Annotated in this window: 109 protein-coding genes and 1 riboswitch (2 of these 110 only partly in view); of the genes, 63 read left to right on the forward strand and 46 right to left on the reverse strand. The window is 63.6% G+C overall.

The genetic code is table 11. The features are described 5' to 3' along the window. Nucleotides 1-599, forward strand: the 3' portion of a protein-coding gene (locus AB4Z43_RS13225; protein ID WP_019857424.1) for a LysE family translocator. 13 nt of this gene lie to the left of the window's left edge; the window shows 599 of its 612 coding nt (coding positions 14-612); its start codon lies off the left edge, out of view; the stop codon is at nt 597-599. 14 nt (nt 600-613) lie between these two features. Here AB4Z43_RS13225 and AB4Z43_RS13230 read toward each other — a convergent pair whose 3' ends face one another. From AB4Z43_RS13230 to AB4Z43_RS13240, 3 genes are read right to left on the reverse strand one after another with little or no spacing between them, the layout of a single operon-like run. Beyond that, on the reverse strand, nt 614-997 hold the full coding sequence (locus AB4Z43_RS13230; RefSeq protein WP_019857425.1) for a nuclear transport factor 2 family protein: 384 nt from the start codon (nt 995-997) through the stop codon (nt 614-616). 15 nt (nt 998-1,012) lie between these two features. After that, nucleotides 1,013-1,456 (reverse strand): OsmC family protein, encoded by a 444-nt coding sequence (locus tag AB4Z43_RS13235; protein ID WP_441937835.1) that lies wholly within the window; start codon nt 1,454-1,456, stop codon nt 1,013-1,015. 33 nt (nt 1,457-1,489) lie between these two features. Beyond that, nucleotides 1,490-2,500: a zinc-dependent alcohol dehydrogenase family protein gene (locus AB4Z43_RS13240; RefSeq protein ID WP_441937837.1), complete on the reverse strand. Its 1,011-nt coding sequence runs from the start codon at nt 2,498-2,500 to the stop codon at nt 1,490-1,492. A gap of 98 nt (nt 2,501-2,598) precedes the next feature. Here AB4Z43_RS13240 and AB4Z43_RS13245 point away from each other — a divergent pair, with 98 nt between their 5' ends. Further along, nucleotides 2,599-3,207, forward strand: a complete 609-nt coding sequence (locus tag AB4Z43_RS13245; RefSeq protein ID WP_038646023.1) for a TetR/AcrR family transcriptional regulator — start codon at nt 2,599-2,601, stop codon at nt 3,205-3,207. A 2-nt stretch (nt 3,208-3,209) separates the two neighbouring features. Here the strand turns inward: AB4Z43_RS13245 and AB4Z43_RS13250 are convergent, their stop codons facing one another. The 6 genes from AB4Z43_RS13250 to AB4Z43_RS13275 all read right to left on the reverse strand — a co-directional run bounded on the left by AB4Z43_RS13250 (nt 3,210) and on the right by AB4Z43_RS13275 (nt 9,493). Then, on the reverse strand, nt 3,210-3,650 hold the full coding sequence (locus AB4Z43_RS13250; RefSeq protein WP_038646026.1) for a TadE/TadG family type IV pilus assembly protein: 441 nt from the start codon (nt 3,648-3,650) through the stop codon (nt 3,210-3,212). Then, nucleotides 3,647-4,252 carry a TadE/TadG family type IV pilus assembly protein gene (locus AB4Z43_RS13255; protein ID WP_245307121.1) on the reverse strand — a complete coding sequence of 202 codons (606 nt, stop codon included), beginning with the start codon at nt 4,250-4,252 and terminating at the stop codon, nt 3,647-3,649. The genes AB4Z43_RS13250 and AB4Z43_RS13255 overlap by 4 nt, the downstream gene beginning before the upstream one ends. Then, nucleotides 4,249-6,321: a pilus assembly protein TadG-related protein gene (locus tag AB4Z43_RS13260; RefSeq protein WP_441937840.1), complete on the reverse strand. Its 2,073-nt coding sequence runs from the start codon at nt 6,319-6,321 to the stop codon at nt 4,249-4,251. Before AB4Z43_RS13260 ends, AB4Z43_RS13255 begins: the two co-directional genes overlap by 4 nt. 353 nt (nt 6,322-6,674) lie before the next feature. Further along, entirely contained in the window at nt 6,675-8,330 is a 1,656-nt protein-coding gene (groL, locus tag AB4Z43_RS13265; RefSeq protein WP_441937842.1) for a chaperonin GroEL, read from the reverse strand. Nucleotides 8,331-8,392: 62 nt separating this feature from the next. Further along, the gene (gene groES / locus AB4Z43_RS13270; protein WP_010915433.1) at nt 8,393-8,689 is read right to left on the reverse strand and encodes a co-chaperone GroES; all 297 of its coding nucleotides are present in this window, start codon (nt 8,687-8,689) and stop codon (nt 8,393-8,395) included. Between the two features lie 177 nt (nt 8,690-8,866). Further along, nucleotides 8,867-9,493: a TetR/AcrR family transcriptional regulator gene (locus AB4Z43_RS13275; RefSeq protein WP_069091871.1), complete on the reverse strand. Its 627-nt coding sequence runs from the start codon at nt 9,491-9,493 to the stop codon at nt 8,867-8,869. 124 nt (nt 9,494-9,617) lie between these two features. On the opposite strand from AB4Z43_RS13275, the gene AB4Z43_RS13280 reads away from it, so the two are divergent. The 5 genes from AB4Z43_RS13280 (at nt 9,618) to AB4Z43_RS13300 (ending at nt 14,767) form a co-directional block, all read left to right on the forward strand. Beyond that, entirely contained in the window at nt 9,618-10,805 is a 1,188-nt protein-coding gene (locus AB4Z43_RS13280) for an MFS transporter (RefSeq protein ID WP_441937844.1), read from the forward strand. Between the two features lie 12 nt (nt 10,806-10,817). Next, nucleotides 10,818-12,098: a D-arabinono-1,4-lactone oxidase gene (locus AB4Z43_RS13285; protein ID WP_202379281.1), complete on the forward strand. Its 1,281-nt coding sequence runs from the start codon at nt 10,818-10,820 to the stop codon at nt 12,096-12,098. Further along, on the forward strand, nt 12,095-13,240 hold the full coding sequence (locus AB4Z43_RS13290) for a DSD1 family PLP-dependent enzyme (protein ID WP_019857437.1): 1,146 nt from the start codon (nt 12,095-12,097) through the stop codon (nt 13,238-13,240). Before AB4Z43_RS13285 ends, AB4Z43_RS13290 begins: the two co-directional genes overlap by 4 nt. A gap of 61 nt (nt 13,241-13,301) precedes the next feature. After that, on the forward strand, nt 13,302-14,252 hold the full coding sequence (locus AB4Z43_RS13295; protein ID WP_027046703.1) for a bifunctional helix-turn-helix transcriptional regulator/GNAT family N-acetyltransferase: 951 nt from the start codon (nt 13,302-13,304) through the stop codon (nt 14,250-14,252). 245 nt (nt 14,253-14,497) lie between these two features. Continuing rightward, on the forward strand, nt 14,498-14,767 hold the full coding sequence (locus AB4Z43_RS13300) for an antibiotic biosynthesis monooxygenase family protein (RefSeq protein ID WP_064984859.1): 270 nt from the start codon (nt 14,498-14,500) through the stop codon (nt 14,765-14,767). A 153-nt stretch (nt 14,768-14,920) separates the two neighbouring features. Here AB4Z43_RS13300 and AB4Z43_RS13305 read toward each other — a convergent pair whose 3' ends face one another. Continuing rightward, entirely contained in the window at nt 14,921-15,754 is an 834-nt protein-coding gene (locus tag AB4Z43_RS13305) for an AraC family transcriptional regulator (protein WP_064985081.1), read from the reverse strand. Between the two features lie 216 nt (nt 15,755-15,970). On the opposite strand from AB4Z43_RS13305, the gene AB4Z43_RS13310 reads away from it, so the two are divergent. The 4 genes from AB4Z43_RS13310 to AB4Z43_RS13325 all read left to right on the forward strand — a co-directional run bounded on the left by AB4Z43_RS13310 (nt 15,971) and on the right by AB4Z43_RS13325 (nt 20,627). Continuing rightward, nucleotides 15,971-16,999, forward strand: a complete 1,029-nt coding sequence (locus AB4Z43_RS13310) for a LacI family DNA-binding transcriptional regulator (protein WP_038646046.1) — start codon at nt 15,971-15,973, stop codon at nt 16,997-16,999. Further along, complete coding sequence (locus tag AB4Z43_RS13315) at nt 16,996-18,513, forward strand: sugar ABC transporter ATP-binding protein (protein ID WP_064984857.1); 1,518 nt, start codon at nt 16,996-16,998, stop codon at nt 18,511-18,513. Before AB4Z43_RS13310 ends, AB4Z43_RS13315 begins: the two co-directional genes overlap by 4 nt. Beyond that, entirely contained in the window at nt 18,513-19,568 is a 1,056-nt protein-coding gene (locus AB4Z43_RS13320; RefSeq protein WP_019857445.1) for an ABC transporter permease, read from the forward strand. Before AB4Z43_RS13315 ends, AB4Z43_RS13320 begins: the two co-directional genes overlap by 1 nt. 69 nt (nt 19,569-19,637) lie before the next feature. After that, a complete protein-coding gene (locus tag AB4Z43_RS13325) occupies nt 19,638-20,627 on the forward strand; it encodes a substrate-binding domain-containing protein (protein WP_027046704.1) in 990 nt (329 codons plus the stop codon). A 127-nt stretch (nt 20,628-20,754) separates the two neighbouring features. Here AB4Z43_RS13325 and AB4Z43_RS13330 read toward each other — a convergent pair whose 3' ends face one another. Then, complete coding sequence (locus AB4Z43_RS13330) at nt 20,755-21,714, reverse strand: DMT family transporter (RefSeq protein WP_038646060.1); 960 nt, start codon at nt 21,712-21,714, stop codon at nt 20,755-20,757. Nucleotides 21,715-22,001: 287 nt separating this feature from the next. On the opposite strand from AB4Z43_RS13330, the gene AB4Z43_RS13335 reads away from it, so the two are divergent. The 5 genes from AB4Z43_RS13335 to AB4Z43_RS13355 all read left to right on the forward strand — a co-directional run bounded on the left by AB4Z43_RS13335 (nt 22,002) and on the right by AB4Z43_RS13355 (nt 26,383). Then, the gene (locus AB4Z43_RS13335) at nt 22,002-22,649 is read left to right on the forward strand and encodes a class I SAM-dependent methyltransferase (protein ID WP_019857448.1); all 648 of its coding nucleotides are present in this window, start codon (nt 22,002-22,004) and stop codon (nt 22,647-22,649) included. 209 nt (nt 22,650-22,858) lie between these two features. Beyond that, nucleotides 22,859-23,064: riboswitch (cobalamin riboswitch) on the forward strand. A 22-nt stretch (nt 23,065-23,086) separates the two neighbouring features. After that, nucleotides 23,087-23,554, forward strand: a complete 468-nt coding sequence (locus AB4Z43_RS13340) for a DUF1636 family protein (RefSeq protein ID WP_223217749.1) — start codon at nt 23,087-23,089, stop codon at nt 23,552-23,554. Further along, a complete protein-coding gene (locus AB4Z43_RS13345; protein ID WP_064984854.1) occupies nt 23,551-24,339 on the forward strand; it encodes an ABC transporter ATP-binding protein in 789 nt (262 codons plus the stop codon). Before AB4Z43_RS13340 ends, AB4Z43_RS13345 begins: the two co-directional genes overlap by 4 nt. A 47-nt stretch (nt 24,340-24,386) precedes the next feature. Beyond that, entirely contained in the window at nt 24,387-25,334 is a 948-nt protein-coding gene (locus AB4Z43_RS13350; RefSeq protein ID WP_064984853.1) for an ABC transporter substrate-binding protein, read from the forward strand. Continuing rightward, a complete protein-coding gene (locus AB4Z43_RS13355) occupies nt 25,334-26,383 on the forward strand; it encodes a FecCD family ABC transporter permease (RefSeq protein WP_064984851.1) in 1,050 nt (349 codons plus the stop codon). Before AB4Z43_RS13350 ends, AB4Z43_RS13355 begins: the two co-directional genes overlap by 1 nt. Before the next feature lie 19 nt (nt 26,384-26,402). On the opposite strand, the gene AB4Z43_RS13360 is transcribed toward AB4Z43_RS13355, so the two are convergent. The 6 genes from AB4Z43_RS13360 to AB4Z43_RS13385 are packed head-to-tail and all read right to left on the reverse strand — an operon-like array spanning nt 26,403 to nt 32,255. After that, nucleotides 26,403-27,338 carry a phosphatidate cytidylyltransferase gene (locus AB4Z43_RS13360; protein ID WP_019857453.1) on the reverse strand — a complete coding sequence of 312 codons (936 nt, stop codon included), beginning with the start codon at nt 27,336-27,338 and terminating at the stop codon, nt 26,403-26,405. Beyond that, nucleotides 27,338-28,000 carry a lysophospholipid acyltransferase family protein gene (locus tag AB4Z43_RS13365; RefSeq protein WP_019857454.1) on the reverse strand — a complete coding sequence of 221 codons (663 nt, stop codon included), beginning with the start codon at nt 27,998-28,000 and terminating at the stop codon, nt 27,338-27,340. The genes AB4Z43_RS13360 and AB4Z43_RS13365 overlap by 1 nt, the downstream gene beginning before the upstream one ends. Then, nucleotides 27,997-28,440: a hypothetical protein gene (locus AB4Z43_RS13370; RefSeq protein WP_019857455.1), complete on the reverse strand. Its 444-nt coding sequence runs from the start codon at nt 28,438-28,440 to the stop codon at nt 27,997-27,999. Before AB4Z43_RS13370 ends, AB4Z43_RS13365 begins: the two co-directional genes overlap by 4 nt. Then, nucleotides 28,437-29,777 carry a phosphatase PAP2/dual specificity phosphatase family protein gene (locus tag AB4Z43_RS13375; protein WP_441937852.1) on the reverse strand — a complete coding sequence of 447 codons (1,341 nt, stop codon included), beginning with the start codon at nt 29,775-29,777 and terminating at the stop codon, nt 28,437-28,439. The genes AB4Z43_RS13370 and AB4Z43_RS13375 overlap by 4 nt, the downstream gene beginning before the upstream one ends. Before the next feature lie 13 nt (nt 29,778-29,790). Further along, nucleotides 29,791-31,575: a bifunctional alpha/beta hydrolase/class I SAM-dependent methyltransferase gene (locus AB4Z43_RS13380; RefSeq protein WP_441937854.1), complete on the reverse strand. Its 1,785-nt coding sequence runs from the start codon at nt 31,573-31,575 to the stop codon at nt 29,791-29,793. A gap of 35 nt (nt 31,576-31,610) precedes the next feature. Beyond that, nucleotides 31,611-32,255, reverse strand: coding sequence for a CDP-alcohol phosphatidyltransferase family protein (locus AB4Z43_RS13385; RefSeq protein WP_223217748.1), 645 nt, complete (start codon nt 32,253-32,255; stop codon nt 31,611-31,613). Between the two features lie 182 nt (nt 32,256-32,437). Between AB4Z43_RS13385 and AB4Z43_RS13390 the strand changes: the two genes are divergently transcribed. The 3 genes from AB4Z43_RS13390 to AB4Z43_RS13400 all read left to right on the forward strand — a co-directional run bounded on the left by AB4Z43_RS13390 (nt 32,438) and on the right by AB4Z43_RS13400 (nt 35,922). Next, nucleotides 32,438-32,911, forward strand: a complete 474-nt coding sequence (locus AB4Z43_RS13390) for a MarR family winged helix-turn-helix transcriptional regulator (protein WP_019857459.1) — start codon at nt 32,438-32,440, stop codon at nt 32,909-32,911. Next, nucleotides 32,908-34,086, forward strand: coding sequence for an HlyD family secretion protein (locus AB4Z43_RS13395; RefSeq protein WP_441937857.1), 1,179 nt, complete (start codon nt 32,908-32,910; stop codon nt 34,084-34,086). Before AB4Z43_RS13390 ends, AB4Z43_RS13395 begins: the two co-directional genes overlap by 4 nt. 300 nt (nt 34,087-34,386) lie before the next feature. After that, nucleotides 34,387-35,922 carry a DHA2 family efflux MFS transporter permease subunit gene (locus AB4Z43_RS13400; RefSeq protein ID WP_019857461.1) on the forward strand — a complete coding sequence of 512 codons (1,536 nt, stop codon included), beginning with the start codon at nt 34,387-34,389 and terminating at the stop codon, nt 35,920-35,922. Nucleotides 35,923-36,018: 96 nt separating this feature from the next. Here AB4Z43_RS13400 and AB4Z43_RS13405 read toward each other — a convergent pair whose 3' ends face one another. Together AB4Z43_RS13405 and AB4Z43_RS13410 are read right to left on the reverse strand one after the other, a co-directional pair. Continuing rightward, a complete protein-coding gene (locus tag AB4Z43_RS13405; protein WP_069091884.1) occupies nt 36,019-36,534 on the reverse strand; it encodes a CAP domain-containing protein in 516 nt (171 codons plus the stop codon). 78 nt (nt 36,535-36,612) lie between these two features. Beyond that, nucleotides 36,613-37,836: a TadE/TadG family type IV pilus assembly protein gene (locus tag AB4Z43_RS13410; RefSeq protein WP_069091885.1), complete on the reverse strand. Its 1,224-nt coding sequence runs from the start codon at nt 37,834-37,836 to the stop codon at nt 36,613-36,615. A 310-nt stretch (nt 37,837-38,146) separates the two neighbouring features. Here AB4Z43_RS13410 and AB4Z43_RS13415 point away from each other — a divergent pair, with 310 nt between their 5' ends. After that, nucleotides 38,147-38,347 carry a hypothetical protein gene (locus AB4Z43_RS13415; RefSeq protein ID WP_019857465.1) on the forward strand — a complete coding sequence of 67 codons (201 nt, stop codon included), beginning with the start codon at nt 38,147-38,149 and terminating at the stop codon, nt 38,345-38,347. A 410-nt stretch (nt 38,348-38,757) separates the two neighbouring features. Beyond that, the gene (locus tag AB4Z43_RS13420; RefSeq protein WP_441937860.1) at nt 38,758-39,582 is read left to right on the forward strand and encodes a DUF2189 domain-containing protein; all 825 of its coding nucleotides are present in this window, start codon (nt 38,758-38,760) and stop codon (nt 39,580-39,582) included. Nucleotides 39,583-39,650: 68 nt separating this feature from the next. Here the strand turns inward: AB4Z43_RS13420 and AB4Z43_RS13425 are convergent, their stop codons facing one another. The 3 genes from AB4Z43_RS13425 to AB4Z43_RS13435 all read right to left on the reverse strand — a co-directional run bounded on the left by AB4Z43_RS13425 (nt 39,651) and on the right by AB4Z43_RS13435 (nt 44,612). After that, nucleotides 39,651-40,283 carry a LysE family translocator gene (locus AB4Z43_RS13425; protein WP_032929773.1) on the reverse strand — a complete coding sequence of 211 codons (633 nt, stop codon included), beginning with the start codon at nt 40,281-40,283 and terminating at the stop codon, nt 39,651-39,653. Between the two features lie 200 nt (nt 40,284-40,483). Then, on the reverse strand, nt 40,484-42,469 hold the full coding sequence (locus tag AB4Z43_RS13430; protein ID WP_441937862.1) for a pilus assembly protein TadG-related protein: 1,986 nt from the start codon (nt 42,467-42,469) through the stop codon (nt 40,484-40,486). Nucleotides 42,470-42,659: 190 nt separating this feature from the next. Then, nucleotides 42,660-44,612 (reverse strand): pilus assembly protein TadG-related protein, encoded by a 1,953-nt coding sequence (locus AB4Z43_RS13435; RefSeq protein ID WP_441937864.1) that lies wholly within the window; start codon nt 44,610-44,612, stop codon nt 42,660-42,662. A 296-nt stretch (nt 44,613-44,908) separates the two neighbouring features. On the opposite strand from AB4Z43_RS13435, the gene AB4Z43_RS13440 reads away from it, so the two are divergent. After that, entirely contained in the window at nt 44,909-45,769 is an 861-nt protein-coding gene (locus AB4Z43_RS13440; protein ID WP_441937866.1) for a TIGR01459 family HAD-type hydrolase, read from the forward strand. Nucleotides 45,770-45,775: 6 nt separating this feature from the next. Then, the gene (locus AB4Z43_RS13445; RefSeq protein ID WP_441937868.1) at nt 45,776-46,756 is read left to right on the forward strand and encodes a bifunctional riboflavin kinase/FAD synthetase; all 981 of its coding nucleotides are present in this window, start codon (nt 45,776-45,778) and stop codon (nt 46,754-46,756) included. Nucleotide 46,757: 1 nt separating this feature from the next. Here the strand turns inward: AB4Z43_RS13445 and AB4Z43_RS13450 are convergent, their stop codons facing one another. Continuing rightward, the gene (locus tag AB4Z43_RS13450) at nt 46,758-47,312 is read right to left on the reverse strand and encodes an HdeD family acid-resistance protein (RefSeq protein WP_441937870.1); all 555 of its coding nucleotides are present in this window, start codon (nt 47,310-47,312) and stop codon (nt 46,758-46,760) included. A gap of 136 nt (nt 47,313-47,448) precedes the next feature. Between AB4Z43_RS13450 and AB4Z43_RS13455 the strand changes: the two genes are divergently transcribed. From AB4Z43_RS13455 to AB4Z43_RS13475, 5 genes are all read left to right on the forward strand, one after another. Beyond that, a complete protein-coding gene (locus tag AB4Z43_RS13455; protein ID WP_441937872.1) occupies nt 47,449-49,005 on the forward strand; it encodes an acid phosphatase in 1,557 nt (518 codons plus the stop codon). 23 nt (nt 49,006-49,028) lie between these two features. Further along, nucleotides 49,029-49,241 carry a hypothetical protein gene (locus AB4Z43_RS13460; protein WP_069091890.1) on the forward strand — a complete coding sequence of 71 codons (213 nt, stop codon included), beginning with the start codon at nt 49,029-49,031 and terminating at the stop codon, nt 49,239-49,241. Nucleotides 49,242-49,371: 130 nt separating this feature from the next. Continuing rightward, entirely contained in the window at nt 49,372-50,175 is an 804-nt protein-coding gene (locus tag AB4Z43_RS13465) for a MipA/OmpV family protein (RefSeq protein ID WP_032929781.1), read from the forward strand. Nucleotides 50,176-50,458: 283 nt separating this feature from the next. Then, nucleotides 50,459-53,440 (forward strand): isoleucine--tRNA ligase, encoded by a 2,982-nt coding sequence (gene ileS, locus AB4Z43_RS13470; protein ID WP_441937874.1) that lies wholly within the window; start codon nt 50,459-50,461, stop codon nt 53,438-53,440. A 223-nt stretch (nt 53,441-53,663) separates the two neighbouring features. Beyond that, the gene (locus AB4Z43_RS13475; RefSeq protein WP_027046714.1) at nt 53,664-54,341 is read left to right on the forward strand and encodes a hypothetical protein; all 678 of its coding nucleotides are present in this window, start codon (nt 53,664-53,666) and stop codon (nt 54,339-54,341) included. A 127-nt stretch (nt 54,342-54,468) separates the two neighbouring features. Here AB4Z43_RS13475 and AB4Z43_RS13480 read toward each other — a convergent pair whose 3' ends face one another. Beyond that, nucleotides 54,469-54,918: a nucleoside deaminase gene (locus AB4Z43_RS13480; RefSeq protein WP_019857481.1), complete on the reverse strand. Its 450-nt coding sequence runs from the start codon at nt 54,916-54,918 to the stop codon at nt 54,469-54,471. A 241-nt stretch (nt 54,919-55,159) separates the two neighbouring features. Between AB4Z43_RS13480 and AB4Z43_RS13485 the strand changes: the two genes are divergently transcribed. From AB4Z43_RS13485 to AB4Z43_RS13505, 5 genes are all read left to right on the forward strand, one after another. Next, entirely contained in the window at nt 55,160-57,265 is a 2,106-nt protein-coding gene (locus tag AB4Z43_RS13485) for a pseudouridine synthase (protein WP_441937876.1), read from the forward strand. Continuing rightward, nucleotides 57,262-57,816: a 16S rRNA (guanine(966)-N(2))-methyltransferase RsmD gene (gene rsmD, locus AB4Z43_RS13490; protein WP_202360237.1), complete on the forward strand. Its 555-nt coding sequence runs from the start codon at nt 57,262-57,264 to the stop codon at nt 57,814-57,816. The genes AB4Z43_RS13485 and rsmD overlap by 4 nt, the downstream gene beginning before the upstream one ends. A gap of 114 nt (nt 57,817-57,930) precedes the next feature. After that, complete coding sequence (locus tag AB4Z43_RS13495; protein WP_038646121.1) at nt 57,931-59,319, forward strand: M16 family metallopeptidase; 1,389 nt, start codon at nt 57,931-57,933, stop codon at nt 59,317-59,319. A 200-nt stretch (nt 59,320-59,519) separates the two neighbouring features. Further along, nucleotides 59,520-60,842, forward strand: a complete 1,323-nt coding sequence (locus AB4Z43_RS13500) for a M16 family metallopeptidase (protein ID WP_027046715.1) — start codon at nt 59,520-59,522, stop codon at nt 60,840-60,842. Next, nucleotides 60,839-61,708 carry a patatin-like phospholipase family protein gene (locus tag AB4Z43_RS13505; protein WP_069091895.1) on the forward strand — a complete coding sequence of 290 codons (870 nt, stop codon included), beginning with the start codon at nt 60,839-60,841 and terminating at the stop codon, nt 61,706-61,708. The genes AB4Z43_RS13500 and AB4Z43_RS13505 overlap by 4 nt, the downstream gene beginning before the upstream one ends. 13 nt (nt 61,709-61,721) lie before the next feature. On the opposite strand, the gene AB4Z43_RS13510 is transcribed toward AB4Z43_RS13505, so the two are convergent. Both AB4Z43_RS13510 and efp read right to left on the reverse strand, forming a co-directional pair. After that, on the reverse strand, nt 61,722-62,258 hold the full coding sequence (locus AB4Z43_RS13510) for a dihydrofolate reductase family protein (protein WP_019857486.1): 537 nt from the start codon (nt 62,256-62,258) through the stop codon (nt 61,722-61,724). A gap of 207 nt (nt 62,259-62,465) precedes the next feature. Further along, the gene (gene efp / locus AB4Z43_RS13515; protein ID WP_010915481.1) at nt 62,466-63,035 is read right to left on the reverse strand and encodes an elongation factor P; all 570 of its coding nucleotides are present in this window, start codon (nt 63,033-63,035) and stop codon (nt 62,466-62,468) included. Between the two features lie 129 nt (nt 63,036-63,164). Between efp and epmA the strand changes: the two genes are divergently transcribed. Continuing rightward, entirely contained in the window at nt 63,165-64,211 is a 1,047-nt protein-coding gene (gene epmA / locus AB4Z43_RS13520) for an EF-P lysine aminoacylase EpmA (RefSeq protein ID WP_069091898.1), read from the forward strand. A gap of 25 nt (nt 64,212-64,236) precedes the next feature. Here epmA and AB4Z43_RS13525 read toward each other — a convergent pair whose 3' ends face one another. Then, a complete protein-coding gene (locus tag AB4Z43_RS13525) occupies nt 64,237-64,653 on the reverse strand; it encodes a VOC family protein (protein ID WP_069091899.1) in 417 nt (138 codons plus the stop codon). Between the two features lie 167 nt (nt 64,654-64,820). Here AB4Z43_RS13525 and AB4Z43_RS13530 point away from each other — a divergent pair, with 167 nt between their 5' ends. From AB4Z43_RS13530 to lpxK, 6 genes are all read left to right on the forward strand, one after another. Then, on the forward strand, nt 64,821-66,164 hold the full coding sequence (locus AB4Z43_RS13530; RefSeq protein WP_069091900.1) for a TldD/PmbA family protein: 1,344 nt from the start codon (nt 64,821-64,823) through the stop codon (nt 66,162-66,164). Next, nucleotides 66,151-66,960: a 3'(2'),5'-bisphosphate nucleotidase CysQ gene (locus tag AB4Z43_RS13535; RefSeq protein ID WP_019857490.1), complete on the forward strand. Its 810-nt coding sequence runs from the start codon at nt 66,151-66,153 to the stop codon at nt 66,958-66,960. Before AB4Z43_RS13530 ends, AB4Z43_RS13535 begins: the two co-directional genes overlap by 14 nt. Before the next feature lie 76 nt (nt 66,961-67,036). Further along, the gene (locus AB4Z43_RS13540) at nt 67,037-67,282 is read left to right on the forward strand and encodes a DUF4170 domain-containing protein (RefSeq protein ID WP_019857491.1); all 246 of its coding nucleotides are present in this window, start codon (nt 67,037-67,039) and stop codon (nt 67,280-67,282) included. 5 nt (nt 67,283-67,287) lie between these two features. Then, nucleotides 67,288-68,079, forward strand: coding sequence for a lysophospholipid acyltransferase family protein (locus AB4Z43_RS13545; protein ID WP_019857493.1), 792 nt, complete (start codon nt 67,288-67,290; stop codon nt 68,077-68,079). Beyond that, entirely contained in the window at nt 68,076-69,392 is a 1,317-nt protein-coding gene (gene waaA, locus AB4Z43_RS13550; protein ID WP_019857494.1) for a lipid IV(A) 3-deoxy-D-manno-octulosonic acid transferase, read from the forward strand. Before AB4Z43_RS13545 ends, waaA begins: the two co-directional genes overlap by 4 nt. A gap of 1 nt (nt 69,393) precedes the next feature. Further along, on the forward strand, nt 69,394-70,419 hold the full coding sequence (lpxK, locus tag AB4Z43_RS13555) for a tetraacyldisaccharide 4'-kinase (protein WP_441937883.1): 1,026 nt from the start codon (nt 69,394-69,396) through the stop codon (nt 70,417-70,419). Here lpxK and AB4Z43_RS13560 read toward each other — a convergent pair. Next, on the reverse strand, nt 70,416-70,649 hold the full coding sequence (locus AB4Z43_RS13560; RefSeq protein ID WP_441937885.1) for a DUF2093 domain-containing protein: 234 nt from the start codon (nt 70,647-70,649) through the stop codon (nt 70,416-70,418). The two genes, lpxK and AB4Z43_RS13560, sit on opposite strands and share 4 nt — an antisense overlap. Continuing rightward, nucleotides 70,646-70,969 carry a hypothetical protein gene (locus AB4Z43_RS13565; protein WP_245307126.1) on the reverse strand — a complete coding sequence of 108 codons (324 nt, stop codon included), beginning with the start codon at nt 70,967-70,969 and terminating at the stop codon, nt 70,646-70,648. The genes AB4Z43_RS13560 and AB4Z43_RS13565 overlap by 4 nt, the downstream gene beginning before the upstream one ends. Between AB4Z43_RS13565 and AB4Z43_RS13570 the strand changes: the two genes are divergently transcribed. Further along, nucleotides 70,959-71,363 carry a hypothetical protein gene (locus AB4Z43_RS13570; protein ID WP_236952083.1) on the forward strand — a complete coding sequence of 135 codons (405 nt, stop codon included), beginning with the start codon at nt 70,959-70,961 and terminating at the stop codon, nt 71,361-71,363. The genes AB4Z43_RS13565 and AB4Z43_RS13570 overlap by 11 nt on opposite strands. Before the next feature lie 25 nt (nt 71,364-71,388). Here AB4Z43_RS13570 and AB4Z43_RS13575 read toward each other — a convergent pair whose 3' ends face one another. Then, on the reverse strand, nt 71,389-72,315 hold the full coding sequence (locus AB4Z43_RS13575; protein WP_038646136.1) for a LysR substrate-binding domain-containing protein: 927 nt from the start codon (nt 72,313-72,315) through the stop codon (nt 71,389-71,391). Nucleotides 72,316-72,407: 92 nt separating this feature from the next. Between AB4Z43_RS13575 and AB4Z43_RS13580 the strand changes: the two genes are divergently transcribed. Further along, nucleotides 72,408-73,301 carry a DMT family transporter gene (locus AB4Z43_RS13580; RefSeq protein WP_064984811.1) on the forward strand — a complete coding sequence of 298 codons (894 nt, stop codon included), beginning with the start codon at nt 72,408-72,410 and terminating at the stop codon, nt 73,299-73,301. Nucleotides 73,302-73,382: 81 nt separating this feature from the next. Here the strand turns inward: AB4Z43_RS13580 and AB4Z43_RS13585 are convergent, their stop codons facing one another. From AB4Z43_RS13585 to AB4Z43_RS13595, 3 genes are all read right to left on the reverse strand, one after another. Continuing rightward, entirely contained in the window at nt 73,383-73,697 is a 315-nt protein-coding gene (locus AB4Z43_RS13585; protein WP_019857498.1) for a DUF1905 domain-containing protein, read from the reverse strand. A gap of 4 nt (nt 73,698-73,701) precedes the next feature. After that, nucleotides 73,702-75,591 carry a DNA mismatch repair endonuclease MutL gene (gene mutL / locus AB4Z43_RS13590; RefSeq protein ID WP_441937888.1) on the reverse strand — a complete coding sequence of 630 codons (1,890 nt, stop codon included), beginning with the start codon at nt 75,589-75,591 and terminating at the stop codon, nt 73,702-73,704. Nucleotides 75,592-75,657: 66 nt separating this feature from the next. Beyond that, entirely contained in the window at nt 75,658-76,560 is a 903-nt protein-coding gene (locus AB4Z43_RS13595; protein ID WP_019857500.1) for a LysR substrate-binding domain-containing protein, read from the reverse strand. A gap of 88 nt (nt 76,561-76,648) precedes the next feature. Between AB4Z43_RS13595 and AB4Z43_RS13600 the strand changes: the two genes are divergently transcribed. From AB4Z43_RS13600 to AB4Z43_RS13615, 4 genes are all read left to right on the forward strand, one after another. Further along, nucleotides 76,649-78,199 (forward strand): trimethylamine methyltransferase family protein, encoded by a 1,551-nt coding sequence (locus tag AB4Z43_RS13600; protein WP_441937890.1) that lies wholly within the window; start codon nt 76,649-76,651, stop codon nt 78,197-78,199. 43 nt (nt 78,200-78,242) lie between these two features. After that, the gene (locus AB4Z43_RS13605) at nt 78,243-79,892 is read left to right on the forward strand and encodes an ABC transporter substrate-binding protein (protein WP_441937892.1); all 1,650 of its coding nucleotides are present in this window, start codon (nt 78,243-78,245) and stop codon (nt 79,890-79,892) included. Nucleotides 79,893-79,988: 96 nt separating this feature from the next. Further along, nucleotides 79,989-80,468 carry a DUF3828 domain-containing protein gene (locus tag AB4Z43_RS13610; protein WP_441937894.1) on the forward strand — a complete coding sequence of 160 codons (480 nt, stop codon included), beginning with the start codon at nt 79,989-79,991 and terminating at the stop codon, nt 80,466-80,468. Nucleotides 80,469-80,761: 293 nt separating this feature from the next. Beyond that, nucleotides 80,762-81,745, forward strand: coding sequence for a right-handed parallel beta-helix repeat-containing protein (locus AB4Z43_RS13615; protein ID WP_064984805.1), 984 nt, complete (start codon nt 80,762-80,764; stop codon nt 81,743-81,745). A 342-nt stretch (nt 81,746-82,087) separates the two neighbouring features. Here AB4Z43_RS13615 and AB4Z43_RS13620 read toward each other — a convergent pair whose 3' ends face one another. Further along, the gene (locus AB4Z43_RS13620) at nt 82,088-83,680 is read right to left on the reverse strand and encodes a class I SAM-dependent methyltransferase (RefSeq protein ID WP_441937896.1); all 1,593 of its coding nucleotides are present in this window, start codon (nt 83,678-83,680) and stop codon (nt 82,088-82,090) included. 305 nt (nt 83,681-83,985) lie between these two features. On the opposite strand from AB4Z43_RS13620, the gene AB4Z43_RS13625 reads away from it, so the two are divergent. Then, nucleotides 83,986-84,570: a hypothetical protein gene (locus tag AB4Z43_RS13625; protein WP_019857507.1), complete on the forward strand. Its 585-nt coding sequence runs from the start codon at nt 83,986-83,988 to the stop codon at nt 84,568-84,570. Between the two features lie 6 nt (nt 84,571-84,576). Here the strand turns inward: AB4Z43_RS13625 and queF are convergent, their stop codons facing one another. Next, entirely contained in the window at nt 84,577-85,038 is a 462-nt protein-coding gene (gene queF / locus AB4Z43_RS13630; RefSeq protein WP_010915503.1) for a preQ(1) synthase, read from the reverse strand. A gap of 139 nt (nt 85,039-85,177) precedes the next feature. Here queF and AB4Z43_RS13635 point away from each other — a divergent pair, with 139 nt between their 5' ends. Then, entirely contained in the window at nt 85,178-87,223 is a 2,046-nt protein-coding gene (locus AB4Z43_RS13635; protein ID WP_202360231.1) for an oxidoreductase, read from the forward strand. A 158-nt stretch (nt 87,224-87,381) separates the two neighbouring features. Here AB4Z43_RS13635 and AB4Z43_RS13640 read toward each other — a convergent pair whose 3' ends face one another. After that, nucleotides 87,382-87,789, reverse strand: coding sequence for a hypothetical protein (locus AB4Z43_RS13640; RefSeq protein ID WP_202360230.1), 408 nt, complete (start codon nt 87,787-87,789; stop codon nt 87,382-87,384). Nucleotides 87,790-87,904: 115 nt separating this feature from the next. Here AB4Z43_RS13640 and AB4Z43_RS13645 point away from each other — a divergent pair, with 115 nt between their 5' ends. Continuing rightward, nucleotides 87,905-88,333, forward strand: a complete 429-nt coding sequence (locus tag AB4Z43_RS13645) for a MarR family winged helix-turn-helix transcriptional regulator (protein ID WP_019857512.1) — start codon at nt 87,905-87,907, stop codon at nt 88,331-88,333. Between the two features lie 18 nt (nt 88,334-88,351). On the opposite strand, the gene AB4Z43_RS13650 is transcribed toward AB4Z43_RS13645, so the two are convergent. Both AB4Z43_RS13650 and AB4Z43_RS13655 read right to left on the reverse strand, forming a co-directional pair. Then, nucleotides 88,352-89,056, reverse strand: a complete 705-nt coding sequence (locus AB4Z43_RS13650; RefSeq protein WP_240564722.1) for a polysaccharide deacetylase family protein — start codon at nt 89,054-89,056, stop codon at nt 88,352-88,354. Nucleotides 89,057-89,160: 104 nt separating this feature from the next. After that, nucleotides 89,161-91,230 carry a putative bifunctional diguanylate cyclase/phosphodiesterase gene (locus tag AB4Z43_RS13655; protein WP_064984797.1) on the reverse strand — a complete coding sequence of 690 codons (2,070 nt, stop codon included), beginning with the start codon at nt 91,228-91,230 and terminating at the stop codon, nt 89,161-89,163. 308 nt (nt 91,231-91,538) lie between these two features. Between AB4Z43_RS13655 and AB4Z43_RS13660 the strand changes: the two genes are divergently transcribed. Together AB4Z43_RS13660 and tdh are read left to right on the forward strand one after the other, a co-directional pair. After that, the gene (locus tag AB4Z43_RS13660; protein WP_202360227.1) at nt 91,539-92,726 is read left to right on the forward strand and encodes a glycine C-acetyltransferase; all 1,188 of its coding nucleotides are present in this window, start codon (nt 91,539-91,541) and stop codon (nt 92,724-92,726) included. A gap of 52 nt (nt 92,727-92,778) precedes the next feature. Beyond that, on the forward strand, nt 92,779-93,813 hold the full coding sequence (gene tdh, locus AB4Z43_RS13665; RefSeq protein ID WP_019857515.1) for an L-threonine 3-dehydrogenase: 1,035 nt from the start codon (nt 92,779-92,781) through the stop codon (nt 93,811-93,813). Between the two features lie 41 nt (nt 93,814-93,854). Here tdh and AB4Z43_RS13670 read toward each other — a convergent pair whose 3' ends face one another. Beyond that, the gene (locus AB4Z43_RS13670) at nt 93,855-94,298 is read right to left on the reverse strand and encodes a MarR family winged helix-turn-helix transcriptional regulator (protein WP_019857516.1); all 444 of its coding nucleotides are present in this window, start codon (nt 94,296-94,298) and stop codon (nt 93,855-93,857) included. 119 nt (nt 94,299-94,417) lie between these two features. On the opposite strand from AB4Z43_RS13670, the gene hmgA reads away from it, so the two are divergent. From hmgA to AB4Z43_RS13695, 5 genes are read left to right on the forward strand one after another with little or no spacing between them, the layout of a single operon-like run. Further along, complete coding sequence (gene hmgA, locus AB4Z43_RS13675) at nt 94,418-95,731, forward strand: homogentisate 1,2-dioxygenase (RefSeq protein ID WP_038652518.1); 1,314 nt, start codon at nt 94,418-94,420, stop codon at nt 95,729-95,731. 11 nt (nt 95,732-95,742) lie between these two features. Then, complete coding sequence (locus AB4Z43_RS13680; RefSeq protein WP_202362351.1) at nt 95,743-96,630, forward strand: MBL fold metallo-hydrolase; 888 nt, start codon at nt 95,743-95,745, stop codon at nt 96,628-96,630. Beyond that, nucleotides 96,627-97,640, forward strand: a complete 1,014-nt coding sequence (locus AB4Z43_RS13685; protein ID WP_038646158.1) for a fumarylacetoacetate hydrolase family protein — start codon at nt 96,627-96,629, stop codon at nt 97,638-97,640. The genes AB4Z43_RS13680 and AB4Z43_RS13685 overlap by 4 nt, the downstream gene beginning before the upstream one ends. Before the next feature lie 11 nt (nt 97,641-97,651). Continuing rightward, entirely contained in the window at nt 97,652-97,945 is a 294-nt protein-coding gene (locus AB4Z43_RS13690; RefSeq protein ID WP_064984788.1) for a hypothetical protein, read from the forward strand. Nucleotides 97,946-97,949: 4 nt separating this feature from the next. Beyond that, the gene (locus AB4Z43_RS13695) at nt 97,950-98,486 is read left to right on the forward strand and encodes a DinB family protein (RefSeq protein ID WP_038646160.1); all 537 of its coding nucleotides are present in this window, start codon (nt 97,950-97,952) and stop codon (nt 98,484-98,486) included. A gap of 294 nt (nt 98,487-98,780) precedes the next feature. Here AB4Z43_RS13695 and hppD read toward each other — a convergent pair whose 3' ends face one another. Further along, entirely contained in the window at nt 98,781-99,896 is a 1,116-nt protein-coding gene (gene hppD / locus AB4Z43_RS13700; protein ID WP_019857523.1) for a 4-hydroxyphenylpyruvate dioxygenase, read from the reverse strand. A 137-nt stretch (nt 99,897-100,033) separates the two neighbouring features. On the opposite strand from hppD, the gene AB4Z43_RS13705 reads away from it, so the two are divergent. Beyond that, the gene (locus tag AB4Z43_RS13705) at nt 100,034-100,501 is read left to right on the forward strand and encodes an Lrp/AsnC family transcriptional regulator (RefSeq protein WP_027046722.1); all 468 of its coding nucleotides are present in this window, start codon (nt 100,034-100,036) and stop codon (nt 100,499-100,501) included. On the opposite strand, the gene AB4Z43_RS13710 is transcribed toward AB4Z43_RS13705, so the two are convergent. The 4 genes from AB4Z43_RS13710 to aztA form a co-directional block, all read right to left on the reverse strand. Next, nucleotides 100,498-100,836, reverse strand: a complete 339-nt coding sequence (locus AB4Z43_RS13710; protein ID WP_019857525.1) for a TIGR01244 family sulfur transferase — start codon at nt 100,834-100,836, stop codon at nt 100,498-100,500. The two genes, AB4Z43_RS13705 and AB4Z43_RS13710, sit on opposite strands and share 4 nt — an antisense overlap. A gap of 174 nt (nt 100,837-101,010) precedes the next feature. Then, entirely contained in the window at nt 101,011-101,952 is a 942-nt protein-coding gene (gene aztC, locus AB4Z43_RS13715; protein ID WP_441937903.1) for a zinc ABC transporter substrate-binding protein AztC, read from the reverse strand. A 30-nt stretch (nt 101,953-101,982) separates the two neighbouring features. Continuing rightward, nucleotides 101,983-102,858 (reverse strand): zinc ABC transporter permease AztB, encoded by an 876-nt coding sequence (gene aztB / locus AB4Z43_RS13720; protein ID WP_019857527.1) that lies wholly within the window; start codon nt 102,856-102,858, stop codon nt 101,983-101,985. Continuing rightward, nucleotides 102,858-103,670 carry a zinc ABC transporter ATP-binding protein AztA gene (aztA, locus tag AB4Z43_RS13725; RefSeq protein ID WP_019857528.1) on the reverse strand — a complete coding sequence of 271 codons (813 nt, stop codon included), beginning with the start codon at nt 103,668-103,670 and terminating at the stop codon, nt 102,858-102,860. Before aztA ends, aztB begins: the two co-directional genes overlap by 1 nt. Before the next feature lie 220 nt (nt 103,671-103,890). Here aztA and AB4Z43_RS13730 point away from each other — a divergent pair, with 220 nt between their 5' ends. Next, complete coding sequence (locus AB4Z43_RS13730; RefSeq protein WP_019857529.1) at nt 103,891-104,235, forward strand: RidA family protein; 345 nt, start codon at nt 103,891-103,893, stop codon at nt 104,233-104,235. Between the two features lie 149 nt (nt 104,236-104,384). Here the strand turns inward: AB4Z43_RS13730 and hutC are convergent, their stop codons facing one another. Both hutC and AB4Z43_RS13740 read right to left on the reverse strand, forming a co-directional pair. Next, the gene (hutC, locus tag AB4Z43_RS13735; RefSeq protein ID WP_019857531.1) at nt 104,385-105,125 is read right to left on the reverse strand and encodes a histidine utilization repressor; all 741 of its coding nucleotides are present in this window, start codon (nt 105,123-105,125) and stop codon (nt 104,385-104,387) included. Next, on the reverse strand, nt 105,122-106,474 hold the full coding sequence (locus tag AB4Z43_RS13740) for a formimidoylglutamate deiminase (RefSeq protein ID WP_441937906.1): 1,353 nt from the start codon (nt 106,472-106,474) through the stop codon (nt 105,122-105,124). Before AB4Z43_RS13740 ends, hutC begins: the two co-directional genes overlap by 4 nt. Nucleotides 106,475-106,571: 97 nt before the next feature. On the opposite strand from AB4Z43_RS13740, the gene hutI reads away from it, so the two are divergent. The 5 genes in view from hutI to hutU are tightly spaced (at most 24 nt apart) and all read left to right on the forward strand, a layout consistent with a single transcriptional unit that may run on beyond the window. Continuing rightward, the gene (hutI, locus tag AB4Z43_RS13745) at nt 106,572-107,801 is read left to right on the forward strand and encodes an imidazolonepropionase (RefSeq protein WP_441937907.1); all 1,230 of its coding nucleotides are present in this window, start codon (nt 106,572-106,574) and stop codon (nt 107,799-107,801) included. Then, nucleotides 107,798-109,339 (forward strand): histidine ammonia-lyase, encoded by a 1,542-nt coding sequence (hutH, locus tag AB4Z43_RS13750; protein WP_441937909.1) that lies wholly within the window; start codon nt 107,798-107,800, stop codon nt 109,337-109,339. The genes hutI and hutH overlap by 4 nt, the downstream gene beginning before the upstream one ends. Beyond that, nucleotides 109,339-110,157, forward strand: coding sequence for an N-formylglutamate deformylase (gene hutG / locus AB4Z43_RS13755; protein WP_441937911.1), 819 nt, complete (start codon nt 109,339-109,341; stop codon nt 110,155-110,157). Before hutH ends, hutG begins: the two co-directional genes overlap by 1 nt. Nucleotides 110,158-110,181: 24 nt before the next feature. Continuing rightward, nucleotides 110,182-110,556 (forward strand): hypothetical protein, encoded by a 375-nt coding sequence (locus AB4Z43_RS13760; protein ID WP_441937913.1) that lies wholly within the window; start codon nt 110,182-110,184, stop codon nt 110,554-110,556. Beyond that, on the forward strand, nt 110,556-111,920 hold the 5' portion of the coding sequence (gene hutU, locus AB4Z43_RS13765) for a urocanate hydratase (protein ID WP_441938218.1). The gene runs 306 nt beyond the window's last position; 1,365 of the gene's 1,671 nt are visible here — the first part of the coding sequence; the start codon lies at nt 110,556-110,558; its stop codon lies off the right edge, out of view. Before AB4Z43_RS13760 ends, hutU begins: the two co-directional genes overlap by 1 nt.

Raw genomic sequence — 111,920 nt, forward strand, 5'->3', positions numbered from 1 at the left:
TTCTGTTGACGTCGCTGATCGTCGTGGCCTCGCCCGGGACCGGCGTTCTCTACACGCTGAGCGCCGGACTTTCGCGCGGTGCGCGGGCTTCGATCATTGCCGCCTTCGGCTGCACGCTTGGCATCATCCCGCACATGGCCGCCGCCATCACCGGCCTTGCGGCGCTGCTGCACACCAGCGCGGTCGCCTTCGAGACGCTGAAATATCTCGGCGTCGCCTATTTGCTCTATATGGCCTGGAACACGCTGAAGGAGAAGGGCGGCCTCAGCGTCGAGGACAATGTCGCGCCGCGCTCGGCCGGCAAGGTGATTGCCACCGGCATCCTCGTCAACGTGCTCAACCCGAAACTGTCGATCTTCTTCTTCGCCTTCCTGCCGCAATTCGTCAGCACCACCGAGCCCAATGCGCTGTCGAAGATGCTGGAGCTCAGCTCCGTCTTCATGCTTTTGACCTTCGTGGTTTTCGTCGGCTACGGCATCTTCGCCGCTTCGATCCGGAGCCATGTCGCCTCGCGGCCAATGGTGCTGACCTGGATGCGGCGAACCTTCGCCGGTGCGTTTGTCATGCTCGGCGCCAAGCTGGCATTGGCTGATCGGTAGCGGCAACCGGCCAACTATCCCTTCACATAGCCCATCGCCTCGACGATGCGTCCGTCCTCTACACGCATCAGATTGACGCCGCGGACGGAGTTGCCGTCGGCCATCCAGTAGCGCCAGCGGATGGTCGCCCGGTCGCCGGCGACAAAGGTCTCCTCGAGGTCGAAGCGCGTGTCCGGCTGGGTGGCGATCGCCGACCACAGCTGGACGCAGGCTTGCCGTCCCGCATGACGGGCGCCATCCGGCGCCGGCGCGGTGTTTTCGATGACGCACTCTTCGGCAATCAGTTCGGGAAGTGCGGACGGGTCGTGCAGCTGAAACACATCGTTGAAGCGCCGTATGATCTCGGCCGTCTGTCCGGAGCGGTCGTCTGGATGGGGGGTGATAATGCTGTCCTTCATCTCGTCCTCCTGATGTTACTGTGCCGTGGTCGCGATGAGCTCGGCCTTGAGCGTGATGGAGGCCACGCCAGCCAGGGCGCGCGAAACAAGGCATGTCGTTTTCGCCCTCTCCGCGAGGTTCTGGAATTCATCCGGAGCAAGACCCGGAATCTCGGCTTGCGCCTCAAGCTCGATGCGGGTGATCGTCGGTCCCGCGGCGGTTGCGCCGAGATGCACCTTGGCGACGGTGCTGATGCTCGTCGGTATATGCTGGGCTTTGCCCAGTATGGCGCTCAGGGCCATCGAGAAGCAGCCGGCATGCGCCGCGGCGATCAGCTCTTCCGGGTTGGTGCCTGGACCGTTCTCGAAACGCGACGGGAAGGAATAGGCGCCTTCGAAGACGCCGCTGCCGAGCCTCACCCTGCCTGAACCCTCTTTCAGCGTCCCTTGCCACTTCGCCGAGGCTTCGCGAATTGTCATTGCCGTTCTCCTTAGGTTTGAGACATTGACGGGTCAGGCGCCGTCGACGACCACCTTCCCGAAGACGTCGCCCTGCTGGAAATAGCGATAGGCATCGCGGGCCTCTGTGAAGGCAAAGACCTTGTCGATGACGGGCCACAGGCGGTGCTGCGAAACAGCGCGCAGCATGGCTTCGAGATTGCTCCGGTTGCCGACGAAGAGGCGGCTGATGGTGGCGAGGCTGCGCTGGTAGAGTGCCGCCGGGATTTGGATCGATCCGCCTTTCGCATCCTGCAGCGTGAGCAGCACGATGTGTCCGTAAAGCGTGCTGGCGATCAGCGACTGCGCGAAGGTCGCCGGGCCACCGGTCTCGACGACGAGATCGATGCCGCCGGTCTGGTCACGGACTGCCCCGCCCCATTCGGCCATATCCGACGTCGAGATCACAAGGTCGGCGCCCAGCGCCCGTAGCCTGTCGGCTTTCTCTGCGCGCGAGGTGACGGCGGCGACGCGGCAGCCGAGCAGCTTGGCGAACTGCAGTGCAAACAGCGAGACGCCGCCCGAACCGATGACCAGAACCCATTGGCCTGGCTTTGGAATTCCGGCACTCGTCACCGCGTTCCAGGCGGTCACGCCGGCGCAGCTCAGCGTAGCCGCCTCATGCCAGTCGAGATGATCGGGCAGGCGCGCCGCCCATTGTTCGTCGAGAACCGCGTATTCCGCCAACATGCCGTCCAGCGTGCAGCCGAGCTGGTCGATGAGACCGGCGTTGATGTGGCCGTCGATCCAGCGGGCGAAATAGCTGCCGGTGACACGGTCACCGACGGCGAAGCGGGTGACGGCATCGCCGATGGCGACAACGTCACCAGCCCCGTCGCTCAGGGGGACGATGCCCTGGCGCGGCGTAAGCGGATAGGTGCCGTTGAGGATCATCGTGTCGCGGCGGTTCAGCGATGCGGCACGGACGCGCACCACGATTTCATGCGGTTTCGGCCGAGGCTCTGGCTCGTCGCGCATCATCAGGCATTCGGTTCCGCCCGCCCCGTCAAGACGATAGCTGCGCATGGTGTTGCCTCCAATATGTAGACTGATCTACATATTATGTAGACCGATTGTCATATTCGACGCAAGGCCTATAATGATCGCTGCTGACAGAGGTTGACATGGCGAACGACACCCGCACCCGCATACTCGACACGACCGCGCTGCTGCTGCGGCAGCGCGGCTATCACGGCACCTCGCTCAACGACATATTGAGCGCCAGCGGCGCGCCGCGTGGTTCGCTCTACTTCCATTTTCCGGGCGGCAAGGACCAGCTGGTGATCGAGGTGACGCGCGACAGTGTTGCCGGGGTGACGGCGAGGCTGGGGGAAGCGCTGGCGGCCGAAAGGGATCCGGCGGTGGCGGTCCATCATATCTACCAGGCGGTGGGGCGCATGCTGGAAGACAACCAGTTTTCGCTCGGCTGTCCGATCGCGCCTGTCGTGCTGGACTCACCGACCGACGTGCCGGAGCTGGCGGATTTGTGCCGCGCGGCCTTCGAGCAGTGGATAGGCCTGTTGCGTGAGGCCTTCGTCAGGGCCGGAGTGCCCCAACGCCGCGCCCACGCTCTGGCGCTGCTGGTTGAATCGTCGCTGGAAGGGCTGATGGTGATCGCCCGCGCCACCCGAGACCGCGCCCCGCTACAGGCGGTGGCGGACGAGGTCGCGGCGCTGATCGAAGCCGCGGTGCTTGCCGGCGAGGCACGGCAGCGCGCGGAGGCCGCTGTCTGAAGTCAAGCCCCCTGGTTCGGGAAGCAGGCGCTGGCGCTGAGGTTCGGGCCGTTCGCCAGCGACGTCAGGAAGCCCGGTAGCACGGTCGTGAAGTTGTAGGAAACCTGGACGCTCGAAAAGCCGGACAGGCCCGAGCAGGTGGTGTTGTTGCTGACGGCGATGTTGGCGTTGCTGAGCACGATGCCGTCGGTTGCCGCCCTGCTGCTGATATAGCTGATGGCGCTGGCGGCGTTGTAGACGCCGTTCTGCGTGCATCCGCTCTGCAGCACGCCGACGCAACGCGCCCCTGCCGCGGCGATCTCATTCAGCACATGCTGGGCCCAGTACATGCGGCCGAACTCGAACGTGCCCATCAGCACCATCAGCAACGGTACAGACAGCAAGGCGAACTCAACGGCGTTGGCACCGGATTTGTCGCGCAGGAAGGATCGGCGACGGCTCATTGCGGTTGCACCACGGCCTTGACGGTGATGTTGCCGTTGCTGACGATGCCGAAGCCGCCGAAAAGCGGCGTATAGGGCTTGCTGGCCGTGATCGTTACGAATTTCCCGGCAATGCCGCCGCCACTGCAGATGCTGCCGCATGCCATCGGGGTGCTCCAGGCCACGGCACCGGAACTGCCTGGGCAATAGCAGAGATCGGCATTGGCGGCCGTGCCGCTCTGGGTGGCCGTGGACGTGGTGGCGTTATAGGCAAGTGCCGCACCGTTGTTGATGACGACCTGAATGCTGCCGCCATTGCCGCTCAGGCCGCTGGTGACCACCGTCGCAATGTTGCCGGCCAGCGCGCCGCCGCCGGTGGAATTGACCTTGTCGCCATTGAGCAGCGCATAGTTCGAACCAGCCGAAAGCGCCGAGCTCAGTTCGAATTTGGCCTTCAATGAGCCGCCTATGTCGACGGTTCCGGCCAGGATGACCAGCAGCACGGGGCTGACCAAAGCGAACTCGACCGCCGACACGCCGGCGTTCTGGCGCCGCAGGAAGTCAGTGAACGCGAAGCGCCAGCTGGCCAACAAGCCGGGGTCGGGGTGTGACTGCTGTCTCATTGCACGAGGCTCACCTTGCTGCTGCCACCGGCACTCGAGGCGGCAATGCATTCCGATGCAGCCGTAGTGCCGCCCGACAGCGTGATGCGTGAGCCGATCATCTGCAGACACTTGCTCGGGTCGGTGTTCGACCCCAGCACGCTCGATCCGCCATTCATGATGATCGGGCCGTAGGGAAAATAGAATGCGCCCGATATCTGGGCGTTGGAGCCGCCTTCGGCGAAGGTCGCGCCGCCGGTGTTGGAACTGCCGGTGGGGCCGATCACCGCCAGCTTCGCCGTCGCTCCCGACTGGGGTGCGGTGAGCACGATGTTGCTGTAGCCGGCGGCCACGCAGAAGACATAGCCGTTGCAACTTCCCGAACTGGATTTGGCCTTGCCCGACAGGACAAGCGTCACATTGGCGCCGCTGACGCTGATCGTGCTGCCGTTGCAGTTGGCGCTGCCGCCGCCATTGCCGCCCAGTGCGAAATAGCCATCCACGGTGTAGACACCGGCGCCGAGCAGGATGGCGCCCGAGCCGATGAAGTTGCCGGCGATGTCATGCTGCGCCGCGGCCGGCACCACAAAGCAACTGCCGCCGCCGCCGCCATTCACATTGCCGACGACCTGGAAAACGCTGCTGGCGCCAGTCGCATCGGCCATGATCGTTGTCGAACCGCCGCCGAGCGTGATCGCGTCGCCATTGCTGCCTGGCCCGATCTTGTAGGAATTGGTCGTGCCCGAGCCGAAGGTGAGCGTTCCGGTGTTGGTATAGCCGCCGGGGAGCTCGAAGGTGCTCGGTCCGCCGAAGGTCAAGGTGGAGGTGTTGCAGATGCTGACCTGCCCCGAGCCATTGCAGGTGTTGTCGCTGCGGCCGATCTTGAAGGTGCCGGCGCCGAATGTCGTGGTGGCACCGCCGCCGGTTGTCAGCCCCTTCGCGAAGTTGAAACTGCCGGCGCCGAAGGTGGTTGTTCCGCCTGTTGTCACCTGCTTGCCGAAATTGTAGGTGCCGGTCCCGAACGTGGTGGTTCCGGCCGTGGTGAGGGTCTTGGCGAAGTTGTAGGTGCCTGGCCCGAAATTGGTGGTGGCGCTGGTCGTGAGATCGCCGGCGATATTGTAAACCGTCGTTGCCGCGCCGCTTGTGGCGAAGTTGAGGTTGATGCCGCCGCCGATGGTGATGGTGCCCAGGTTGACCGTGGTCTTGCTGCCGCAGTTCAGCGTCCATGTCGACGACGACGATGCCCAACTGGCGGTGCAGCCGAGCGCGTTCGCCTGGCCTTGGGTCGGGCCTGTGTTCCAGCCGAAGTCGATGTTGTTGCCGTTGGGAGTGGTGGGCGCTGTTGGCGCGGCCGTCGTCGAAAGCGCGGCAAGCGTTGCAATACGGGCCACGGCGGCCGTGACCGCGGCATTGCCGGCGAGCGGGTCGGGGGTGGATTTCTTGGTGATCACCGCGGTCGCCCCGCCTGGGCCGGTGATGCCGCTGCACGGCTGGCTCGGTGCGGCGGCGGAATTGTAGTTGACGCCGAGCGCCGAAATGCTGGTGCCGCAGGGGACGGTCACCGTGTTGTTGGAAGAGACGGTACACTTCTGCGCCGAGATCGAAGTGCCGCCGCTCAGCGTCAGACCGGTCTGTGTGCCGTCGAGCGCGAGCATGCATCCGGGCGTTTGCGGCTGCGCGCCAAGCTCGGCCACCGAATTGGCATAGATCTGCAACTGCTGGCGATCGTTGAGAACGCGTGCCAGGAACAGCGTCCTGTAGGTGTTGATCGACACCGAAACGGCGTTGACACCGGTCGTCTTCGGGGAGGCGACCAGGTTGACCTGTACATTGGCGGCAGGAACGCCGTTGAGCACTGCGACGCCGACGGCGGTGGCCGTCATCTGCGAGGTGGACTTGTTCACGTTATAGGCGAGGGCGCCCGCATAGGCCGACAGGTCGGCGACTCGCTGATTATCGGCCCGCTCGACGAGTGCTGCGCCATATTCGGTCACCAGGGCGGCCATGCCGATCAGGACCGGCATCACCAGTGCCGAGATGATCAGCACGTTGCCGTCGCGGTTCCGCAAAAATCGCCGGAAAATTTGCATCGATGGGCACCCGACACGCCACACTCAGGAGCAACCTCGCCGTGCTCCCGCCCTTTAGTAATCGCGAATGTGTTAAAGAATATTGTCTGACAAATTTACCTAGCGCCGTCAAAGCGTAGTTAAGCCTTTGATTTTGCTGGAAAATTGCTCGAGAATGAGAGGTTGCGCCGTCTAGCGGTGCGGACCTCGATGGTCGCTATCGTTGCAGGAAGCAATGAAAAAAGGGCGGCATCGCTGCCGCCCTTTCCGTATGCATAATAAGCCAGGTGGCCTGGATTAGAAATCCATGCCGCCACTCAAGCCCGCTTGCGGGCTTGAGCAATGTTAGTTCATGGGCGTGCTTTATGGGCTTCTTAGAAATCCATGCCGCCCATGCCGCCCATGCCGCCGCCGCCCATGCCGCCAGGCATGCCGCCGCCAGCCGACTCCTTCTTCGGAGCCTCCGCGATCATGGCTTCGGTGGTGACGAGCAGGCCGGCGACCGAGGCCGCGTCCTGGAGAGCCGTGCGCACGACCTTGACCGGATCGACGATACCCATGGCGATCATGTCGCCATATTCGCCGGTCTGGGCGTTGTAGCCGAAGGTCGCGCCCTTGTTCTCAAGGATCTTGCCGGCAACGATCGATGCTTCCGCACCGGCGTTCGAGGCGATCTGGCGAGCCGGAGCCTGCAGAGCGCGACGCACGATGTTGATGCCAGCAGCCTGGTCGGCATTGGCGCCGGCAGCCTTGATGTTGGCCGAAGCGCGCAGCAGGGCCACGCCACCGCCGGCAACAATGCCTTCTTCCACGGCCGCGCGGGTCGCGTTCAGCGCATCGTCAACGCGGTCCTTCTTTTCCTTGACTTCGACTTCCGTCGCGCCGCCGACGCGGATCACCGCAACGCCGCCCGCGAGCTTCGCGAGACGTTCCTGCAGCTTCTCCTTGTCGTAGTCCGAAGTGGTCTCTTCGATCTGCTGCTTGATCTGAGCAACGCGGCCCTGGATCTCGGCCTTCTTGCCGGCGCCGTCGACGATGGTGGTGTTCTCCTTGGAGATCGACACCTTCTTGGCGCGGCCGAGCATGTTGAGGCCGACATTCTCGAGCTTGATGCCGAGGTCTTCCGAGATGACCTGGCCACCGGTAAGGATGGCGATGTCTTCCAGCATGGCCTTGCGGCGATCACCGAAGCCCGGAGCCTTGACGGCGGCGATCTTCAGGCCGCCACGCAGCTTGTTGACGACCAGCGTGGCCAGGGCCTCGCCTTCGACGTCTTCCGAGATGATGAGCAGCGGCTTGGAGGTCTGCACGACGGCTTCGAGAACCGGCAGCATCGCCTGCAGGTTGGAGAGCTTCTTCTCGTGGAGCAGGATGTAGGCGTCCTCGAGATCGGCAACCATCTTGTCGGCGTTGGTGACGAAGTAGGGCGAGAGGTAGCCGCGGTCGAACTGCATGCCTTCGACGACTTCGAGTTCGGTCTCGGCGGTCTTGGCTTCCTCAACCGTGATGACGCCTTCGTTGCCGACCTTCTGCATCGCTTCTGCGATCATCTTGCCGACCGACTCGTCGCCATTGGCGGAGATCGTGCCGACCTGGGCAACTTCCTCGGAGGTCTTGATCTTCTTGGCAGCCTTGCCGAGCGCCGTGACGACTTCGGTGACGGCGAGGTCGATGCCGCGCTTCAGGTCCATCGGGTTCATGCCGGCGGCAACCGCCTTGTGGCCTTCCTGGACGATCGACTGCGCCAGAACGGTCGCGGTCGTGGTGCCGTCGCCGGCGATGTCGTTGGTCTTCGAAGCAACTTCGCGGACCATCTGAGCGCCCATGTTCTCGAACTTGTCCTCAAGCTCGATTTCCTTGGCGACGGTGACGCCGTCCTTGGTGATGCGCGGGGCGCCGAACGACTTGTCGATGACGACGTTGCGGCCCTTGGGGCCGAGCGTGACCTTCACCGCGTCGGCGAGGATGTTGACGCCGCGCAGCATGCGCTCACGGGCATCACGGGAGAATTTTACGTCTTTAGCAGCCATTTTTAGCTCCTGGCAGGGGCTTGGGATAAAGCCCGGAATTCAGTTGACGGTGAGGCCGATGATCAGCCGATGATGCCCATAATGTCGGATTCCTTCATGATCAGAAGGTCTTCGCCATTGAGCTTGACTTCGGTGCCCGACCACTTGCCGAACAGGATGCGGTCGCCAGCCTTGACGTCCAGGGGGACCAGCTTGCCGCTTTCGTCGCGCGCGCCGGAGCCGACGGCGATGATTTCGCCTTCCTGCGGCTTTTCCTTCGCCGTATCCGGGATGATGATCCCGCCGGCGGTCTTGGATTCGGATTCGACCCGGCGAACGACCACGCGGTCATGAAGCGGGCGGAACTTCGACTTTGCCATTTTTTCTTCCTCGAGTGAGAACGGTGAGAAACAGTTCCTCCGTCCGGCGAAGCCGGACGTATAGTTAGCACTCACCAAGGGCGAGTGCTAACGTGGGGCTGAAATAGGCCGCCGTCCTGCGAGAGTCAAGGCGCGCGGCAGCCTCGAAAGGCGGTAATTTTTTCCATGGATTGGGGCTTAGAGAAACAACCGCAACTGCGTGTGGATGATCGACCGGTAATCCTCGACGGTTTGGCGGCTTTCCGCTTCGCCCTGAGCGAGCGCCAGGCGCACCACACCGCCGGCGAGCTGGAAGATCAAGAGAACCATGCGTTCGAACTGTTCATGCTTGCCCGGCTCGATCAAGGCGGTGACATGGTCGCAGAACATCTTGGCCTGATGCCGGGTTTCGGCGATGTCTAGATTCTTGAGCGCCTTGTCGGCCTGGATGGCGTTCTGCAGGTCCTGGATGGCCGGATCTCCGGCGACGCGGCCGAGGTAGTCGTCGAGCAACCGGTCGGCGGCGGCGATGACGTCCTTGGCTTCGCGGACATCGGCGAGGATATCAGTCAATCGCGCACGGCTCACCTCTGAAAATCGCTCATAGAGCATCGCCAGGATCGCCGACTTGTTGGGAAAGTAGTGATAGACTGTGGCGATCGGCCCGCCTGCCAACGCGCCGACTTCCTTCATGGTGACGGCGTCGATGCCCTTCTCGCCGATTAGCCGCATCGTCGTCGACAGGATGGCGTCGATGCGCTCGCGGCTGCGCTCCTGCTTGGGCTTGCGCCTCGGTTCGGTCGCTGTTCGCCTTACTTCCACCATGCACCGGTCTTTCGCACGAATTGCCAAATTCTGGTTGACAAAAAATATGATCAAGTATCAGTTTCTGAAATGCTGACAGATTGTCAGCTTTTTTGCCGCGCGGCAAGGACGTTGGGAGGCGCCTTTGACTTCGACAAATGCCGGGCACACTGGCAATGGCGACTGGCTGGTCGGCAATCCGACCGGCGGACAACTCGCGTCGGCCCTGTGGATCGGCTCGGTCGGTCTGCTCATCCTAGGCCTGCAGCCAGTGCTGCTCGGCGCCCTATACACCGAGGGACATGTCAGCGGCGACGAACTGGCGCTGGTCGCCACCGCCGAGATGATCGCCATCGCCATCGGTTCGGCGATCGTCGCGATGCTGCTGTCGGCCCGCAACATGCGCTGGAAAAGTGCGGTGCTGCTGCTCCTGCTGGCGCTGGCGAATGTCTGGACGGCCTATGCCGCCGGCGCCGATGCGTTGATGGCGGCACGCGCCTTGGCCGGGCTTGCGGAAGGCGGGCTGGTCGCGGTCGCCACCGAATTGATCGCCCGTTCGCGGCGCGCCGAACGCATCGGCGGCTTTTTCGTCACCATGCAGACGCTGGCGCAATGCGCGCTTGCCCTGCTGCTGGCGCTCTATGTCATCCCGGCCGCCGGATCGGCCGGCGGCTTCCTCATTCTCGCGGTCGTCTGCGTCCTGTCGCTCATCGTCGCCTTCGTCGTCCCCGCTGACTACGCCGACCTGCCCAAGGACGAGAACCTGACCAATGTGCTGACGGCTCCCTCGATCACCGCGCTGTTGTGCGTCTTCTGCTATTTCATGTTCTTCGGCGCGGTCTGGGCGTTTCTGGAACCGCTTGGCACCCAATTCGGCATCGATGGCCGCACCGTCGGCCTGATCGTCTCGGCGAGCCTCGCGGCGCAGGTCTCGGGGGCGATGATGGCGACCGCGTTCGAAGCGCGCATCGACTACCGCCTTGCCGTTGCTGCGATCGGTGTGGTCGCGCTGGTCTGCTCGCTGGTTCTCGCCAGCGGACCCGACCTTATCACATTCTGGATGGCCGCCTTGGCCATGGGCTTCATCCTCCTGTTCATCGTGCCCTACCAGATCCGGCTGGCGATCACCGCCGACGAGACGCGCACCGCCGTGCTCTTGGTGCCGGCGGCACAGCTTTTTGGCCTGGCGATCGGGCCGATCGCGGCATCCTTGCTCATCGACGGCAAGGATTTCCGCCCGGTTCCGGAATTCGCCGCCGCCAGCGCCGTTGCCAGTGTCGCCTTGCTCGGCCTGTTCATCCTCGTGTCGCGGCGTCGCCGCGCCGTTGCCTGAGCGGAGGGCAGCATGTCGAACATCTGGAGCAACTGGTCGGGCTTTGTCACCGCTGAACCCCGGCTGATCGCAAGCCCCGCCGATGCGGGCGAACTCGGCGATCTCGTTCGCACCGCGCCCGGCCCAATCCGCGTCGTTGGCGCGGGACATTCCTTCACGCCGCTGGTCAAGTCGCAAGGCACCATCCTGTCCCTGGAGAGGCTGGAGGGGCTGGTCTCGCATGACGCGCAAAGGCATCGGGCACGCGTGAAGGCAGGGACGCGGCTTGGTCCGCTCATGCACATACTGCAGGGCATCGGCCAGGGCCTGCCCAATATGGGCGACATCGACCGCCAGGCGATCGGCGGCGCGCTGGGGACCGCTACCCATGGCTCGGGGCCGACGCTCGGCGCCTATCATACGCAATTGGAGACGGTGCAGATCGTCGACGGGCTTGGCAAGGTTCGCGACGTCACCAGGGCAGGGGATCAGGATATGATCCACGCCATAGGCGTCGCGCTCGGTGCGTTCGGTGTCTTGAGCGAAGTGACGCTGAACAACATCGCGACCTACCGGCTGCGGCGCCGCAAATGGGTGCTGCCGATCGGCGACATGCTGCGCGACTTCGAAAAGATGATGACCGCGCATCGCTCGGCCGAATTCTACTACATTCCGTTCTCTGGCTACGCGCAGTTTATCGCCAGCGACTTCAGCACCGAGGCGACCACCGCGCGCCCGACCGACGATGACGAAGGCTCCTTGCGCACGCTGCGCCGGCTGCGCACCGGGCTTGCCTGGCTGCCGTCACTGCGCCGCCGGCTGATCCTTGGCGCGGTCGCGAAAGTGCCGTCCGAGGATTATGTGCAGGACTGGCTCAACGTCTATGCCAGTGACCGCCAGACCAAGTTCAACGAGATGGAATATCACCTTCCGTTCGAGGAGGGGCCGAAGGCGCTGGCCGAAATCATCGAGCTGACCGAAAAACGCTTCCCCGAAGTCTATTTCCCGATGGAGGTGCGCAGCGTCGCGGCTGATCCGTTCTGGCTATCGCCCTTCTACAACAGGCCGACCTGCTCGATCGCCATCCACCATGACGCCGCGAGCGATCCGCTGCCCTTCATGCAGGCGGCCGAGCCGATCTTCCGCAGATATGGCGGCAGGCCGCATTGGGGCAAGATGCACAGCCTGAAGGCGGCGGACTTCAAGAAGCTCTATCCGCGCTGGGACGACGCCATGGCGGTGCGCCGCGACATCGATCCGCAAAACCGCTTCGTCTCGCCTTACATGGCCGGCCTGTTCGGCATCGAGCCATGAGCGCCTATTTCGCGACGCTTTCGCAGGCGCTGAAGCAAGCCGGCATCTTCCAACCCTGCCTGCTGCTCGACCGCGACCGGCTGGACGGCAACATTGCGCTGGTGGGAGAGAGACTGGCGCCCGGCCTTGCCGTGCGGCTGGTCGACAAGTCGCTCGCTTGCCTGCCGCTGCTTGCGCATATCCGCAAGGCGCTTGGAACCGACCGCTTCATGACTTTCCATCCGCCGATCAGTGAGGCGGTGCTGAAGGCGTTTCCGGACGCGGGTCTCCTGTACGGCAAACCGATGCCAGTCGGGACGGCAAGGGCGGCACTGGTGAAGGGTGGCGCCGACTGGTCACGTGTCTGCTGGCTGATCGACAGTGATGAACGACTGGCGGAATATGGCGCTCTCGCGATCGAACTCGATATCGAGCTCCGCATTGCCTTCGAGATCGATGTCGGACTGCATCGCGGCGGCTTCGCCGAACCGGGGGCCTTGTCGCGGGCGCTGAAGCAGGTGTCGGTCCACAAAAAGCTGCGCTGCGAAGGCGTCATGGCCTATGAGGCGCATGCGCCGCACATTCCCGGCCTGTTCGGCGGGCCGGCCAAGGCGTTGGCGCACGCTTCGGAGCGGGCCTCCGCTTTCGTCGCGCGCCTCGGTCCGGACCAGCGCCGCATCCTGAACATTGGCGGCAGCAAGACCGCGCTGCTTCATCATGGCGTCATGGCCAATGAAGTGTCGATGGGGTCGGCCTTCGTGCTGCCCGGCGATTTCGACACAGCCGGCCTCGACGGCTTCCAGCCGGCCGCCTTCATCGCGACGCCGATCCTGAAAATTGTCGAGCCGATGCTGCCGGGCCCGCCGGCCGTTACCCGCCTGCTGCAGGCACTCGGCCGGTTCCCGCGCAAGGGCTGCTACCTCTATGGCGGCAAGTGGATGGCTGAGCCGGTCTTTCCCGACGGCATGAGGACGAATGGCCTGCTCGGCCTGTCGTCCAACCAGCAATTCATGGGTCTGCCGGCTGACACCACTGTGATGCCCGGCGATTATGCGTTCCTGCGGCCGACGCAGAGCGAGGCCGTGCTGCAGCAATTCGGGCCGATCGCGGTGCTTTCCCAGGGCAGGATCGTCGATCGCTGGCCGGTCTTGCCGATGATGTGATCACATCATATAGTTGACTCCGTCAAGTAAACGATTGATCCTGTGAAGGCAGGAGATGACCATGACGATTCACCATCAGCCCAACAACGAAGCGCCCAACAAGCACCTGATCGATGCGGTGCGGGCTTTCAACCGCTTCTACACCCGCCAGATCGGCCTGCTCGACGAAGGGCTGCTGCAAAGCGCCTTCTCGCTGACCGAGGCGCGTGTGCTTTACGAGCTGGCGCATCGCGACGGTTTGACCGCGACCGACCTGGGGCGCGATCTCGGTCTCGACGCCGGCTATGTCAGCCGTTTGCTGAAGAAGTTCGAACGCGATGACCTCATCTCCAGGTCGACGCTGGTTTCGGATGCCAGGCAATCCTCGATTGCGCTGACGCCGGCGGGCAGGAATGCCTTCGCGCCGCTGAACAAGGGTTCGCATGACCAGGTGGCCGCCTTGCTCGATCGGCTGCCCGCTTCGGAGCAGGACCGGCTGGTGAAGTCGATGCGGACGGTCCAGGCGCTGCTGGACGAAAGCGCCGAGCCGAAAATCCCCTATCTGCTGCGGCCGCTGCAGATCGGTGACATCGGCTGGATCACCCGCCGGCAAGGCCTGCTCTACGCGCAGGATTATGGCTGGGATGAAACCTACGAGGCGCTGGTCGCCGAAATCCTCGCGGCGTTCGTCAAATCCTTCGACCCGAAATGGGAGCGCAGCTGGATCGCCGAGCGCGATGGCGAGGTCGTCGGTTCGGTCTTCGTCGTGCGCAAGTCGCCCGAGGTGGCGAAGCTCAGATTGCTTTATGTCGAGCCTTCGGCACGCGGCCTTGGCATCGGCGCGCGTCTGGTCGATGAGTGCATCGCCTTCGCGCGGGCCAAGGGTTACAAGACGCTGACGCTTTGGACCAACGATATACTGGGCTCGGCGCGCCGCATCTACCAGGCCGCCGGCTTCAAACTGATCGATGAAGAGCGCCACCATTCCTTCGGCAAGGATCTGGTCGGTCAGACCTGGGATCTCGACCTCTAGCGAACGCCGTCCGGCACGACGCGCGGTTGTTGGCGCCTTGCGTCGATGATATGAAACGCGGGTCGAAAAGGACCCTTGAGCGGCACATGGTAAGCCCGCTCCCTTCCACAAGCTGGAAGCTCCGTTCCCATCCAATATGGGAACCCACGGCAAGCCCACGGCGTGCTTTACGCCCGGCTTGGCGTTCGGGGTCTTCGCTGATCGGCGTTCCTTCGTTTGCCAAGCGCCAACGAAGGAGAAGCAAAATGCCCATCATTCGCGTCGACACCGGCGTCATCACCCAGATCAATGTCTTCACCGTGCCTGAAGGCGGACAGCAGGCGCTGATCGACTTGCTGCGGGAGGCGGCAATGGGTTGCCGCGGCATTCCCGGCTGGATGTCCGCCAGCCTACACCGAAGTCTCGACGGCACGCGGGTCGTCAACTACGCCCAGGCGCGGGATCAGGCGGCCATGCAGCGGGTCTTCGAGCATCTGCGTAGCAACGGCTACGAGGTCGCTCTCACCGTGGAGTAGGCGAAGCGGCGGATCGTACCTTGGCCCATGCCAAGGTAAGATCTGCTCGATACCAGAGCAATTCCAGGAAAAGTGTGAAGCGGTTTTCCGTCCGGAATTGCTCCAAAACAAGAGTTAGAGCGGTTCGCCGTTTCCGTGAAACGGTGAAACGCTCTAGGACTTGACCGGTATCCAGATCTCCAGCCCGCCATTGCCGCTGCGCGGATCGAACTCCGGCCCATAGCGTTCGAATTCCGGCGCGTCCGCTATTTCGTGCCCGGAGGCCGGCAGCCATTTGTTCCAGATCGTGTTGACGGTGCGGCGGATGGTCGAAATGTGCTCGCGATGCGAAAACACCGCATATTTCTGCGCCGGTATGCGCACGCGGCTGAATTCCCTGGGAAGGTCGGAAAAGTCTGTGACCTCGACACCGGCGATGTAGTCGAAATTGCCGGCATCGTCGCCGTTGACGCAGACGCCATAGGCGACGTCACCGGTCTCGCCCGGAATGTTGCCGATATAGGGGCCGAAGCGCTGCCATTGCATGGGAATGGCGGCGCTGGTCTCGCAGCTGTAGCGTTCGCCCAGCCCCGCGATCAGGAACGGCCGGCTGGTCTCGAAGCGCGGTGGCTCGAGCTTGGCAAGAAAGGACTGGTCCATCAGGATCGGCTCCACGAGGTCGAGGGTCTTGGTCGAGCCTTGCGCGCGCACCAGCTCCGGCGTCGTGCCGAACTGGTCGCGGAAGGCCCGGGTGAAGGCCTCATGCGAGTTGTAGCCGGCATCGAGCGCCACCGAGAGGATGTCGGGCGCCCCGTCGGCCAGCCTGCGCGCCGCCTCGGTCAAGCGCCGTGCGCGCGCATAACCCATGACAGAGCGGCCGGTGGCGGCGCCGAAGGCGCGCGTCACATGAAAGCGCGACACGCCGCTGCTTGCCGCGACATCGTCGAGCGAGATCGCCTCCGGCAGATGGCTCTCGACAAACCACAGCGCTTTCTCGGTCGGGTTCATGGCTTCTCGCATTTGGCCGGACCATCTTGCCGCTTTCTTGCGTGACAATTTGATCGAAATTGCGCAGCGCGCGAATTTGGTCGAACAAAGCCATCGAATCGATTGCGCAAACGTTTCGATGACATTATGGTCCATCGAAATCCGCCAAAGCCAATGAGAGCGGACTGGAACGCATCATCAGGGAGGAGCGCTTGCCAGCACTCCATTTGAGTCGCCATGCCGACAATGGCTGAGGTCGCGCGCCGCGCCGGCGTATCGGTTTCGACCGTCTCGCATGTCATCAACCGCACCCGCTTCGTCTCGCCGGAGAAGGCCCGGCTCATCAACGACGCAATCGCCGCGATGGGCTACCAGCCCAACGAGCTGGCACGGTCGCTGAAAGTCGCCTCGACCAACAGCGTCGGCCTGGCGATCTCGGCGATTTCCAACCCTTATTTCACCGATATCATCTGTGCGGTGGAGGCCGAATGCGCGCGCCTCGGCCTCATGGTCTTCCTCTCCGACACGCAGGAGGACCCCGACCGCGAGCTTTCGGTGGTGCGCGCCTTCCACCAGCGTCGCGTCGACGGCGTAATCCTGGCGCCGTCGGGCGCGCCGCAGCGCGCCATCGATTACCTGGCCGAGAAGAAGCTGCCCTGCGTGCTCATCGATCGTTTCGCCGACGAGCGTTTCGACCAGATCGGTGTCGAGAACCAGTCATCGATGCGCGCGCTGATCGATCATGTCGCCGCCTTCGGCCACAAGCGCATCGGCTACATCGCCGGCCAGCCGGGTCTGGCGACGACCCGCGAACGCGTCGAGGCCTTTCGCGCCTCGCTGGTCGCCAATGGACTTGAATGCCTGCCGCACTATGTCTCGCCGGAGAATGTCGACACGGCGAGCGCGACCGCAGCGACCCATGCGATCCTGTCTCTGCCATCGCCGCCCACCGCATTGGTCACGGGCAACAACATGACGACCATCGGGGCAGTTCGCGCCATCCGCGAGAGGGGGCTCTCTATCCCCGGCGACCTGTCGCTCGCCGGCTTCGACGACTTCGAATGGGCCGATTGCTTCGAGCCGCGGCTGACACTGGTCGCGCAACCTTGCACCGAGATCGGACGGCAGGCGGCCGCCCTGCTGTGCGCTCGCATTGCATCGACCGACCTGGAGCCGCAGGCGGTGCGGCTGCGGGCGGCGCTGCAGGTGCGGGAGTCCTGCGCGAGGCCGGCCCCCCATGAGGTCAGCCCCATGAGGTCGGCATGAGCGCGCCGCTGCTTTCCGTCACCGGTGCGGTCAAGCGCTTCGGCGGCGTCCAGGCGCTGCGCGGCGTCGACTTCGACCTCAAGGCGGGCGAGATCCATGCGTTGCTTGGCGAAAACGGCGCCGGTAAATCGACGCTGATGAACCTGTTGTCGGGCGTCTACACGCCGGACGAGGGCACCATCCACATCGACGGCAAGCAGGTAGCCTTCAACAACCCGCGCGAGGCGCAGGCGGCCGGCATCGCCACCATCTTCCAGGAACTCGACCTGGTGCCGACACTCGACGTCGCCGCCAACCTTTTCCTTGGCCGCGAGTTGATGCGGCCCGGTGGTTTCCTCGACGTGCCGGCAATGCGCAGCGAGGCGCGCAAGCGTCTCGAAGCCATCGAATTGGCCATCGATCCGGCCAGCATGGTGGCGAACCTGTCGATCGGCCAGCGCCAGGTCGTGGCCATCGTCAAGGCGCTGTCCTACGCCTCGCGCGTGCTGATCATGGACGAGCCGACGGCCGCACTCACGGTAGGTGAGGTCGACAGGCTGTTCGACATCATGCGCAAGCTCGCCGCCAGCGGCGTCGGCATCGTCTACATCTCGCATCGCCTCGAGGAGGTACCGCAGATCGCCGACCGGGTGACGGTCATGCGCGACGGTCGCGTCGCGGGCGTCACCGAGCCGCACGCGCCGCAGGCCGAACTGGTCCGGCTTCTGGTCGGCCGGCCGCTGGATGAGCTTTATCCCGAACGGTCGACGAAGGCCGGCAAGACACTGCTCAGCTTGCGTGATGCCAGCTTCAGGCTCGCCCATGAAAGCGCCGGCTGGCAGCCGCCGAGCGGCGTCTCGCTCGACGTCAAGGCGGGCGAGATCGTCGGGTTGGCCGGCATCATGGGGGCAGGGCGCACCGAACTGCTCAGCGCGCTCTATGGCACCGGCCTGTCCGGCCGTTGGGAAGGCGAGGTTGCTATAAATGGCCGGCCTGTAAGGCTGGATTCGATCAGGGCGGCCCGCGCGGCCGGCATCGCCTTCGTCACCGACGATCGGCGCGGCAGCGGGCTGATGCTCAGAATGGCGGTGGGCCTCAACCTGGTCATGTCGGTGATCCGCCGCATCTCGCCCTTCGGCCTGATGTCGCAGCGCCGCCAGGCGGATGCGGTGAAGCAGTCCTTCGGCCAGTTCGATATCAGGCCGAAGAATCCCGACATCGCCGTCGGCGCGCTGTCCGGCGGCAACCAGCAGAAGGTGGTGCTGGCCAAGGAGATTCTCGGCAATCCCCGGCTGCTGCTGCTCGACGAACCGACCCGCGGCGTCGATGTCGGTGCCAAGGGCGAGATCTACGCGCGGCTGAGGCAGTTGGCGGCGCAGGGGCTCGGAATATTGGTCGCGTCCAGCGAGATGCCGGAGCTCATCGGCCTGTGCGACCGGATCGTGGTGCTGCGCCAAGGGCGCAACGTGGCGGAATTCATCGGCGGCGTCGACGAGCACACGGTGCTTGACGCGGCAAATGGCAGGGAGGCCTGATGTCTGAACAGAAGATTTCGGTGACAGCGAGCCCCGCTGTGCCGGCGGCAGCGCCCAAGCATCGCGATCCGCTCGCCCTTGTGGTGCGCTTCCAGAGCCTGATCGGCCTGGTGGTGGTGGCGATCGGCGGCATCATCTTCTCGCCGCGCCGGCACGGCCAGATCCTGTTCCTCGATCCCGACAACATCGCCAACATCGTGCGCGCCGTGTCGGAAACCGGCATCATCGCCATTGGCATGACCTTCGTCATCATCACCGCCGGCATCGACCTGTCGGTTGGCGCGGTGCTCGGCCTGTCCAGCGTCGTCACCGCGTCGATGATGATCTCGGGTGGATTCGGGCTCATTCCCACCATCCTCGCCGTGCTCGTCATGGGCATCGTCTTCGGCGCCATCCAGGGCACTATCTCCACCCGCTTTCGGCTGGAGCCGTTCATCGTCACGCTTGCTGGCTTGCAGGCGGCGCGCGGCCTGGCGCTGGTCGTCTCGGGCAACCAGTACATCAACATTTCCTATGGCGACGGGCCGGGCCTGGCACCGCCTGTGTTTGCGATCCTCGGAGAGCGGCTGTTCAACAACACCGTGCCGGTCGCCACCATCGTCTTCATCGTCTTTGCCGCGATCGCAACGATCGTGCTCAACACGACGCGCTTCGGCCGCTATGTCTTTGCCGTTGGCGGCAACGAGCGCGCGGCGCGCATTTCCGGCGTGCCCGTTTCGATGGTGAAGATCTCGGTCTATGCCATCACCGGTTTTGCTTCGGCTCTGGCCGGCATCGTGCACGCCGGCCAGTTCAATTTCGGCAGCGCCAATGACGGCATGGGCTACGAACTGACAGCCATCGCCGCCGTGGTCATCGGCGGCACAAGCCTGTTTGGCGGCGCCGGCTCGATGGTCGGCACCGTGGCCGGCACCATCATGCTGGGCGCGCTCGCCAACATCCTGCAGCTCAACAACATCACGCCGGCAATGCAGTTACTCGCGACCGCCGCGATCATCGTGCTGGCGGCAGTGCTTCAATCCCTCGTTCGCCGCCGCGAGGGTTTGGGTCGTTAGGAGGAAGGCGGCAACAAAGTCGAAGTCAACCAAGGTCTGGCCCCCGGCCCGACGAGGAGGAGAGTGAGTATGAAGACCACAAGACAAGGAACGAGGCGCACGCTTCACGCCGTGCTTCTGGCAGGCGCGGGCCTGTGCATTGCGGGATCCGCCCAGGCTGCAGACCCGATGGTCAAGGCCTGCGCCAAGGACGGCCAGTTCATCATCGGCTTTTCGCAGGCCAACAATGCCGAGCCCTATCGTCAGCACGTCAATGACGAGCTGACCGCGGCGGCCAAGGCCGTGCCGGGCTTCACGCTGCAGATCGCCGACGGCGCCGGCAACGTCAACACGCAGACCTCGCAGGTCGACAATTTCATCACCCAGAAGGTCGATCTGCTGCTGATCTCGCCCTTCGAGGCGGCACCGCTGACGCCGGCGGTGAAACGCGCCATGGATGCCGGCATCCCGGTCATCGAGCTCGACCGCAAGACGGTCGGCGATCCCGGCAAGGACTACACCGCCTTCATCGGCGGCGACAATTACAAGATCGCGCTCGAGGCCGGCAAATACACCGCCAAGACCTTGCTGCCGGATGGCGGCGAGGCGGCGGTGCTGGAAGGCTTGCCGAGCTCGACGCCGGCGGTTGAGCGGCTGAACGGCTTCAAGGACGGCGTCAAGGAGAATGCCAAGATCCAGGTCGTCGCCGAGCAGGCCGCCGACTGGGTGCCGGACAAAGCCCAGACCGCCTTTGCCGCCATGCTGCAGGCGCATCCCGACATCAAGGTGCTCTATGCCTCCAACGACATGATGGCGGCCGGCGCGCTGCTTGCCGCCAAGGGAGCTGGCAAGGACGTCAAGATCATCGGCACCGACGGCCTGCCCGGACCGGCCGGCGGCATCGAGGCCGTCGCAAAAGGCGACTGGGCGGCGACCTTCACCTATCCGACGGGCGCCAAGGAAGCGATCGAGATGTCGAAGAAGATCCTGCTCGACTGCGCGACTTCGGTGGAACCAACGGTGACGGTGGAAACGACCGCGATCACGGCGGAGAACGCCAAGCAACTGATGGGGAAGTGAGGGCCGGAGAGCCCGGCATTGAACTTGATGCGCAAGGCCCCGGAAGGGGCCTTGTTCGTTTTGGGAGGGCCTGCCGAAGAATGGCAACTTCATGGCGCACTTCGGTCATTCGCGCGGCTATAGATTTCTACGCCACGCGTGGTTGAGCTGGCCTGGGTTTGACCACGGTGGCGAGTATGATGCCGGCGACAATGAAGGCCGCACCGACCAGATCGTAATCGTGCAATTCCTCGCCGAGCAGCAGATAGGCAAGCATGGCGACGAACACCGTCTGCAGGTAGAGCAGCATGCTCGCCCGACTCGCGCCGAGTGTTTCCACGCTTTTGTTGTAGAGATAGTACATCAAGGCGCCGCCGGGTCCTGCCAGATAGGCGAGCGCGAGAATGCTGTGGACGTCCATGGCGGAGCGTGCGTCGTTGAACAATTCCCACAAATGGAAAGGCAACGCGACCAGCGCACCGGCGCCGAGCAGCAGCACGACCATCGGCAGGAGTTCGATGCCGAATTTGGCACGGCGCAAAAGCACGGTGTACAGGCCCCAGCAGAACGCGCTGCCGACGATCCACAACTCGCCGGCGTTGAACTCGAGTTGCAGCAGCGCCGTCAGGTTCCCGTGGGCAACGATGAAAATCATTCCGGCGAGCGCAACCAGCGCGCCAAGCGACTTCCACAATCCGAGCGGTTCGCCAAGCACGAAACGCGCGAGCACCATCGTCATGACAGGCGAAAGCGCCATGATGATGCCGGCCGTGGTGGCGTTGGTGTCGTTGAGGCCATGGTAGATCATACCCTGGCATAGGGTGAGGCCGATCGCCCCTACGGCGACGACCTCCAAGGCGCGAGTTCGCAAAAGCCCAATCATGGCGTCGTGATGACGGTGCACAATCGGCAGTAGGATGGCGCAGGCAAGCGTCAGCCGCCAAAAGCAGAGGCCCCAGGGCGGCATTTCAGGCGCCACCCATTTGGCCGCGATATAGACACCAGCCGAAAGCAGCCAGCACAGGATGGCGGCCGGATAGCCGGTCAAGGAGGATATGGGGCCGACCGCGGGTTGCGCGGCTTGATGCGCTATCGGCATTGCCTGCATGTCATGTCCTCCCCTTCGATGACGTCTGCCGACGGGGTAACATAACCTGCGTCGTTGGGTCATGCATCCGTTTTGAAGGGTGAGGTCGCGTACGCTTTTACTTTGGTATCGGGAGGTCGCGTGTCAGCTTTTCGCGTTGCATAGCCTGGCAGTGGCGGTTGGCAGTCGACCCAAATGTGACATTTAGTTCTGGTCGCGCTCCTGCCAGAATTTGGCATCCCGCCCCAACTGCTTACCTTGCGTTCAACTCCGCCATATAAGCATTCGAAATCCCGGGGGCGCCGCGAATGCTAGACAACTACAACCTCGACCGCTTCGGCGTGATCCACCAGATCGACGCCACGCCGATCACATACGACAAGCAATACATTTCCTATTACGAGGATCTGAGCGACCGGACCATCAAGCTCGGCTATCAGCGGCTTGGCTGGGTGCTGGGGATCACCGGTGAGATACCGCGGTCCGTGTTGGAGATTGGCTATGGCACCGGCACCTTCATTGAGGCCGCCAAGATTACCGGGGTTGCCGACTGTGCCGGCTGCGACATCACCAAATTTCCGCTGCCCGAGGGCGTCCGCTTTGTCGATTGGGACGAGGCGCTCGCCGGCTCGTGGGATCTCGTCGCCATGTTCGACGTGCTCGAGCACATTCCGGATCTGGGTTTCCTCGCCCGCCTTCAGACCCGCCACCTGGCCATCGCCGTCCCTTATTGCCGCTGGCGTGAACTCGGCGCCGATGGCGATGCGTGGTTCCGGACGTGGCGCATGCGTCTGCCCAACGAGCACCTGCACCATTTCGACCGTGACTCGCTGGTGGCGCTCCTCGCGCATTACGGCTTCGAATGCGTGACGCTGAATTGCTTTGAAGACGGGATCAGACTGCGGCCAGGCGAAGCGGGTCCAAATATTCTGTCAGGCTTTTTTAGAAAGCTGTAGCGCCGGTTTCCCTCGGCGACCGCGGCCAGGTGTCATGCCTCCTGCCTGGTGACCACTCGCGGCTGAAAACCGAGGTACCGCCGAAGACTTATTGCGCGAGGACAGGGGTTGACATCGTCGAGAAATATCGCTTCAAAGTAATGTTATTACATATTCTACGCAGCGCAGCGACATCGCAAAAAACCCATTGCGATGCGATCGATGGAAATCTACGGTGGGTGCGTGATGGTCCCCGCGCCGAAAGGCAAGGGGTGAAAAGGGAACACGGTGAGACCCGCAGAGGTCGAGACCGTGGCTGCCCCCGCAACTGTAAGCGGTGAGCAAGATCCGACGTGCCACTGGCCGGCAAGGCTGGGAAGGCAGGATTGCGCTGAGACCCGCGAGCCAGGAGACCTGCCATCACCGAGTTGACCGGACGGGGTGTGCCGGGAGGAGACGTGGACGTCGGTCTTGTCGTCCGGCTCGCCAGCATCCTTCCGTCGCTAGTTTTGGAAAGTGACGGAAAGTTGGACGGCGCCATCGATCATCGCATCATCGTGTGCACGCTTTGCCGTGACATCCCGACCGGCATCAGGTCGGGCGAAAGCCTGTGTGCCGATCTGCGCTCCCGGCTCGCGGCCTGCCAGGAACCCGCTGTGGCGCATGGCTTCACGATCGAAGGCGTCGAATGCATGGCGGGCTGTGCGCGGCCGCTGACCGTGGCCTTCCAGGCGCCAGGCAAGGCTTCCTATCTCTTCGGCTGCATCGACGCCGAGGCCGACGCCGGCGATCTCGTGCGATTTGCCAGGCTTTACGCCTCGCTTGCCGACGGCTGGTGCAATTCCGGACAGCGTCCGCCGCGGCTGCCGGGCAAGACGCTGGCTCGTATTCCCGGACCGGCCAAGGTTGAGGGCAACAGCCGATGACAACGCCGCTTCTCGAAGCCCGCGAACTCTGCGCGACGGCGAATGGCCGCGACCTGGTCCACGCCGTCAGCCTGTCGGTGGCCACAGGCGATCGCCTTGCCATCATCGGCCCCAATGGCGCCGGCAAGACCACGCTGCTGCGCATGCTGTCGGGCATGCTCAGGCCAAGTTCCGGCGAGGTGAAGCTTGGCGGGCGCCGCCTGGACAGGATCTCGACCGCCGAGCGGGCCCTGCACGTCGCCGTTGTCGGCCAGACCGACCAGCCGGACCCGCGGCTGGCGGTGATCGACTATGTCGAGCTCGGCCGCGTCCCGCATGCCGGACTAAGGCGCAGGAGCGAGGAGCGCGACATCGTCGTCGACGCGTTGCGCCGGACCGGCCTGTTGCCGCTGCTTGGCCGCAGCATAGGCTCGCTGTCGGGCGGTGAACGCCAGCGCGCCCAGCTGGCGCGCGCCATCGCGCAGCAACCGAAAGTGCTGTTCCTCGACGAGCCGACCAACCATCTCGATCCGCGCGCCCGCGGCGAGCTGCTCGAGCTCGTGGCCGGCTTCGGCATGACGGTGATCGCGGTGCTGCACGATCTGGCTTTGGTGGCGCCCTTCGCCACCAGGGTTGCGGTGATGAACGAAGCGCGGCTGCATGCGCTGGCCGCGCCGCGCGAGGCGCTGACCCAAAAGCTGATCCGCGAGATTTTCGGCGTCGACGTGTTTCGCCTGCGCCATCCGACCGAAGACCGCGAACTGACAGTCTTCGATGTTCCGAACCGCTCCGCGCCGCCATCCTGATCGACCCCATCCCTGATCCGACATTGTTCAACCAAGGAGCAAAATCCGTGAAACGTCTCGCCCTGTCGCTCGTCATCTCGCTGCTGGCTTCGTCAGCCTTCGCCTTCCCGGTCACCGTCGACAGCTGCGGCAAGCCGCTGACCTTCGACGCGCCGCCCAAACGCGCCGTCATCCATGATCTCAACATGGCCGAGATGGCCTTCGCGCTGAAGCTGCAGCCGTCGATCGTCGGCCTGACCGGCATCACCGGATGGTACAAGGTCGGCCCCGAATTCAAGGCCGAGCAGGGTTCTATTCCCGAACTGGCGCCCAAATACCCGACGCTGGAAAACCTCGTCGCCGTCGAGCCCGATTTCTTCTTCGCCGGCTGGTACTATGGCATGAAGCCGGGCGGCGACGTGACGCCAGACACGCTCGCCCCGCACGGCATCAAGACGCTGGTGCTGACCGAAAGCTGCGTCCATCTCGACAAGAACCGTCCGGCTGCCTCGATGGATCTGCTCTATGGCGATGTCGAAAAGCTGGGCAAGATCTTCGGCAAGGAGACCGAAGCCAAAAAACTTGTTGCCGGCTGGAAGGCGCAGCTCGCTGATATCACTGCCAAGGTCGGCGGCGCAAAGGGGACGCGGGTGTTCCTTTATGATTCAGGTGAGGACAAGCCGTTCACCGCCGGAAAATTCGCCATTCCGAGCGCCATGATCACGGCGGCGGGCGGCGACAACATCATGGCCGACATGGACACCAGCTGGGGCAACACGGATTGGGAAACCGTGGCGTCGCGCAATCCGCAATTCCTCATCCTGCTCGATTACCAGGATGGCGGCGGCTACAAGAAACTGCTCGACTTCCTCAAGGCGCACCCGGCGATGAAGGAGACGGACGCGGTCAAGAACGAGCGCTTCGTGGCGCTCCGCTATGCCGAACTGACGCCCGGCCCGGCAAACATCGAGGCGATCGGCAAGATCGCCAAGGCGATGCATCCGGAAGCGTTCTGATGCTTCTTGCCCCTGGGCATAAATCCGGAGCGCTTTCAGGGCACAAGGCGTTCGCGCTGGCGATAGTGGCGGGCACGGTAGCGGTCGTCGCCCTCGTGCTGCTGTCGATCGCCTATGGTTCGACACTGATCCCGCTGACCGACGTCATCGCCTCGCTTGGCCATGCCGTCGGATTGAACGAGCACCAGGTGTCTGGCCCGGTCGGCAAGATCGTCGTCGATCTCAGGCTGCCGCGCACGATCCTGGCGGTCTGTGTCGGCGGCGGCCTCGGCATAACAGGCGCCTTGCTGCAGACGGTGACCCGCAACGATCTTGCCGATCCCTTCCTGTTCGGCCTGTCGTCGGGGGCGGCGGCCGGTGCTGTTTCCGTCATAACCGTCTTTGGTGACAGTTTTGGCATCTGGACCTTGCCGGTCGCGGCCTTCACCGGCGGCATACTGGCCGCCTGCATCGTCCTGCTGCTGGTCGCGCGGGTGCGGGGTCAGGGGCCGGAACGGCTGATCCTCGCCGGCCTTGCCGTTTCCTTCCTGTTCACGGCCTTGACCAACTATCTGGTTTTTGCCGGCGACCAGCGCGCCGCCCATTCGGTGCTGTTCTGGACGATGGGCGGGCTCGGGCTGGCGCGCTGGGACAATGTCTGGCTGGGCGCATTGGGCGCCGGCACGATTGCTGCCTATGGGCTGTGGAACCACCGCAGGCTGGACGCCTTCCTAGCGGGTGAAAGCGCCGCCGAAAGCCTTGGCGTGCCGGTGGCGCGGATGCGTAGGACGACGTTTCTCGTTGCCGCCTTTTCGACGGCAATTCTCGTCTCGGTCGCCGGCGTCATCGGCTTTGTCGGGCTTATGATCCCGCATTTGTCGCGGCCGCTGGCCGGTCCCTTGCATCTGCGGCTGATCGCCAGCTGTGCGCTGTTCGGGGCGGTGCTGTTGCTGGCAAGCGATCTTCTGGCGCGAACCCTGCTGCCGCCGCAGGAACTGCCGATCGGCATCATCACCAGTTCGCTCGGCGCCTTCTTCGTCGTCACGCTGGTCGTGCGAAACCGGCTCTGACGGCTCAGAGCTTGCCGTCTCAGACTGTCCAGAAGTAGCGCACGATGTGAAAGAAGATCGGGGCAGCGAAGACCAGGCTGTCGGTACGGTCCATCATGCCGCCATGGCCTTCGATGAGATGGCCCCAATCCTTGACACCCTGGTCGCGCTTGATGGCCGAGGCGACCAGCCCACCCAGAAACCCCATCGAACAGACGACGAAGGCGACACACGCCGCCTGCAGGGGCGTGAATGGCGTCACGAACGACAGCAGAGCGCCGAGCAGGCTCGCCGATACCACTCCGCCGATCAGGCCCTCCCAGGTTTTCGACGGCGATACGGTCGGCGAAAACCGGTGTTTTCCGAACAGCTTGCCGAAGATGTATTGCAGCACGTCGCTGCCTTGCACGACGATGATCAGGAAGGCGATCAGCAGCAAATTGCGGCCTTCGAAGCCCGGCACGTCGAGCGTCAGCAGTGCTGGAACATGGCTGACGCAATAGACGGAGATCATCACCGCCCATTGCTGCGCGGCGATCCGCTCGAGAAAGCGTTCGGTGTCGCCATGCAACGCAGTGATGGCCGGCATCAGCAGGAAGCAGTAGACCGGAATGAAGATGACGAAGAGCCCGTACCAGGCGGTCCAGACCAGCCAGTACTGAAACGGGATGATGATGCCGAACATGCCGAGCAGCACCCAATGGTCGCTCCGGCTCGTGTGCGTCAGCGTCACGAATTCGCGCAGCGAGGCGAAGGAAATCAGCGCGAACAGGATGGTCAGGCCGTACCGGCCGAAGAAAAAGGCGACCGTCATCAGCGCGACCATCACCCACCAGGCATTGATGCGTTGGGTGAGATTGACCAGAGTCGAACTGAGTGGTTTCGGCGCCCGTGCCGAAAGTATAGCGGCCACGATGCTGGCGGTCGTCAGCACCGCCAGCAGGCCGATGATCAGGATCGAGATGTCGTGGCGCATCAATCGTCTCGTTCGGGACGCGGGTTGAGCGCTAGAAGCGTGGCGTGGGCTCGGTCGAGAAAGGCGCGCCGCTCTTCGCCGGGGGCCACCGCCACCGGTGCGCCGAAGACGACGCGGCACAAAAGCGGGACCGGCAGGAACTGGCCCTTGGGCAATACGCGCGACATGTTCTCGATCCAGCACGGGATCAGCTCGACCTGAGGCCGTGCCATCGACAAATTGTAGAGCCCGGAGCGGAAAGGCAGCAGCGGCTCATCCGTCATGTTGCGGGTGCCTTCGGGAAACAGGATCAGCGAGTGTCCCTGGTCGAGAACCGACAGCATGATCTCGATCGGGTTTTCCTCAGGCTTCGTCCATTGCCGGTTGATGAGCACGGATGACAGCATGTCTTCTGCGATGAAGCGGCGCAGCCGCGATTTTCCCCAATATTCGCCGGCAGCCACGGCATGGGTGATCGCGCGCTCTTTTTCGTTGAGGCACGCCGACAAAAGGATGAAGTCGCCATGGCTCGTGTGATTGGCGAAATAGATGCGTTGCTTGTCCGACGGCAGACTGCCATTCCAGATCGGACGCACGCCGGTTACCGCCCAGGCCAGCGCCGAGAGGCCGACGGAGGTCACAGTCTGCAGCAGGGTGAAGGTCGTGAGCGAGAGCTTGTTCATCGCGGCGCCCAAAATCCGGCCGCCAGAAGCATCGCGACGAACAGGCCAAGGGCTATGCGTTGCCTGGTCAGCAGCCGGCGCGTGCCGGCCATGCGTTCGTCGAGCGAACGTGGGGAAGGTGGCAGCAGCTTCAGGCGCATGCGCGCCAGCATGTCGTCCACCGCGGCGCCGGCGGAAGACATGTCGTCATGGCTGGCCATCAGCCGGAACAGCAGCGCGTCGAATGCCAGCAGCGCCGACAGCGCCAGCACGGCAACCGCGCTGACGGCAGCGAGCGACAGCGCCACGGCGGCGGGCAAGGTCTCGAAGGCGCCGCGCGCCCGGGCGGCCAAGGGCGCCAGCATGTTTGCGGCCAGAACGATTGCGGCCGGCCACGCGGCCTGCCGCATCAGCATGCCGGCGAAGCGATCGGTGCTTTGCTGATAGGCATTGCCGGTCATGATGCCGCCCGCTCCGTTGCCTCGACAAGATGAACAGGCCGGCCGGCGGCGCTCAGCATCTCGCGAGCCCGGGCCGGCGTCCTGGCTCTGCCGGTCACCACCAGCCATTCGGCGACGACGCCGGCGCTGCGCTGGAAACCGAGCGCGCAGCAGACAAGCACCGTGCCGTCGCGGCGCGCTTTCTCCAGCGCGCCGGCTGCCTGTTGCTGCACCATCAACGGCGGCGGCAACAGGTCGACCATCGGAAAGGCGATCCAGCGGCAAGTCGCTCCCGCCGGCCTTTCAAGTTCGGCGGCGAGGTCGATGACCGTGCCGAAGCCGTTGGCCTCGCTTGCGGTGGGAAAACGCCCGAGAAAGACGCTGTCGGCAACCGCCACCTGCGGAGCAAGATTTCGCGTCCAGGCCCATATGTTTGTCCTGGCGCCAAGACGGTACGGCAGGAGCAGGAGGCGGCATGCAAGCGTGATGCTGCCATCCGCGGATTTCTGGAACACTTTCGAACCGGCCCCGGCATAGGCAAGCGCGACGATGGCCAGCGCCAAGGCTGGCCAAAGCAGGAAGAGCGCTACGGCTGAAAAGAACGCGCCGAACGCGGCGGCGGCCAGCGCAAGGACGGCGCCCAGTGCATAGAACAGTGCCAGCCGGCGGGCTTTCGCATTGCTGGTCGGCAGGGCACCTGAAAACGGCAATTCGCCGTTGCGCGGAAACAGCCAGAGCGCGAAAAAACCGAGCAGCGCGCCGGTCGGGATGTCGATGAAATGATGCTGCCAGGTCGTCAGCACCGAGGCGCCGATCAGGAAGCACCAGCCGTGCCAGAGCGGCAGGAGAAGGCGACCGAGGCGGTGGCGCCAATGGTCCCAGATGATCACCAGCAGGGCGATGTGCAGCGAGGGCGCCTGGTTGAACGGTTTGTCGAAGCCGCCAAGCACGGCAAACATGAAGCCCGGCAGGCCGGTCGTTTCCGGCCGCACGAACGTCGCGGTCAGCGGGAACAGGATGAAGCAGGTGACGGCGACGAGTTGCGCTGTGAGATAGCGGCCGGCCAGGCGGTCGACCCCTTGCCGGTTGTCGTTAAGGAGCAGCGACAGGCCGTAGAACAGGTTGATCGACCAGTAGGGCACGATGGTCCAGGCGACGAACGGGATGCTGTGTTCCCAGGAGAACACGATGCTGCCGACGTCGTCGCGCCGCGACGCCAGCCAGTTGGCCAAGCCATAGGTCAGGTAGAAGAACGGCGCCAGGAACGCCAGCCACAATGCGGCCCTGACGATCACACGGCCATAGGGTTCGGCGGCGACGATGGCTGCGGATTGCGAAGCTTCAGGGTCAGTCGGCATGCCTCGGCGGGTCCTACAGGCGCCGTGCGACCGAGACGGTGAAGATGCCCCATTGGTCGATGCGTTGATCGAGCTTCTCGAAGCCGGCGGCTTCGACGAGCTGGTCCATCTCACCTTGCGTGCGCCGGCGCATGACCCATGCTTGGCCGCCGCGATGGGACGTCAGGCTGCGCGCGATCATCTCGAGCTGCGGATGCCAGGGCTGGTTGGTGTAGATGAGCAGACTGCCCGGCTGCATGGCGCGGGCCAGTCCGCCAAGCGAGCGGGCGATCATCGCATTGTCCGAGAACAGTTCGTAGAGGCCGGAAACGATGGCGAGGTCCGGCGCCGGATCGATAGCGGCGAGCATCTCGGCATCGAAAGCGTCGGCGCGCCGGAACGAGACGCTGGCCGGCAATTGCCGCTCGGCGATCAGCTTGCGGCCAAGCCCGACATTGAGGTCGGAATAATCCTGCAGGCGCACGCTTGCCGGCTGATCGGGGCTCTTGACGATCGCATCGAGAACATAGCGGCCGTGGCCGGCGGCGATGTCGAGAATGTGGGCGGCGCGGCCGGCGGCCTTGAGTGTCGATAGCGCGGTGCCGATCAGTTCTTCCAGATGCAGCTTGCGCTGGCGGATGCCGCGCCAGCCTATGGCCTCCAGGAAGACGCGGTCCACGAAGCGGCCAAGCGGCGTCAGCCCTCGTGCCTCGTTTTCATAGACATAGTCCAGCGTCGAGCCGGAATCGAAGCCGGTGGTGACACCGGCCTTCATGCCCGACGAAACCCAGGCGCCCATGCGGATGGAGGCGCGGCTGAATGCCCAATAAAGGCCCCTGGGCGACAACAGATCCAGTGGCGAGGCAAGCCGGTCGGCCTCGTCGCGCGTGTATCCGGCAATATCCGCCTGCTTGAGGTCAACGGGCGCGTCCGGCGTCGTGAACTGCCTGGTCAGGAACGGCCGGATCAGGTCGAGGGCCTGTGCCCGGTCGCGCTCGCCCAGCGTGTCGTGGAAGAAGCCCGGCAACACGTGGCGTTCCTTGGTCCGGCTGCCGAGATTGACGAAGAATTCGTGCTGCGGGGCGTGGCGCACCACCCAGTCGCTTCCCGAAAGCAGAAGTTGCGTCGGCACGGTCATGGCGCGGGCGTCCGAAACGATGCGAGCGGCGTGCTGGTAGAGTTCGACCAGGATGTTGGAGGCGATCGGCCGCGTGATCAGCGGGTCGCTCTCGAAAGTGGCGATGCGCACGGGATCGTGGGTCAGGAATTTCGCCTTGACGTAGGAGTTGACGAAAAAACGGCCCTTGAGCTTCTGCCAGAGCGCGATGCCCTCCTTGGCGAAGGGCACGTAGAGCTTGACCGAAAAGGCCGGCGAGGCCAGCACCATGGCGCGCAGTTTCGGCGCATAGTCGTGCACCCAGGCGGCGGCAAGCACGGCGCCGAAGGACTGCGCGATCAGCGCGATGTCCTGCGTTGCGAAGCCGTCCCTGGCGGCCATCTCGCGCATGAAGCAGTCGATGTCGCGCACCAGCGCCGAGAAGGACGGAGCATAGCCGCGTTCACCGGACGAACGGCCATTGCCGCGGGCATCCCAGGCATAGAAGGCATGATCCGGCATCTGCAGTTCGTCGACGAGATGGGCCATGCGGCCGCCATGCTCATGGCCGCGATGGAAGAGCACCACAGCGCCCTTGGCATCGGCGGAGGCCGCCGGCCAGAACCGGTAAAAGATTTCCGTTCCGTCATGGCTGTGGAAGACACGCTCTTGTGCCTGCCGCGCAGGGCTTTCCGCAACCGCTGCAATTGGTCCGTGCATCATCGTCTTCCCCTCTGGCGGCATCGCGAGCCCGGTGCTCAGCTGGCGCTGCCAATAAGACCGGCGCGTATCCGGTTTATGGCGGTCAGCAGCGAAAGCGTTGCCATGGCCGGAAACACAAAAGGCGCGATGGATACCGGCCACAGCCCGGCAGCGCACAGGACCGCCACCACGCTCAGTGCCAGCGCCCTGTCGCTCTTGCCGAACGGACCGGCATAGTTGCGCCCGATCCCGGCGGCGATGCCGAGCACGCCGGCGAACTCGGCCAGCACCGCGGCGATGGCGAAGGCGATGACGCCCCATGCGCTGAACAGCGGAAAGACCGCGAAAGGCAGGGTGAGTGCCAGGTCCGAAACGACATCGCAAATCTCGTTCAGATACATGCCGAGCGTCGAAGCCTGGCCATGTTCGCGTGCCAGCATGCCATCCACCGCATTGAGCGCCATGCGCACGAACAGCACCACGGGAATGAGTAGCAGCAGCCAGCGCCATTCGTGCAGGATCGCGATGGCCGCTCCAGCCACGATCGACATCAGGGCCGCCAGGATGGTGATGCTGTTTGCGGTGACGCCGTTCGCCGCCAGCTGGCTGACCAGCGGCCGCAGTCTTCCCTGGAAAGCCGGCTTGAGCGCGTAAAGCGTCGGCATGGCGTCGATCCCCCGATCCTGACCTGCGCTGTACATGAATATGTCATACGCGACCAGCGGCTGCAGCGCCCAAAACGGCGACTCTCACTGCCCGGCTGCCGCGCATCGGTTGCTGAGGCGTCGACCAATCGTCGACGGTCGGTGTGGGCATGCACATTTGCCGGCTTCTGAACGACACGGTGCTTGAATAGTGAGCACGCTTATTATATATATCGCTCATGGTTTCTGATGGCATCGACAGATTGGGATTTTTGATCCACGACGTGCAGCGCCTGATGCGCAAGCGTTTCGAGACGCGCGCCAGCGGGCTCGGCCTGTCGTCGGCGCAATGGCGCCTGATGGTGCGTGTCGCCAAGGAGGAGGGCGTCACCCAGGCCCGGCTCGCGGAATTGCTCGAAATCGAGCCGATCAGTGTCTCGCGCCTCGTCGACCGGATGGAGGAGGGCGGCTGGATCGAACGCCGCGCCGACGCTGCCGACCGCCGCGTGCGCATGATCTTCCCGACGGCCAAGGCGAGCGCCGCCTATGCGGAGGTCAAGAGCCTGGCCGGCGAAGTCTATGAGGAATCGCTCGTCGGCGTTTCGCCGGAGGACCGTCGCGTGCTGATCAGGGCGCTCGATGCGATGGCGCAGAATCTCGCCGACGGCGATACCTCGGAAAAAGTCGAGCCTACGAAAGGCGCAGCAGCATGAACGCGGTAGCCAAAGTCGACGAAAACGCCGCCAAGGTGGAGATGGAAGCGCCGGCCCAGCCGGCCGCCGCTCCTGTCGCGGTCGCTCCTCCCGTGCAGCCGGTCCCGGCGCCGAAGAAGAAGCGCCGCATGGGCCGCTTCTTCCTGATGCTTGTCTTGCCGGCGGCGCTGGTTATCGGTGGCGGCTATGTCTGGGTGACCGGCGGCCGCTATCAGGAGACGGAGAACGCCAATCTGCAGCAGGCCAAGGTGTCGATCGCCTCCGACACGGCCGGCCGCATCGTCCAGGTTGCCATAACAGACCATCAGATGGTCAAGCAGGGCGACCTTCTGTTCACCATCGATCCCGAGCCTTACCGGATCGCGCTTGCCCAGGCCGACGCCGCGGTTGCCGCCGCGCGCCTCAATGTCGAGCAACTGCGCGCCGCCTACAGCCAGTCGATGGCGCAGGAGAAGTCCGCCAGCAGCGAGGTCGACTACGCCCAGTCGCAGTACGACCGCGCCGCCGATCTCGCGCAGAAGGGCATCAACGCCAAATCGTCTCTGGACGAGGCCCGCAACGACCTCGACAAGGCAAAGCAGCAGGTCGCCGTCGCCCAGCAGGGCATCATCAGCGCCAAGGCCGCGCTCGGCGGCAATCCCGATATCGAAACCGACAAGCTTCCGACCGTAATGGCCGCGCTCGCCGCGCGCGACAAGGCCGCCTACGACCTGGCGCGGACCACGGTGAAGGCGCCCGCGGATGGCGTCATCTCCCAGGCCTCGTCCTTCAAGGTCGGCCAGTTCGTCGGCTCCGGCACGCCGCTGTTTTCGCTGGTCGAGACCGACGACACCTGGATCGATGCCAATTTCAAGGAAACCCAGCTCACCAACATGAAGCCGGGCCAGAAGGCTGAGATCGTCGTCGATACCTATCCGGGCAAGACCTTCGAGGCGACGGTCAAGGCGATCGGTGCGGGAACGGGCGCAGAATTCTCGCTGCTGCCCGCCCAGAACGCCACCGGCAACTGGGTCAAGGTCACGCAACGCATCCCGGTGCGACTGGAACTGACCGATCCCGACGCCAAGATGGCGCTGCGGACCGGCATGAGCGCCTCGGTCACCGTCGATACCGGCGTTGCCCGCGGCTTTCCCGCCATATTCGGCCACGCCACGGCTGGCGAGGTCGTGCAGTAAGTCCGCGGCGCCTGGCAGGTGGCGGCGGACAGCCAAGGATTGGTCTGGGGGGAGGAGTGAGAAGGATCAGCGTTTGGTTCAAGCCGCGTCGCGGCCTGGCTGAAATCTGAAATCTTCGACACGGACCCTTCGGTCCTCATGTTTCCGGGCGGCAGGCATCCGCTCATCAGAGACTTTCGGTCGATGTAACCCCCACATCGATAACCGCGTCCCACCGCGAAGAAGGTCTCTCAACGGAAGGCTTTGCCGCCCGGAAACCCCTGTGTACACGTTTTTGTTACCGGCTGGAAGTTCCGCATCATGAGCACGCCAGAACCATTTCGAGAAGTGCCGCATCGCGGCCTGATCACGGTTGCGCTCATGCTGGCGACGATCATGCAGGCGCTCGACACCACCATCGCCAATGTCGCCCTGCCGACCATGACGGGCGACCTCGGCGCTTCCCCGGACAACATCAACTGGGTGCTGACCTCCTATATCGTCGCCGCCGCCATCATGACGCCGGTCACCGGCTGGCTCGCCGACCGCTTCGGCCGCAAGGAATTGTTCCTGACGGCGGTGGTCGGCTTCACCATCTTCTCCATGCTGTGCGGCCTGGCATGGAGCCTTGAAACTATTGTGCTGTTCCGGCTGCTGCAAGGCGTGTTCGGCGCCGCCATCGTGCCGCTGTCGCAGACATTCCTGCTCGACATCAATCCCAAGGAGCGCCACGGCCAGGCCATGGCCATCTGGGGCGCCGGCATCATGCTGGGACCGATCCTGGGGCCGACGCTGGGCGGCTGGCTGACCGAGAATTTCAACTGGCGCTGGGTGTTCTTCATAAATCTGCCGGTCGGCATCGTCGCCTTCCTCGGCATGGCGGCCTATCTGCCGGCCGTTGCCCGGCGGGTGCGCAGCTTCGACTTCTTCGGCTTTGCCATGATATCGCTCGGCGTCGGCGCGCTGCAGCTGATGCTGGATCGCGGCGGCGAGGTCGACTGGTTTTCCTCGGTCGAGATATGGATCGAACTCGGCTTGGCCATCACCGGCTTCTGGGTGTTCATCATTCACACGATGACCGCGGACCATCCTTTCATTGATCCGAAGATTTTTCTCGACCAGAATTTCGTGACCGGGCTGGCGTTCATCTTCGTCATGGGTGTGCTCATCCTGGCCTCGATGTCGCTGCTGCCACCGATGCTTTCGACCATCTTCGGCTATCCGACCATCACCATCGGCATCGTCATCGGTCCGCGTGGTATCGGCACGATGATCTCGATGCTCGTCGTCGGGCGGATCATGGGAAAGATCGACGCCAGGATTCTCGTCGTCATCGGTTTTCTGCTGACCGCGCAGTCGCTCTACACCATGGCGAGCTTCACCCCGCAGATGGATAACTGGCTGATCATCAGCTCCGGCGTGATCCAGGGCCTGGGCATGGGAATGGTGTTCGTGCCGCTGTCGACGGTCGCCTTCGCCACGCTTGACGCACGCTACCGCACCGACGCAACCGCGCTCTTCAGCCTGGTGCGCAATCTCGGCTCATCGATAGGCGTCTCGGTCGTGACGGTGCTCTTGGTGCGCAACACGCAAATCAATCACGCCGAGCTTTCGGCCTTCATCAACCCGTTCAATCCCAATCTCTGGGCCGTCTCGCCGGCGGCCGCGGGCGGCGATCCGATGGCGCTGTCGGAGGTCGATCGCATGGTCAATCTCCAGGCGATGATGATCTCCTACGTCAACGACTTCAAAATACTGATGGTGATGACGCTGGCCGCCATTCCGTTCGTCTTCCTGCTGCGCAAGCCAAAGGCTGGTCCGGCCGGCGGCGGCGCACCTGCGGCGCATATGGACTGAGCAGGCGGCGGCGGGCGGTCCGCCTGCCGTCAATATGGATTGGGATTGGCGTGCCGGTTGGTGCTGGCGAATAGCCGAAACGGCCCCAGCAAGACGCTACCTGCCGAGTACCAGCGACCAATAGCGCAGGTTGGGATCACGCCCGTCGCGGACATAGGCGAGGCCGAAGCGGCTGAAATCCTGATCGAGTATGTTGCGCCGGTGGCCCTGCGAATGCATCCAGATGTCGAACAGTTTTTGCTGGTCGAAGCGGCCTTCGGCGATGTTCTCGGCCGCGGCGCCCCGCACGCCATTGTCCTTCATGCGCGATGCGAAATCCTTGCCCCAGCCCGTGGTGTGGCTCATGCGCTCGCGCGCTGCCATATAGCCGGCCTGTTGCAGCGCCGCCTGTTCGAGCTGGGCGTCCGGCGCCAGCGGGCCGAGCCCGGCTGAGGCGCGCAAGCCCGACAGAGTAGCCGTGGCGGAGGAAGAGACGCCTGCGCCTTCGCCCGTCGGTACAGAGACGGTGCTGCAGGCGGAAAGCGCGGCAATGGCTGCAAGGCCGGCGACCTTGAGCAACGTGCGCCTGTTCGGAGGCGGGATTGGCGAGTTTGCAGTTTTCGCGATTGTCATGCCCAACTGACATAGTGGCGATCATGGCTTTTGCCGGGCAGGGCGGTAAAATCTGAGATGGAAATGCGGGTTAGCCGCTCATTTCACAAGCGTGATGAGGCGGCTGGCATACATCTCGCGATTTCCAAACACGGCCGTGCAGTCGGTTTTGATGGATGAGTTTCCGGTCATCTGCACGGTCGAGCCAACAAGCCTCAGACAGTCGCCCTGACCGCTCATATCTGAGTTGCCGGCAAAGGATATCGCCGCGTCCGGCGCATAGACGAACCCGCTGATCGCGGAATTTGCACCGCCATTCAGCGTCAGGGCCGAGGTGTTGCCGCGGTTCTCGAAAATGGTGATGCCGGCGTAGGGACCGCTGGTGGGTGGTGATAGATTCACCTGTTCATTGGCATTTATAGTGATCTGTGAGCCCTCCACGAGGAATAAGGTCACGCCCTGACCGGTCAGGCTGCCGTTGCCGCCGGGTTTTAGGGTGACGCCACGGAAGATGTAGACGCCCGGATTGAGCGTGATGTTTCCCGACAACGTCTTGTCGCAATAGGTTCCAGGCGACAGCGTATAGGTTCTGCCGTTCGGGATCGGCAGGCACAATGTGTAAGGGGGAGGAACGACGTCCCCCAGAGGATCGAAAGATGCATATTGATGTTCGAGTGGGGCTCCGCAGGTGAGATTGGCGCTTGGCGGCGAAAGCCCGTAAGTGCCGCCGACAGTTGAGACGCAGCCCGCCGAAATCTGCGCGGAACCGCCCCTGCTGACAGCATCGGACGCATCCGAGTTTGCCGCGATGACGCAACTGCTCATGGAGACATCGGTCGAGCCCTGCAGGCTTATTGCGGCCGACGCATGTGGATCGAGCGCCAGAACGCAGGCCTGCGCACCGGGATTCATCTTGACCGTGGCCGAGCGGTGAGCTGGCCATGGGGCCGCGCCATTGATGAAGCTCGGACGGTTGATGCTGGACGAAAGCGAGATGTAATAGGCGCTCGGGTCGCCGCTGGCGGTTGCCGAAAAAGCCGAGACGCTGTCTGCATATTCCTGCTGGTCGGCGAGGCTCAAATTGGCAGAAAAGAATGTCAACCCAAGTGCCTCTACATCACTCGCGGCCATACTGGGCAGGTACTTCGTGCCGACGGCAAGTCCAGCCGCGTCCAGCGAGTTCTGCAATTGCGCGGCGTCGTCACTCGTGCCCGTCAGATCGATCGCGCCGGCCACCACAACCATTATCGGCAGCATCGCTATGGCGGTCGCCATGGCAAAGTTGCCGCGCTTCGAAGACCAGAAGCCTCTCAATGTGAACATCGTCCGCCGCCAAGGTTTGCAATGCCCAGGTGATACGCCCGGGATATCTAAGAGAAATGTAAGCAATCGCTAAAATGCATAGGTTCTAAAAATGAGGCGAGGCGGCTCGTGATAGTGACGCCCCGGGCCTGGGGCCCGACTACAGCCGACGTCACCCACGGGAACGCCGTGACCCGTAGAAACGCCAAAGCATTGGCTGACAATATGGCCGACAGAACAACGGCCGCGGAATGGACGAATGGCCAAATGTGATTTTGCGGACAGGGCCAAGCGGGTTACGCTGCGTCAGCAATGAAAGAGGAGAAAGACGATGAAAACGTTCCTCGCTATCGCTGCCGCACTGGGCCTCTCCGTGTCCGCCGCTTCGGCAGACTGCGCCTATCATCACTCGAAGGTATCGGCGTCAGTCGACACACAGACGACGACAGCGAGCGTCGAGAAGGCTGACATGTCCAAGGCTACGGACGCTCAGACGGTCGTGAAAAAGGAAGTACCGCCGAAGACCGAATAGACTTCAGCGGATCCCGCGCGAACGCTGGGCTGCGTCGGCTGCCGCCGTTGCGTTCGGCGCCTGACAGTGAGGCTGATGTCGTCTTGTACGCTGGCTATCCGCAGATACTAACTTCGTAGAGGTCAATGTCTTCAGGGTGCGCAGCGGCAATTGATCGCCATAGGTCCAAATTATTATGCCCCCTTCGTCGTCGATCCGGACGGCCCATATCGAGGCGGTCTTCAACGCGCGGCAGTAGATTCCGCGCGGCCGGCTTATGCCGGCAGGCGATGACAATCCCGTGAGGACCTGACCAAGGCCATCGATTCGGCGACAACCCCTGGCAAATCGGCTATGCTGCCACATCTACTAGTGGCAGCTGCGGGCGGCCATCACGGCGGTGACCGCCCCCGACACACGGGAGGATGGTTATGGCCGGCTTTCATGTCATGGCGGACGCCTACGGGATGCATGTGCAGCCCGCGGTGCGCCGCATCACCACGGCGGATCTCTGGGATGCGCTCAGGCTCGGCGCCGAGGATTTCTGGGCAAAACCGTCCCACTACGTGTTCCTGTGTTTGATCTACCCGATCGTCGGTCTGATCTTTACCCAGTGGAGCTCGGGTTCCAACGCCATTCAGCTCGTCTATCCCTTGATGTCGGGCTTTGCCCTGGTCGGGCCTTTTGCCGCGATCGGGCTCTACGAAATCAGCCGCCGGCGCGAACTCGGCATGAACACGAATTGGCGCCATGCACTGGACGTGCGCCGTTCCCCGGCATTGCCGTCGATCGCGGTCATCGGCATCATGCTGTTTGCACTGTTCCTGTTGTGGCTGTTCACCGCGCAATCGATCTACACCAGCCTGTTCGGAGACCAGCCGCCGGCCTCGATCGGCGCCTTTGTCCGCGACGTGCTGACGACGGGCAAGGGCTGGACCCTGATCCTGCTTGGTAACGCGGCCGGTTTTGTCTTTGCCGTGGTGGTGCTGGCCACAACGGTGATCGCCTTTCCGTTGCTGCTCGACCGTGATGTCGGTGCCGTCTCGGCAATCGAAACCTCGGCCCGGGCGGTGATGGCAAACCCGTTGCAGATGGCGCTGTGGGGCCTGCTGGTTGCCGTGCTTCTGGTGATCGGCTCGATCCCGCTGTTTGCCGGGCTGGCCGTGGTCATGCCGATCCTGGGCCATGCCACCTGGCACCTCTACCGCAAGGTGATCGAGCCGGCACAGATCCGGCCGATCCGCCGGCCGATGTAGCTAGACTAGAGCATGATCTCCAAAAGTCGGAACCGGTTTTGGGAAAGATCATGCCCGGCTGGAGGGACTCAGCGCTGCGCGTCGGTCGCCATCTTCAGCGCCAGCGCCGTCAGCACGCCCCCCATCATCCAGCGCTGGATAACCAGCCACAATGGCCGTCCGGCAAGGAAGGTGGCGATCGAACCGGCCGTCACCGCGATGATGGCATTGACGGTCAGGCTGATCGAGATCTGCGTCGCACCTAGAACCAACAGCTGCGACAGCACATGGCCTTTGCCGATGCTGATGAATTGCGGCAGCAGCGACAGATAGAGAACGGCCACCTTGGGGTTGAGCAGATTGGTCATCAGCCCCATGGCGAACAGCTTGCGCGGCCTGTCCTTCGGCAGGTCTCGCACCTGGAACGGCGAACGTCCGCCCGGCTTCACCGCTTGCCAGGCAAGCCACAGCAGATAGAGCACGCCGGCAAAGCGCAGCGCGTCGTAGGCATAGGGCACGGCGAGCAGCAGCGCCGTGATGCCGAACGCCGCCGACAGCACATAGAACAGGAAGCCGACCGCGACCCCACCAAGCGAGATCAGTCCCGCCTTCGGCCCTTGCGACAGCGAGCGCGAGATCAGGTAGATCATGTTCGGGCCTGGCGTCAGCACCATGCCGAGGCAGACCAGCGCGAAGGCGATATGGTTGGCGGTATCGGGCATTGTTCGTCCCCAAGCACGCCCGCGATGCGATCCCGCGAGCCGCCAATATCTGCCTGTCACGGCAGGCGCCCGCAAGGGCTTGCCGGCACCAGGCGTTGCGCCAGAGGAGCGGTTACGGCATGTCGCTCCAAAGCGCCTCCGGTTTCGGGACAACGACATGCATAAGGAGGACCCAAAGCGCCGTTTCGACGCGGCGTGCCTTAGCCGACCACCCGCAGGTTCGACAGTTCGTTGCCGATTTCCTTGAAGTCGTTCGACAGGCTGGCGCCGGTCGCATTCCAGAACAGCTTCGCCGGTTTGCTCGGATCCCTCGGGTCCTTGCGGAAGCGCGAGTCCGATGAGCAGGATTTCAGCGCATTGATCGCCAGCTTGTCGCTGGCCTGGCTTGTCGATAGGTCGAGCGCCACCGTCATCACCATGATGTTGGCCGCCTTGGCGTTGTTGCAAAGCGTTGCCATCTGTTCGTTGAGCGCATTGGTGTAGTTGCCGTTTGAATAGTCGAACTGACCGATGGCGCCCGATGTGCCCATGAACATGCGGCCGATCGAGGTGCCGTTGTAGCCGGGGTTGAGATAGCCGTAGGACGCGTAGGTCGATTTCGAGTTGGCGGGGTCCGAATAGCCAAGCGAGGACGGCGTGTAGTAGGTGTTGGCGCCGTCGGTCAGCACGATCACCACCTTGTCATTGCCTTTTTCCGTTTCCCGGCGCCCTTGCGTGAACGGTTCGCCGCTTGAGACCACCCGCCAGCCCCACGCCATGCCCTCGGGAACATTGGTGCCGCCATTCGGCTGCATCAGGTCGATCGCCGCCTTGATCGCGGTGGCCCCATCGGCGACGCTCACATCGGTCAGTGGTGTGATCGGATTGGTGGTGCAACTGTAGTTCGGGCCGTTGCCGGCGGGCAGCGCCGGCGCATCGATCGGTCGCGGCTGGAAATATTTGGCCATGTTGCGCAGCCGCGATTGGCCGGTGCTGCTCGTAGGATCGTCATTCCACCAGCTATTCACCGCGCCGTAGGTCACCGGGGCGGCCTCGTCGGGATCCTGCGTGAGCTTCCAGTGATTGCCGGGTTCGTCCGGAGCGAACATCGGCACGAACATCGTTGCCGGATCGCCGACGCCTATGCCTGTGTTGGCCGAGCCGCCGGACGGCGATGCGTCGTTGACATTGTGGGGATAGGGCCGGGCCTCCACGCAGCCTTGCCAGCTGGCGAACGGACCGTAGGAATCGATGTAGTCATATTCGTCGTGGCTGCGTTTGCAGGTGTTGTTCGAATTGTATTCGTCGCAAACCACCCGCTTGCTGTTGACGACACGCTCGTGGTTGGTGACGACCTTCATGTCCCGGTAGAGTGAAAATCGGGTCAGCATCTGCCCTTCCTCGCTGCCCCAGCCAGTGCCGCGTTTGTACCAGATGCCGTTGGTCTGCTGGGCGTATTTGTTGGCCGCGTTCAGTGTCGACCAGTCGAAATTCTCGTTCGACACCGGCGACAGGCCCTCCGTGTCCATCCACGAAGCGTTGCCATTGGCGGGGCCGACATTGACCGAAGCGGCAAAGGGCACGAGGCCAAACTGCACCGGCTTGTCGACCTGCTTGATCATGACCGCCTGCTGGGCCAGCGTGTCGACCAGCTGCTTGGACGCGGTCTTGAGAAGATCGATGCGCTTCTGGCCTGAGCCCGTGCCGAGCGTGGTCATCGATCCGGAATTGTCGAGCACCAGAGCAACTTCCAGCGTGTTCTTCAGCCGCACCTGGGAAGTGACGTTGAAGTTGATCCTTTGATTCGCATCGGTTGCCGATTTGCCGACGAGCTGGGCGAAGGCAGGATAGAAATATGGCTTGTAGGCAAGCTGCGCCGTCATCGTGAGCAGGCCGCCGCCGCTGGTGTTGCTGGGCAAGGTGACGTTGAGCGTCGCGCTGGCCGGATCGACATCGTTCAGGTTGGCGTTGAAGAAGTCGAGCGCATAGGCTTTCAACTGGTCGTCGGTCGCGCCTTCCGTCAGCCGGCGCGCCGTGGCGAAGTTGGCGGCGTCGAGCGCATTCGTCACCATCTGCTTTTCGCGGTTCATTTCCGTGAAGTCGACCGCGATCGCCAGGCCGCCCATCAGCGGTACCATCGCCACGACAGTCATAAGAGCATAGTTGCCGCGCCGGTCGCGGCCGAACTGACGCCAAAGTTCATGCATGAATTGCAGCGGCCCCCGCCGGCGGATTCTCGATTGACGCCAGCCTTCCACAAAACGCTGAAGGTCGGGTTTGGGAAACCGCTCTATTGCTTGGTCGACGCTTCACCAACCGCTAACCAATGCAAGCCTGCGGCCCCGATCCGGTCTAAGGCAAACGCCCTGTCGGGGCAGGGCGTTCGCAGTTTGGCGATCAGCTGACGATGCGCAGGTTGGACAGTTCATTGCCGATCGCCTTGAAATCGTCGGAGAGTGTCGCTCCGGTCGAATTCCAGAACAGTTTCATCGGCTTGCTCGGATCGGTCGGATCCTTGCTGAAGCGGGAATCCGACGAACAGGCTTTCAGCGCATCCATCTGTGTTTTTTCCGCCGTCTTGGTGGCATCGAGGTCGAGCGCAATGGTCATGACCATGATGTTGGCGGCCTTGGCGTTGCTGCACAGCGTGGTGAAGTACTCGTTCATCGCCTTGGTGTAGTTGGCGTTGGAATAGTCGGTCTTGCTGACGCTGTTGCTGGTGCCAAGGAACATCCGACCATAGGTGTAGGCGTTGCTGAAGGGTACGATGTAGCCGAGCGCCGAATAGATGGCCTTGCTGCCCGCCAGATCGTTGCCGCCATAGTTCCAGTTGGTTCCAGAGTAGCTCTGAGCCGTCACCGACGTTGGTGTGTAATAGGTGTTCGCACCATCGGTCAGGACGATCAGAACCTTGTCGTTGCCTCTTTCTGTCTCGGGTCTGCCTTCGGTGAACGGGGCAGTGCTGGAAAGGGTCCGCCAGCCCCAGGCCATGCCTTCCGGAACATTGGTGGCGCCGTCGGCGGCCATGGCGTCGATGGCCGCCTTGACTGTGTTCGCTCCGGTTGTCGTGGAAACGTCGGTCAGAGGCGTAATCGCGGTCGTGCTGCAACTCGTGTTGGGGCCGGCATCCATGCCGTAGGCTGGAGTAACCGTGGTGCCCGGGTCGGTAAAATATTTCGGCATGTAGCGCTGACGTACCGCGCTCGTGCCCGTCGACCCGTCGGCAAGCCAATTGTTGTTGCCGGGGCGAGGTGGGTTGTTGCTGTCGGTGAGATCGGTTTCATCGGGCGCGAACATGGGCACGAACAGTGTCGCCGGCGTCCCGGTCGCCGCCTCGGTGTCGTTGACATTGTAAGGATACGGTCGAGATTCGACGCAGCCGCCCCAGGAAGCGACGTTTCCATAGGTATAGTTGTAGCCGCTTTGCCAAGTCTTGCATGAGCCATTGGAGTAGGTGGCGGTGCATTTGAACTGCGCGACATAGGTGGCAGTGGCGGTGCGCTTCATCTGGTTGTAGATGGAGAAGCGGGTCAGGGGCAGGTCCTTCTGGGTTGCGTCCCAACCGCTGCCTTTGGCGTACCAGACGCCGGCGATGTTCTGGGCATACTTGGTGGACGAATAGGTCGAACTCATGCTCGCCCAGTCGAAATTCTCGTGATGGATCGGCGAAATCCCGGTGGTGTCCATCCAGGATGCCGAAGCGTTGCCCGGGCCGACATTGACCGATGCGGCGAAGGGAACGAGGCTGAACTGGACCGGGTTGGTGACCTGCTTCATCATCTGCGCCTGGCCAGCCAACTGGTCGACCAGCTGCTTCGCGGCATCCTTGAGAAGGTCGAAGCGTACCTTGTTTGATCCTTTGCCGAGTTCCGTCATCGAGCCGGAATTGTCGAGCACCAGCGACACTTCCAGCGTATTCTTCAGTCGGACTTCGGAGCATGCGCCGAAGCTGATGTCGCTGTTGGCGGCGCTGCCACCCACCAGCACTTTTGCAGTCGGCAGGAAGTAGGGCTTGTAGGTCAAGGTGCTGCAGAGCTTCAAGGTGCCGCCGCCTGCGTTGTTATTAGGCAGCGTCACGGCGAGCGTGGTGTTGGCTGGATCGATATGCGCGAGATTGGCTTCGAAGAAATTCTTGGCGTAGGCCTTGGCATCGGTGTCGCTGGCGCCGGCAACGATCTGCTGGGCAGTGGCGACGCCGGCCGCGTCCAGGGCGTTCAAGGCGTTTTGTCGCTGCCGCGTCATTTCCGTATAGTCGACGCCGATTGCCAGGCCACCCATGAGCGGTACCATGGCGACGACGGTCATGAGCGCGTAATTGCCACGCCGATCGCTTCCGAATCTCCGGATCATTGTTCCAAAATACCCCCGCCAAATCGATAATCGGTGGGGATCGTGTCATAAATCGTTAAATTTCACGTTGCCGTAATATGTCCAAGGTCGAGCCGCCCTTTCAACGCGCGTTAACCATATGCTGTCCAGTGGTGGCTTTGGGTGCCAACGGATAGCCCGATCGGGCGCACAGTTCGCCCTTCGCGTCGATCTCCGGGTGAAAGCTGATGACAGCACGGATCGGTTCGGATAATTCGAACCCGCTGCGGCGAACCGTCGGCCGCCGCACTCGCAACGCTCATATCGAAGGAAACGGCATGGCGGATTCGCCTGACATCGTCGGCTCGCTTGAAGACGTCTCAAAAGCCTATTCGGCAATTCTTTGCGATGTCTGGGGCGTGGTGCACAATGGCGAATGGCATTTCCCGGCGGCTGCGGTGGCGCTGGCCAGGGCAAGGGCAGCCGGCATTCCCGTTGTTCTCATCACCAATTCGCCCCGCCGCAGCGCCGATGTCGTGGCTCAGATGAGTGCGATCGGCGTTCCGCCGTCAGCGTACGACCGTGTGGTGACCTCGGGCGACGTGACCCGCGACCTGATCGCGGAAGGCCCACGCAAGATCTTCCATATCGGCGCCGACCGCGATCTGACGCTCTATGACGGCCTCGATGTCGACCTCGTCGAGGAATTCGAGGCCGCCGGTGTCGTGTGCACCGGCCTGTTCGATGACGAGGTCGAGAAGCCTGAGGATTATGCCGACCTTCTGCGCCGGTTGCGTGCCAGGAACCTGCCATTCATCTGCGCCAATCCCGATATCATGGTCGAGCGTGGCGAACGCATCATCTGGTGCGCCGGCGCGCTGGCGCGCGACTATGCCCAGCTTGGCGGCCGCACGCTGATCGCCGGAAAGCCCTACGCGCCGATCTACGATCTTGCGATGAAGGAGGTGGCGGAGGTGCTTGGCCGGCCGGTCGAGCGCTCTCGGGTATTGGCCATCGGCGATGGGGTGATGACCGATGTGAAGGGGGCGGCCGACAATGGTTTCAACGTTCTCTATGTTTCCGGCGGCATCCATGCCCGCGACTATGGCGATGCATCCCGGCCGGATCCGGCCAAGCTCGGGCTCTTTCTGGAGCGGCACGGCTATCGTCCCGTGGCCGTCATGGTCAGACTGCAGTAGGTGGCAATGGTAGGCTTCCAGCATCTCACCGCGACCGCGCCGCTGCCTGCCGATCTGCGTGACGGCGTTGTCGCGATCGGCAATTTCGATGGCGTCCACCGTGGTCATCAGGCGGTGCTCGAACGGGCGCTGGCCGAGGCTGTGCGGCGCGAAGTGCCGGCCCTGGTGCTGAGCTTCGAACCGCACCCGCGAAAGGTCTTCAGACCCGACATGCCGCTGTTCGTGCTGACGCCGCCGCCGATGAAGGCGCGGCTCTTGTCCTTGCTGGGTTTTGCCGCGCTCGTCGAGCAGCCGTTCACGCGCGACTTCGCGGCGCTGTCGGCGGAAGCCTTCGTCACCGACGTACTGGAGAGGACGCTCGGCATCACCCACGCCGTGACCGGCTTCGATTTCCATTTCGGCAAGGACCGCCAGGGCGGACCGGCCTATCTGATGGCAGCCGGCGAGCGCCATGGCTTTGGCGTCACGCTCGTCGACGCTTTTCGCGACGAGGGCGCCGAGGTAGTTTCGTCGAGCCGGATCCGGGCCCTGCTCTGCGATGGCGAGGTAGTCGAGGCCGCCGGTCTGCTGGGTTATCGGTTCACGGTCGAGGCCGAAGTGATCGGCGGGCAGCAGCTCGGCCGCACGCTGGGCTTTCCCACCGCCAACATGAGGCTTTCACCGGAAGCGACTCTGAAGGAAGGGATTTATGCCGTCCGCTTCCGCCGCGCCGACGGCACGCTGCATGACGGCGTCGCCAGCTTCGGCCGCCGCCCGACCGTTGACGACAATGGCGCACCGCTTCTGGAAACCTTTGTCTTCGATTTTTCCGGCGATCTCTACGGCGAGACCTGCGAGGTCTCGTTCTTCGGCTTCCTGCGCAGCGAGATCAAATTCGACGGCCTCGATGGATTGGTGGTGCAGATGAAGCGCGATGAAGCCGAGGCCCGGGCGCTGCTTGCCGGCGTCAAGCCGCTTTCGCAGCTCGACGCGGCGATTGCCTTCTGACTTACTTTTTCAACGCCAGGCCGACCGCGATGAAGGTCCAGCCCTGGAAGATCAGGTCGATCGCCAGGAACAGTCCGAGCACCCACAGGCTGTTGACCGGCCACCCCATGGCGATGATCAGGCCGGCAAGCACGCTGATGAGGCCTGCCGCGACGATCCAGCCCCAGCCCTGTTCCGGACGGTGGCTGTAGCCGACCCAGGCCCGCAGCGCGCCGGAAGCGACGAGCGCAACGGCCAGCAGGAAGGTCAGCACCGCCGAGGCCAGCAGCGGATTGTCGAAAGCGAAAAATCCGGCGACCGCATAAAGCAGCCCGCTGAGCAGCCAGTAGAAGAAGCGGCCCCAGGTCTTGACCCCGAAAGCATGCATGATCTCGATGATGCCGGCCACCAGCATCAGCCAGCCGACGACATAGACGGAAGCAACTGTGGCGATGAACAGATTGCCGAAAGCAATGCCGCCGAGGATCAGCAGCACCACGCCCAGACCAACAAACCACCCCCACTTTTCCCGCGTCTGGCCGACCGCGTTCTTCAGTGTATCGCCGTGCAAGGTCATGATCCATCTCCCTCCACATCTGGCCGCGCATCCTGCGGTTGAAGGAAGGTAATCCCAATGGCACTACCCGTCCAGCGCGGTGGCTATTGCAAAGGCGCGGCGAAGCTGGTGTCATCCCGCTTTGCATCAGGGAGGTATGACAATGAAGCGATCCCATGGGCTCGCCCTGTTTTCCTCAACTTTCGCCCTGTTCGCTGCCAATGCGGCTTCCGCATTCGCAGCGCAGCCCGGCGATCCGCCGGATGGCATCACGAAGATAGAAACGGTGGTCGTCATCTTCGCCGAGAACCGCGCCTTCGACAATCTCTATGGCCGTTTTCCCGGTGCCGAAGGCATCGACAAAGCCAGCCAGGAAAGCCTGCAGCAGCGCGACCGTGACGGCTCGGTGCTGTCCGAACTGCCGCCGGTGTGGGACGGGCTGACCGCCAAGGGCGTCACGCCGCCGGTGACGCAGGCGATGACCGAGCACCTTCCAAATGCGCCGTTCACCGTGAACGACGCAAAGGGTTTCAACGTTCCGCTCAGCGTCACAACGCACGATCTCTGGCATCGCTACTACCAGAACCAGATGCAGATCAACGGCGGCAAGAACGACATGTTCGTTGCCTGGGCCGATTCAGGCGCCATGCCGATGAGCAACTGGGACGCCTCCAAGACCGACATGTGGGCGGTTGCGCAGAAATACGTGCTGGCCGATCATTTCTTCATGGGTGGGTTCGGCGGCTCGTTTTTCAACCACCAATGGCTGATCTGCGCTTGCGCGCCTTACTACGCCGATGCCGACAAAAGCCCGGCCAAACCGTCGATTTCGGTGACGGATGATAGCGGCACAGCGCTGAAGATCGCCGACAATTCGCCGAAATCGGCGCGCGACGGCATTCCGAAATTTGTCTCCGATGGCAATCTGACGCCGGACTTCCATGCGGTGAACACGATGCAGCCGCCTTACCAGCCGAGCGGCACCGATCCGGCGCCTGGCGGCGATCCGCTCCTTGCGGATCCGGCCAAGCCCACCACGCTGCCGCCCCAGACGGAGCCGACCATCGGCGACATGCTTAGCCTAAAGCACATCACCTGGGCATGGTATTCGGGCGCCTGGCAGTACACGCTCGACCATGGCAACAAGTCGCCGGTTCCGAATTTCCAGTACCACCACCAACCGTTCAACTATTATGCCAATTACGCGCCGGGTACCGAAGCCAGGCGCGAACATTTGCGCGACGGTGGGCTGGGCGGCGTTAGCTTCATCCAGGCGATCGACGACGGCGCCCTGCCACAGGTCTCCTTCTACAAGCCGCAGGGCAATCTCAACGAGCATTCCGGCTATGCAGACATCGAGGCCGGAGATCGCCATATCGCCGACGTCGTCGCCCATCTGGAGAAAAGCCCGCAATGGCCGCATATGCTGGTCGTCGTCACCTATGACGAGAATGGCGGCATCTGGGATCACGTCCCTCCGCCCAAGGGCGACCGCTGGGGGCCGGGCACACGCGTCCCCGCCATCATCGTTTCGCCCTTCGCCAAGCACGGCTATGTCGATCAGACGCCCTATGACACGACTTCGATCCTGCGCTTCATCACCGAGCGCTTCGAACTGCCGGTGCTGCACGGCATCGTGGTTCGCGACAGGGCCGTCGCCGCGCATGGCGAACCACCGCTCGGCGATCTTACCGCCGGGCTCGACCTCAAGTGAACGCCCGTGTCGGTAGGAAAACGATGAACGCTGACGGGATCGTCGCCCTTGTCACCGCTGCCGGCATCGAGCTTACCGACCGCCGCCGTAACGCCGAGGGCGACGGCTGGTCGCTAAGCTTTGCCAACGGTGCAACGGTGGAGGTGGGTGACGACGGATCGGCCCGCATTGCCGGCAAGGGCAGCAAGGCCGTGAGAGGGCTGCTGGACCTGCCGACCGCGCCGCGCCGCGTCTGATCCGGCGCGGCCGGACACACGGTTGGCCGACGCAACTGTTACGGATGTTAAGTCAAATTTTACCGAACTGGCGCCATGGCTTGAGCGATGCCGGGTGTTTGTTCCGGCGTGTTTCGCGTATGGGGTATCGATGCGTATTGTCCGAGCGATTCCGCTGCTTCTGACGGCCTCCTTGCTGGGCGCTTCCGCCGCCGAGGCCGGCGACGGCCCCTTCGGCTGGCTGTCCGGCGACTGGTACCTGACGGTTGGCGCCACGGGCATGGTCGCGCCGAATTTCGAGGGCGGCAAGAAATACATGCTCAGCGCCCAGCCCATCATCTCCCTGGGCAAGGCCGGTCCCCAGGCTCGCTTCACCTCGCGCAATGACAATATTTCGCTGGCGCTGGTCGATGATGGCGGAGTCCGCGCCGGCCTGACCGGCAAGTTCCTGTTTTCGCGCAGCAGCGACGACGAACTCGAGGGACTCGATCCGGTGCGCTGGGGTGGCGAAGTCGGCGGCTTCTTCGAATTCTATCCGACGGACTGGATGCGCGCGCGCGCCGAATTGCGTCATGGCATCCGTGCCCATAACGGCTTTGTCGCCGATATCGCCGCCGACGCCTTCTACGATGTGACGCCAACGGTCAGGATTTCGGGCGGCCCGCGCGTGTCCTTTGCTTCGGCAAACTATTTCGACGCCTATTATGGCGTCAACGCGCAGGAAGCCGTGGCCTCGGGCCTGAGCCAGTATAATCCCGGTGGCGGCCTGAAATCCGTCGGCCTGGGCGGCGCGGTGACCTGGAAGGTAACCGATCCGATGACAGCCAGCCTGTTCGGCGAATATTCGCGCCTGGAGGGGCCGGCAGCCGATTCCAGCCTGGTCAGGGAGCGCGGCGACCGCAACCAGTTCATGGTCGGTGTGTCGACCACCTATCGCTTCGACTTCAAGATGTAGGCGAATCGAACGAGACGCTTTATTCCTGCGTCCATCTCCGCTAAAAGCCACGCCATGATGAGCTTTTCGCGCCTTTTCGCGATCGCGATACGAATTACTGGCCCGGTGTTCCAGGTGGCCTGAGCGCCGCCGGAACCGCCGGGAGTTTCGCGCGCGCCCTCGCGCTTTTTCAGAACATCGACGCATATCGCCCAAAAGTGGGTCCGGTTTTGGGAACGATGTGCGTCAATCAAAGACTTCAACGCCCGGCTTTGTGCCGACGGGCTACGCAGATGGCAGATCAATGACCGACACTGTTGAAACGATCGACTATTCCAAGACGCTTTATTTGCCGCAGACGGATTTCCCGATGCGCGCCGGCCTGCCTGAGAAGGAGCCGGTGCTGGTCAAGCGCTGGCAGGACATGGACCTCTACGCCAAGCTGCGTGAGAGTGCCGCCGGCCGCACGAAATATGTGCTGCATGACGGCCCGCCCTACGCCAACGGCAATATCCACATCGGCCATGCGCTGAACAAGATCCTAAAGGACGTCATCACCCGCTCTTTCCAGATGCGCGGCTATGATTCGAACTACGTGCCTGGCTGGGACTGCCACGGCCTGCCGATCGAGTGGAAGATAGAGGAGCAGTACCGCGCCAAGGGCAAGAACAAGGACGAGGTGCCGGTCAACGAATTCCGCAAGGAATGCCGTGAGTTCGCCGCGCACTGGATCACGGTGCAGGGTGGCGAGTTCCAGCGGCTTGGCGTCATCGGCGACTTCAAGAATCCCTATACGACGATGGCTTTCCATGCCGAGGCGCGCATCGCCGGCGAACTGTTGAAATTCGCCCTGTCGGGCCAGCTCTATCGCGGCTCGAAGCCGGTGATGTGGAGCGTTGTCGAGCGCACCGCATTGGCCGAAGCCGAGATCGAGTATCAGGACTATGAGTCAGACACGATCTGGGCGAAGTTTCCGGTGGCCAATCTTGTCGTCGCCAATGTCGTGGACGGGCAGCCGGCGGAGCTCAATCCAGACCTGAGCGGACGGTCGCTGGATCTGCTGGACGCCCATGTCGTCATCTGGACCACGACGCCCTGGACCATCCCGGGCAACCGCGCCGTCAGCTATTCGCCGCGCGTCGCCTACGGGCTCTATGAGGTGACGGCGGCCGAGAATGCCTTTGGCCCGCAGCCGGGTGAGAAGCTGATCTTCGCCGACGCGCTGGCCGAGGAAAGCCAGGCCAAGGCCAAGGTCACCTTGAAGCGCCTTCACGATGTCAGCGCCGAACAGCTTGGAAATCTTGTGCTTTCACACCCGTTCAAGGGTCTCGGCGGCGGTTACGAGTTCCCGGTGCCGATGGTTGCGGGCGATCATGTGACCGACGATGCCGGCACCGGCTTCGTCCACACCGCGCCTGGCCATGGGCGCGAGGATTTTGACGCCTGGATGGACGCCGCACCCCAGCTGCGCACGCGTGGCATCGACACCGTGATCCCCTTTACTGTCGACGATGCCGGCTTCTTCACCAGGGACGCGCCAGGCTTCGGCCCGGATCGCGAGGGCGGGGCCGCGCGTGTCATCGACGACAATGGCAAGAAGGGCAACGCCAACCAGGCCGTGATCGACGAGCTGATCAAGCGCAACGCGCTCTTCGCGCGCGGCCGCCTGAAGCACAGCTACCCGCATTCCTGGCGGTCGAAGAAGCCGGTGATTTTCCGCAACACGCCGCAATGGTTCGTCTACATGGACAAGGACCTCGGCGACGGCACGACACTGCGCAGCCGCGCCTTGAAGGCCATCGACGACACGCGCTTCGTGCCGGCTGCGGGCCAGAACCGCATCCGCGCCATGATCGAGGAGCGCCCCGACTGGGTGCTGTCGCGCCAGCGCGCCTGGGGCGTGCCGATCGCCGTCTTTGCCGATGAGGACGGCAACGTTCTGAAGGACGCGGCGGTCAACCAGCGCATCATGGACGCTTTCGAGGAAGAGGGCGCCGACGCCTGGTTCGCCGCCGGCGCCAAGGAACGCTTCCTCGGTAATCACGATGCGTCCAAATGGAAGCAGGTGATGGACATCCTCGACGTCTGGTTCGATTCGGGCTCGACGCATGTTTTCACGCTGGAGGATCGCCCTGACCTGAAATGGCCGGCCGACGTCTATCTCGAAGGGTCCGACCAGCATCGCGGCTGGTTCCACTCTTCGCTGCTCGAAAGCTGCGGCACCAGGGGCAGGGCGCCTTATGACACCGTCGTCACCCATGGCTTCACCATGGACGAGGACGGACGCAAGATGTCGAAATCGCTCGGCAACACGGTGGTGCCGCAGGACGTCATCAAGCAGTCGGGCGCCGACATATTGCGCCTATGGGTGGTGACGACGGATTATTGGGAAGACCAGCGGCTCGGCAAGAACGTGCTGCAGACCAATATCGACGCCTACCGCAAGCTGCGCAACACCATTCGCTGGATGCTGGGCACGCTCGCCCATGACGATGGCGAGACCGTGCCGCTGGAAGCGATGCCGGAGCTTGAGCGGCTGATGCTGCATCGGCTGGCCGAACTCGACGAGGTGGTGCGCCAGGGCTACGACGCCTTCGAGTTCAAGCGCATCACCCGCGCGCTCATCGATTTCATGGTGGTCGAGCTGTCGGCCTTCTATTTCGACATCCGCAAGGACGCGCTCTACTGCGACGGACCGTCAAGCGTGAAGCGCAAGGCCTCGGTGCAGGTAGTGCGCAATCTTTTCGACTGCCTGGTGAAATGGCTGGCGCCGATGCTGCCCTTCACCATGGAAGAGGCTTGGCTCGACCGTCATCCCGATGCCGTTTCGGTGCATCTCGACCAGTTCCCGGAAATTCCGGCGGATTGGAAGAATGAGGCGCTGGCGGAAAAGTGGCGCAAGGTGCGGCAGGTGCGCCGCGTCGTCACCGGCGCGCTCGAGATCGCGCGTGCCCAGAAGGTGATCGGCTCCTCACTGGAAGCGGTGCCGGTCGTCACCATCAACGACGCAGCGCTCGAAGCGGCGATATCGGACGTCGACATGGCCGAGATGGCGATCACCAGCGATCTCGTCATTGCCCATGGCCAGGCGCCGGAAGGCGCCTTCACCCTCGACGATGTCAAGGGCGTCGCCGTGGTGGTCGAGAAAGCCGAGGACCGCGGCCTGGTCAAATGCGCGCGTTCCTGGCGCTACACGGCCGATGTCGGGCAGGATCCTGCCTTTCCCGATGTCTCCGCGCGTGATGCCACCGTGCTGCATGAGCTGAAGGCGCTCGGCCGGCTCTAGGTGCATGTCGCCCGAAACTTTGCCGCGCGATCAATAGTGCACAAATGCCACGCCGGGCGGTGCAAATCCGCCCGTGCGTTGCCCTTAACGAGCGGTTGAGGTAAACACGCGAAACTCCGGAAGACAAATTGTCGCCGGATTTCCGTCGCAAGTGCTTGGACGATGGGGACCGGTCACAAGACTGGTGGCGATCGAGAGGCTGTCTAGAGTGGGACTTTTTGGCATGACCGAGAGATATAAGGCGCGCCTTGCGCTGCTGGCGCCGCTTGTCGCATCGGGCCTCGCTCTATCCGGCTGCATGGGTTCTCCGACCTATGGCACCGACAAGACCGCTGCCGAACAGCTGGCCGGCGATCTCACCGGCGCCGTTTCCTTCGCGCCGAAGCGCAAGGATCCGATCGACTACAAGCCACGCCCCACCTTGGTGAAACCCGCTCCCGGACAGAAGGAAGCGCTGCCTGCGCCTCAGGAAAGCATCGAGACGGCAAGCGCCGAATGGCCCGAATCGCCCGAGCAACGCCGCGCGCGCCTGCGCGCCGACGCCACCGCCCACCAGAATGATCCGAACTATCAGGCTGAGATCGTCGACGATGTGCAGACCGATCCGGCCTCGGTCAAGAAGGCGATGGCGGATTCAGGCTCCAGCCACCCGCCGGCCTGGACACCCGCTGATTCCGACAAGGGCCGCGCCGCCGAGATCCAGCGTCGTCTTGCCGCGAGCAAGCAGGGCGACCCCAATACCCGCAGATATCTGAGCGAGCCGCCATTGGCCTATCGTGTCGCGGCCGGCACCGCGCCGCAGAACGAACTCGGCGAGGACGAATACAAGAAGGAACGCCGCCTGAAGAAAGAGGCGGAAGGCAAGAAGTCCGGCTGGTTCGACTGGTTGCCGTCCCTGTAAGAGTAATTCCAGGAAAAGTGTGAAGCGGTTTTCCCGGGAAAAGCGCGTAGCGCTTTCACTACGGAGTTGCGTCAAGACAAAGAGCCTGAGAACGGCCACGCTGCCCTTTCGGGCGGAACGGCGCGGTTCAGTCGCGACGTTCCTTGAAAAAATCCTTCAGCAGCAGGGCAGCCTCGGTCTCGCCCATACCCGGATAGATGTCGGGCGTGTGGTGGCAGGTCGGCGAGGCGAAGAAGCGCACGCCATTGACCACCGCACCGCCCTTTTCGTCGGCGGCGCCGAAGTAGAGACGGCGTAGCCTGGCGAAGGCGATGGCGCCGGCGCACATGGCACAAGGTTCCAGCGTCACATAGAGATCGTGGCCGGTGAGCCGCTCGCTTGAGAGTTTGCCGCAGGCTTCGCGGATGACCAGCATCTCGGCATGCGCAGTCGGGTCGGCAAGCTCGCGGGTGCGGTTGCCGGCTTTTGCAACGACGGTGCTGCCGTTGGCGACGACGGCGCCGACCGGCACTTCGCCGCGCAAGGCTGCCGCTTCGGCCTCCTCAAGCGCCAGCGCCATGAAATCCGGCCGCTTCACGCGGTTTCCATTCCGATTATCTCCTCGCCACTCCTGGCTTTTGGTTTTCGTTTGTCTTCCCGGGAAAACCGGTTCCCACTTTTCCCTGACAAACTCCCGCGATCCTGTTATGGAGCGCATCAACCCGAAAATCGGACTCGATTTTCGGAAAAGATCATGCGCCAAATCAAAGTGCTACAGCGTTCGTTGCGCGCCCGAAAGGATGCGCCACGCTGTAGCAGCGCAAACGGACAAAGGCCACATGGACGACAACGACAAGAAATCTCCGCGCCAAAAAGGCCCGGGCAAGAAACCTGCGGCTCCGCGAGGCGACAGGAAGCCATCCTTCGGCGCCAAGAAACCCTATGCGCCGCGCGGCGATCGGCCGATGGCCGTCGAGGGCGAACGGCCGAAGCGCGACTTCAAGGGCGGCGACAAGCCATTCAGCAAAGGCCCACGTAAGCCTTACGCACCGCGTGGCGATCGATCGACGGCGGCTGAGGGCGAGCGCAAGCCCTACGAGAAGCGCGAAGGACCGCGCAAACCCTATGCGCCGCGCGGCGACCGTCCGACGGCGGCCGAAGGCGAACGCAAGCCCTATGAAAAGCGCGAAGGATCGCGCAAACCCTATGCGCCGCGCGGCGATCGGCCCATGGCGGCTGAAGGCGAGCGCAAGCCGTATGAGAAGCGCGAAGGCCCGCGCAAACCCTATGCGCCGCGCGGCGACCGTCCCATGGCGGCTGAAGGCGAGCGCAAGCCCTACGAGAAGCGCGAAGGGCCGCGCAAGCCATATGCGCCGCGCGGCGATCGTCCGGTTGCCGCATCGGCGGAGGGCGGCGAAAAGCGTTTCGACCGTCCCAAGCGTGATTTCGGCGATCGCCCGAAGCGTGACTTTGCCGACCGCCCAAAGCGTGACTTTGGCGGTGACCGCCCCAAGCGTGATTTCAGCGATCGGCCCCAAGGGGCATCGGCCGGCTTCAAGCCGCGCCCGCGTCCCGCGGAGGCCACGGAAGAGGCCAGCGAGCGCATCGCCAAGCGGCTGGCGCGCGCTGGGCTTGCTTCGCGCCGCGACGCCGAGGAATTGATCGCCGCCGGCCGCGTCAAGGTCAACGGCCGCGCTCTGACTTCGCCGGCCTTCAATGTGATGCCTGGCGATATCATCCATCTCGACGGCATGGAGATCCCGCCGATCGAACGCACGCGCCTGTTCCTGTTCCACAAGCCGGCCGGCGTCGTCACCACCAACCGTGACCCCGAAGGCCGCAAGACCGTTTTCGACGTGCTGCCGGCCGAATTGCCGCGGCTGATGACCATTGGCCGCCTCGACATCAACACCGAAGGCCTGCTGCTGCTGACCAATGATGGCGGCCTGTCGCGCGTGCTCGAACTGCCGGCCACAGGCTGGCTGCGCCGCTACCGCGTGCGCGTCCACGGCAAGGTCGAGGAAAGCGCGCTTGCCGGTCTGCGCGAAGGCATTGCCGTCGATGGCGTCTTCTACGGTGCCATCGAAGCCAGCCTCGACCGCGAGCAGGGCTCCAATGCCTGGCTGACGATCGGCCTGCGCGAAGGCAAGAACCGCGAAGTGAAGAACATCCTCGGCGCGCTCGGTCTCGACGTGACTCGGCTGATCCGCATTTCCTATGGGCCGTTCCAGCTCGAGGATCTTCCCGAGGGCCATGTGCTGGAGATCAAGGGCCGCGTGCTGCGCGACCAGCTTGGCGAGCGCCTGGTGGAGGAGTCCGGCGCCAATTTCGACGCAGAGATAGCAAAACCGTTCTCCAACAAGCCGGTGCGGCGCACTGAAGTTCGCGAGCCGGAACCCGAGCGGCCGAAATTCACGCGCGACGGCGAGCGCCGGCCGATCGGCGAGGGCGGGTTGATCAAGAACCGCAAGCGCCGCGAAGGCAGCCGCGACGAGGCGCTCGGCAAGCTGTCGACCAGTCCCGACAGAGGCGAGAGGCCGGAAAAGAGCTTTGGCGAACGCGGGTCCCGGCCCGAACGCGGCGGCTTTGGCGACAAGCCACGTGGCAGTTTCGGCGACAAACCGCGCGGTGGCTTCGGCGACAAGCCTCGTGGCGGTTTTGGCGGCAAGAAATCCGAGCGCGAGCAGCGGCCGATAGAGCCGCCCGGCCAGCGCAAGGCCAATGTCTGGATGGCGCCAGGGGCCCGGCCGATCGGCAAGGGCAGGGCGGAAGCCGACGCCGCCAAGGCGGCGGAGGCCAAGGCGCGCAAGGCCTCGTTCAAGCCGTCCTATGGCAAGCCCGCTGGCAAACCAGGCGGCGCAAAGCCGTTCGTCAAGCCGCGTGGCGAGCGTCCGGCTGGCGGTGAACGGCCGCGTGGCGGTCCCAAGGGTCCCCGCACAAGATGAGGATCGTCGGCGGTGAGTTTCGTGGGCGTCCGCTGGCGACGCCCCGCAGCAGCGCCATCCGTCCGACGACCGACCGCACCCGCGAGGCCGTCTTCAACGTGCTGGCGCATCGCTTTGCCGAACAGCTGGACGGCGCGCGCGTCCTGGACCTGTTCGCCGGCACCGGGGCGCTTGGTCTGGAAGCGCTGTCGCGCGGCGCATCCTATGGCGTCTTCATCGAGGAATCGGCCGAAGGCCGCGGCCTGATCCGCGACAATGTCGAGGCCTTCGGCCTGACCGGACGCACCAAGATCTTTCGCCGCGACGCCACCGGCCTTGGCGAGGCGGGCACGCTGGCGCCGTTCGGCCTGGTCTTCGCCGACCCGCCCTACGGCAAGGGGCTGGGCGAGCGCGCGCTGCAGTCTGCCAGAGCCGGCGGCTGGCTGCGCCCCGGCGCGCTCTGCGTGGTCGAGGAGACGGCGGCGGCTCCCTTCGAGCCGGGTCCCGGCTTTTCGGTGCTGGACGAGCGCAACTATGGCGAGACCATCATCCGCTTCATCGAGGCTGCGTGACACGCCTGCATCGAGCGGTGGCCTCTTTGCCGCCGCCTTTGCCGGCAACAACAAATCACTTTGCTTGTCGCCAGCACCTTGCCTATCGTCTTGAAGAGAAAACCGGAGCCATTGATGACATCCAGGGCTGAATGGCTGCGGACGACACTGCTGGCAACCTCGCTGGCCTTCACGCTCACCGGCCCCGTGCTGGCCGACAGCAGCGCGTCGCCCGACAAGACGCCGGCCGAATTCAAGGTGACGGATTTCCTGCTCGATAACGGCATGGAGGTGGTCGTCATTCCCGACCATCGCGCGCCGATCGTCACCCATATGGTCTGGTACAAGATCGGCAGCGCCGACGAGCCGCCCGGCAAATCCGGCATCGCCCATTTCTTCGAGCATCTGATGTTCAAGGCGACGACAAATCACGCCTCCGGCGAGTTCGACCGCGCCGTCTCCGACATTGGCGGCTCCAACAACGCCTTCACCTCCTACGACTACACCGCTTTCCACGAGACGGTGGCGCCCTCGGCGCTTGAGCAGATGATGGGTTTCGAGGCCGACCGCATGCGCAACCTCATCCTCACCGACGACGTCATCAAGACCGAGCGCGACGTCATCCTGGAAGAGCGCCGCTCGCGCATCGACAACAATCCGCAGGCGGTGCTCGACGAGGAAGTCGATGCCACGCTGTGGCAGAACCAGCCCTATCGCATTCCGGTCATCGGCTGGATGCAGGAGATGGAGCAGCTCAACCGCACCGACGCCGTCGCTTTCTATGACAAATACTACCGGCCCAACAACGCCGTCCTGATCGTGGCCGGCGATGTCGAGCCGGAGACGGTCAAGGCGTTGGCCGAAAAGACCTATGGCAAGGTGGCGCGCGGGCCGGACCTGCCGCCGCGCATCCGCCCGGTCGAGCCGGAGCAGAACACCAAGCGCACGGTCACGCTCACCGACGCCCGCGTCAGCGTGCCGAGTTTCTCGACGCAATGGGTGGTGCCGTCCTACCACACCGCCAAGCCGGGCGAGGCCGAGGCGCTCGACCTCTTGGCCGAGATCCTCGGCGGCGGCAACCGCAGCCGGCTCTACCAGGCGCTGGTGGTCAAGCAAGGCATCGCTTCCAATGCCGGCGCGTATTTCCAGGGCACCATGCTCGACGACACCAATTTCACCGTCTATGGCGCGCCGCGCGGCGACGCCAAGCTGGCCGACGTCGAGGCCGCGGTCGATGCGGAGGTGGCGCGCATCGCCAGCGGCGGCGTCACGCCGGATGAGCTGGAAAAGGCCAAGGACCGCTATATCAGGTCGATGGTCTTTGCCCGCGACAAGCAGGACTCCATGGCCGAAATCTATGGCTCGACGCTGGCCACCGGCGGCAACGTGCAGGATGTTCAGCAATGGCCGGACCGCATCCGCAAGGTCACTGCGGACGAGGTCAAGGCCGTCGCCGCGCGCTATCTGGTGCTGGCCCGCTCGACATCAGGCTATCTCTTGCCGCAGCAACAGGCGGGGAATTGATGATGAACTCGACACATATGCGCGAGGCGGTGACGGCGCCTTCCCTTCTCCCCTTGTGGGAGAAGGTGGATCGGCGCGCAGCGCCGAGACGGAGGAGGGGTGCGTGCCGGATCGCCGTCCTTGCCAAGCTGGAACACCCCTCATCTGACCTCGCTTCGCGAGGCCACCTTCTCCCACAAGGGGAGAAGGGAAGACCGCGCGTGGCCACCGCCCTCGCAACCCTCTTCCTTTCCATCCTTTTCCTGATCCTGCCCGCGCTTGCCGCGCGCGCGATGGATATCCAGCAGGTCACCTCCCCAAAAGGCATCACCGCATGGCTGGTTGAGGACTATTCCGTACCGATCGTCGCCGTCCGTTTCGTCTTCGGCGGCGGCTCGACGCAGGATCCGGTGGGCAAGGAGGGCTTGGCCAATCTGATGACCGGCCTGTTCGACGAGGGCGCCGGATCCCTCGATTCGGAAGCCTTCCAGGTCAGGCTCGACGATGCCGGCGCCGAGATGAGCTTCGAGGAGACCCGCGACGGCGTCTATGGCTCCATGCGCATGCTGGCCGAGCAGCGCGACGAGGCCTTCGACCTGTTGCGGCTGGCGGTCAACGAGCCGCGCTTCGACCAGGCGCCGATCGACCGCATCCGCGCCCAGATCCTGTCCGGCATCATCGCCAACGAGAATGATCCCGACACGGTGGCGCAGAACAAATGGGCGCGCGCCGTCTATGGCGACCATCCCTATTCGCGCTCCGACCAAGGCACAAGGCAGAGCATCGCCGCCATCACCAAGGACGATCTGAAGGCCCTGCACAAGGCGGTGTTCGCGCGCGGCGGCCTGCATGTCGCCGTGGTCGGCGCCATCGATGCCGAGACGCTGAAGAAGAAGCTGGACATGGTGTTCGGCGATCTGCCGAAGGACCAGGCGCTCGCCCCGGTCTCCGATGTCGAGCCGAAGCTGGCGCAGCGCGTCGAGGTCAATTACGACCTGCCGCAGACCTCGCTGCAGCTCGCCTGGCCGGGCGTGAAGCGCAAGTCGGCCGATTTCTTCCCCGCCGTGCTGATGAACGAGATCCTGGGCGGCGGCACCTTCACCTCGCGCCTGTTCGAGGAGGTGCGCGAAAAGCGCGGGCTGGCCTACAGCGTCAATTCCTCGCTGGTCAACCAGGACCATGCCAACGCGCTGATCGTCACCACCGGCACGCGTTCGGACCGCGCGTCCGAGACGCTCGGCATCGTGCGCGACGTCGCCAGGCAGTTGGCTGAGGAAGGCCCGACCGAAGCTGAACTGGCGGCGACCAAGAAATATCTCATCGGCGCCTATGCCATCACCAATCTGGACTCTTCGAGTTCCATCGCCGCGACGCTGGTCGAATTGCAGCTCGACGATCTCGGCATCGACTACATGCAGCGTCGCGCCGGCTACATCAACGCGGTGACCCTCGACCAGGTCAAGGCGGCGGCGAAAAAGCTGCTGACGGCCGACCCGACCATCATGGTGGTCGGGCCGCCGCTGGCCGGAGCCGGCAAGGGATGAGCCCGACATTCGGCATAGCCTTCGGCGGCGGCGGCGCGCGCGGCCTGGCGCATATCCATGTCATCGAGGCGCTGGACGAGCTCGGCATCAAGCCGGTGGCGATCGCCGGCTCGTCGATCGGCGCCATCATGGGCGCCGGCATGGCCGCGGGCATGACCGGCAAAGAGATCCACGACTATGCCCGCTCGATACTCGGCCGCCGCGCCGAAGTGGCGAGCCGCATGTGGCGCGCGCGGCCAGGCACCATCGCGGAGGCCATGCAGAATGGCATCCGGGTCAGCCAGTTCAATGTCGAGCGTATCCTCAAGGCATTCCTGCCCGAGGCCATTCCCGAAACTTTCGCCGAACTGAAAATCCCGCTGAAGGTGACCGCGACCGACTATTTCGGCCACAAGCTCGCCGTGTTCGACGAAGGCGACCTGCATTCCGCGCTTGCAGCCTCTGCCGCCATTCCCGCCGTGTTCCGCCCGGTGACGCGCGACGGCAGGCTGCTGATCGACGGCGGCATCTACAACCCCGTGCCCTTCGATCTCATCGAGAACGACGCCGACATCATCATCGGCGTCGACGTGGTCGGTGCGCCGGAAGAGGCCGACCGCAAGCACCCCACCTCCGTCGACCTGATGTTCGGCGCCACGCAGCTGATGATGCAGTCGATTATCGCCAACAAGCTGAAACAGTGCCGCCCCGACATTCTGGTCCGCCCGGCGGTGTCGAAATACCGCGTGCTGGATTTCCTGAAGATCGATGCGCTGATGAACGAGACGGCTGACATCAAGGATCAGCTGAAGCGCGAGGTGGAGCGGGTGGTGGAGGCGCGCAATGGCGCCGCCATCAAGCGGAGGCGAGGGAAGAAGGCCGGGTGAGTGGTGAGGCCGGCTAAGACTTCGCCGGCGCATACTCCAACGCAACAACGCCGTTGCTGAACGGCGTGGCCAAGATCAGCTCGAGCGGCACTTGTTCGCCCGGCGGGAACAGCGGCTTGCCCTGGCCGACGGCGCCGGGATAGCTGAGCAGCCTGACGCGGTCGACCAGCCCGTGGCGCAGCAATTCCTGCGCGACGCTGAGGCTGCCATGCACATAGATGTTGCCGCCGCTGCCTTGCTTCAGCGTCCTCACCGCTTCCGGTAACGCACCCCTGAGGAGCTCGGCCGGCTTCCAGTCGAGCGCCTTCAGGCTGGTTGAGGCGACATATTTCGGCAGCGCGTTGAACCGGTCGGCAAAATCCCCGGTTTCCCCAGGCCATGAGCCGGCAAAGATCTCATAGGTCGTGCGCCCCAGAAGCATGGCGCCGCTGTCGGCAAGTTCATCCTCCTTGAACCTGTTCATCTCGTCATTCCAGGTCACGCCAGGCAATTTCTCGACCTCGGCAATGCCGTCGACGCTGATGAATTCGGTGACGATGAGTTTTCTCATGGCGTTCTCCTCTCACTCAAAGGACGAACCACATGGACCTTTTGCTACAAGCTTCGTGAAAAATATCGCTGTGCTGTGTTGTTTTAGCCGACGTCAGAGGCAAGCGCCGACCTCAGCCGACCTTGATGCTCGGCGCCAATCGATGATGTGTGGTCGGTCAACAGGCCGAAACAGGCGCTGCCGAGGTTTCGTGATGCCGAGTAACCCTCAGTCCTTCGCTCGCTCCACATAGGACCCATCCGCCGTCATCACCACCACGCGGGTACCCGGCGCGATATGCGGCGGCACTGCGGTGCGCACGCCATTCGAAAGCACGGCGGGCTTGTAGGAGGACGATGCCGTCTGGCCCTTGGTCGTCGGCTCGGTTTCGACCACTTCGAAGGTGGCGCGCTGCGGCAGGACCAGGGAAATCGCGATGCCGTTGAACTGCGAGACCTGCACAGGCATGCCTTCCTGCAGATAGGGTGCTGCGTCGCCGACCACGGCTTCGCTCACCGCCACCTGGTCGTAGGTTTCCGGGTTCATGAAGTGGAAGCCTTCGCCGTCGGCGTAGAGGAAGGTGTGCTCGCGCTCCTCGACATAGGCGCGCTCCACCTGCTCGGTGGTGCGGTAGCGCTCCGAAACCTTCACCCCGTCGCCGATGCGGCGCATGTCGAGCTGTGTCACGGGCGTGCCCTTGCCTGGGTGGATGTTTTCGGCAAAGAGGATCACATAAAGCTTGCCGTCCTTGTCGACGACATTGCCTTTGCGGAGCGAACTGGCGATGACTTTCACCACGGTTTTAAATCCTGCGAGAGTTGACGGGCGTTTGCCGGCTTGTGCGGCGCTGGTAGCGCATCTTGGCGCGAACCGCCAGCCCTCACTGCAAACTGACATGGCGCGCGCCTGCACGCCTTCAAATCGCCCATGACCGCCGCTTCGCCCTGGTGGACGCCTGACGTTCACGCCGACCGGCGCCCGCGCCTGATGCTGCGCAACGGCCTCACGGCCGCTCTGCGCGACTGGTTTGCCCGCAACGATTTCATCGAGGTGGAAACGGCGGCGCTGCAGGTCTCGCCCGGCAATGAGGCGCATCTGGCGGCTTTCGCCACGGAAGCGGTCGGGCCGGACGGCGCGCGTGCGCCGCTTTATCTCCACACCTCGCCGGAATTCGCCTGCAAGAAGCTGCTCGCCGCAGGTGAACAGCGCATTTTCAGCCTCGGTCCGGTCTACCGCAACCGCGAGCGCGGCCCCTTGCATCATCCCGAATTCACCATGCTCGAATGGTACCGGGTGGGCGAGACCTATGAGAGCCTGATGCGCGATTGCGCCGATCTGCTGGCGCTGGCCGCGACGCGGGCAGGGGCGGCGCGCCTTTCCTTCCGGGGCCGCGACTGCGATCCGTTCGCCGAGCCGGAACGGCTGACGGTGGCGGACGCCTTTTCTCGCCACGCCGGCATCGATCTCCTGGCCACTGTCGCCGCCGATGTCGGCACCGACCGGGACGCGCTGTACGCCGCCTTGACCAAGGCCGGCCTGCGCACGGCGCCCGACGACAGCTGGGCCGACCTGTTCAGCCGCGTGATGGTGGAAAAGATCGAGCCTAATCTCGGCCTCGGCCGCGCCACCATCCTGTGCGAATACCCGGTCGCCGAGGCGGCGCTTGCCCGGCCGAGCCCGCGCGACCCGCGCGTCGCCGAGCGCTTCGAGCTCTATTGCTGCGGCGTCGAACTCGCCAACGGCTTCGGCGAACTGACCGATGCCGAGGAGCAGCGACGTCGCTTCATCCTCGAAATGGACGAGAAAGAGCGCATCTATGGCGAGCGTTATCCGCTGGACGAGGATTTTCTCGCCGCCCTTGCCATCATGCCGCAGGCCAGCGGCATCGCCCTCGGCTTCGACCGCCTGGCGATGCTGGCCACCGGCGCCCAGAAAGTAGAGGACGTGATCTGGACGCCGGTCGCCGGCTCTTGAGCCACAGGCAGCGTAGTGCCCAACCTCAGTGCGCGAAAACCTGCTCCAGCGAGCGAAAACCCTTGAATTCCAGGGCGTTGCCGGAGGGGTCGCGGATGAACAGGGTCGCCTGTTCGCCGGGCTCGCCCTTGAAGCGGACCATTGGCCGTTCCAGCCAGTCTATGTCGTCGCGCGCTTCCAGCCCGGTCGCCAGGCGCCGCCAGTCGTCCATCAGCAGCACGGCGCCGAAATGCGGGATCGGCACCAGAATGCCGTCGACCTTGCCGTCGCTGGCGGCTTGCGCGGCCTGCGGCCGCAGATGCGCCGACATCTGATGGCCGTAAAGATCGAAGTCCACCCAGGTCGCCGACGAGCGGCCGATCGCGCAGCCCAGCACTTCGCCATAGAAAGTGCGGGTTTCATCGAGATCACGGACCGGGAAGGCGAGATGGAAAGGCGTCATGAAGGATGCTCCGTGCGGGCTGCGGGCTGATTTTGCGTCACAGGGTTCGCGACGGGAACCATGTGGCGATGCATTTTGATTGAAGCCTGTGCCATTGCACAAGCCGGACCGGAACAATAGATGGGGGGCGCGGCCGCAAGCTGGCCGCGACAAGCAGGATCACAGGCATGGCCGATACATCAGACGCTAAAAAACTGACCGACCGCGTCGCGTCGCTGGTCGAGGCCGCCAAGAAGGCCGGCGCCGATGCCGCCGATGCGGTTGCCGTGCGCGGCCGCTCCACCGGCGTGTCGGTACGGCTCGGCAAGGTCGAGGCCACCGAATCGTCGGAGGCCGAGGATGTCTCGCTGCGCGTCTTCGTCGGCCAGAAAGTGGCGAGCGTCTCGGCCACTGCCGCATCCGACCCGCGCGCACTGGCCGAGCGCGCCGTTGCCATGGCGAAGGTCTCGCCCGAGGATCCCAATCAGGGTCTGGCCGATCCGGCGCTGCTGGCGAGGCAAATGCGCGATCTCGACCTGTTCGACGCCACCGAAGTGTCGGCCGACCAGTTGAAGGAAGCAGCCCTTGCGGCCGAAGCGGCGGCACTTGCCGTCAAGGGCGTGACCAATTCGGCCGGCAGCGGCGCCAGTGCCGGGCTGGGCGGTATCGTGCTGGCCACCTCGCACGGCTTCATCGGCCACTATGTCGGCTCGCGCTTCTCGCGCTCGGCCAGCGTCATCGCCGGCGAGGGCACCGGCATGGAGCGCGACTATGAATTTTCCTCGCGCCAGCATTTTGCCGATCTCGACGCGCCGGAAGATATCGGCCGCAAGGCCGGGGAACGCGCCGTGCGCCGCATCGGCGCGCGCAAGGCGACGACCGGGCCGGTCGACGTGGTGTTCGACCCGCGCGTGGCGCGTGGCATCGCCGGCCATCTTGCCGGCGCCATCAACGGCGCGTCCGTTGCGCGCAAGACCTCGTTCCTGCGCGACATGATGGGCAAGCAGGTGGCCGCATCGGCCATCACCGTCACAGACGAGCCGCTCAGGCCGCGTGGCCAGGCCTCGCGCCCGTTCGATGGCGAGGGCGTCGAGGGCGAGAAGCTTCTCATGGTCGAAAAGGGCGTGCTCAACCACTGGTTCCTGTCGACCTCGGCGGCGCGGGAACTGGGATTGATCACCAACGGCCGCGGCTCACGCAGCGGCTCTTCCGTCTCGCCGTCCTCCACCAATCTCGCCATCGAGCCGGGCGAACGCTCGCCGGAGGATTTGATCAAGTCGCTCAAGAGCGGCTTCTACGTCACCGAAGTGTTCGGCCAGGGCGTCGACATGGTGACCGGCGAATACAGCCGTGGCGCTTCCGGTTTCTGGATCGAGAACGGTGAACTGGCCTATCCGGTCGCCGAAGTCACCATTGCCTCGAACCTGAAGACGATGTTCCTCAACATGGTGCCGGCCAATGACCTCGACCGCAATTTCGGCACCGCCGCGCCGACGCTCCTGATCGAAGGCATGACCCTTGCCGGAGCCTGAACTGACCGCTGCCCCCTCCGGCACCATTGGGGATCTGCCGCTGTTGCGCGATGCCGCCCGCGAGGCGGGCCTGATCGCCATGCAGTACTTCGGCAACAGCCCACAGGTCTGGATGAAGGGCGGCACCTCGCCGGTCAGCGAAGCCGATCATGCAGCGGACGCCTATCTGCGCGGCACGCTGCTGGCGGCGCGGCCGGATTATGGCTGGCTGTCGGAAGAGACAGTCGACGATCCGGCGCGGCTTTCAGCACGCCGCACCTTCGTCGTCGATCCGATCGACGGCACGCGCGGCTTCCTCGAGGGACAGCGCACTTGGTGCGTCAGCGTTGCCGTGGTCGAAGAGGGCCGCACGCTTGCCGGCGTGCTCGAATGCCCGGCAATGGACGAGACCTACTGGGCGCTGCCCGGCCAGGGCGCATTCCGCAACGGCAAGCGCATCGGCGTGCGTACGCTTGGCGACAAGGCCGAGATTTCAGGGTTGAAGCAGCTGATCGACCTGATGCCGGCCGGCTGGCAGAAGCGGCTGGTACGGGCGCCCTACAGCCCCTCGCTTGCCTATCGCCTGGCGATGATCGCCAACGGCACGCTCGACGCCACCTTCGTCAAGCCGAATGCGCATGACTGGGACATCGCCGCCGCCGATCTGATCCTGCGCGAGGCCGGCGGCCAGTTGCTCGACCCGCATGGCCGCGCGCCGCTCTATGCCGGCGAGGTGACCCGCCACGGCGCGCTCGCGGCCGGCAGCGGTGAGTTGCTGGCGGTGCTCGTCGATGTCATCGCCGGGCTGGACGCGTGAAAGCACATTCGCAGGTTCCAAAGTCGGCGGCTTTGGTCTAGACCTGTCACAAACTCACAATATGTGAAGGACCGACATGACCGCGGAAGACGGGAAGAAACAGCTTTTGCATCTGGTGTTCGGCGGCGAACTGAAGAAGCTTGGGACCACCGAGTTCCGCGATCTCGACGGGCTCGACATTGTCGGTATCTATCCCGATTATCAATCCGCGCACACGGCGTGGAAGGCCAAGGCGCAAGCCAGCGTGGACAATGCCCATATGCGTTATTTCGTCGTTCATCTGCACCGTCTGCTGGACCCCGACAACAAGGCTGCCGGTTGACTTCGATGGAGCATGACCTGGCGAAAGGGCCAGCCAGCGACGCCGCGCCGACTGGCAGGGGCGGCAGCCGCGCGACCAAGACGTTCTGGCGCAAGGTGCGCGAGCCGCTCGCGCAGTCGCGATTCGTCAAGAACGCCATTGCCAGCCTGCTCGCACAGTTCGTCCGCCTGGTTCGCCTGACCAGTCCCCTGGTCGCCGGCTCGGCGCGCTTTTCGGGCGGCGCCTATGCCGAATTCGAGCCAGGCATCATCGCCCTGTGGCACGGCCAGCATCTTTTGACGCCGGCCTACTACCCCAAGCGCAAGCCGCTGGTCGCCATGGTGTCGCGCAGCGCCGATGCCGAGCTCAATGCGCTGATGCTGGAGAAATTCGGCATCGAGGCGGTGCGCGGTTCCGGTGGGCGCGACAATGCCCGGCATCTCGACAAGGGTGGGGCCAAGGCCTTGATTGCCCTCAAAAAGTCGCTCACCGCCGGCAAGAACGTCGCCATGATCGCAGACATTCCGCATGGCACGCCGCGCGACGCAGGGCTCGGTATCGTTCTCCTGGCGCGCCTCTCTGGCCGGCCGCTGCTGCCTGTCGCCATCGCCACCAGCCGTCGCAAGGTGCTGGAAAAGAGCTGGGACAAGACGACCATCAACCTGCCTTTCGGCCGTTCCGCCGTGACCATCGGCGCGCCGATCTTTGTCGCGGCCGACGCCGATGACGCCGAAATGGAGCGCAAGCGCCAGGAAATCACCACCGCTCTCAATGCCGCGACGGCCGAGGCCTACCGTCTCGTGGATGGCCGGCGATGAGCGGTCGCTGGGCGCGCGCCATGCTGACGGCATACCGTTTCGCCGGTGCCGCAGCCTATCCGCTGGTCGGGCCCTATGTCGCCTGGCGCACCTCGCGTGGCAAGGAAGACCGCCACCGTCGCCGCGAGCGCTACGGCGTCGCCGGCCGCCCGCGCCCCGAAGGGCCCGTGATCTGGATCCATGCCGCGAGCGTCGGCGAGACCATCGCCGTGGTGCCGCTGGTCGAAAGCATTCTCGACTACGGCGTCAACATCGTGCTGACAACCGGCACGGTGACATCGGCCCAGGTCGCCGACGAACGGCTCGGAGACCGCATCATCCACCAATATGTGCCGCTGGATCTTAAGCCGGCGGTCAGCCGGTTTCTCGATCACTGGCAGCCGGACCTGGCGATTATCGCTGAATCCGAGATCTGGCCGATGACCATCCTCGAGCTTGGCGCGCGCCACGTGCCGCAGGTGCTGGTCAATGGCAGGCTGTCCGACCGCTCTTTCACTTCGTGGAAGAAACGCGCCAACATCGCCGAGGCGCTGTTCGAGAATCTCGCCCATGTCGTTGCCCAGTCCGATGTCGACGGCGAGCGTTTTCGCGCGCTTGGCGCCCGGCCGGTCACCGTTTCCGGCAACCTCAAGGTCGACACCAACCCGCCGCCGGTCGACGAACGGGTATTGGCCTCCTTGCAGCGGCAGATCGGCGGCCGCCCGACCTGGGCGGCAATCTCGACCCATGACGGCGAGGAAGTGGTCGCGGCGGAAGTCCATGCGACGCTGCACAAGCGTCACCACGGCCTGCTGACGATCGTCGTTCCGCGCCATCCCGATCGCGCGGAAAGCCTTGCCGCGCAGATTTCCGGCATGGGGCTGAAGGTCGCGCGGCGCAGCAAGGGCGACCGTATCGGGCCCGACACCGATATCCTGCTCGGCGACACGATCGGCGAGATGGGGCTCTATCTGCGGTTGACCGAAATCGCCTTCGTCGGCCGCTCGCTGACCTCCGAGGGCGGGCAGAATCCGCTCGAACCGGCCATGCTCGACACAGCGGTTCTGGCGGGCCGCAATGTGCAGAATTTCCGCGAGGCCTATCAGCGGCTGATCGACAGCGGCGGCGCCAAGCTGGTGCGTGATCGCGACATGCTGGCCGGCGCCGTCAACTTCCTTTTGACCAACGAAGTGGCGCGCCACGAGATGATGGCGGCAGGGGTGGCGACCGTCGACGAGATGCGCGGCGCGCTGGCACGCACGCTGAAATCGCTCGAACCCTACATCCAGCCGCTGGTCGTCAAGTCGCGCCTGAAGGGCGCCAACGGGCGCTAGCGTGGCCTCCGAAGCACCACCATTCTGGTGGGAAGAGCCGGACTGGAAAGTCCTGGCGCTGTCGCCGCTGTCGGCCGTCTATGCGCTCGTCGCCGGGCGCGGCATGCGGCGGGCCAGGCGCGAGAAGATCGAGGCGCCGGTCCTATGCGTCGGCAATTTCACCGTCGGCGGCACCGGCAAGACGCCGGTCGCTATCGCGCTCGCCCAACAGGCCAAGCGCATGGGGCTGAAGCCCGGTTTCCTGTCGCGCGGCCATGGCGGCTCCTTCGCCGAGCCGCATGTCGTCGATGCCCATCACGATGCCGCCAAGCATGTCGGCGACGAGCCGCTGCTTCTGGCCGAACACGCGCCGGTCGCGGTGACGCCGAACCGCGCCGCCGGCGCCAGGCTGCTCATGGCGAAGCACGGCTGCGATTTCCTGATCATGGATGACGGCTTTCAGAGCGCGCGCATCCATATCGACTACGCGCTGATCGTGGTCGACGCCCGCTACGGCATCGGCAATGGCCGCGTCATTCCGGGCGGTCCGCTGAGGGCAAAGATCGTTGACCAGCTGGTCTTCACCAGCGGGCTGTTGAAGATGGGCGAGGGCACCGCCGCAGACGCCGTGGTGCGCCAGGCGGCGCGCGCCGGCCGGCCGATCTTCGAGGCGCATACCGAGCCCAGCAGCAAGGCCGGGCTTGCCGGCAAACGGTTCCTCGCCTTCGCCGGCATCGGCCATCCCGACAAATTCTTCGACACGGTGCGCGAGGCCGGCGGCGAGGTGGTCCTCTCAAAACCCTTTCCGGACCATCATTTCTACGCCGAGGACGAACTCGCCGAACTGGCGGTGACGGCGCGCGCCGAAGGCTTGGTTCTCATCACCACGGCCAAGGACGCCGCCCGGTTGCGCCACGGCGCCTCACAGGACTTTCTCGACAGGCTCGATGTGCTGGAAATCGACACGGTTTTCGAGCTCGACCATGTGCCCGAACGCATCATCGAGGAAACGCTCGATGCCTGGCGGCAGCGCAAACTGAGGGGTTAGCTGCGCTTGCCCAGCTCAGGATGCACCTCGATCTCGCGGCGCAGCGAAGCGGTGGCGTTGACGTAGGGCTCCTGCCTGGCGACGCTCCAGTATTTCAGCTCATCCAAGGGAATGTTTTCCCCGGTCACCGCGCAACGCACGAACGAGCCGGGGCTGGTGACCTGGAAATCGCCATCCAGGTAGCGGATGCGGGCTTCCTTGCCGCCCGGGCCTTCGAAACGGTTCATCATGCGGTGGTGCCGAGGTTCATACAGATTTCATCGCCACAAATCGCCGCCAAGGTCAAGCTTGCGACAAGCCTCGGACAATGCTGAGGCGCTAGGACAGGTGCGAAAAGCGCTTTTATCGGGGGCATGATGGATATTTCTTCCGCCCGCCTGGCTTCCTTGCTCAAGGAGGCGATGACGCCGCAACCCGTGCCGTCGGCGAAAGCCGATCCGGTCAGGACGGCGCTGGTCAGGGAACTGGTCCAGCCCGCCGCGCCCTCTTTGTTCGCCCAACGCACGGCGCCCGCTTTGTTGGCGATGCCGGCGGCCCCGATGGCCGTCAAATCGCAGCAGATTGCTTCTCCCGGCATCGTGGAGGCCTATCAGGCCCAGCTCGACACACGCGACGAGGCGGTGTTGGCAACGACCGTGGCGAGGAGAACAGCGCCCGAAGCCGAAACGCAGCGCGGCGCCGTGCCGCCTTCGGTAACGGCCAATGACAACGCACCCGCCAGGGCCGCCGGGGTGTCCTTGCTGTCGTTTATCCCGCAGCAGGTTCCGGTGCCGCAAAACGCCGCCGCCATGGGGATGCCGTCGGGACGGCGAAGGCCAGCCAATCAATCTCACGCCGCCGCGACACCCAATCCCGAGGGCCTGCTGGTGAGGATCGGCTTTGTTTCGATCATAACCGGTTTGTTGGCAATGATGTTCGGATTCGTTCTGCTGCTGCTTCGCTGAACGAATCGGAGATAGGCCGGCAGACCTATCGCTCGGCTTCGATGAACGCCTCGATCTTGTCCGGCGCCAATCCGGCCTGCTGCGCGATACGGCGGGCAAGGTCGGCCGCTGCGGTGCGTGGCCGCCCCAGCGGCCGGTCGAGCCAATAGGACACTGGATTGAGCGCGGTGCGCTCGTCGACCGCGGTGATTCGGCCTGACTGCAACTGATGCCCGGTCAGCGGCGGACGCGCCAGCGCAATGCCGAGCCCGTAGGCGGCAGCGTCGAGCACCAGATTGTAGTCCTCGAAGCGGCGATCTTGCGGACGTGGGCGATAATCCATGCCTTGCGCGGCGAACCAGGCGCGCCAGCCGGAGGCGTCGGAATCGTTGATCAGCGGGAATTTGAGCAACCGGGCCGGGTCGCCGCGACCGATCTCGCGAGCCAGTTCCGGTGACGCGACAGGAAAGACATGCTCCTCGAACAGCTGCACCGAGACGCGGCCGGGAATGCCGCCGCGGCCGCAGCGGATCGACAGATCGATGCCTTCATCGGCAAGGTCGGCCTGGCGGATGTCGACATCGAGCACGATGCGCAGCTTGGTGGGATTGTTTTCCAGTGCCGCCATGCGCGGCATCAGCCACAGCCCGCTCACCGAGGGGATCGAGGTCAGCCGCACCACCGCCGTGCCGCGCGGCTCGACCCAGCGGTCGGAATGGCTCGAAATCAGCGCGAAAGCCTCCGACGTGCGCAGATGCAGCCGGTTGCCTTCGATCGTCAGCGTTACGCCGCGCGCACCGCGATCGAACACTTTCAGGCCCAGCCAGTCCTCGAGCTTGGCAATCTGCCGGCTGATGGCTCCATGGGTGATGTTGAGCTTTTCAGCGGCCGCCGAAAAACTGCCGGTTCGCGCCGCCGCGTCGAAGGCACGCAGGGTTTCGAGCGGCACCATTGTGTCTGAGCTGTGATCCATAGTCACAGGTGATCCTCGATTTGGTCGTTTGTCAACAGACGGGAAAAGGCGTTTTGTGGCCTCCAGGACGGGAACAGCATGAGGACGGTGAGATGAGCGCGATGACGGGCACGTTGAATCAGACACAGCGGATGGACACCACGGCCGCCATCGCCGTGGCGCTGACGGTGGTCGGCTGGGCCTCCGCTTTTCCGGCCATCCGCGCCGGCCTTGCCGCCTTCGGGCCGCTGGAACTGGGCTCCCTGCGCTTTGCCATCGCCGCGGTGCCGGCGGCGATCTTCCTTGCCGTCAAGCGCCCGGCACTGCCCAGGCTCGACGAGGTGTGGCGCCTCGTCTTTGGCGGGGCAATTTTCGTCGCGCTCTACACTGTCATGCTCAATTTCGGCGAGCTGACCGTCTCGGCGGGAGCCGCCGGCTTCATCATCAATGTCAGCCCGATCTTCACCGCCATCATGGCGATGGCGCTGCTCGGCGAGCGCTTTTCAAGGTGGGCCTGGGCTGGCACGGCGATATCCTTCGCCGGCATCGGCGTCATAGCAATGTCAGACGGACAAGGCTTACATTTCAATGCTGGTGCACTGCTCGTGCTTGGCTCCGCGCTCTGTTCGGCCGTCAACACTATCGTCCAGAAGCCCCTGTTTGCCCGCCATCACCCGCTGACCATCTCGGCCTCGAATATGATTCTTGGCGCACTTTGCCTGTCCCCCTTTCTGCCGAGCGGTTTCGCGCAGGCAGCCGTGGCCAACACCGCCGGTCTCGGCGCCGTCATCTTTCTTGGCATCGTGCCCAGCCTGATCGCTTATGCCGCCTGGGCAACCGCGCTGTCGCGTCTGCCGGCCGCCCGTGCCTCCAACTTCCTCTATCTGGTTTCGCCTATGTCTGCCCTGATCGGCTTCTTCTGGCTGGGCGAAGTGCCGACGCTACTCGGCATCCTCGGCGGCGCGCTGGCACTCGGCGGCGTCATCGTAGTGAATTTGAAGCGTTAGACCAAAGGGTTGGCTGCCTTTCCCGAATCAAGACGAGAGCCGCGCCAGACCATCGATCAAGAGGACCGCCCGCGGGCCGCGTTATCGGCCGCGAAGGTGTATCGCGATGGAAGCGGAAATCGAATCGCCTGCCGTTAGATTGCACTGGCGCCGGACGTCGTCCTTCAGGGGCAAAAGGTAGCTTCCGCCCTTGGGAAACAGGGATGTGGCGAACATAAAGCCATCAATAGTCGCCTCGACAGGTATCACCCCCCAGCCATAGGTCGCGAACTTCGCGACTTTCTTGATCTCGTCGCCATGCTGCTCGGGTATCGGCGCGAAGAAGTATGGCGAAGGGCCCCTCCAGTGGATCACCTCGGCTTCGAACCGGAACCGGACCGTCTGTTCGCCGCCCACAGGCTTACCGCCGCCCGAACAGCCGCTCGATATCGGCCAGCTTCAGCTCGATATAGGTCGGCCGCCCGTGGTTGCAGGTGCCGGAACCGGGCGTCGCCTCCATCTGGCGCAGCAGCGCGTTCATCTCCTCGGCCTTGAGCAGCCGGCCGGAACGAACCGAGCCGTGGCAGGCCATGGTGGCGGCGATCTTGTCCAGCCTCTCCTTGAGCGTCTCGACCGTGTCGTTGTCGGCGATCTCGTCGGCGAGGTCGCGCACCAATTGCTGGACATTGGTTTCGCCCAGCATCGACGGCGTCTCGCGCACGGCAACGGCGCCCGGGCCGAAACGCTCGATGCCGAGGCCGAAGCGGGCGAGCGTTTCGGAGTGCATGGCGAGCCGCTCGGCATCCTCTTCCGGCAGGTCGATAATCTCAGGCAGAAGCAGCATCTGCGAGGGCACGGGGCGCGAATGCAGCGCGTTCTTCAGCGCTTCGTACACCAGCCGCTCATGCGCGGCGTGCTGGTCGACGATGACGAGCGAATCCCTGGTCTGGGCAACGATGTAGTTCTCATGCACCTGGGCGCGGGCCGCACCGAGCACCGTGCCGAGCAGCGTCTCCGCCGCCTCGCTCTGCCCGGCGCGCGCATCGGCGCTGGCAAGCGGACCGGTATCGAAAGCCGCCTGGTCGGGTTCGCCAAAACCGCCATTCCTTGCGCTGGCGCGTTCGAAGCCCGCACCCTCGAATTGCATGTCGAGCGGCCGCTGCGGTGAGCGTGAGGGATCGAAACCGGTGGAGCCGGATGCATGGAATGCTGCTTCGTAGCTGCGATGGCCATTGGCCGGGCCGCCATGACTGTAGGGTGCGGCACCCGGCCGGAATGCCGCCATCATGCCTGCGGCTCCCGTCGTGGCCGAGCGAATGCCGGCATCGGCCAATGCCTGGCGTATGGCGCCGACGATCAGCCCGCGCACCAGGCCCGGATCGCGGAAGCGCACATCGGCCTTGGCCGGGTGGACATTGACGTCGACGATGGCCGGATCGAGCGAAAGAAACAGCACCGTCACCGCGTGGCGGTCGCGCGGCAGCACATCGGCGAAGGCGCCGCGGATGGCGCCGGCGATCAGCTTGTCGCGCACCGGCCTGCCATTGACATACGCATATTGCTGCAGCGCGTTGGCGCGGGTGAAGGACGGGATCGACACATGGCCGGTCAGATGCACGCCTTCGCGCATCGCGTCGATGGCGATGGAATTGTCGGGAAATTCCGCCCCCATCACCTGGGCAACGCGGCGCAGGCTGCCTTCCGGACCGTCATGGGTCGCCGGCAATTCCAGGGTCGAGCGGTCAGAGCCGGCGAGCGTGAACCGCACGGCCGGAAAGGCGATGGCGATGCGTTTGACGACATCGCTGGTCGCCGAGCTTTCAGCCCGCTCGCCCTTCATGAATTTGAGCCGCGCCGGCGTGGCGAAGAACAGGTCGCGCACCTCGACCGTGGTCCCGCGATTGGCCGCCGCAGGCCTTACGGGCAGGACGCGGCCGCCCTCGATGCCGATTTCGGCGGCGCTGTCGCCTAACGCCGTGCGCGACCGAATCGACAGCCGCGACACCGAGCCGATCGAGGGCAACGCTTCGCCGCGAAAGCCGAGCGAGCGGATGTCGTTGATATCCTCGCCGAGCTTGGAGGTGCAGTGGCGCGCAATCGCCAGCGCCAACTCCTGTTGGGGGATGCCGGAGCCGTCATCGGTGACGCGGATCAGGTTCAGCCCGCCACCTGAGGTGACGATTTCGACGCGCGAGGCGCCAGCATCAAGTGCATTCTCGACCAGTTCCTTGACCACGCTCGCCGGACGCTCGATGACTTCGCCGGCGGCGATCTGGTTGATCATCGTTTCGGAAAGCTGGCGAATGGGCATGGCGACAGTATAGGCGGATTCGTGTGGTGCGGGCGAGGGCGAACTGCGTGGGACCGTGAAACGGTTTTATGCCTGCGCGGCCAGCCAATCCCTGACCTTGCGGGCATTGTCGCTGAGTTCCCGGTTCTTCGGCCAGACGATATAGAAGGCTTTGCCGGTCTTGAGCACGTGGTCCGTCACCTGCACCAGAAGTCCCGTCGCCAGCAGCCGCTCGGCAAGGTGCCGCCAGCCGAGCGCGATTCCTTGCCCCTCCATCACGCCCTGGATGACCAGGCCATAATCATTGATGCGCAGGCCGCGTGCGGTGTCGCCGAGGCTGCCGCCGGCCGACTGGAACCATTCGTCCCAGCTCGCCGCCTCGCGATACGGCTCCTCGAGATGGATGAGACGGTGCGTCGCCAATTCCCCCACGGTCTTCGGCATGCCGAACTTGGCCAGGTAGCTGGTGCCGGCGACGGGGAAAATCTCCTCATCGGCAAGCGGCAGCGAATGGTAGTCCGGCCAGTCCCGGGGCTCGCCGCCGCGCACCGCCAGCGGGATGCCTTCGGCGATGATGTCGAGGTCGCGGTCGGCGGTCTGGATGCGCAGATCGATGCCCGGCAATTCGTCACGGAACTGCTGCAGGCGCGGCATCATCCAGAACGAGCCGAAGGCGGTCGACGCGGCAAGCGTCACATGGCCACCGGTCGCCTGCAGGCGGAGATCCTCGGCCGACTTGCGGATATGCGATAGCCCCAGCGAGACATCGGCGTGGAAGCGTTCGCCGGCTTCGGTCAGGCTGACCTGCCGATGGCGGCGCTGGAACAGCTTGGCGCCGAGCTGCTCCTCCAGCCCGCGCACCGCGTAGGAGACGGCGGCCTGCGTCATGCCGAGCTCGCGCCCGGCGGCGGTGAAGCTCGACAGCCGGCCGGCCGCCTCGAAGACGATCAGGCTGCCGGCGGAGGGCAGAAGGTGGCGCAGGCTTCGCATAAGCACAGCTTATACAGAAGATCAGGATTTTCCAGCGTCACAGCCATATTTCGGGTCGCTAACGTGGTGGCGGGAAGAAGGAGGCTCCATGAACGTACCGGCCGTCGAATTGACCGAACAGACCCACCGCCGCGGCGGTGGCCGTCTTGGCCGCAAGGCGCTCAGAAGCGCGCCGATCGCTTCCTTTCCGACCTTGGTGCGCAACATCCCCGTCTATGAGATCGTGCCTGACGAGGCGGTGGAACTGATCCACGAGGAATCGGTCAAGATCCTCGAGGAGGTGGGCTGCGAATTCCGCGACGACGGCGCGATCGAGCTCTGGAAGGCGGCCGGTGCCGATGTCAGGCAGACGCGCGTCCGCATCGATCGCGCGCTGCTGATGGAACTCGTCTCGAAGGTTCCGTCGGAGTTCACGCTCAATGCGCGCAACCCCGAGCGCACGGTGCGCGTCGGCGGCAAGAACTCGATTTTCGTGCCGATGTATGGCGCACCCTACGTCCGCGACCTCGACAATGTCAGGCGCTACGGCACGCTCGCCGACCTCAACAATTTCCACAAAATGGCCTATATGGCGCCGGCGCTGCATTCCTCGAGTTCGGTCATCTGCGAGCCGATGGAAATCGCGGTGCCGAAACGGCATCTGCACATCATCCACTCGGCGCTCAAGCATTCCGACAAGCCGTTCATGGGTATCGTGACGTCGAAGGAGCGCGCCGAGGACACGATGGCAATGGCCGGCATCGTCTTCGGCGAGGCGTTCGTCCGCGACAACCCTGTGCTGGTGGCAATCACCAACTGCAATTCGCCGCTGGTATGGGACGCCACCATGATCGACGCCATGCGGGTCTACGCGAGCCACAACCAGCCGCTGATCCTGGCGCCTTTCGCGCTGTGCGGCGCTTCGACCTCGGCTTCCGCCGTCGGCGCGGTGGCGCAGGTCAACGCCGAGGCGCTTGCCGGCGTGGCGCTGACCCAGCTTATCCGCCCAGGCTCGCCGCAAATCTACGGCCAGTTCATGGTCACGGTCGACATGAAGACCGGCGCGCCGATGGGCGGCACGCCGGAAGCCGCCCAGATGATGTATCTGATGGGCGCGCTGGCGCGGAAATACCGGCTGCCCTGGCGCACGTCCGGCTTCCATGTCGGCTCGAAGCTGAACGACGCGCAGGCGGGATACGAATCGAACATGCTCATGCATGCCGCCATCCTTTCCGGCGCCAACTACATCTGGCATTCGGCTGGATGGCTGGAGGCCGGGCTGACCTGCGGCTATTCGAAATTCGCCACCGACTGCGAGCAGCTTGTCGGCTGGTACAAATATGCCGGGGGGGTGTCCTTCGACGATTTCAAGGAGGCCATGGCGGCGATCCGCGAGGTCGGACCGCAGGGCCATTTCCTAGGCACCCAGCACACGCTCGAACATTTCGAGTCCGCCTTCTTCATGCCCTCGATCATGGATTTCAACTCCTACGAACAGTGGAATGCCGAAGGGGCGAAGGACCATGACACGCGCGGCCGCGAGAAAGCACGCAACATGCTTGCCGATTACGAGGAACCGAAGCTCGACGTGGGTATTGCCGAAGGTCTCAGGGATTTGATAGCGCGGCGCGAGGAGAAGCTGCCGGATACGGTGAGTTGACCAAAGGGCGAAGACCCGACGGGAACCATAAGGGAGGAAGAAAATGACATTTTTCACAAGCAATGGCGACCGCGTCCCGAGCGCTATCGAGGCCATGGCGCAAGAGGCACGCGCCGGCCGCATGGACCGGCGTGAGTTCCTGGCGCTGGCGAGCGCCTTCGGTGCATCGACGGCTCTTGCCTATGGCATGATCGGCCTTGCCGCGCCGCGACAGGCCCTGGCCGAGGAGCCGAAGAAGGGCGGCACACTGCGCGTCTCGATGTCGGTCAAGGCGCAAAAGGACCCGCGCACCTACGACTGGGTGGAACTGGCCAACATTTCGCGCAGCTGGCTGGAGCCGCTGGTGCGCTACACCAGGCAATTCACCTTCGAGCCGGTGCTGCTAGAAAGCTGGGATATCAACGACGACGCCACCGAATATGTCCTGCATGTGCGCAAGGGCATCACCTGGAACAATGGCGATGCCTTCAATGCCGATGACGTCGCCTACAATCTGGCGCGCTGGTGCGAAAAAGGCGTCGCCGGCAATTCGATGGCCGCACGCGTCGGCGCGCTGATCGACTCAAAAACCGGCAAGGCGCGGGATGGCGCGATCACCAAGGTCGACGACCACACCGTCAAGCTGAAGCTCAGCGAACCCGACATTTCGCTGATCCCGAACTTCACCGATTATCCCGCGCTCGTCGTCCACCGCAACTTCGATGCCGACGGCGCCGATCCGGTCAAGAAGCCGATCGGGACGGGTCCGTTCGAACTCGTCTCTTACGATGTCGGCCAGAAGGCGGTGGTGAAGCGCCGCGAGAACGGCAAATGGTGGGGTGGCGAGACGCCGCTCGACGGCGTCGAATTCGTCGACTACGGCACCGACTTCAATGCCACGGTGAACGCTTTTGATTCCGGCGAGATCGACCTCAATTTCGAGAGCCCGGCCGACTTCATCGACATTCTCGACAAGATGGGCCTGCAGAAATCCGAGGTCGCGACGGCAACGACACTGGTTGCCCGCACCAACATCACGCACAAGCCCTATGACGACAAGCGGGTGCGCAACGCGCTGCAGATGGCCGTCGACAACAATGCCGTCTTGCAGCTCGGCTATGCCGGGCGCGGCACGGTCGGCGAGAACCATCATGTCAGCCCGATCCATCCGGAATATTATCCCCTGCCCAAGAAGGAGCGTGACGCCGCCGGCGCCAAGAAACTGATGGCGGAAGCCGGTCAGGCCGACTTCGAGCACGAGCTGATCACCATCGAGGACGATTGGCAGAAGAACACCGGCGACGCGATCGCCGGTCAATTGCGCGATGCCGGCATCAAGGTGAAGCGCACGGTGCTGCCGGGGTCGACCTTCTGGAACGACTGGACGAAATATCCTTATTCGATGACCATCTGGTACATGCGTCCGCTTGGCGTCCAGGTGCTGGCGCTGGGTTATCGCAGCGGCGAGGCGTGGAATGAGTCAGCCTATTCCAATCCCGATTTCGACGCCAAGCTCAAACAGGCGCTCTCGCTGATCGACGTCGCCAAGCGCAAGGAGGTGATGAAGGACGTCGAGCAGATCCTGCAGGACTCCGGAGTCATCATCCAGCCGTTCTGGCAGAAGCTGTATAGCCACACCAGCAAGAAGGTGAAGAACTACGGCGTCCACCAGACCTTCGAGATGGACCTCCAGAACGTCTGGCTCGACGGCTGAAAGGAGCCGGGCAGGGGCTTCATGAGCGGCAAAAAAGCCGGTATGCAGGATGCGTGGTGTTGATTGCTTCAAGCCATCAAAAGCCGGAGATCCTGCATGAGACGGACAGTGCTCCTTGCCGCCCTCGCGACAGCCTTGCCCGCGGCCGCCTTCGCCGGACCGGCGTCCGACGCCGTGAAGTTCTTCTATTTTCCGGCGGTCAAATTCGAGGCCGACGCACAATACCGGGATCGTTTCGTCGAGCCGGTGACGAAACTGTTCGATCTCAACGACCAGGCGACCAAGAAGAATCCCGACCAGGTCGCCTGCATCGACTTCGATCCCGGTCTTGATGCGCAGGATTTCGACCAGAAGACCGTCTCCAAAACCCTGAAATTGTCCGAGACGGTGGATGGCGACGCGGCACAAGTGGTGGCAAGCTTCAAGCTGTTTTCGGACGGAGACGATTCGCAACGCGAAATGCGCTGGTCGCTGAAGCAGGTCGACGGCAAATGGAAGGTATCGGACATTGCTTCGAAGACCAGCGGCTGGACGCTGAGCCAACTCGAATGCATGGCGGGCCAAGATCCGGAGTGATGCCATGAGCCTTGGCCGTTCCGGCCGGGGGCGTCGAAACGGCGGAATCATGTCGCGCTCGGCATCTCCGACGCGTGAAGTTTCTAAATTTCATGGAATGCCAAGCGCTTCGAATGTAGTGTGAAGGCGATGTAACAATGGCATGATGGCGGTTGCGTAGCTTGGCGGATTGCCACGCGCACGAGAAATTCAAATCAGCGATCCGGTTTTGACGTCACGTTGCTTTTGACAAGGCGAAGCGCTAGACTTCCTCCGCTTGGTTGTGGACGAATCTCTTGTTCAATTTAGGGGGAATGATCACGAAAATTCTAGGCTACCTATTATCATCGCTGTTTCTCGCTTTGGCGATGGCGGTGATCGCCACGCCGGCTTCCGCTCAAGCGACCCGGACCTGGGTTTCCGGCGTCGGCGACGACGCCAATCCGTGCAGCCGCACGGCGCCTTGCAAGACCTTTGCCGGCGCGATCTCGAAGACGGCTGTCAGCGGGGAGATCAACTGCCTCGATCCAGGTGGCTTCGGTGTGGTGACAATCACCAAGTCGATTACGATCGACTGTGTATATACGGAAGGCGGGGTTCTCTCCGCCGGAACCAATGGTGTCGTTGTCAACGCTCCGGCTGGAAGCGTTGTGCATCTCAGGGGGCTGGATATCGATGGCGTGGGCACGGGCGTAAATGGCGTGCGCTTTCTTGGTCAGGGCCAACTGCATATCGAGGATTCGATCATCCAGCGGGTCACCGGCCAGGGCGTGGAAGTCGCGCCGAACGGACCTACCGAAGTCTATATCAGCAATACCCGGATATCCGAGGCAGCCACGAATGGCATTCTGATCAAGACGACTGGCGCCGTTGGGATAAACGCTGCGTTCACACGAACGGAGGTCACAAACAACGGCACCGGTATCACTGTCGATGGGACGGGTAACACCTTGGCCATAAATATGGCGTTGACGGCTAGCCTGGTCAGCGGGAACGGCGGCAACGGCGTGACCGTGAAGACGGTTGCCGCAGCCTCCCCGGTCCGCGCCACGGTAACAAATACGACGGTGTCATCCAATGCCGGCGTGGGCGTGAATGCCAATGGTGCGGCTGCCAGCGGCGCCGGCAGTTCGATCGTCACTCTTGGCGGATCGACCGTGTTCGCCAACTTAACCGGTGTCGGCGCTAGCGGATCGGGTGTGGTGCAGTCGTTCAAGAACAATATGATTTCCGGAAATGTCTCGGATGGCACGCCGCTGACGGCATTCCCTGGACCTGGAGGCGCTCCGCTGCAATAAGCGTTCTTGTTGCATGACAGATCATTCCACCGGGCCGTGCTCGCTGTCCGGTGGAATGCAGTAAGACCTGAAGACCAAGCTTTCCACGGACTTTGGGCGTGCGTCAGCGAGAACAGTTCCAGGAAAGGTGTGTGCGGTTTTCCTGGGAAAGGCGCGTAGCGCTTTCCCCTGGGAACTGCGTCAAAACAAAGAGTTAGAGCAGTTCGCCGTTTCCGTGAAACGGTGAAAAGATCTAGCCACTTTGTTTCGGTGCTGCATGGCGCCGCGCTGGCAGCCTTCAGGCTGCTTAGCCGCACGGAACATCTTGAACCTCGATCGATCGCGTTCGCAGGCGACCGGCAATCAACCCTGAAGCGATTGCAGGATAAATGGAACCATACCGGCGCGGGGCTTTCCCTGATAAAAGCAATGATATGAAGGTCTGAGATAGGGACCGCCAAAGATTGCCTCGTATTCGCCGGCAAAAGCCTCCCACCTGTTTTTGCCCGAGGTCGCCACCGAATCATGGACCTGGTGAAACGTCCCCTCGCTGAGCAGGCAGACATTGCGCGCGTCAGGGCGCGTCACGTAGCGACGAAATATCTCGAGATTTGCCAAGCCGCCGCCTGGGGACGTGAAACGTTCGTCGAAGCCACCATGTCGGTCGAACGACGTGCGGCTTATCGAGAAAGAATTGCTTTCCGTGATGTCGCCGAAGAAACCATTGCTTGAGGATCCGGCGAGTACCGAAATCCCGAACAGCCCGTCCGCCTCGTCAGGCCAGCGCGCCGCACGGATCAATCCGTCTTCGATCTCTGCCCCATATCCTTCCGGCACCGACTCCATTTGCACCTTAGGACCAATGTGCCAGGCCAGAGAGAACACAAAGGCATCCTCCATCCGGTCATGAGCTTTTACAGTCTCCTCGATCAGCCGTTCGGAGAATATGCGGGCGCCATCGATGGCAAACAACAAAATCTCCCCTTTGGCGATTTCGCGGGCAGCCCAATTCAGAGCAAACACCGGGGATTGCCTGGGGTCTGGTGCTCTTACGATTTGCACATTTGGCGGCAGATTGTCGTATGTGAGCGGCGTGCTTGAACCGTTGTCGACAACGATGACTTCGTATTCATCCGACCTCAGTCCCTTCTGATAGGGAGCGGTCGCGGACAGGATCGTGCGGGGTGCCTCGCGCGCCATCTCGTAGGCACAGATGATGACCGAGAGGCGCGGCCTGCACTGCAACAATGCCGGCGCCACGCGCCGGTCCGATTGCATCGAAGCCTTGGCCGCGCGCTGGGCCGCGACGATCCCAAGATCGTTAACCAACAGATCCGTGGCGCGTGGTTGCATGTGGTCCCGGATGGCTGCGACGGTTGGAAATGACCACTTCCCAGCCAGTATGTCGGCTTCGATGGCGCCATAGTTGGCGGTGAGCACGTTCGACGACGGATCGAGCCGGGTCACCAGGCCGAAACCCTTCATGTCGACATCATAAACTCGGATGTCCAGATCGGGCCGGTAGTGGCGAAGAATAGGTATCAGGCGATAGACATCACCAGTCCAGATAGTTGTGTTGCGTTGCCGTGATGCGTAATCCATGTGCTGGGGCAGCAGGTCATCAATGACAATGACGCTGTCTGGGCTGGCATGCCTCTCCAGATTCATGAAATCGCGCAGTGCGAATTCGACAAGATGCAACCCGTCGATGAACGCCAAATCGATGGGTGCCCCCAGAATTTGCGCCACGTCGTCGCGTGCGAAGAAACTGTCGCTCGTGGTGTTGAACAACCGCGTGGGGGCGGTCAACGCGACCTTGATCTCATAGTCGGGATCGATGCCGATGGCCGGGACTCTTGACAGAGCCAGGCTATAGCCCAGTCTGCAGCCGATCTCGCAATAGTTGGCCGGCCGAAGCGTTTCATGGGTTAGCCCCAAGGCGTCTAGATAGTTCAAGAGACGGTCTTCCTTGTTGACGGAACCGGCCAGGGTACTGGCACAATATACGCAAACCCGCCAGCCAGACATGGCTGTAAGTTTCTTGGTGCCGGCAGGCTTTGGGGTCGTTTGCGTTGCCGATGATCCTGATTCGCCGATGGTTCCGCTGAAATGATTGTTTTTGAACGCTTCGCGCGGGCGTGCGCCTCGACGTGCTTGTTGGCTTCCTCAAATTCTGCATCTTTGTGACCAGGTTTCGACGACCAAAGGCTGGACATTCCGCCGGCCTGACCGCATGACCGTTAGAAGCCTGGAGTGATGCGATGGCCCGTCTTATGGCCCTGGTGATCGTGTGCGTTTTGACTGGGTCCTGCGCCGCCGCCGCTCAAGGTCTGTTCGGCTCACCACCGCCGAACGCGCCGTCCGCCGGCGGCCAGCCTCCAGACAACAACGCTACGCCTCCTGCCGCAACGCCGGCGCCGCAGGAAAAGCCGGTCGAGTTGCCGCCGGCGGCGCCCGTTCTGCCGGGATCGCCGACGGCGGTGGTGAAGCCCTTTTACGAACATCCCGGGCTGGAACTCGATCCAGCCCAACGCAAGAACTTCATCGATCCAGCGAAAACCGTGCTCGACAAGAGTGACGCGCTGCGCGCTTCGGGTGAGGGCGAATGCCTCGACCCCAACATGGCACTCGACAACGCCGACTACGACAAGCTCGCCATCGACCGGAGCTTGCGCACGGTCGAGGCCGCCAACGACGACGAAGCCAAGGTGGTCGTGGCGTTCGTTGTCGAAGGTCACCAGCACCGTCTCGAATGGAAGCTCAAGAAGGTTGGCGGTGACTGGAAGATTTCTGATCTTCTGTCGGTGACCGGCGAATGGGCGCTCAGCCAGTATCAGTGCGAATGAGGGGGCTCAGCCGCGCCCGCGATAGGGGGCGACGCCGGTGTCCGGCAGCCAGGCGCCTTCAGGTGGAGCGCCGGTCTGCCAGAAAACGTCGATCGGAATGCCGCCGCGCGGATACCAATAGCCGCCTATGCGCAACCACAGCGGCTTGGTTGCTGCCACGATGCGACGGCCGATCATGACGGTACAATCCTCATGGAAGGCGCCGTGGTTGCGAAACGAGGTCATGAACAGCTTCAACGACTTCGATTCCACCAAAGCCGCATCGGGTGCGTAGTCGATGACGATATGGGCGAAATCCGGCTGGCCGGTCACCGGGCACAGCGAGGTGAACTCGGGGCAGGTGAAGCGCACGATCGCCGGCGGGCCGTCGCCGCGCGAAAACGGCACGGTTTCCAGGACCGCTGCTTCGGGGCTCTGTGGCGTCTCGACGTGCGCGCCGAGCTGGGTAAGGGTTTTGGTGTCGATCATGGGCGGGGTTCCTTCGAATTTGCCGCTCATTAGCATCGGACCGAAACGTGCGCAGCGGTTTTCAGACGAATCCGATGCTTAAATAGGAAATGCGGCAGCTCCCTGCTGCTCCAGCGCAATTTGAAACCGCAGGAAGACGATGACCAGCAACGATCCGCTTCTCCAGCCCTACCAGCTCAAGCATTTGACGCTGAAGAACCGGGTGATGTCGACCAGCCACGAGCCGGCCTATTCCGAGGACGGCATGCCGAAACAACGCTACCGGCTCTACCATGCCGAGAAGGCCAAAGGTGGCATGGCGCTGACCATGACCGCCGGCTCGGCGATCGTTTCACGCGACAGTCCCGCGGCCTTCGGCAATCTGCATGTCTATGATGACCGCATCGTGCCTTGGCTGGCCGAACTCGCCGAGGCCTGCCACGAGCATGACTGCAAGGTGATGATCCAGATCACCCATCTTGGTCGCCGCACCGGCTGGAACAAGGCCGACTGGCTGCCGGTGCTCTCGGCCTCGCCGGTGCGCGAACCGGCGCACCGCGCTTTCCCAAAAACCATCGAGGAGTGGGACATCGAACGCATCGTTACCGACTATGCGTCGGCCGCGCAGCGCTGTCAGGCCGCCGGCCTCGATGGCATCGAGTTCGAGGCTTACGGCCATTTGATGGATGGCTTCTGGTCGCCGGCCACCAATCATCGCGACGACGAGTATGGCGGCTCGCTCGAAAATCGCCTGCGCTTCACCAACATGGTGCTGGATGCGGTGCGGGGAGCGGTTGGCGAGAAATTCGTCGTCGGCATCCGCATGGTCGCCGACGAGGACTTTCCGCATGGCCTGTCGAAGGAGGAAGGCGTCGAGATCGCCAGGCGGCTGGCCGGCTCCGGCAAGGTCGATTTCCTCAACATCATCCGCGGTTCGATCGAGAGCGACACGGCATTGACCAAGGTCATTCCGGTTACCGGCATGCGGTCTTCGCCACATCTCGATTTTGCCGGAGAGGTGAGGGCGGCGACGAAGTTCCCGACCTTTCATGCGGCGCGCATCTCCGATGTCGCCACCGCGCGCCATGCGATCGCCACCGGCAAGCTCGACATGGTTGGCATGACCCGTGCGCATATTGCCGATCCGCACATCATCAGGAAGGTGATGGAAGGCCGCGAGCACGAGATCCGCCCCTGCGTCGGCGCCACCTACTGTCTCGATCGCATCTATGAAGGCGGCGAGGCCCTCTGCGTCCACAACGCGGCGACCGGCCGCGAGGCTGAGATTCCGCATATCATCGTCAAGACCGAAGGGCCGAAGCGGAAAGTCGTCGTCGTCGGTGCCGGGGCCGGGGGACTGGAGGCGGCGCGTGTCGCAGCCGAGCGCGGCCACCAGGTCACGATCCTGGAGGCATCCTCGCAAGCGGGTGGGCAGGTACGTCTGGCAACGCAGAATCCGCGCCGCAAGGAGCTGATCGGCATCATCGACTGGCGGCTGGCCGAACTCGACCGGCTCGGCGTCGAGATCCGCTACGACACCTGGGCGGAAAAGGATGATGTTCTGGCACTGGCGCCCGATGTGGTGGTCGTCGCCACCGGCGGCCTGCCGCAAAACCCGCCGTTGACGGCCGGCGACAATCTCGTCACGTCGAGCTGGGACATCATGGCCGGTAGCGTCAAGCCCGCCGAGAACGTGCTGCTCTTTGACGACAATGGCGGCCATCAGGGCATGGGTGCGGCCGAACTGATCGCCAACAGCGGTGCGAGGCTGGAACTGGTTTCGCCGGAGCGTTTCTTTGCCCCCGAAATGGGCGGCATGAACCATGTGCCGTATATGCGCGCTTTTCAGGAGAAAGGCGTCACCATCACCATCAACACGCGCCTGCGCTCGGTGCGGCGCGAGGGCAACCAACTGGTCGCCGAACTCGCTTCGGATTTTGCCGATGGCTGGCGCGGGGAACGCAGGGTCGACCAGGTGGTGGTCGAGCACGGCACGGCGCCGCTCGACGATCTCTACCTCAGCCTGAAGCCGCTTTCGAAGAATGGCGGCGCGATCGACTATGAAAGTCTGGTCGGCGGCGGCGACATTTTCCCGGCACGCAACCCCGAAGCAGGCTTCGTGCTGTTGCGCATCGGCGATGCGGTCGCTTCGCGCAACATCCATGCCGCCATCTATGACGGCATCAGGTTCGGCTTGCGGATTTGATGCACGGCCTGCTCAGGCCGGCGCAATTGTTGGCGTCGGTGGCGCGCGGTCGGACCTGCATACGAGAGCCCATGTACGCCGGCCCGGCCGCGCGCCCGCACGTCATTGGCTCACCGCCGGCAACGTGCGATCTCAAAGCTTTGTGGCGCGGACGATGCTCAGACCATCCGGGCGATCGCCATGCACAGCACCGTGACCACCAGCAGCCAGGCAGCGATGCGTTCGCCCATGGCCATTCTGGCGCGCAGTTGCGTTTCGATTTCCGCATTGGCGCCGGCAAGCCGCCGGCTGGGCGCTTTGACCATCGCGCCGAGCACGCCGGCGGCGGCGAAAGCCGCGAGGATGCCGAGTGCAAGCACCATTTCCATCGAGCCGAAATAGGCGCCATGGAAGAAATACCACAGCAGCGCCCCGGTCAGGAAAACCATGCCGGCCGCGCCCAGCTGCGGCTGGATGAAGCGTTCTGCCTTGATCTCGGGATCGCGGGCAAGCGTGACGGTGGTGCCGGCCCAGAACACGCCTGCCATGACGTGAAGACCGATGACGACGATGTAGATGTATTGCATGACGGCTCTCCTCTCATCTGCAGGGCATCTAACAATTAGATATCTAACAGTTAGATGTCAATGTATAAAGCGAGAGTCAGTTCCATCTGGGAAAAACACCGTCTAGTGTCCGGCAATGACGCCCTTTGAACGCCCGCCAGTCGGCATGAATCTCGGCCGCACCGCCAAGCTTGTCGCCCAGGCCTTCGACGCCGCTTTAGTCGAAGCGGGCGGGACCTTGCCGGTCTGGCTCACGCTGCTGTCGGTCAAGTCCAGCGAACTCGCCAATCAGCGCGAACTCGCCGGCATGATCGGCATCCAGGGCGCGACTCTGACTCACCACCTCAATGCGATGGAAGCACAGGGTCTGCTGACGCGCCGCCGCGATCCCGTCAACCGCCGGGTCCATCTGGTCGAATTGACACAAGCGGGAGAAGCGCTGTTCGAGACGTTGCGGCAGGCCGCGCTTGCCTTCGACAAGCGGCTTCGCACAGGACTGCCCGACGAGCGCCTGGCGGAGTTTGCGCAGGTACTGGCGGCGCTGCGCGACAATGTCGAAAGCTAGGAATACCGAACCATTGGCTCAGTTGTCATAATTCGGGATCGCTCCGAAGGCGTAGTGGCGCAGCTTCAGCGCGGTGATCAGGTCGGTAAGCTTCGTCTTGCCGTCAAAACCGTCCTGGAACATCTCGTCATGCATCAAGAGGATCAGCTTGCCCGGCTTGGCGAAGTGGCCATAGCCGAACAGATGATCGATCTCGCTGACCAGATGATCGACGCTCTGTACCGGCTCGCCGCTGTCCTTGTGCACCCATTCATGATCCCAGCCATAGAGATAGAAGCCGGAAGCGGCGACGAACTCGTAGTCGGGGTCCTCGCGGCCGGCTTGCGCGGGTCCGAGCGAGTTGTCGTCCTTTGACATGGAAGGCAACCGGAATACATCGCGCCCCGGCAGTCGTGCATGCACCGCGGGCTTCAGGCCCAGCACGGCATTCGCCATGAGCATGTCGGCAACCACCCCTTCCGTATCGCCATAGAAGTGCCGGTAATGATTATAGGCGTGGCTGTAGCTGTGGTTGCCGATCGTCACCAGCGGCATCGCCTTGGCGCGCCGCACCAGCGCCTTGTTGGACGCACTGGCCTCGGCATGCATGCCGACCATGAACAGTGTTGCCGGAACCTGCTCTGCCTGCAGCACGTCGAGGATGTTACTGGTGCCGTTCAGCGGGCCGTCGTCGAAGGTGAGATAGATGGTGCGATCAGCCCCATGGGCCGGCAGCGCGGACATCAGAACGGCCGCCAGGACAAACCGAAAGAATGTCATAAGTTCCAGCGATCCGCTTGCACTTGCGACAGGCCGCCATTTCGGCGGCTGGTTGTCAAGGCGGGCCGTTACGCCAGGCTGCCCTGCAAGACCCGCAGTTTGGCCTTCTTCGGCATGCGGGCGGTCAGCCATTCCAGCGCCTTGTCCTGCGGCATCGGGAAGGCGATGGAATAGCCCTGTACCTGGTCGCAGCCGATCGCCATCAGCGAGTCGAGTTCGGCCTCGGTTTCAGCACCCTCGGCGACGATGGATATGCCGAGGCCGCGGGCAAGCTCGGTGATGGCGCGCACGATCTTCGAGTTGTCGCCATTCTCATGGATGTTCTGGACGAAGCGGCGATCGATCTTGAGCCGGTCGATCTCATTGGGATTGACGTGACTGAGCGACGCATAGCCGGTGCCGAAATCATCGAGCTCCAGATGGACGCCGGCGGCCCTGATGTGACGCAGCTTCGCCGCGATGCCTGTCTTCTCATCGTCGAGAATGACGGATTCGACGATTTCCAGCGACAGTTTCTGCGGCGGCAGTCCGGCCTTTTCCAGCGTCTCGAACAGGAACGCATCGAAATCGTGCTCGCGCAACTCGGTGCCGGAGACATTGACGGCAAGCCGCCCGAAGGCAATCCCGGCGCGGTTCCATTCGGCGGCTTCGTTGATCGCCTTGCTGATGACGATGCGGCCGATCTCCGGCATGAAACCGCATTTCTCGGCGACCGGAATGAACTCGCCCGGCGAGATCATGCCGCGCTCGTGATGGTTCCATCGCACCAAGGCCTCGATGCCGCTGATCGTGCCGTCGGTCAAGGAGACCTGCGGCTGGAAATAGACCTGGAATGCCCGCTCGGAGATGGCGACCTTGATGTCGTGTTCGAGCTGCTTGCGGTAGTCGAGCTCGCGGCGCAACTCCTCCGAGAAGAACGAGAAGTTGCCGCCGCCCATTTTCTTGGCGGAGTATAGCGCCAGATCGGCATGGACGAGCAGGTCCTGCGCGTTGTCGGCGTCGATCGGATAGACGGCGATGCCGCCGCTGGCGCCCGGAAGGATGGTGGTGCCCTGGAAGACGATCGGCTCGTTGATGTGCGCCAGGATGCGTCGCGCGAGCATGTTGATGTCTTCGGTGCTGCCGGCTCCGTTGAGGATCATCACGAATTCGTCGCCACCGAGCCGCGCGCACAGATCCGATGCCCGGCAGGAATCGCGCATGCGCTGGGCCGTGACGACCAGGACATAGTCGCCGGCGGCGTGGCCGAGCGTATCGTTGATCTGCTTGAAGCGGTCGAGGTCGAGCTGGACCACCGCCAGCCGTTCGCGCCGGCGGTGTGCGCCCTTGATCAGCGTGTCGAAATGATCGGTCAGGAAGGTACGGTTGTGCAGGCCGGTCAGGCCGTCATGAACCGCGATGAAGGCCATCGAATTGCGCGCATCGACCAGCTCACGCGTCTTGCGCAGGATCGCGTTGGACATCGGCCTGAAGATAAACAGCGCCACCAGCAGGATGACGCCGAGGGTGGCGTAGAACAGCGTGCGGTGAAGCGCGAGCAGCTTTTCGGAGCGCTCGTCGGCATCGGCACTGATGCGCTGTCCAAGCGCGGCATAGCCCGACAGGGTGGCGTTGGCGACCGAGGCATCGAGGTTGACGCGTTCGGCGCCGCCTTTGTAGCCGTCATTGTCGAGATTGAGTTGCGATTCAAGGGCTGAGATCAGACGGTCGCCATTGGCGATCAGCCCAACCGAGAAATAATCGAGATGGAAGGGTTTGGCGAAAAGCACGCTCTCGATCGACTTCGGATCGAGCTTGGCCGGCGATTGCGGATCCGCGCCGGTCTGCTCGAGCAACAGATCGTAGTTGGTCTCGAATTCAGCGGTGGCCTGCTTCAGCGCGCTGACCAATGCCGGCCGCTTGTCGCGCGAGGCGGCGCCCGTTGCACTGGCCAGGAAGACGATACGCTGCGACAAGGTCTTCTGCGTGCCGACAATGTCGAGCAAGTTGTTGTTGTGCTGCTGCGTGGCCATCGTCTGCTGCAGCAGGACGAAGGAGGCCGCCACCATGGCGGCAATGATCAGCAGCGCCAGCCAATAGCCGGCCTTGATCAGCAATATGAGCTTGCCTGAAACGGTTTGCACCGGCTGCTGCGACATGTTCGGGGGCGGCCCTCTCGCCAACGGATTCCTGTATGAGCACCATTGAACCGCAAACGTTAACAGGACCGGAAACCGACGGCCGGACGGCAAGGGGATGACGCGGAAAGATCGCGAAATGGTTATCGGCTCGTTTCGCCGCCGGGCTGCATTTGAACATTGGTTGGCGCAAGTGTTCCCAACTGGTGGCCTGGGCTGTGCCCGTGCGTTTCATCTGATGCTGCCCGGCCACCCCATCCGGTCGCTTTTGCGATGGATTTTTTGCGCAGGCGGGACGACAGTCTGGCCACGTCAAACGAGGCCCGATCATGACCGCAGCATTTCTCTCCCATATCGACAGCGAGCTTGCCGGGCTCAAATCGGCCGGCCTCTACAAGTCCGAGCGGGTAATTTCCTCGATGCAGTCGGCACAGATCGAAGTCGGTGGCGAGAAGGTGCTGAACTTCTGCGCCAACAACTATCTCGGCCTCGCCGACAGCATCGACCTGCGAAAGGCGGCCACGCAGGCTCTGGACCGCTATGGCTACGGCATGGCGTCGGTGCGCTTCATCTGCGGCACGCAGGAGGAACACAAGGAGCTCGAAGCGACGATCTCATCCTTCCTTGGCATGGAAGACACCATCCTCTATGGCTCCTGCTTCGACGCCAATGGTGGCTTGTTCGAGACGCTGCTTGGCGAGGAAGACGCGATCATCTCGGATGCGCTGAACCACGCCTCGATCATCGATGGCGTCAGACTGTCGAAGGCTAAGCGCTTCCGCTACGCCAACAACGACATGGCCGATCTCGAGGCACGTCTCAAGGAAGCCAGGGATTGCCGCTTCCGGCTGATCGCCACCGACGGCGTGTTTTCGATGGACGGCATCATCGCCAACCTGGAGGGCGTCTGCGACCTTGCCGACAAATACGATGCCATGGTCATGGTCGACGACAGCCATGCGGTCGGCTTCGTCGGCAGACATGGCCGTGGCTCGGCCGAGCATTGCGGCGTCGAGGGCAGGGTCGACATCATCACCGGCACGCTCGGCAAGGCGCTCGGCGGCGCCTCGGGCGGCTACACATCGGGCAAGAGGCAAGTGGTCGACTGGCTGCGCCAGCGCTCGCGGCCCTATCTGTTCTCCAACACGCTGATGCCGGCGATCGCCGGCGCCTCGATCAAGGTGTTCGAGCTGATCCGCAATGGCGACGCCTTGCGCGAGCGCCTCTATGCCAATGCGGCGCGATTCAGGTCGCAGATGGGCAAGCTCGGCTTCACGCTGGCCGGGGCCGACCATCCGATCATTCCGGTGATGCTGGGCGATGCGACGCTGGCGCAGGAGATGGCGGCGCGCATGCTGAAGCGCGGCATCTATGTCATCGGCTTTTCCTTCCCGGTGGTGCCGAAGGGCCAGGCGCGCATCCGCACGCAGATGTCGGCGGCGCATTCCAGCGCCGATATCGACAGGGCGGTCGAGGCCTTCGGCGCGGTCGGCAGGGAGCTGGGCGTGATTGCCTGAGCGGCTGGCGCCGAAAAGCGATTCCGGATCAAGAGATTCAAGGGACAAAAGAATGTCGAACATGATGAAGGCGCTGGTGAAGGCCAAGGCCGAGCCAGGCATCTGGATGGAAGAGGTGCCGGTGCCGGAGATCGGCCCCAACGACGTGCTGATCAAGATCAGGAAGACTGCGATCTGCGGCACCGACGTGCACATCTACAATTGGGACCAGTGGGCGCAGAAGACCGTGCCGGTGCCGATGGTGACCGGCCATGAGTTTGTCGGCACGGTGGCCGATTTCGGCGCCGCGGTCACCGAATACAAGGTCGGCCAGCGTGTCTCGGGCGAGGGCCACATCGTCTGCGGCCACTGCCGCAACTGCCGCGCGGGGCGAGGGCATCTGTGCCGCAACACACTCGGCGTCGGCGTCAACCGGCCCGGCGCCTTCGGCGAATATCTGGCGATCCCGCAGCACAATGTCGTGCCGATCCCGGACGACGTGCCGGACGAGATCGCCGCGATCTTCGATCCCCTCGGCAATGCGGTCCACACCGCTCTGTCCTTCGATCTTGTCGGCGAGGACGTGCTGGTCACCGGCGCCGGGCCGATCGGCATCATGGGTGCGCTGGTGGCGCAATGCGTCGGTGCGCGCAAAGTGGTGATTACCGACATCAACCCGGTGCGGCTGGCGCTGGCGAAAAAGCTCGGCGTCCAGCATGTCGTCGACGCCTCCAAGGAAAAGCTGCGCGACGTCATGCCGGCGCTAGGCATGACCGAGGGTTTTGATGTTGGTCTCGAAATGTCGGGCGCGGCACCCGCCTTCCGCGACATGATCGACACCATGAACAATGGCGGCAAGATCGCCATCCTCGGCATCGCGCCCACCGGCTTCGAGATCGACTGGAACAAGGTCATCTTCAAGATGCTGCATCTCAAGGGCATCTATGGCCGCGAGATGTTCGAGACCTGGTACAAGATGATCGCGCTGGTGCAGGGCCCGCTCGATGTGACCGGGTTAATCACGCACCGGATTGGCATCGACGATTTCCAGGAGGGGTTTGACGCGATGAGGAGCGGCAGCTCGGGCAAGGTGGTGATGGATTGGTAGTTGCCGATAGGAGAGGGGGGCGTCTCGCGCCAGCCTATCAGCTACTTTCCTTCCAGGGCGCCCTCCAGCGCGGCTACTCCGCTGACAATCGCAGCCCGCTCCTGGTGGCTCAACCTCTCCAGCAACTGCCTTTCAAACGCCTTCGCCAGCGGCACCATCTCGCGATAGGCGGCAAGCCCCGCTTTGGTCAGCGCCAGGTGCTCGACGCGCCGGTCGCTTTCATCGGGCGTGCGCGTCAGCCAGCGCCGCCGTTCCAGCTCGGCCACCGCGCGCGAGACCTTGGTCTTGTGCATGGCCGATTGCTCGCCGAGCTCGGTCGCCGTCATCGTGCCGCGCTGGCCGAGGCCTGAAAGCGTGCGCCATTCCGGTCGCGTCAGGCCGTGGCGATCCCGGTAGATCCTGGAGAATTCGCGGCTGACGGCATCGGCAAGCCGGTAGAGGCGGTAGGGCAGGAAGCTTTCCAGCTCCAGAATGTCGGGTTCCATGACGCGCGCCGTGGCCGTTGATAGTTACATTTTCGATGGTTACAGATGAAACCAGTTTGGTCAATATCACCGGCAGACTTGGCATTTTGAAGCTTGGAGCCGGGATCAGGGAGGATCGGATGGCCTTTTCCTACATGCCGGGTTTCGGCAACGATTTTGAGACCGAGACACTCCCCGGCTCACTGCCGCAAGGCCGGAACTCGCCGCAGCGGCCGGCCTACGGCCTCTATGCCGAGCAGCTTTCCGGCTCGCCCTTCACCGCACCGCGCGGCACCAATGAGCGCTCCTGGCTCTATCGCATCCGGCCGAGCGTCAAGCACACCGGCCGTTTCAAGGCAGCGAGCTATCCCTTGTGGAAGACGGCGCCGAATGTCGGCGATCACGAACTAGCGCTTGGCCAGTATCGCTGGAACCCGGTGCCGATGCCGAAGGAGCCAACCGATTTCATTCAGGGCATGCGTAGCATCACCACGGCCGGTGACGTGCTCGGGCAGACCGGCATGGCAGCCCATGTCTATGTCGCAAACACATCGATGGTCGACGATCATTTCTTCAACGCTGACGGCGAGTTGCTGGTCGTGCCGCAGGTCGGCGCCTTGCGCTTCGTCACCGAGATGGGCGTCATTGAACTGCGGCCCGGCGAGATCGCCGTGCTGCCGCGCGGCCTCGTCTTCAAGGTCGAGCTCGTCGACGCTGAAGTGCGCGGCTATGTCTGCGAAAACTACGGCGCCAAGCTGACCTTACCTGACCGCGGCCCGATCGGCGCCAATTGCCTGGCCAACCCGCGCGACTTCAAGACGCCCTGCGCCTGGTTCGAGGAAAAGGAGACGCCGTGCCGGCTGATCGTAAAATGGTGCGGCAATTTCCACGTCACCGAGATCGGCCATTCGCCGCTCGACGTCGTCGCCTGGCATGGCAACTACGCGCCCTACAAATATGATCTGGCGACGTTTTCGCCGGTCGGCGCCATCCTGTTCGATCACCCCGATCCATCGATCTTCACCGTGCTGACGGCGCCGAGCGGCGAGGAAGGCACCGCCAACATCGACTTCGTCATCTTCCCGCCGCGCTGGCTGGTGGCGGAAGATACGTTCCGTCCGCCCTGGTATCACCGCAACATCATGAGCGAGTTCATGGGGCTGATCCATGGTCAGTACGATGCCAAGGAGGAAGGCTTCGTTCCCGGCGGCATCAGCCTGCACAATCTGATGCTGGCCCATGGCCCGGATGCGCCTGGCTTCGAAAAGGCCTCGCGCGCGGAGCTGAAACCGGTCAAGCTCGACAACACCATGGCCTTCATGTTCGAGACCCGTTTCCCGCAGATGCTGACCCGCTACGGCGCCGAACTGGAAACCCGGCAGGACAATTACATCGACTGCTGGGCCGACCTAAAGAAGCGCTTCAATGGCACGCCCGAGGGCGACTGGTCTTGAGCGGCAAGCCAATGCCGGACCGGCTGGTGCTGCTGGGCTCGAAGGGCGGCCCGGCGCTGCGGCCAGGCGGACCGTGGCCGAGTTCCTCGCTGCTTGAGATCGGTGGGCGGACCATCGTCGTCGATTGCGGGCTCGGCGTGACGCGCGGTCTGGTCGATGCCGGGATCAGCCTGAAGGCGCTCGACCTGATCTTCATCACCCATCTGCATTCCGACCATTTGCTGGAACTCGGGCCGCTGGTCCACACCGCCTGGACGGCGGGGCTGGCGACACCGGTCAATGTGTTCGGCCCGCCCGGCACCGGCCATTACTGGCGGCGCTTCTGCCAGGCGATGGAGTTCGACATCGAAATCCGCATCGTTGATGAGGGCCGGCCTGACATTCGCGAACTGGTTTCGATCAGCGAATTCGCTGAGGGCCATGTGCTCGATCAACACGGCCTCAAGGTGACGGCGTTGCGCGTCGATCATCCGCCGGTGACCGACTGTTTTGCCCTGCGCTTCGAGCAGGGCGGCAAAAGCGTGGTGTTCTCCGCTGATACGGCTTTCTTTCCACCGCTCGCCGATTTCGCCAAGGATGCCGACATTCTCGTCCATGAAGCCATGTTGGAAGAGGGCATCGAGCGGCTGGTTGCCAGAACCGGCAACGGCGCACGGCTCAGGGAACATCTGCTCGCCAGCCACAGCTTTGCCGAGGACGCGGGACGCATCGCCAGCGATGCCGGCGTGAAGAGGCTGGTGCTCAACCACCTCATTCCCGCTGACGATGCGGAGATCGGCGAGGTCGACTGGCTTGCTGCTGTCAGGAAAACATGGGCCGGCGACTTGACGATCGCCCGCGACGGCCTTGTTGTGGAATTAAGCGGCGCCAAAGCTGCGCAAGGAGAGGAAACCGCATGAAGCTTGCCACATTGAAGGACGGGACGCGCGACGGGAAACTCGTCGTCGTCTCGCGCGACCTGACGCAGTACACCGATGCCTCATTCCTGGCGCGCACGCTGCAGGCGGCCCTCGACGACTGGCGCAGGGTCTCGCCGCATCTCGGCACAATAGCGGAATCGCTGGAGAACAATGCGGTGCCGTCAGCCCGCTTTCACGAGCACGATGCGCATTCGCCGCTGCCGCGCGCCTATCAATGGGCTGATGGGTCCGCCTATGTGAACCATGTTGAACTGGTGCGCAAAGCGCGTGGCGTCGAGATGCCGGCAAGTTTCTGGACCGATCCGCTGATCTACCAGGGTGGCTCGGACTCCTTCATTCCACCGCGCGATCCGATCCGCGTGGCCGACGAAGCTTTCGGCATCGACATGGAAGCGGAAGTCGCCGTCATCGTCGACGACGTGCCGATGGGCGCTAGCCTCGAAGAGGCGCGCGCCGCGATCCGGCTGGTCATGTTGGTCAACGATGTGACGCTGCGCGCGCTCACCGGGCCGGAACTGGCCAAGGGGTTTGGCTTCTTCCAGTCTAAACCGTCCTCGGCCTTTTCGCCGGTGGCGGTGACGCCGGACGAACTGGGCGATGCCTGGGATGGTGGCAAGGTCAGCCTGCCGCTGCTTGCCGACCTCAACGGCAAGCCGTTCGGCCGCGCCAATGCCGGCGTCGACATGACCTTCGATTTTCCGGCGCTGATCGTCCATGCCGCCCGCACAAGGCCGCTGGTGGCAGGCACCATCATCGGCTCGGGCACGGTCTCCAACAAGCTCGACGGCGGCCCGGGCAAGCCGGTCTCGGCTGGCGGCGCCGGCTATTCCTGCATCGCCGAACTGCGCATGATCGAGACCATTGTGTCAGGCGAGCCGAGCACGCCGTTCCTGCGCTTTGGCGACACGGTGCGCATCGAGATGAAGGACAGTACGGGCCATTCGATCTTCGGCGCCATCGAGCAGAAGGTCGAGAAATACCAGGGATAGGGGAATGTAGAATGGCGGGGGAGGCGTTCTATCTGCTGGCCGGTGTCTGCGCGATCGCCATTCTGGTCGTCTTTATCCTGGCGATCCGGTTGAGCTATCGCATCGAGGCGCGCTCGCCGAACCTGATCAACCGCAGTGGCTACTCGCGCAAAGCGATGATGCTTCACACCATCACCAATATGAAGGTCGCACGGGATCCGGAAACGCAAGCCATGCGTCGGCGCATGAACGGGTTGCTGCTAATCGTTCTTGCCGGCTTCGCGATTATGGCGGCAGGCTTGCATCTGACCCGCTCCGCAGGATGAAACCATGACCCTGCTTGACCATCTGCGCCGCATGGCCGGCAACAATCTCTGGTCGAACGCCCGGCTCTATCGCGCCGTGCTCGCGCTCAAGCCGGGTGAGTTCGAGGCCGAGCGCACCAGTTTCTTCCCGTCGATCAAGGCGACGCTCAACCACATTCTCGCGGTCGATCATCTCTATCTCGATTTTCTCGAAGAGGGCGGCGTCGGCGCCGCTGCCCATGATGAGTTCGTGCCCTTCGACGAACCCCACGCGCTGTTTGCCGCGCAAACCGTGGCCGACCGGCGGCTGATCGCCTTCTGCGATGGGTTGAAGGAAGCCGATCTCGACCGCCGCGTCATCACCGACCGGCGCGAGGACGGCATGATTCCCGAACGCATCGGCGACATCCTGGCCCATGTCTTCCTGCACGACATCCACCATCGCGGCCAGGTGCACGCCATGCTTTCCAGCACTTCGGTCGCGCCACCGCAGCTGGACGAGTTTTTGCTCGACTACGACATCAAGCTGAGGAAGGCGGAGATCGAGTGGCTGGGATTGTGACCCATTATTTCTGATACTCAGCCCACCTGGGGCCTAGTTCGTCAAAATCTTCCGCGATACTGACGCTGCCTTTGAAGGCGCCAATGCGGGGCAAAACGCCATTCGTGGCCGGTGACACGAGCCTTGCAACAATTTTCCCATGGCGCGTGAGCGCAATATCCTCACCGCCTCCGCGCGCCTAACGAGCTCCGATAGTTTGGCTTTCGCTTCCGAGATGCATACGTTCGTGGCTAGGACCGGTTATTACCTAAAAAAACGTCATAACCGGTCGAGCCGTAAGCGTCTTGTTTTGCTTCAGGCCGCCTTGCCATCCACCTTGATCACGCCGCGCTTGATCTGGTCCTGCTCGATCGATTCGAACAGCGCGCGGAAATTGCCTTCGCCAAAGCCTTCGTCTCCCTTGCGCTGGATGAACTCGAAGAATATCGGCCCGATCACGGTTTTCGAGAAGATCTGCAAAAGGATCTTGGTCATGCCGCCGTCGACTACGCCTTCGCCGTCGATCAGGATGCCGTGCTTCTTCATCCGCTCGATCGGCTCGTCATGGCCGTTCACGCGGTCATAGGACATGTCGTAATAGGTTTCCGGCGGACCGGGCATGAATTTCAGCCCGTTGGCGGCGAGCTTGTCGGTGGCGGTATAGATCTCGTCGGTGCCGACCGCGATGTGCTGGATGCCCTCGCCATTGTACTTCTTCAGATACTCGGCGATCTGGCTGGTCTCGTCCTTGGATTCATTGAGCGGAATGCGGATCTTGCCGCAGGGCGAGGTGATGGCGCGGCTGACCAGGCCGGTGATCTTGCCGTCGATGTCGAAGAAATGGATCTGCTTGAAGCCGAACAGTTCGCGGTAGAAATCCCACCATTTGTCCATCTGGCCGCGATAGACATTGTGGGTGAGGTGGTCGAGATAATAGAAACCGACGCCTTGCGGCCGAGGATCGCGCGCGCCGAGCCATTCGAATTCGGCGTCGTAGGCCGAGCCCTTCTTGCCGTAGGCATCGATGAAATAGAGCAGCGAACCGCCGATACCGACAATGGCCGGCACGTCGAGCGCCTTGTCGTCGCCTTCGTAAGGCGTGGCGCCCTTAGAGACGGCATGGTCGAACGCGTGCTTGGCATCGACCACGCGCCATGCCATCGAGGCGGCACACGGGCCGTGCTTGTCGGCGAACTCCATGGCATGCGAGCCCGGCTCGGCATTGACGACATAGTTGATGTCGCCCTGGCGCCAGACGGTGATGTCCTTGCTGCGATGCTTGGCGACCGCCACATAGCCCATGCGGGTGAACAGTTCGGCCAGCTTCTGCGGCTCCGGATGCGCGAATTCGACGAACTCGAAACCATCGGTACCGGCCGGGTTGTCCTTGCTGATTTTGGCGGGCGGGGCGTCGTGTGGGAAGGGACCCATGGTATTCCTCCAAAGCTGGCTTGGCCCGAAAAGGCCATCTGACGCCATCATAGCGCGGAGGAGGCGCATGGTGCTTGCATTCAAACGCTTGAAATGATGATGTCATGCGTGAAGCATGCATGTTGAGAGACAAAACCATGGATGAGACGCGCGTTGACCAATTTGACCGCAAGATAATGGCGCTTTTGCAAGGCGATGCGCGGCTGACCAACAACGATCTCTCGGAGCGGGTGAACCTGTCGGCGTCGCAATGCTCGCGCCGCCGCCAGCGGCTCGAAGAGGACGGCTACATCAAGGGTTATCGGGCGGTGCTCGACCGCGACAAGCTCGGCTTCTCGCTGGTCAACGTCATCTCGGTGACCCTGGCCACCCACAATCGCGACAACGCCCAGCGCTTCGGCGAACTGGTGGCGCGGCTGCCCGAGGTGCAGGAGGCGCACGCGCTGACCGGCGAGATGGACTATATCCTGAAGGTGGTGACGCCCGACCTGAAGTCGCTGTCGGAGTTCGTCAACGGCGTGCTCCTGCCGCACGAATCCGTGCAGCATGTGAAGACGGCGATCGTGCTGGAAACGCTGAAGGAAACCGGCGCGCTGCCGATCTAACCCTTCGACTGCTGGATCAGCCCGTACAGATTCGTGCAGCGCGCGCCGGAGCGGCAATAGGCGAACACCGGACCCTCCATTTCGTCCAGCGCCTCGGCCTGGTCCTCGACATTCTCGGCGGTGATCTGGCCGCTGATGACGGGGATATAGCGGAAGGCGAGGCCGGCGGCTTCGACCGCCGATCCGATGCTTTTGGCCGAAGGCTGGCCGGGTTGCTCGTCATCCGGCCGGTTGCAGATGACGCTCTTGAAACCGGCTTCCTTGATGGCGGCGACGTCTTCGGGCTGGATCTGGCCAGAGACCGAATAGTCGTCGCTGATTTCGCGGTATTCCATCGCAGCATCCTCGCAATCTGATTTGCAGGGAGTCTTGCCACTCCCCGACGTGGCCGGCAATCCGCCAGCGGAAATCGTTCTGCAGAGATAGACGTTTCCGGCGAGGATTCCAACGGTCAGGCATCGCCACAGTTCGGGCTGGAAGGCCTCCGCCTTTTCCGGGATCGGCGCTCCTCAGCTGCCGAGGATCGCGCCTTTGATCTGGCGGATGTTGTTGTGCATCATGTCGATATAGGTCGATCCTGGGCCATCGGGCTGCGACAGCGCATCCGAGTAGAGCGTGCCGCCCACCTTGATGCCGGTTTCGCTGGCGATCTGTTCGATCAGGCGCGGGTTGGTGATGTTTTCCACGAAGATCGCCGCCGCCTTGTCCTGCTTCACCTGCTCGACCAGCTTGGCGACATCGGCGGCCGACGGTTCGGAATCGGTAGAAATGCCCTGCGGGGCGAGGAAGGTCAGGCCGTATTCGTGTTCGAAATAGCCGAAGGCGTCGTGCGAGGTGATGACGACGCGCTTGGCCTCGGGGATCGACTGGATCGCGGCCTTCACTTCGCCTTCCAGCGCATCGAGCTTCTTGGTGTAGGCGGCGGCATTGGTCTGGTAGCCGACGCAGCCGTCGCTGTCGGCCGCGCAGAAAGCCTCGGCGATGTTCTTCACATAGATCTTGGCGTTGGCGATCGACTGGAAGGCGTGCGGATCGGTAACGGTCTTGCCGCCACCGGTGCCGGCACCTTCGGCCGCGTCGGCGTCGGCGAATTCAGGTTTGAAGTCGATCGGCGTCACGCCTTTGGTCAAGGTGACGATCGAGGCCTTGGTGGCGCTGGCATCGACCAGCCGCTGCAAAAAGCCTTCGAAATGCAGGCCATTGACCAGCACGAYATCGGCCTTGGCCATGGCGACCGCGTCGGCCGGGCTCGGCTCATAGACATGGGCATCGCCATCCGGGCCGACGATGGTGGTGATGTCGACACGATCGCCGCCGACATTTTTGGCAAAATCGGCAATGACGGTGAAGCTGGCGACGACTTTCAGCGGCGCCGCGAACGCCGACGATGCGCCAAAGGCAGTTAATGTTATAACGCTCATCGCCAGAGCGGCACGGATGGATCTCAGCATAGGCGGGGTCTCCTTTCGAGGGGCGAGGGATCAGGCCGTTCTGTGACGGTGATGGATGATGCGGGCGCGCAGAATGCCGCGCGTGCCGAACAGGATCGAGGCGAAGTAGACGACACCGGCCGACAGGATGATGGCAGGTCCGGACGGCAGCGAGGCGTGATAGGACAACAGCAGCCCGGCGATGCAGGAGGCAAAGCCGATCAGCACGGCCAGCACGCACATCGGCTCGACGCGCACCGTCCAGAAGCGGGCGGCTGCCGCCGGCAGCATCATCAGTCCGACCGACAGAAGCGTGCCGAGCGCCTGAAATCCGCCGACGAGGTTGAGCACGACGAGACCAAGGAAGATGAAGTGCACCGGGCTGCCCATGCGGCTGACCGAACGCAGGAACAGCGGATCGAGGCATTCGGCGACCAGAGCCCGCCAGAAGATGGCGAGGCTGACCAGCGTCACCGCGACGATGCCGCCGATCAGCGTCAGCGCCTCATTGTTGAGCGCCAGCACCGTGCCGAACAGCACATGCATGAGATCGACGCTTGAGCCGCGGATCGACACCATCAGCACGCCGATGGCCAGCGAAATCAGATAGAAGGCCGCCATCGAGGCGTCCTCGCGCTGGATGGTGAAACGCGAGACAGCACCGGCGCCGAGCGCCACGATAATACCGGCGATCAGCCCGCCAATGGTCATCGGCAGGATTTCCAAACCATAGAACAGGAAGCCGGCGGCCGCGCCCGGCAGGATGGCATGCGCCATGGCGTCGCCCGACAGGCTCATGCGCCGCAGCATCAGGAAGACGCCGATCGGGCAGGCGCCCAACGACAGCATCAGCGAGCCGAACAGCGCCCGCTGCATGAAGCCGAAATCGGCGAACGGTGCGATGAACAGACCGTAGAGCGCGTCCATCAGGCAGCCCTCGGCCCGGCGTCATGGTCGTGATCGTGGCCATGATGATCGTGGCCATGGGCATGATCATGACCGTGCCCGTCCGGCTCGCACCAGGGCGCGTTCTCCTCCCAGGCTTCATGGAAGCGACGGGCGCGCAGAAGGTTTTCCGGCTTCAGCGTCTCGCGCGTTTCGCCCCAGGCGATCGGCTGGCGGGCCAAAAGCAGCGTCTCCGGAAAATTCTGCCGCACCAGATCGAGATCATGGACGACGACCATGATGGTCCGTTCCTCGCCGTGCCAACGCTTGATCAGGGCGATCAGATCGCCGACCGTCTTGGCATCGACGGCGTTGAATGGCTCGTCGAGCAGGATCAGGTCGGCGTCCTGCAGCAGCACGCGGGCAAACAGCGTGCGCTGCAGCTGGCCACCCGACAGCGTGTCGATCGGCCGCTTCTCGAAGCCGCCGAGGCCGACCGCCATCAGCGCCTGGCTGACCGCCGCGCGATCCTCTGATGTGTAGCGGCCGAGCATGCCGCGCTTCGGCCAGAGACCGAGCGAGACCAGGTCGACGACGCGGGCGGGAAAGGAGCGATCGAGCTCCGATTGCTGCGGCAGGTAGGCGGCGCGCACGCCGGGTGCGCGAGCAACCTCACCGGCCATAGGCTTCAGCACGCCGACAATGCCCTTCATCAGCGTCGACTTGCCGGAGCCGTTGGCGCCGACAACGGCGGTCAGCGAGCCCTTGCGGATCGTGCCGTCGAGATGGTGGATCGCCGGGTGGCTGTTGTAGCCCAGCGTCAGGTCACGGAATGTCAGGCAGGTCTGGGTCATGTCGTTCCGTGGAGCAGCGAAACCCGGCCGCGGGCAGGGCCGATTGGATATGTGATGTTATTACATTAGTCAACAAGCCAATCAGGCGGAATTGCGACCGGCGGCTCAACTTGCCGTGAGTCGTTTGCGCACTGGTCCAAGGGGATTTGGCCCCGGCGGCCTTGCCCGAAGCGAACCGCAACTCTAAACAGTCGCCACCCATAACAGGAAGGAACCTCCCATGAGCATTCGTCGCATCGATGTTGGCCCGCGCATGAGTCAGATCGTCATCCACGGCAACACCGTCTATCTGGCCGGCCAGGTCGGCGAGCCCGGCGGCAACGTCGCCTCGCAGACCCGCGACATTCTGGCGGCCATCGACGAATTGCTGGCCAAGGCCGGCACCGACAAGACCAAGATCGTTCAGGCGATCATCTGGCTGGCGGACATGGGTACCTTCGCCGAGATGAATTCGGAATGGGACAAGTGGGTGCCGCAGGGCCACACCCCCGCCCGCGCCACCGGCGAAGCCAAGTTGGCTGGCCCGGAATATCTGGTCGAGATTATCGTTACGGCGGCGATTTAAGGCACGGCGCTGAAACTGCCAATCTCCCCCACAAGGGGGAGATCGGGTCTTGTCCCGGACTGCGCAACTGCCCTTCGCTATGGCTCCGGGCGTTCGGCGTTCGAAAAGCCAAATCGTTGGCTTTTCGCCAGCCGTCGGCTGGACACGCCTCACCCCTGCGACGGCGTGAATCTTGCCACCAGCGTGTGGCTTTCCGCCGGATAGATAAACCGCACATGGGTAACCGGGTGTTCAGCGCTCCAGGTGCGGCGCTCGACCACAAGGCATGGCGCGCCCGGATCGATGTCGAGCGCGTCGGCGATAGCCTCATCGGCGGCCATGGCGCGGATGCGATGCTCGGCCTCGCTCCATGGAACGCGGCCGATCAGCCAGGGGCCGGCGGCGATCTCCAGAAACTCTTCGTTCCCGGCTTCCGGAACCGCGGAAAGATTGATCAGGCGCTGCTCGAGTGCGAAGGGCCGTTCGCCGGCAAAATGCAGGCCTTCGATCCAGAGCACCGAGCCTGCGGCGGACAGGCCGAGCAGCGCTCTGTCCTCCGCATTGCTGCGGCGCTTGAGCTGTTCCAGCCGCTCGTAGCGATAGAGGAGGCCAAGCGCTTCGACCTCGATCCTGATGTCGTGAAGTTCCAGCACTGCTGCCTGCGACTGCGGCCGGCGGACGAAGCTGCCCGAGCGGCGGCGGCGTTCGATCAGCCCGGCCTTGGCCAACTGCGACAGCGCCTTGTTCACCGTCATGCGCGAGCAATTGTACTCGGTCGTCAGTTCGTGCTCGAACGGAATGCGATGTCCGGGCGCCCAGGCGCCCGACAGGATCTTTTCGCTGATGTCGGACAGGATGCGTTGGTGCAGGGAACCGCCGCTGTCCGCATCCGCCGTCTCGACCGTGCTCATGCCGAAAGCGCCCTCATCACGGCGCGAAAACGCTTTGCGATAGCTTCGCGCCTGGCATGCCTGCCGCCGCTGACCTGCTTCTTGCCGTGCACCCAGACGCAATCGATCGTGCTGCCATTGGCGAAGATCCAGGCGTCGAGGATGGCGTCGCCTGCCTTGCCGGCCAGAGAAGGATGGCCGGCGTCGAGCGAGACGAGATCTGCCGCGGCGCCGGCGGCGATCTGCGAGGCACCGGCGCCGAGCGCCTGGCTGCCGCCGTCGAGTGCTGCGTCGAACAGCGCCCGCCCGGTCGAGCCGCCGGCCACCGCCAGCACATTGCGGGCGCGGTGGGCGAGGCGCTGCGAATATTCGAGTTGGCGCAATTCGTCGGGCAGGCCGATCAGCACGTTGGAATCGGAGCCGATACCGAAGCGGCCGCCATGCTCGGTGAATAACGGCGCGGCAAACGTCCCGTCGCCGAGATTGGCCTCGGTGATCGGGCAAAGACCGGCGATGGCGCCGCTTTTGGCCATGCCGATGGTTTCGGCATCGGTCATATGGGTGGCGTGGATCAGGCACCAGCGCTGGTCGACCTCGGCATTGGCCAGCAGAAATTCGACCGGGCGCGCGCCGGACCAGGTGAGGCAGTCCTCGACCTCCTTCACTTGTTCGGCGACGTGGATGTGGATCGGCCCATTCGGCGCCAAAGCAGCAATTTGGGTCAATTCCTCCGGTGTAGCGGCGCGCAGGCTGTGAGGCGCGACGCCGACGACAGCCTGATTCAACGCGCGAACCGATTCACTGGACTTCTCAACAAGCCGGGAGAACCGATTCACATCGTTGATGAATCGCCTTTGGCCTTCGTTCGGGGCCGCTCCGCCGAAGGAGGAGTGCGCATAAAACACCGGCAGCAGCGTCAGGCCGATGCCCGTTTCGCCGGCGGCGGCGGCGATGCGCTCGGCCATCTCGGCGAGATTGGCGTAGGGTTTTCCATCGCGATCATGGTGCAGATAGTGGAATTCGCCGACGCGGGAAAAACCGGCTTCCAGCATCTCGACATAGAGCTGCGCGGCGACCGCCTCGACCTGATCGGGCGTCATCGACAGCGCGAAGCGATACATGACCTCGCGCCAGCTCCAGAAACTGTCGGCGGAGGGGCCGCGAAGCTCAGCCAGGCCGGCCATGCCGCGCTGGAAGGCGTGGCTGTGCAGGTTGGGCATGCCGGGGACGACAATTGTGTGGCGCTCGTCGCCGGCCTGCGGTGCCGTGTCCGCCTCGACTGAGGCGATGCGGCCATCATCGAGCGCGATCCTGACATTGCCTTGCCAGCCCTCGGGCAGCAGCGCCTGTTCCGCAAAGATCGCCGTCACGTCCGTCTCCAAATCTGCATGCCTAAGCGACGAGACCACTTGCGTCGCGTTTCAATATGTATATACATAATCGTCATCCTTTCAAATGGAAAAGATGATGGGTGGAGCAAACGGGAAGAGCGGCCTTCGTGTCTGGCGCAATGCGCGCCTGGCGACCATGGCCGACGGTGTGGCGGGCCTCGGCATTGTCGAGAAAGGCGCGATCGCCGCGCGCGATGGTCTCATTGTTTATGCCGGCGCGGAGGCCTCGATGCCGGCTTCGGCGGGGCAGGGCGCGGACACGGTCGATTGCGACGGCCGCTGGATCACGCCGGGCCTGATCGATTGCCACACGCATCTTGTCTATGCCGGCAACCGCGCCAATGAATTCGAGATGCGGCTGGCCGGCGCCACCTATGAGGAAGTCGCCCGCGCCGGCGGCGGCATTGTGTCCTCGGTCAAGTCGCTGCGCGCGGCAAACGAGGATGACCTTGTTGCCCAGACGCTGCCGCGCCTCGATGCGCTGATGGCCGAAGGTGTCACGACGGTCGAGGTCAAATCGGGCTATGGCCTCGATCTCGACAATGAGAAGAAGTCGTTGCGTGCCGCCCGCCGGCTGGCCAATGAGCGCCCCGTCACAATCCGTACAACCTGCCTCGCCGCGCACGCGCTGCCGCCCGAAGCTAGGGGTGACAAGGACGCCTTCATCGATCTCGTCGCCGCCACGATCCTGCCCGACGTCGCCGCTGAGAAACTTGCCGACGCCGTAGACGGTTTTTGCGAAGGCATCGCCTTTTCGCCGGAGCAGATCGCACGCGTCTTCGACAAGGCCAGAGCGCTCGGACTGCCCGTGAAACTCCATGCCGACCAGCTTTCGAATCTGCACGGCGCAGCACTTGCCGCCAGCTATGGCGCGTTGTCGGCGGATCATCTCGAATACACCGATGAGGCAGGCGCTGCCGCGATGGCGAAGGCCGGCACGGTGGCGACCATCCTGCCCGGTGCCTATTACTTCATCCGCGAAACCAAGAAGCCGCCTGTCGACCTGTTCCGCCGTCATGGCGTGAAGATGGCGGTGGCGACGGACAGCAATCCCGGCACCTCGCCGCTCACCTCGCTGTTGCTCACCATGAATATGGCCGCGACGCTTTTTGGCTTGACCGTCGATGAATGCCTTGCCGGCGTCACTCGCGAGGCCGCGCGTGCACTTGGCTTTCTCGACAACGCCGGCACGCTGGAGGCCGGCAAATCCGCCGACCTGGCGATTTGGGACATCGAGCGCCCTGCCGAACTCGTTTACCGCATGGGCTTCAACCCGCTCCATGTGCGCATCTGGAGAGGACAATGACCGAACTGACCCTGAAGCCTGGCAATGCGACGCTGGCCGACTGGCGCGCCATCTACCGTGGCGCCGTGCCGAAGCTGGATGAGGCCTGCCGTCCAAAAATCAAGGCGAGCGCCGAGGCCGTCGCCCGGATCGTCGCCAAGGGCGAGCCGGTCTACGGCATCAACACCGGCTTCGGCAAACTGGCCAGCGTGCGCATCCCGGCTGGCGATCTCGAAACCTTGCAGCGCAATATCGTGCTGTCGCACGCCGCCGGCGTCGGCGAGCCGATGCCGGTCGCAATTGCCCGGCTTATGATGGCGTTGAAACTTGCCAGCCTGGCGCAGGGTGCGTCCGGGGTGCGACCCGAAACCATCGATTTGCTGGAAGCGATGCTCGCCAACGACGTCATCCCGGTGGTGCCGGCGCAAGGTTCCGTCGGCGCGTCCGGCGATCTTGCACCGCTGTCGCACATGACGGCGGTGATGATCGGCGTCGGCGAATGCTTTACCCCGCATGGTCGTTTCCCGGCCAAGGTCGCTTTCGTCTCGCACGGCCTCGAGCCGGTGACGCTGGGCGCCAAGGAAGGTCTGGCGCTGCTCAACGGCACGCAGTTTTCGACCGCCTATGCGCTCGCCGCTCTGTTCGAAGCCGAAGTGCTCTACCAGTCGGCGCTGGTCGCCGGTGCGCTGTCGACCGATGCCGCCAAGGGGTCCGACGCGCCGTTCGACCCGCGCATTCATCTCCTGAGAAAGCACCGTGGCCAGATCGAGACGGCGGAGGCACTGCGCAATCTGATGGCCGGTAGCGCCATCCGTGAATCGCATCGTGTCGGCGACGAGCGCGTGCAGGATCCCTATTGCCTGCGCTGCCAGCCGCAGGTGATGGGCGCCGCGCTCGACGTGTTGCGCAAGGCGGCCGATACGCTCGGCACCGAGGCCAATGGCGTCACCGACAATCCGCTGATCTTCGCCGAGGATGACACGGCCCTTTCCGGCGGCAATTTCCACGCCGAGCCGGTGGCTTTCGCCGCCGACATGATCGCACTGGCCGTCTGCGAGATCGGCTCGCTGTCGGAACGCCGCGTCGCCATGCTGGTCGATCCGGCGCTGTCAGGCATGCCGGCCTTCCTGACGCCCAAGCCGGGCCTCAACTCCGGCTTCATGATCCCGCAGGTGACGGCGGCCGCACTCGTTTCGGAAAACAAGCAGAAGGCCTATCCGGCCAGCGTCGATTCGATCCCGACCTCGGCCAACCAGGAAGACCACGTCTCGATGGCCGCGCACGGTGCGCGCCGGCTGATCGGCATGGTCGAGAATGCCACGGCGGTGATCGGCATCGAATTGCTGGCCGCCGCGCAAGGCTGTGACTTCCACCAGCCGCTGGCGTCGAGCGATGCGCTGGAGGCAGTGCGCAAGTTGGTCCGGGCCGAAGTGCCGCATCTCGACAATGACCGCCACTTCCACCCCGACATGGAAAAGGCAATCGCCATGGTGCGCAGTGGTGCGACCGTCAGGGCTGCCGGCGCGGTGGCGCTGCCGTCGATCGCGGGAGCGGCGTGATGACTGCCACACCCTGGCTTACCGTCAGCCGAGGCACAGCACCGCTGCTGGTGTCGATCCCGCACACTGGCATCGACCTCGCCGGCCTCGACCCCCGGCTGGTGTCGCCCTGGCTCGGCCGCCGCGATTGCGATTGGTGGATCGACAATCTCTACGACTTCGCCGGAAGCCTCGGCGCCACGGTCGTCCACACCGCGATCTCGCGCACCGTCATCGATGTCAATCGCGACCCGTCCGGCGCCTCGCTCTACCCCGGCCAGGCGACCACCAGCCTGTGCCCGACCGAGACCTTCGACGGTGACCCGCTCTACCGCGAGGGCGAGGAGCCGGGACCGTCGGAGGTCGACGAGCGTCGCGAAAAATTCTTCGTGCCTTACCATGCTGCCTTGCAGGCCGAAATCGACCGCTTGCGTGGCCTGCATGACAACATCGTCCTCTACGATTGCCATTCGATCCGTTCGGTATTGCCGCGTCTGTTCGAAGGCACGCTGCCAGTCTTCAACCTCGGCACCAACGACGGCAAGAGCGCCGATCCCATCCTGCAGGAAAGGGTCGCCGCAATCCTGGTCGGAACTGGCGAGACATGGGTCGTCAATGGTCGCTTCAAGGGCGGCTGGATCACGCGCCATTTCGGCCAGCCACAAAGCGGCGTGCATGCGCTGCAGATGGAGCTCTCCAACCGTGGCTACATGCGCGAGCCGGAGGAGAAGGGCTCGCCGGACAATTGGCCGGTGCCTTACGAAGCCGGATTTGCGGCGCCGATCCGCGTAACGTTGGAGAACATTCTGAAAACCGCGATTGCCTGGGCGCAGGGCTGATCGGCAATTCTTCGGAGGAACGCAGTGACCGGACATGTCAGGACATTCCTTCTCGCGGGGGGGCTGGTTCTAGCTGCAATCGTTTCGGCATTCGCCGCCGAAGTGGCGATGAAAGGGCCGGAAATCCTTGCCGATCTGAAGGGCGCGCAGGTCCAGGGCGACGGCTGGTCCCAAGACTTCGATGACGGCGGCGCAACAAGCTATGCCAGAGGCGACAGTCACCAGATAGGCCGCTGGGACGTGCGGGGTGACCAGTACTGCTCGCTGTGGCCGCCCTCTGATGTTTGGGCCTGCTACACCATGACGATCGATTCCTCCAATCCTGCCAACGAGCGGATCACTTGGATTAGCGCCGACGGCTCCCGCAGCACCGCGCATCTCATTCGAAAGGGACAATGATGAACAATCCTCGCCACAACATCCGTGAAGTGCGCAGCCCCCGCGGCGACAAGCTCAACGCCCGATATTGGACGACCGAAGCGCCGCTGCGCATGCTGATGAACAATCTCGACCCCGATGTCGCCGAGAACCCCAACGAACTGGTCGTTTATGGCGGCATCGGTCGGGCGGCACGCACCTGGAACGATTTCGACAGCATCGTCGCCTCGCTGAAGACGCTTGGCGAGGACGAGACGCTGCTGGTGCAGTCCGGCAAGCCGGTCGGCGTGTTCCGCACCCACACCGATGCGCCGCGTGTGCTGATCGCCAATTCCAACCTCGTGCCGCACTGGGCGACCTGGGACAAATTCAACGAACTCGATAAAAAGGGCCTGATGATGTACGGCCAGATGACGGCCGGCTCGTGGATCTATATCGGCACGCAAGGCATCGTGCAGGGCACTTACGAGACCTTCGTCGAGGCGGGCCGCCAGCACTATGGCGGCAATCTCAAGGGCAAATGGATCCTAACCGGCGGTCTCGGCGGCATGGGCGGCGCCCAGCCGCTGGCCGCTGTCATGGCCGGCGCCTGCTGCCTGGCCATCGAATGCAACCCGGACTCGATCGATTTCCGCCTGCGCACCCGCTACGTCGACGAGAAAGCCGAGACGCTCGACGAAGCGATTGAAATGATCGAGCGCTGGACCAAGGCCGGCGAGGCGAAGTCGGTCGGCCTGCTCGGCAATGCCGCCGAGATCGTGCCCGAAATGTTCAGGCGCGGCATCCGCCCCGATATGGTCACCGACCAGACCTCGGCCCACGACCCGATCAACGGCTATCTGCCGAAAGGCTGGACCATGGCCGAGTGGCGCGAGAAGCGCGTCAGCGACCCGAAGGCGGTCGAGAAGGCGGCTCGCGCTTCCATGCGCGAACATGTCGAGGCGATGGTAGCCTTCTGGAACGCCGGTGTGCCAACGCTCGACTATGGCAACAACATCCGCCAGGTCGCCAAGGACGAAGGTTTTGAGAATGCCTTTGCCTTCCCCGGCTTCGTGCCGGCCTATATCCGGCCGCTGTTCTGCCGCGGCATCGGTCCCTTCCGTTGGGCCGCACTCTCCGGCGATCCGGAGGATATCTACAAGACCGACGCCAAGGTGCGCGAACTGACGCCTGGCAACACCCATCTGCACAACTGGCTGGACATGGCGCGCGAGCGCATCTCGTTCCAAGGCCTGCCGGCGCGCATCTGCTGGGTCGGTCTCGGCGACCGCCATCGGCTCGGCCTCGCCTTCAACGAGATGGTCGCCAAGGGCGAACTCAAGGCGCCGGTCGTCATCGGCCGCGATCACCTCGATTCCGGCTCGGTCGCCTCGCCGAACCGCGAG

This window comes from Mesorhizobium sp. 2RAF45 (assembly GCF_052115225.1).
Lineage (GTDB): Bacteria > Pseudomonadota > Alphaproteobacteria > Rhizobiales > Rhizobiaceae > Mesorhizobium > Mesorhizobium jarvisii.

Coding starts and splice junctions, on each gene's coding strand:
- AB4Z43_RS13240 (WP_441937837.1), bottom strand. CDS start 2,500: ATGCGCAGCTATCGTCTTGACGGGGCGGGCGGAACCGAATGCCTGATG.
- AB4Z43_RS13320 (WP_019857445.1), top strand. CDS start 18,513: ATGTCTGAACAGAAGATTTCGGTGACAGCGAGCCCCGCTGTGCCGGCG.
- AB4Z43_RS13335 (WP_019857448.1), top strand. CDS start 22,002: ATGCTAGACAACTACAACCTCGACCGCTTCGGCGTGATCCACCAGATC.
- AB4Z43_RS13540 (WP_019857491.1), top strand. CDS start 67,037: ATGACCGCGGAAGACGGGAAGAAACAGCTTTTGCATCTGGTGTTCGGC.
- AB4Z43_RS13615 (WP_064984805.1), top strand. CDS start 80,762: ATGATCACGAAAATTCTAGGCTACCTATTATCATCGCTGTTTCTCGCT.
- AB4Z43_RS13355 (WP_064984851.1), top strand. CDS start 25,334: ATGCTTCTTGCCCCTGGGCATAAATCCGGAGCGCTTTCAGGGCACAAG.
- AB4Z43_RS13345 (WP_064984854.1), top strand. CDS start 23,551: ATGACAACGCCGCTTCTCGAAGCCCGCGAACTCTGCGCGACGGCGAAT.
- tdh (WP_019857515.1), top strand. CDS start 92,779: ATGTCGAACATGATGAAGGCGCTGGTGAAGGCCAAGGCCGAGCCAGGC.
- AB4Z43_RS13405 (WP_069091884.1), bottom strand. CDS start 36,534: ATGACAATCGCGAAAACTGCAAACTCGCCAATCCCGCCTCCGAACAGG.
- AB4Z43_RS13315 (WP_064984857.1), top strand. CDS start 16,996: ATGAGCGCGCCGCTGCTTTCCGTCACCGGTGCGGTCAAGCGCTTCGGC.
- AB4Z43_RS13455 (WP_441937872.1), top strand. CDS start 47,449: ATGACAATGAAGCGATCCCATGGGCTCGCCCTGTTTTCCTCAACTTTC.
- AB4Z43_RS13510 (WP_019857486.1), bottom strand. CDS start 62,258: ATGAGAAAACTCATCGTCACCGAATTCATCAGCGTCGACGGCATTGCC.
- AB4Z43_RS13710 (WP_019857525.1), bottom strand. CDS start 100,836: ATGGAATACCGCGAAATCAGCGACGACTATTCGGTCTCTGGCCAGATC.
- AB4Z43_RS13465 (WP_032929781.1), top strand. CDS start 49,372: ATGCGTATTGTCCGAGCGATTCCGCTGCTTCTGACGGCCTCCTTGCTG.
- AB4Z43_RS13410 (WP_069091885.1), bottom strand. CDS start 37,836: ATGTTCACATTGAGAGGCTTCTGGTCTTCGAAGCGCGGCAACTTTGCC.
- AB4Z43_RS13505 (WP_069091895.1), top strand. CDS start 60,839: ATGAGCCCGACATTCGGCATAGCCTTCGGCGGCGGCGGCGCGCGCGGC.
- AB4Z43_RS13360 (WP_019857453.1), bottom strand. CDS start 27,338: ATGCGCCACGACATCTCGATCCTGATCATCGGCCTGCTGGCGGTGCTG.
- aztB (WP_019857527.1), bottom strand. CDS start 102,858: ATGGACGCGCTCTACGGTCTGTTCATCGCACCGTTCGCCGATTTCGGC.
- AB4Z43_RS13395 (WP_441937857.1), top strand. CDS start 32,908: ATGAACGCGGTAGCCAAAGTCGACGAAAACGCCGCCAAGGTGGAGATG.
- waaA (WP_019857494.1), top strand. CDS start 68,076: ATGAGCGGTCGCTGGGCGCGCGCCATGCTGACGGCATACCGTTTCGCC.
- AB4Z43_RS13690 (WP_064984788.1), top strand. CDS start 97,652: ATGGCGGGGGAGGCGTTCTATCTGCTGGCCGGTGTCTGCGCGATCGCC.
- AB4Z43_RS13305 (WP_064985081.1), bottom strand. CDS start 15,754: ATGAACCCGACCGAGAAAGCGCTGTGGTTTGTCGAGAGCCATCTGCCG.
- AB4Z43_RS13660 (WP_202360227.1), top strand. CDS start 91,539: ATGACCGCAGCATTTCTCTCCCATATCGACAGCGAGCTTGCCGGGCTC.
- queF (WP_010915503.1), bottom strand. CDS start 85,038: ATGATCGACACCAAAACCCTTACCCAGCTCGGCGCGCACGTCGAGACG.
- AB4Z43_RS13310 (WP_038646046.1), top strand. CDS start 15,971: ATGCCGACAATGGCTGAGGTCGCGCGCCGCGCCGGCGTATCGGTTTCG.
- AB4Z43_RS13625 (WP_019857507.1), top strand. CDS start 83,986: ATGGCCCGTCTTATGGCCCTGGTGATCGTGTGCGTTTTGACTGGGTCC.
- AB4Z43_RS13400 (WP_019857461.1), top strand. CDS start 34,387: ATGAGCACGCCAGAACCATTTCGAGAAGTGCCGCATCGCGGCCTGATC.
- AB4Z43_RS13530 (WP_069091900.1), top strand. CDS start 64,821: ATGGCCGATACATCAGACGCTAAAAAACTGACCGACCGCGTCGCGTCG.
- groES (WP_010915433.1), bottom strand. CDS start 8,689: ATGGCAAAGTCGAAGTTCCGCCCGCTTCATGACCGCGTGGTCGTTCGC.
- AB4Z43_RS13545 (WP_019857493.1), top strand. CDS start 67,288: ATGGAGCATGACCTGGCGAAAGGGCCAGCCAGCGACGCCGCGCCGACT.
- AB4Z43_RS13570 (WP_236952083.1), top strand. CDS start 70,959: ATGGCCGTCAAATCGCAGCAGATTGCTTCTCCCGGCATCGTGGAGGCC.
- AB4Z43_RS13575 (WP_038646136.1), bottom strand. CDS start 72,315: ATGGATCACAGCTCAGACACAATGGTGCCGCTCGAAACCCTGCGTGCC.
- AB4Z43_RS13460 (WP_069091890.1), top strand. CDS start 49,029: ATGAACGCTGACGGGATCGTCGCCCTTGTCACCGCTGCCGGCATCGAG.
- AB4Z43_RS13235 (WP_441937835.1), bottom strand. CDS start 1,456: ATGACAATTCGCGAAGCCTCGGCGAAGTGGCAAGGGACGCTGAAAGAG.
- AB4Z43_RS13370 (WP_019857455.1), bottom strand. CDS start 28,440: ATGACCGGCAATGCCTATCAGCAAAGCACCGATCGCTTCGCCGGCATG.
- AB4Z43_RS13375 (WP_441937852.1), bottom strand. CDS start 29,777: ATGCCGACTGACCCTGAAGCTTCGCAATCCGCAGCCATCGTCGCCGCC.
- AB4Z43_RS13635 (WP_202360231.1), top strand. CDS start 85,178: ATGACCAGCAACGATCCGCTTCTCCAGCCCTACCAGCTCAAGCATTTG.
- AB4Z43_RS13650 (WP_240564722.1), bottom strand. CDS start 89,056: ATGTCCGCGCTGCCGGCCCATGGGGCTGATCGCACCATCTATCTCACC.
- hutH (WP_441937909.1), top strand. CDS start 107,798: ATGACCGAACTGACCCTGAAGCCTGGCAATGCGACGCTGGCCGACTGG.
- AB4Z43_RS13670 (WP_019857516.1), bottom strand. CDS start 94,298: ATGGAACCCGACATTCTGGAGCTGGAAAGCTTCCTGCCCTACCGCCTC.
- AB4Z43_RS13230 (WP_019857425.1), bottom strand. CDS start 997: ATGAAGGACAGCATTATCACCCCCCATCCAGACGACCGCTCCGGACAG.
- AB4Z43_RS13610 (WP_441937894.1), top strand. CDS start 79,989: ATGAGACGGACAGTGCTCCTTGCCGCCCTCGCGACAGCCTTGCCCGCG.
- epmA (WP_069091898.1), top strand. CDS start 63,165: ATGACCGCCGCTTCGCCCTGGTGGACGCCTGACGTTCACGCCGACCGG.
- AB4Z43_RS13290 (WP_019857437.1), top strand. CDS start 12,095: ATGAGCGCCTATTTCGCGACGCTTTCGCAGGCGCTGAAGCAAGCCGGC.
- AB4Z43_RS13300 (WP_064984859.1), top strand. CDS start 14,498: ATGCCCATCATTCGCGTCGACACCGGCGTCATCACCCAGATCAATGTC.
- hutI (WP_441937907.1), top strand. CDS start 106,572: ATGGGTGGAGCAAACGGGAAGAGCGGCCTTCGTGTCTGGCGCAATGCG.
- AB4Z43_RS13440 (WP_441937866.1), top strand. CDS start 44,909: ATGGCGGATTCGCCTGACATCGTCGGCTCGCTTGAAGACGTCTCAAAA.
- AB4Z43_RS13420 (WP_441937860.1), top strand. CDS start 38,758: ATGGCCGGCTTTCATGTCATGGCGGACGCCTACGGGATGCATGTGCAG.
- AB4Z43_RS13640 (WP_202360230.1), bottom strand. CDS start 87,789: ATGCAATACATCTACATCGTCGTCATCGGTCTTCACGTCATGGCAGGC.
- hutC (WP_019857531.1), bottom strand. CDS start 105,125: ATGAGCACGGTCGAGACGGCGGATGCGGACAGCGGCGGTTCCCTGCAC.
- AB4Z43_RS13730 (WP_019857529.1), top strand. CDS start 103,891: ATGAGCATTCGTCGCATCGATGTTGGCCCGCGCATGAGTCAGATCGTC.
- AB4Z43_RS13705 (WP_027046722.1), top strand. CDS start 100,034: ATGGATGAGACGCGCGTTGACCAATTTGACCGCAAGATAATGGCGCTT.
- AB4Z43_RS13255 (WP_245307121.1), bottom strand. CDS start 4,252: ATGAGACAGCAGTCACACCCCGACCCCGGCTTGTTGGCCAGCTGGCGC.
- AB4Z43_RS13600 (WP_441937890.1), top strand. CDS start 76,649: ATGAACGTACCGGCCGTCGAATTGACCGAACAGACCCACCGCCGCGGC.
- hutG (WP_441937911.1), top strand. CDS start 109,339: ATGACTGCCACACCCTGGCTTACCGTCAGCCGAGGCACAGCACCGCTG.
- AB4Z43_RS13595 (WP_019857500.1), bottom strand. CDS start 76,560: ATGCGAAGCCTGCGCCACCTTCTGCCCTCCGCCGGCAGCCTGATCGTC.
- ileS (WP_441937874.1), top strand. CDS start 50,459: ATGACCGACACTGTTGAAACGATCGACTATTCCAAGACGCTTTATTTG.
- AB4Z43_RS13295 (WP_027046703.1), top strand. CDS start 13,302: ATGACGATTCACCATCAGCCCAACAACGAAGCGCCCAACAAGCACCTG.
- mutL (WP_441937888.1), bottom strand. CDS start 75,591: ATGCCCATTCGCCAGCTTTCCGAAACGATGATCAACCAGATCGCCGCC.
- groL (WP_441937842.1), bottom strand. CDS start 8,330: ATGGCTGCTAAAGACGTAAAATTCTCCCGTGATGCCCGTGAGCGCATG.
- AB4Z43_RS13485 (WP_441937876.1), top strand. CDS start 55,160: ATGGACGACAACGACAAGAAATCTCCGCGCCAAAAAGGCCCGGGCAAG.
- AB4Z43_RS13390 (WP_019857459.1), top strand. CDS start 32,438: ATGGTTTCTGATGGCATCGACAGATTGGGATTTTTGATCCACGACGTG.
- AB4Z43_RS13605 (WP_441937892.1), top strand. CDS start 78,243: ATGACATTTTTCACAAGCAATGGCGACCGCGTCCCGAGCGCTATCGAG.
- AB4Z43_RS13330 (WP_038646060.1), bottom strand. CDS start 21,714: ATGCAGGCAATGCCGATAGCGCATCAAGCCGCGCAACCCGCGGTCGGC.
- AB4Z43_RS13450 (WP_441937870.1), bottom strand. CDS start 47,312: ATGACCTTGCACGGCGATACACTGAAGAACGCGGTCGGCCAGACGCGG.
- AB4Z43_RS13245 (WP_038646023.1), top strand. CDS start 2,599: ATGGCGAACGACACCCGCACCCGCATACTCGACACGACCGCGCTGCTG.
- AB4Z43_RS13475 (WP_027046714.1), top strand. CDS start 53,664: ATGACCGAGAGATATAAGGCGCGCCTTGCGCTGCTGGCGCCGCTTGTC.
- AB4Z43_RS13495 (WP_038646121.1), top strand. CDS start 57,931: ATGACATCCAGGGCTGAATGGCTGCGGACGACACTGCTGGCAACCTCG.
- AB4Z43_RS13430 (WP_441937862.1), bottom strand. CDS start 42,469: ATGCATGAACTTTGGCGTCAGTTCGGCCGCGACCGGCGCGGCAACTAT.
- AB4Z43_RS13260 (WP_441937840.1), bottom strand. CDS start 6,321: ATGCAAATTTTCCGGCGATTTTTGCGGAACCGCGACGGCAACGTGCTG.
- AB4Z43_RS13325 (WP_027046704.1), top strand. CDS start 19,638: ATGAAGACCACAAGACAAGGAACGAGGCGCACGCTTCACGCCGTGCTT.
- AB4Z43_RS13645 (WP_019857512.1), top strand. CDS start 87,905: ATGACGCCCTTTGAACGCCCGCCAGTCGGCATGAATCTCGGCCGCACC.
- AB4Z43_RS13685 (WP_038646158.1), top strand. CDS start 96,627: ATGAAGCTTGCCACATTGAAGGACGGGACGCGCGACGGGAAACTCGTC.
- AB4Z43_RS13560 (WP_441937885.1), bottom strand. CDS start 70,649: ATGATGAACCGTTTCGAAGGCCCGGGCGGCAAGGAAGCCCGCATCCGC.
- AB4Z43_RS13250 (WP_038646026.1), bottom strand. CDS start 3,650: ATGAGCCGTCGCCGATCCTTCCTGCGCGACAAATCCGGTGCCAACGCC.
- AB4Z43_RS13425 (WP_032929773.1), bottom strand. CDS start 40,283: ATGCCCGATACCGCCAACCATATCGCCTTCGCGCTGGTCTGCCTCGGC.
- AB4Z43_RS13380 (WP_441937854.1), bottom strand. CDS start 31,575: ATGATGCACGGACCAATTGCAGCGGTTGCGGAAAGCCCTGCGCGGCAG.
- hmgA (WP_038652518.1), top strand. CDS start 94,418: ATGGCCTTTTCCTACATGCCGGGTTTCGGCAACGATTTTGAGACCGAG.
- AB4Z43_RS13525 (WP_069091899.1), bottom strand. CDS start 64,653: ATGACGCCTTTCCATCTCGCCTTCCCGGTCCGTGATCTCGATGAAACC.
- AB4Z43_RS13285 (WP_202379281.1), top strand. CDS start 10,818: ATGTCGAACATCTGGAGCAACTGGTCGGGCTTTGTCACCGCTGAACCC.
- hppD (WP_019857523.1), bottom strand. CDS start 99,896: ATGGGTCCCTTCCCACACGACGCCCCGCCCGCCAAAATCAGCAAGGAC.
- AB4Z43_RS13415 (WP_019857465.1), top strand. CDS start 38,147: ATGAAAACGTTCCTCGCTATCGCTGCCGCACTGGGCCTCTCCGTGTCC.
- AB4Z43_RS13580 (WP_064984811.1), top strand. CDS start 72,408: ATGAGCGCGATGACGGGCACGTTGAATCAGACACAGCGGATGGACACC.
- AB4Z43_RS13275 (WP_069091871.1), bottom strand. CDS start 9,493: ATGGTGGAAGTAAGGCGAACAGCGACCGAACCGAGGCGCAAGCCCAAG.
- rsmD (WP_202360237.1), top strand. CDS start 57,262: ATGAGGATCGTCGGCGGTGAGTTTCGTGGGCGTCCGCTGGCGACGCCC.
- AB4Z43_RS13655 (WP_064984797.1), bottom strand. CDS start 91,230: ATGTCGCAGCAGCCGGTGCAAACCGTTTCAGGCAAGCTCATATTGCTG.
- AB4Z43_RS13435 (WP_441937864.1), bottom strand. CDS start 44,612: ATGATCCGGAGATTCGGAAGCGATCGGCGTGGCAATTACGCGCTCATG.
- aztA (WP_019857528.1), bottom strand. CDS start 103,670: ATGACCCAGACCTGCCTGACATTCCGTGACCTGACGCTGGGCTACAAC.
- AB4Z43_RS13445 (WP_441937868.1), top strand. CDS start 45,776: ATGGTAGGCTTCCAGCATCTCACCGCGACCGCGCCGCTGCCTGCCGAT.
- AB4Z43_RS13680 (WP_202362351.1), top strand. CDS start 95,743: ATGCCGGACCGGCTGGTGCTGCTGGGCTCGAAGGGCGGCCCGGCGCTG.
- AB4Z43_RS13385 (WP_223217748.1), bottom strand. CDS start 32,255: ATGTACAGCGCAGGTCAGGATCGGGGGATCGACGCCATGCCGACGCTT.
- AB4Z43_RS13695 (WP_038646160.1), top strand. CDS start 97,950: ATGACCCTGCTTGACCATCTGCGCCGCATGGCCGGCAACAATCTCTGG.
- AB4Z43_RS13365 (WP_019857454.1), bottom strand. CDS start 28,000: ATGAACAAGCTCTCGCTCACGACCTTCACCCTGCTGCAGACTGTGACC.